Source organism: Tissierella pigra, from assembly GCF_009695605.1.
Classification (GTDB): domain Bacteria; phylum Bacillota; class Clostridia; order Tissierellales; family Tissierellaceae; genus Tissierella; species Tissierella pigra.
On the sequence record NZ_VUNQ01000005.1, the window covers coordinates 1 to 111494 of the forward strand.

Genomic DNA, 111494 nt, shown 5'->3' on the forward strand with positions numbered 1-111494 from the left:
TAAATATATCCAAATATATTTTATTATCATTAATTGTCCTAGTAATAGGAAGTTCATTATTTATAATCAATGGAAATATCAATACTATGAAAGATATATACTTAAATTCAAATGTATTTAAATATGACATATATGCAAATGCAAAGGCTAAAGTTGTCACAGATATAATAGAAGGTGCTGAATCTACAGGGGTTTTGACTGTAAACAGAGAAAGTCTATTAGCTCATATTTATTCAGAAAATAATGGAGAAGATTTAATTGTTAAATCAATGGTAGTCAATGCAGCTGTTTTTTATGGAGAAGTGGATAAGTTTTTTAATGAGCCTAAAATTGGGACCTTATCAAGATTAGTCGATACATGGGGAGACTATGTTGAAAAATACTCATATTATGAGGAACCATCAGAAGAACTAAACGATGAAAAATTTGGATTTGATATGATAGTTTCTAATTCTGTAGCAAAAAAATTAAACCTTGATACCAATTCCTATTGTCAGCTTATACCTGAGGAACTAAATTCAAATATAAAAGCAGTATATCCAATTTCTGGTATAACAAATATATTTTCAAATGATATGAATACTGTATATTTGTTACCAAGAGAAGAACGGTTTGAAAAGGTAAAAAATCACTTATCATTTTTTAGAAGGGGTATAGATTCTGAAGGTTTTTATAATATTATGATGGTATTTGATAACGAAGAAAAAAAGATGGAAACAATAGAAAAACTTGAGGAATATAAGGAAACTGGAGATGTTGCTTATTTTAGTGTTAATAATGGAAAAATGAGACTAAATGATTTAGGAGAATTAAGTACAATGGTATCTAAAATAATGATGAGAACAACATTATTATGTTACTTAATATTGTTACTCATAATCTATGGTGCTAAAAAATCAGATGATGAATTGACTCAAAGGAATAATATAAAAGCTTATTACAATATGGGAGCAGATAGTGCAGATATGAAGAAGGCTTTTAGTTATTTAAATATATCTACCCTTGCCATAGGAACTGTTTTAGGTCTTGTGATATATCTAATGTTATCATCAACTTTATCAGACTATATGTATGAAATAATGGAAGTCATAAAATAGGAGGAAGAAGTATGTATAATATAAGGATTGATAAACAGCAATACGATGATTTAGTGGTTTTAGAGAATATGACATCAAAAATAGAGCAAGGTGATTTTATAGTAATTATGGGGGAAATAGGTAAGTAGAAAACCCTAAAATTCAAAAAATGCCAGTACAATACAAATTTAAAATAAGAATACTTAGCCCTTGCCAAGCACGAAAACAGATTTTATGAATAAAATATAGTATTAAGGCAATAATCCTAATGGAAATAAATTAAGGGGTGAGCTTATGTATTGTATAATATGTGGCAATGAAAAAACAGGGATGAAACTACTTAGTCAAACTGTATGTAAAGATTGTATAGATGAAATGAGAAATATATCTGTATTTGATGAAAGATATGATTTTTATAAGAACTTCATTAGAATATTGTTAGGATATTACATATCTGAAAAACATCAATTGAACCCTGTAAATTAATACAGGGTTTTTTTAAAATTATAGTTTATATATCTTAAAAAGTGATATATAATAGTTAAGAAAATTTATTTTGATTAGGAGGATGATGTTTGGGAATGAAAACTCCCGTATTTGACGCACTAAAAAAATTGATGGAAGAGGATAGTGTATTTTTCCATATGCCAGGGCATAAAGGAAAAAATTCACTGATTAATTGGGGAGAATATATACCTAAAATAGATACAACCGAGACCTATGGAATGGACAATCTTCTTGACCCAAGGGGAATTATCCAAGAAAGTGAAGAGTTAGCAGCCAAGTTATTTGGAGCAAAATCTACTCACTATGGAGTAAATGGTTCTACTGGAAGTATTTATATAGCCTTGGCTACTATAACGAAGCCGGGAAATAAAATATTAGTGCAAAGGAATTGTCACAAGGCAGTATATAATGCCATGATTTTAAATAGACTAAATCCAATTTATATGTATCCAAATTATAATGAAGAATATCATGTAATGACAGGTATAGACCCAAAGGAAATAGATGAGATTTTGACTGATGATAAGGAAATAAAAGTAGTAGTCTTAACTTATCCAAACTATTATGGAGTATGCTCAGACCTAGAAGAAATAGCAAATGTGGTCCATAAACATAATAGAATATTAATGGTAGATGAGGCCCATGGACCTCATATGACATTCTCAAATAGGCTTCCTAAATCGGCATTAGAGTGTGGTGCAGATATAGTAATTCATAGTACTCACAAGACTTTACCAAGTTTTACACAGACTTCGATGATTCATATAGGGTCAGATAGGGTAGATTTAAATAAACTTAAAGATAGATTCCAACTATATACTACTACTTCCCCATCCTATTTATTTACTGCCTCTAATGAAATAGCAGTAGCATATATGGATACAGAAGAAGCTAAGAAGAAATTAGAGTGGAACATAGATAAATGTGAAGAAACCATAAAAAGGCTCAATGCAATAGACAGAGTTTTTGTATTTACAGGAGATGAAAGCGATAAAACCATCTTTGCAAAAGATAATACAAAGATACTATTTAGAATAGAAGGAATGAAAGGTGCAAAAGTAAAGAAGCAATTATATGAAAAGTATAATATAAGACTTGAAATGACTGATTATTATTATGCTTTAGCTCTTACATCTCTAATGAATGAAGATGAGGACTATGAAAAGTTAATATCTGCTGTAGAAGATTTAGCAAAAAGTGCTCCTTTAGAGGATATATATCCAGTTAGTATCAATATGCCAGAACCTAAAATAGTAAAACCTATATATGAGGCTTATCATGGAGAAAAGAAACAAAGGGAATTAAAAGATAGTATAGGAAGGATTTCTGCTACATCTATTATTCCATATCCTCCAGGAGTACCTTTAATAGTTCCAGGAGAAGAAATAACTAGGGAACTATACGACCAAATCACTTTCTTGATGGAAAACGGTATAGAAATAGTGGGACTTATGGGGTATAATAAAGATAGACTAGTAGTTGTTGAATAAAATGGAATAATTAGGAGAGATAATAGGTGAAGGGACTTTTTATAACCTTAGAGGGACCAGATGGTTCAGGTAAATCTACAATAATAAAATTAATAAGTGATTACCTTAGGAATAAAGGAATAGATTTTATAGTAACAAGGGAACCAGGTGGGACTCAAATAGGAGAAGAGATTCGTCATATTGTCTTAGATGAGAAAAATATCAATATGGGCAGAGAAACAGAGGCTTTGTTATATGCAGCCTCAAGGGCTCAGCATATTCATGAAAAAATAAGACCTTCTTTGGAAGAAGGAAAGCTTGTGATTTGCGATAGATTCTTATTATCTAGTTTAGCTTATCAGGGAGTAGGAAGAGGTTTAGGTATAAAAGAAGTAAAGGCTATTAATGATTTTGGGATTAAAGGATTAAATCCAGATTTAATCCTATTTTTCCATATAGACCCAGAGGTGACTTTAAGTAGAAAATTTCTTGAAGATTCTCCTGATAGACTGGAACGGGAAGGCAATGAATTTCACAAAAAAGTCTATGAAGGTTATATGGAACTTTTAAAATTATATCCTGAAAATATTAAAATAATAGATGCAACTAAAACTATTGAAGAAGTATTGGAGGAAAGTATTCAAAAAATAGAAGAATTGTTAACTAAAAAAGGGGAGTGATAATATGAAACTAATAATATGTATAGTTCAAGATCAAGATGCAGGAGCTTTAATTGATGATTTGACAGAACAAGAATACAGAGTTACTAAATTATCATCTACAGGTGGTTTTTTAAAGTCAGGTAATACAACTCTTTTAGTAGGAGTAGAAGATGAAGATGTTCCTCCTGTACTAAAGATAGTAGAGGATAACTGCAAGACTAGGGAACTTACTACATCACTTCTTACAGTAGCTATGCCAGGAGACACCTATATACCATATCCAATAGATGTAAAGGTTGGTGGAGCAACCGTATTTATTCTTGACATAGAAAGACATATTAAAATTTAGGGGTGAGGAAAATGAAACTTATTATTGCTATAGTACAAGATGATTATATTACAAAAGTTGTAAAGGCTCTAATGGATAATAAAATAAGAGCTACAAAACTTTCCTCAACTGGTGGTTTTCTTAAATCAGGAAACACAACACTTTTCATTGGGGTAGAAGATAATGAAGTAGAAGATGTTATAGATTTAATCAAGAAAGAATGTGCAACAAAGAAAATTAAGGACGGTAACACGGAAATAACCCTTGGGGGAGCTAATCTATTTGTAATGGACATAGACAAATATATGAAGATATAAGTTGGGGTATAATATGGATTTTAATGAAATAATAGGTCATGAAAAACAAATAGAAGCTTTACAAAAATCAATTGAAAATAAAACTGTAAGTCATTGTTATTTATTTGAAGGAGAAAAAGGCTTAGGGAAAAAGAATGTTGCCCTAGCCTTTTCTAAATCCCTTTTATGTAAAGATGAAATAGATAAACCTTGCAACAAATGTAGTTCTTGTATAAAATTTGATACAATGAATCATCCAGACTTTAAAATATTATCTCCAGACAAAGGAATTATAAGAAAGGAAAATATAGATAAACTCATATCTTCCATGTCTAGCGCTCCCTTTGAAAGCAAAAGAAAAGTTATTATAATCGAAGATTGTCATATGATGAAACTAGAAACCCAAAATGCTCTATTGAAAACTTTGGAAGAGCCTCCAGAGTATATTAATATTATTCTAATCACAAGTAGTACAAGTAAACTTATACCTACAATATTATCAAGATGTCAAATATTTAGGTTTTATCCATTAGAAATACATAAGATAAAGGATTTATTAATAAAAGATTATGAAATAGACGAAGATAAAGCAAATTTTATTGCAAGTTTTACAAATGGGTCTTTAGAACGTTCGCGAGAATTAGTAGATTCGGAAGAATTCTTTCAGAGGAGAGAAGAGATTATAAAACTTATTGACAATTTGTTAAAGGGGGATAAAATAAAGGCACTTACCTCCATAGACTTATTTAATGAAGATAAACAAAATATTGAAGAAATTTTAGACATTTTTCTCTATTGGTTTAGAGATTTAGCTATTTATAAGGAAATAGGTGATATATCTTTATTGGTAAATAAAGATAAAGTCGAAATATTGTCTAAAGAAACCTATATAGATTTACATAGAATTAATGATATAATATATAGGATAGAAGATACTAAAATGAACATAAAAAGAAATGTTAATTTTAATTTATCTATAGAAACTATGCTTCTTAGTATATAGGAGGAATTATAAATATGGTAAAGGTAGTAGGAGTAAGGTTTAAGAAGGCGGGGAAGATTTATTATTTTGACCCTGATGATATAGATGTAAGATTTAATGATTTTGTAGTGGTAGAAACAGCCAGAGGAATAGAGTTCGGACATGTAGTAACAGGACCAAAGGAGATTACAGAGGAAGAAATAGTAGCACCCTTAAAAAAGGTCATAAGAGTAGCTTTAGATGAGGATTTTGACACCCATAGGGAAAATAAGAGAAAGGCAAAGGAAGCCTTAATCATATGTCAGCAAAAAGTAGAAGAACACAAATTATCTATGAAACTAGTAGATGTAGAATATACTTTTGATAATAACAAAGTTATATTTTATTTTACGGCAGACGGCAGAGTAGACTTTAGGGAACTTGTAAAGGATTTAGCAGCTATATTTAGGACTAGAATAGAACTTAGACAAATAGGAGTAAGAGATGAGGCCAAAATGATAGGTGGTATAGGACCTTGCGGGAAGGTGCTATGTTGTGGACAATTCTTAGGAGAGTTTGAACCAGTATCTATAAAAATGGCTAAAGAACAAAGCCTATCTTTAAATCCAACTAAGATTTCGGGACTTTGTGGTAGACTTATGTGTTGTTTAAAATATGAGCATAATGTGTATGAAGAACTTTTACAAAAGATGCCTCATGTTGGAGATATAATAATTACCCCTGAAGGGAAGGGAACAGTAGTAGAGACATATACACTACTTGAAAAGGTAAAAGCAAAAGTAAAACTAAAGGATAATACAGAAGATCTTCTTTATTTTTTAGTGAAGGATATTAAAAATACTGGTGAGGTAGATCCAGCATATATAAGGGAAAGAGAAGAAGTCATAGAATTGGCAGATGAGGATATAGACATAAGAAAGTTGGAAGATTAAGTAAATAATAAATAATTTTAAAATCTCTTTTATTCTTAGTTAAAATCTGTTAAAATGGAAGCGTAGATAAACATAAGCCAAAAGGGGGTGAATCAATTGTCATATAGAATTCACGATGATTGTATTGCATGTGGAGCTTGTCAACCAGAATGTCCAGTTGACGCTATATCAGCGGGCGATATATATGTAATAGACCCAGAAAAATGTATTGATTGTGGTGCTTGTGCTAACGTTTGTCCAGTAGATGCGCCAAAACCAGAATAGTACTTATTAAAAAAAGACCCTTAAGGGTCTTTTTTAATAACAACCTCTTGGTACTAGTTTTAAATTGAAGTTACCCATATTATTTAAAAGGAGAAATTTATGTTAAAGGAAAAGGAAAGAATAGATATAGTTCCAGGTACTAATTTTAAGATAATACAAAATAAAGAAAGATTTTCCTATGGTACAGATGCCATATTTTTATCTAATTTTGCCAAAGGAAAGGGTATAGTAGTGGATTTAGGTACTGGAACAGGAATCATTCCCCTTAGGATATATGGAAAGGATAAAGTGGATATAATCTATGGTGTAGAGATTCAAAATGAAGTGGCAGAAATGGCTAATAGAAGTATAGAATTAAACAAATTAGAGGAAAATATAAAGATTTTAAATATGGATTTAAAAGATTTACCAAATATATTTAGTAAGAATACAGTTGATATAGTAACATCAAATCCACCTTATATGAAATCAGGAGGAGCATTAGTAAATCATGACGAAAACTTTGCCATATCTCGCCATGAATTGGCTTGTAATTTGAGAGATATAATAGAAGTAACAGAATACTTATTGAAGCCTCTAGGAAAGTTTTATATGGTTCATAGGCCTGATAGACTGGTGGATATAATTTATCTACTTAGAGAATATAAACTAGAACCAAAGTACATAAGATTTGTTCAACCAAAGTTAAATAAAAAACCAAATTTAATATTAATAGAAGCAGTAAAAGGTGGAAAGCCAGATTTGAAATTCTATGACCCACTTATAGTATATAATGATGATGGCAGTTATACAGAAGAAATAACTACAATTTATGGAACCGAGTATCAGAAATAAAAATTAGTTACTATTAACAGTGGATAATAAAAATAATAAAAATCCACACTCACTGTTTCGGACACAAATAATTCTATAGCTCATTCCAGCTAAAAATCCTACAGTTTGCAAACTCGCTACGCTCAAACAGTGCAAACTGCTTAACGGATTTTCATCTTACATTCACTAAGAATTAAATTGTGTCCTGCAAATGTTCCTTTAGTATTTTTATTATTTTTCAAGATAGCTATGAGTAATAACAAAAATTATTGAATATGCAAAAATAAGGAGAAAAAAATGGAATCAGGAAAATTATATATATGTCCTACACCTATTGGAAATTTAGAGGATATTACCTTTAGAACCATAAATATATTACAAGAAGTTGATGTAATTGCAGCAGAAGATACAAGACATACTATAAAGTTGCTTAATCATTATGATATAAAGAAACCTCTTACCTCTTATCATGAACATAATATAAAAGAAAAGGGTATAACTTTAATAGAGAAGTTAAAGAATGGTACAAATATAGCCTTAGTATCTGATGCAGGAATGCCTGGTATATCAGATCCTGGAGAAGTTCTTGTAAGGCAAGCCATAGAAGAAGGAATTGAAGTAATAGTCCTTCCAGGGGCTACAGCTTCTATTACTGCATTGGTAGTATCAGGTTTATCAACTCATAAATTTACCTTTGAAGGATTTTTATCCTCTAAGAAAAACGAGAGAGTGCAGGAATTAAAAAAGATTAAAGAATATAAATACACAACTATAATATATGAATCCCCACATAGAATATTAAATTTATTGGAAGATATGTTAAGTATCTTGGGAGAAAGAAAAGTCTCCATATCAAGAGAGCTTACAAAGAAATATGAAGAAACCTTTAGAGGGACTATAGAAGAAGCCTTAGAATATTTCAAAGCTTCCAATATTAGAGGAGAGTTTGTACTTGTTTTAGAAGGCAATAAAGAGGAAGAAGCAGAGAAAGAATTGGACATAGAGTCTATACTTAAAAAATATATAGAAGAAGGAATGACTAAGAAAGAAGCCGTGAAAAAAGTAGCCCATGAATATGGTGTGGCAAAGAATGAAGTATATAGAATATCAGTTAAAATCAGTGAAGAGTGAATAGTTATTAGCTATTCACTAAACTACGGGGGTGATTTTTATTTATAATATACATAATGATTTAAAAGAAAAAATAGTGAATCTTAATAATTCCATGGAAGAAAGATATAGGGAAGTCCTTTCAATCGATAAATTATTCTTAAGGAGATTTATAGAAGAATATATAGGAAAGATTACTTCTTTAAAGAAATTAGACAATAAATATCTAGCTTTGTATGAGGCTAAAGGTGGTATCGTAGGAGTAGATGGTTCCACTAATCGTATGGGTGGTGCTTATCCTCATTTTGTAGATATATTTCAAGGACTAGCAAAATCTACTATAATTAATAATAAAGCTATATTCAAATCAGATTTATATACACCTTTATTTTCAGAAAAAGAAAACAATATATTGGCAGAAGATGAAAAGGAAATAGCAGAGCAGAGGAATAAGTTATTAGCAAATATAGAAGTAGAAGTTGCCCTTGAAGCCGTAAGAAAATATAAGCCTTATGCAATACTTATGGATGGCTCCTTAATCAGATATAATATATATTCCTATGACTCCTGGATAAATCTTAGGGACGAATGTGAAAATCAAGGAGTATTATTAGTGGGAGTTATAAAAGATATAAAGACTTCCATCATAGGAGATAAACTAAAGGAAGTATATTCTAACATAAATGTAGAAGTTTATGATAGAGAATTACTTTTTGGACAACTTCAATATGGTGAAATGATAATTATAAATGATGAAGTAAATAAAAAGAATAAGGAAGGCTATTCTTCCATTTTTATGAGATCATCTCTTCAACCTACAGTAATAGGTATGGATATAATAGATAGCCAGAAAGAATATTTAGAGGAAATGGGAAGGCTGGTATTCACTTTAACACCAGAAAATAGCAGAGGTGTACCTCTTTGGTTAGATATAGTAGACAAAGAAGTTCAAATATCTGATGCCATAATGAAGGGGCTTATGGAAAGATATATGAACAGGGATTTATACGAAAGGTTTTTTGTATCAGAAAGAGCAAAAAGAAATTAATTTCAAGGGAATTAATTTCTAATTGTGAACTATGAATTAATACGCCTTACGATGTTGGGAAAAACAAAGTCAGTGAACGCAGTTCACTAATCCTTTAATTCAAAATTCACAATTCAACATTCAAAATTTGCAACATAGTTGCACTAAGGAGGACAGATATGCAAATAGTCGGTATTACTACTCAGCAGGAAGTATTTATAGGATCTAAGACTAGGAATTTTAGAATAAATGAATTTTTAATTATAGAAGACCCTTATCAAAATGATTTAATGGGGGAAGTTGTTGAAGCCAAGGCTTTCAATAGATATATTCCCTTAAATATAGCAGGAGATTTTGTAGATTCTTCTGTATTGGAATCTTTAAAAACCTTGGGATATAATATTGATGAGGAAACCATTTATATAGCCAAGGTGAGACTTTTAAATGAGGCTCTATATCCAGTACAAACAGGAGCAGATGTTAGACTTCCAGAATTTCATGAAGTAAAGGATTTAATGATAAAGACTAAGAAAGAAGATGGTTTAGTTTTAGGTGTCATTAAAAATACAGATGATATGGCTATAGATATGGACGAAGAATATAAAAATCTTTTATACACCTTTGAAGAAAAAGGATTGTGTCCTCAAAGGGAGATACCATATATATTAGATGTAAAATCTATGCACCATTATCCTCATATAGGGGTATTTGGTGGTTCAGGTTCAGGGAAATCCTTTGGACTTAGGGTAGTTCTTGAGGAATTGATGAAGCAAAATATTCCTACTATAGTATTGGACCCTCACTTTGAAATGGATTTCAGTGAAAGGGCTGGTTATTTAGAAGACAACACAATAGACTTTAAGGATAAGTTCAAATGCCTGCAAGTAGGGTTTCATGTAGGTGTTAAATTTGAAGATTTATCTAGCCAAGACTTGAAAAACTTACTGGATGCTGCCTCACACCTTACAGATTCTATGAACAATGTAGTAGATGTATTATTTAAGAGAAAGGATTCTTTCAGCAGTTTCTATAATAAGCTTCAAATGTTAACAGAAGCTCAAGAGGAAGGCTCCATAGATAGAATAGATAATAGAATCAACTATGCAGATCATCAAGAGGAAAAAAAGGCTTGGGAAAAGAGAAAAGAGCTTTATTTATCCTATGATAAGACCTGTCCTTATAATTCAGTAAAGGGAATAATCTGGAGACTAAAAAGATTAGATAATGAAGGTATATTTTCTAAAGATGTCCGTGAAATAGAAGATGGTCTTCAAAGAGGAAAACTAATGGTTATTCAAGGGAATACTAGAATTCTTCAAGTATTTAGTACTTATTTATTAAATAGTTTATATCATAAAAGAAGAGATTATAAGGATGCCTTATATAAGAAGATTCACTCAGAATACTTTCCACCATTTATAGTAGTTACAGATGAGGCTCATAATTTTGCACCTAAGGGATATGACTCTCCATCTAAATCTATACTAAAAGAAATATCTCAAGAAGGTAGAAAATATGGTGCATTCTTAATTTTAGCCACTCAAAGACCTACCTTATTAGATGAAACCATAACTGCACAGTTAAATACTAAGTTTATATTTAGAACTGTTAGGGCATCTGATATACAAACAATAAAGGAAGAAACTGACCTTACAGTAGAAGAGACTAGACGACTTCCTTACTTGAGAACAGGAGATGTATTTATTTCTTCTGCTTCCATGGGAAGGACTATATTTGCTAGGATTAGAGCAGCTATAAGCTCCAGCCCCCATACTGAGAATCCCTTTGATGAGTTAAAAAATAAGGGAAAAGAAGATGATGAAAAGTTTTTAAATGTAATAAAATCTAAGCTGCCTATAAACGATACAGAACTTTTAGACATAATTATGGAAATTGAAAAGGAAACAGGTATTACCTTTACCTTGGATTCCTTAGAAGATAGATTAAAACAAATGGTAGAGAAGGAATATATAAAAAAAGAGGAGACTATATTTGGTTACAGATATAAAATTATAAGCTAGATATAGGACAAAGATATAAATTTCATAGAAAGTATATTTAGTTTTATTGAAGAACTTAATAAAATAATAATTGAGTTACTGTAGCTAACAGATAGATTTAATATATAATACTGAAAAAATTGTTTCTTATAAGAAACAATTTTTTTATAATAAATAGGAGATTTTTTCATGTATACCAGACCAATAAACTTAACTAAAATTTTTTAATGGAAAATTTGAAATATTTAGAAGAAAGTGTCTAAAAAGGGAAAAGATGTTATAATACTGGGTATAAGTAATATGTCAAATAAGATATAAGTATATATTAAATTGTCGAGGTGGTATAATGAAAACTATCCAAAAAAGATTTTATTTATTTGCACTATTATTGACTGTAGTTGTTGTTATAGGACTAATAACCCAATATTCATATTTAAATAAAATCATAATAGAGACTAAAGAGTCCAATATGGAAGAATCTATAGAACATTTGGGTTATCAAATAGAGGATAATTTAAAATATCACAGTAAACATATTATTGAAGCTGTAGAACATTTGTCAACAGAAGAATGGAATGGAGATGAAATATATAATTATTTCCATAGAATTGTAAAGATTCAGCCTTCCATTAAACAGATATATTTTGGAGATATAAATAATAACTTTATAATTTCAAGTGATTGGATACCACCTAATGATTATGATGCAAGAAAAAGAGACTGGTATATAAATGCAGTAAAAGAAAATAGCCTTGTATTTACAAATATATATATGGATGCAGTAGATAACCAATTGATAATAGGAATATCAAAACCTGTGTACAATAGCAGTGGAAATCTATTGGGAGTTGTAGCTGCTGATATTAGTATGGAAGGAATTATAGAAATAGTTCAGGATACTAAGATTAAAGGGTTGGGCTATTCTTTTTTAATAGATGGCTTTGGCAATTTATTGGCACATCCAAAATATAAGTATGAATCCAATCAAGATTTTGTAAATATCAACTCCATAGGAGATAATATATATGAAGGCATTATAAATAATAAGACTGGAAGAATAGAGATAGAACTAGATGGAGTACTAGGTTATTTATCTTACCAATCAATAGAAAACACTGATTGGGTTATTGGAAATTTCATGTCTTTAGAGGAATTTAGAGGAAATGATAATGCTATTATTAGAATGTCCATTATAATAATTATAATATCTATAGTTATTTTTGGTTCTTTTATATATTTGCAAAGAGTTAATATTCTTATTCCTATATATAAATTGGACAAAGATATTGGAGCTATAAATATTGAAAAGAATCTTGGATATCGTATGTCAATAAATCAAAATGAGCCTTTTGTAGAACTAAGAGAGACAATTAATTTTGTGCTGAATAAAGCACAAGAATTTTTTGAGCAGATAGAACAAGATAATGAAGAGATAATAGCTCAGACTGAAGAATTAGAGGCATCCTATGGACAATTAGCAGCTATGGAAGAAGAGTTAAGGGCTCAGTATATGAGTTTAGTAAAATCTGAAAGTGAGTTAAAACAAGTTTTAGCAAAGAATAAAGCCATAATAGAAGCATTGCCTGATATATTATTCATAATAAATAGTGAAGGACGGTTTATAGAAGTAGAAACATCAAATAACAGTAGATTATATTTACCAATAGAAGAGTTTTTAGGTAAGTCAGTTTATGAAATATTTCCTCCAGAAATATCTAATATCACCATGGAAAAGATAAAATATGTACTAGAGAACAACACTTTAGAAACTTTTGAATATACTTTGAATATGTCAAATGTTAAATATGATTATGAAGTGAGAATAGCCAAGATTAATCAAAAAGAAGTATTGTCTATAGTCAGAGATGTAACAGCAAAGAAGAAAATGGAAAATGAATTAATAAGACTATCTTATAAGGACCAGCTAACAGGTCTGTATAATAGAAGGTTTTTTGAAGAAGAACTACTTAGACTGGATAGTATTGAAAACTTACCCCTTACAATTATAATGGGTGATGTAAATGGATTGAAGCTTATAAACGATTCTTTTGGACATTCAGCTGGAGACGAGTTACTAAAGGCTGTAGGAAATAATATAACAAATGGCTGCAGAAAAGGTGATATAGTAGCAAGGATTAGTGGTGATGAATTTGTAATTATTTTACCAGAAACTGACGAAAGAGATGCAGAAGAAGTTGTAAATAGATTAAAAGAATTAAATGCAAATACTAAGTTAGAAGATAAGAAATTATCCAATATAGAAATATCCGTATCCTTTGGTATTGGAACTAAACATACTATGGATATTAGTACTTCTGAAATATTTAAAATGTCTGAAGATAATATGTATAAGAATAAGTTGTTTGAAGGACCTAGCATGAGAAGCAAAACAATAGATACTATTATAAGTGCATTATATGAGTTAAGCAAAAATGAGGAAGAACATTCTCAAAGGGTATCAAAAATGGCTCAAGAATTATGTAAGTCTTTAGGCATGAAAGAAGATATGTTGAAAAAAGTAGAAAAGGTTGGATTGCTTCATGATATAGGAAAGATTGCAGTTAATAAATCTGTGCTAGATAAACCTGGAGTACTTAGTGAAGCTGAATGGGAAGAAATGAAGAAACATCCTGAAATTGGATATAGAATACTTAGTACAGTGACTGAGCTATCAGAAATAGCAGAATATACCTTAAGTCATCATGAACGATATGACGGACAAGGCTATCCAAAGGGACTAAAGGGAGAAGAGATACCTTTAATATCTAGAATTATAGCCATAGTTGATTCCTATGATGCAATGGCATCAGATAGAGTTTATAGAAAGGCATTACCTCGAGATAAAATAGTAAAAGAATTTAAAAAGAATGCAGGAACCCAATTTGATCCTTACTTAGTAAGAGTATTTATAGAAGATGTTCTTAAAGTCCAATGGGATGAAATAAATTAAAATAGACTCCTTAGAGTCTATTTTAATTTAATATATATACTTTAACCTTTCTTCTTCCAAATTTATAGACATCTTTGCTATTATGAAAGAAAAGATCAATTTTATTTCCCTTTATTGCACCACCTGTATCTTCTGCTACAGCAAAACCGTAATCTTTAGTCCCATCAAGGCTCTTAACATAAAGTTTCGTGCCAAGTGGTATTACTTTAGGGTCAACAGCAACTACTCCAGGCCTAACTTTTGTACCAGAAGCTGTAAGGCCATAATATTTATCCCCTGGACGTTTTCCACAACTTTCAAAGGATAAATCATATGCAGTAGCTGTCATAGTCACAGCTTTTCTATAGCTAGTGTTACCTCTAGAGGTAACTATTAAATTGTTTGTACCTTTTTCTATAATTTCAGAAACAGGTTCAGTGACTATTTCTTCTTTTACTAATTCTTTTGATTTTAACTCACCATTTACATATTCATTTTTATAGTAAGTTTTTTTGAGACCATTTTTACCTTTTTGGACAGTTTGTACTGTTCCATAATCTAAGTTATGGTTTTTATTTACAGTTTTTTCAAAAGGAATAGGAACTTCAGCAGTTTCCATTACTTCTTCAACATGAAATAATTCAATTTTCTCTCCACTATATATTTTTTCATGTAGTCCAGGATACGTATAGTCCTTTTCACCTAATGCAATGCCTTTGTCATCTAATACTTCACCAACAGTAGAGTAGTAAGAAACAATATCTAACTCTCCAACATAGGTAGAAACAGTATATGACTTAGGATTCTTTATAATTATATTCATATTGTCTTCAATTTCTGTGTCTAAATCTACATTGATATAGGCATTTTTAGCAATGGATATATCCTCCTTTTGGAGAAGGTCTTCCACTGTTTTGGCATTTGAAGTTACTTCTATAACTTCATCTTCCATTAGTAAGGTAATGTTTCTAATATTACCTTGGTACACATAAAACCCTAAAGATACAGTTACAGCTATAGCGAGGGCAGTCAAGACTATAAATTTCCAAGTCTTATTGACTGGATAATTTTCCATAATATACCTCCTATAATTTCACTATTCTAGTATTGTAATCAAAAAGATTTGGTTTGTCAAATTTTTGAGATAATATACATATTATTCTGAAAAATAAACTATGTGATTAGTTATATTAGATATGATATACAATAATTGGAAAAATATTCATAAAATTAAATATTGACAAAAAAACTTTTTTATATTACAATCTTTAAAAGTTAAAGAATTCATTGATTGGAAAAAGTAAGCAATACTTGAAGATTTAGAGAGTCGGGGACGGTGGAAGCCCGATACGGATGGTCTGCTGAATGGTTCCATGAGAAGCGGTGTGAAATCTTAGGAGAGTATCATTAGCCGAGTGTCTTACGTTATAAAGACGGGATATCGAAATATTATTATTTCCGTATCTTCAGAGTGAGGTAGTCAACTATCTATATTAGGTGGCATAGCGAGGTGTAACATTTCGTCCTAAACATTAGGATTGAAATGTTTTTTTGTTTTATTACCTAGGATATAAGATTACCTAAAAAAGGTGGCAACACGGGGTGTTAAGCACTTCGTCCTTATATAAGGACGAAGTGCTTTTTTGTGCCAAGAAAAGGGGGATTATACTATGTATCCAGATTATGAAGAATTTAAAAGATTAAGTAAAGAAAGAAAAATAGTTTCTATTTCATCGGAAATAGATGGTGATATGGAAACACCTATTTCTTTATTTAGTAAGTTGTGCAAACGTAAAAAGACCTTTCTATTGGAAAGCGTTGAAGGAGGAATTAAGTGGGGGAGATATTCTTATATGGGAAGAAATCCTTTTATGGAAATTATGGCTTATGGTAATGAAGTCACAATAATTAAAGGAAATGAGACAATAAAAAAAGAGGGAGATGCTCTTAGTATTGTACAAGAGATTATAGACAAATATAAAATAGCTCCAATAGAAAGTCCAGAGGATTTTATAGGTGGAGCTGTAGGATTTATTGGTTATGATTTAATAAAAGACATCAATGGAGTAGCAAGTACAAATAAAGAGAGCATAAAAACCCCAGACTTACACCTGTTACTGCATAAAAATATCATCATTTATGATCATATAAGACAAAAGATAAAGATTATTGTAATTCTAGAAATAGGAGAATCCTTAAAAAAAATCTATGAAGAAGGAGTATTAGAGATAGAGAAAATAAAAGAAGAAATACTAGAAATCAAGACTTATACGGCGAAAGAGACACAGAGACATTTAGAAGAAGTTTATTATATTAGTAATGAAACAAAGGAAAGTTTTATAGAAAAGGTTTTAGAAGCTAAGGAATATATAAAAAATGGGGAGTTATTGCAAGTAGTTCTATCTCAAAGATTTGATTTTCATACAAAAATTGATCCTTTTGAAGCTTATAGAAAACTGAGGGTTTTAAATCCTTCTCCATATATGTATTATATAAATTTTGGATTTTATCATATAGTTGGTTCTTCTCCAGAGACTTTAGTGAAGATAAACAGGGATAAGGTAGAAACTTGCCCTATTGCAGGCACTAGACCTAGAGGAAAAGATTTAGATGAAGATGAATTCTACGCAAAAGATTTATTAGAAGATCAAAAGGAGCAAAAGGAACATTTGATGTTAGTAGACTTGTCTAAAGAAGATATGAACAAAATATCAGAAGATGGAACTGTTGAAGTTAGCCGATTTATGGAGATACAAAAATATTCTCATGTAATGCACATAGTTTCACATTTAACAGGAAAAATCAAAAAAAATTTAAGTAATTATGATGTTATAAAAGTTTGTGCTCCAGCAGGAACTGTATCTGGAGCACCAAAATTAAGAGCATTAGAGATTATAGAAAAGCTAGAAAATAGAAAAAGAGGAATATATGCAGGGGCTATTGGATATTTGGGGTTTGATGGCAACATGGATGCTTGTATTGCCATAAGGACTATAGTCTTTATGGATAATATAGCGTATATACAAACTGGTGCAGGAATCGTTTCAGATTCCAATCCTGAAAGTGAATATGAAGAAACCTTAAAGAAAGCAAAAGCACTTGTGGAGTGTATTAGGAAGGGGGAGTAAATTATGCGGCTAGCAATAGATAAAGTTATAAATTATAAAGACTTAAGGGAAGATGAGATGAGTGATGTAATGAATATCATAATGGAAGGTAGGGCTACTGCCTCTCAAATAGGTGGATTTCTTACTGCTCTTCGTATGAAGGGAGAGACCTTAGAAGAAATCACTGGTGCTGCTAAGGCTATGAGGGAAAAAGCTATAAAGATTGAAACAAATAGTAATTATACAGTAGATACTTGTGGAACTGGAGGAGATAAAAGTAACACATTTAATATATCGACAGCAGCAGCTTTTGTAGCAGCTGCTGCATCAGTGACTATTGTAAAACATGGAAATAGATCTATGTCTAGTAAATGTGGAAGTGCAGATGTGTTGGAAAGTCTAGGAGTAAATATTAATCTGTCTCCTATAGATATTAAAAGATCTATAGACGAACTGCAAATAGGATTTATATTTGCCCCAAATTTTCATCAGAGTATGAAATATGCCATACATCCCCGTAAGGAATTAGGAATAAGAACTATATTTAACATTTTGGGACCCTTAACAAATCCTGCAAACCCTAAAGGGCAAGTCCTAGGTGTGTTTGATGAAGACCTTACGACTATTATGGCACAATCGTTGAAAAACCTAGGATTGGAAAGATGTATGGTAGTTCATGGACTAGACGGATTAGATGAAATTACTATTACTACAAAGACTAAGGTGTCTGAACTAAAAAATGGTGAAATCTATGAATATTATTTAGACCCTAAGGATTATGGAATACCCTTTAATCAAATTGAAAAAATCCAAGGTGGAAATCCAGAAGAGAATGCAGAGATTTTACTAGATATATTAAAAGGCGAGAAAGGACCTAAACGTGATATGGTCTTATTAAATGCAGGGGCAGCCATGTATGTAGGAAAAGAAGTAGATTCCTTGGAAGATGGAATAGAGAAGTCAAAGGAAATAATAGATAAGGGACTTGCATTAGAAAAATTAAATCAATTGATTAAATTTAGTCAGGAGATGAAGAAGTGATATTAGAAAAAATTGTTTCTTTGAAAAGAAAAAAAGTAGAAATAGAAAAGTCAATTATATCTATTGAAAATTTGCAAAAACGAATTAGAGATTTAGATACTAGGGATTTTAAAGGAGCCATAGGAAAAAATAAAAAATTAAATATAATAGGAGAAGTCAAAAAAGCTTCTCCTTCAAAGGGGGTTATTAGGGAAGATTTTGATCCTATATCAATAGGTAGAATTTATGAAAAAAACCAAATAAATGCTATTTCAGTTTTGACTGAAGAAAATTTCTTCTTAGGAAAAGATGAATATTTATCCTTAATAAAAAAAGAGACAAAAATACCTATTCTTAGAAAGGATTTTATAATTGATTCATATCAAATATATCAATCCAAGGAATTAGGGGCAGATGCTATTTTGCTTATTGGGGCTCTCCTAACAAAAAGAGAATTAATAGAGTTCCAAAAAATAGCTAAAGACATTAACCTTCAGTGTTTAGTGGAAGTCCATAACTTAGAGGAGTTAGGAAAAGTATTAGAGACAGGGACAGAAATAATAGGGATTAACAATAGAAATTTAAAGACCTTTGAAGTAACTATAGAAACTACAGAAAAATTAATAGGCTATATACCAAAGGACAAAGTAGTCATTAGTGAAAGTGGTATTTCTAATAGAAAAGATATGGAGTATCTAAAGTCCATAGGGTTGGATGGTGTTTTAATTGGGGAAAGCTTTATGAAATCTAAATCTATTGAAAATAAGATAAAGGAATTAAGAGGTGAATGATTTGGTAGAAATAAAGATCTGTGGATTGAGAAGATATGAAGATGTAGATTATGTGAACAAATTAAAACCAGAATATATAGGATTTGTATTTGCAAAAAGTAAAAGACAAATTGATTTTTATATGGCAAGGAGATTAGCTAACAGCTTAAATAAAGATATAAAAAAGGTTGGTATATTTCTAAATCATTCCATAAGAGAAGTAAAAGAAATAGAAAAACTTTGTAATCTTGATGTACTTCAATTCCATGGAGATGAAAGTCCTAGTTATTGTAATTGCTTTGAAAATGAAGTATGGAAATCCTTTCTTATAAAAGATGAAAAAAGTCTAGGCTTATTAGAAAAATATAATGTTGATAAATATCTTTTGGATACTTGGATAGAAGGAGAAGTTGGAGGGACAGGAAAAAAGTTTAATTGGGAATTAGCTAAAGAGATTACTAAAACTAAATCTATAGTTTTAGCAGGGGGATTATGTTCGGAAAACATTAAAAATGCTATACAGATAGTTAGACCTACAGTAGTAGATGTAAGCTCTGGAGTAGAGACAGATGGATATAAGGACTACGGAAAGATAAAAGATTTTATAAAAAAAGTAAGGGGATAATCTATATGAATACAAAATTTGGACAATTTGGAGGGCAATTTGTGCCAGAAACTTTAATGAATCCATTGATAGAACTTGAAAAAGCATTTGTTAATATAAAAGATGATGATAGTTTTAAAAAGGAATATATGTATTATTGTAAAGAGTATTCGGGAAGACCTACTCCACTATATTATGCAAAAAATCTAACAAAAAAACTAGGTGGAGGCAAGATTTATCTAAAGAGGGAGGACTTAAACCATACGGGAGCCCACAAGATAAATAATGTAATCGGTCAGATACTACTTGCTAAAAAAATGGGGAAAAAGAGAATAATTGCAGAAACAGGTGCAGGGCAACATGGAGTAGCCACAGCTACTATCTGTGCAATGTTTGATATTCCTTGTGAAGTGTTTATGGGTGAGGAGGATATAAAAAGGCAAGGATTAAATGTTTTGAAGATGAATATGTTGGGAGCTAAAATAAACTCTGTAACTTCAGGTACAAAAACCTTGAAGGATGCTACTAATGAAGCTATTAGACATTGGGTTGCTAATCCAGAAGATACTTTTTATGTAATTGGATCAGTAGTAGGGCCTCATCCTTATCCTAAAATGGTGAGAGATTTTCAAAGGATTATAGGAGATGAAGTGAAGGAGCAAATTATGGAAAAGGAAGGTAGAGTTCCAGATTATTTAATAGCTTGTGTAGGTGGAGGAAGTAATGCAATGGGTTTATTCTACCCTTTTATTGAGGAAAAAGTAGAAATGTATGGTGTTGAAGCAGGAGGAAAAGGAATAGAGACAGACTATCATGCAGCTAGTATTTCAAAAGGCAGATTAGGAATCATACATGGAATGATGACTTATCTGCTGCAGGATGAAAATGGTCAGATTAAACCAGTGCATTCAATATCGGCAGGTCTTGATTATCCGGGAATTGGACCAGAACACGCATATTTTCATTTTATTAACAGAGTTAAATATGTAGCCATTAATGATAGGGAGGCAATAGAAGCTTTTCGATACCTAACTAAGATAGAAGGAATTATACCTGCTTTAGAAAGTGCTCATGCTATAGCCTATTTAATGAAATTAGCTAGAGAAACAAATAAAGAAGATATTATTGTAGTGAATTTATCTGGAAGAGGAGATAAAGACATGGATACATTATTTAATGTGCTGGAGGAACTGGAAGATGGACAGTAGAATAAAAAAGAAATTTGACCAAATTACAGAAGAAAATAGAAAAGCTTTAATAACTTATATTACTTTGGGAGACCCTTCTTTGGATAAAACCATAGAATTAGTTTTGGAAATGGAAAAGGCAGGAGCTGATATTGTTGAACTAGGAATTCCATACTCAGACCCCCTAGCAGACGGACCTGTTATACAAAGAGCTTCATCAAGGGCTTTAAGCCAAAATATTAATATGAAATCTATTTTTTCAATGGTTTCAACATTAAGAATAGAAACGGAAATTCCTTTGGTTTTCTTAGTATATTACAATACGGTTTTTTCTTATGGAGTAGAAAGATTTTTAAATAAATGTAAAAAATGTGGAATAGATGGTTTGATCATCCCAGATCTTCCTTTGGAAGAGAGGAAAATATTAAATGAAAAGATGAAGGATTATCATATTGATTTGATAGCCTTAGTTGCTCCAACCTCTCATAGCAGGATAGAATCAATAGTTAAAGAAGGGAAAGGATTTATTTATTGCATTTCTTCTAAAGGAGTTACAGGAATAAGAGAGCATTTTGATGAAGGATTAGAGAATTTTATTAAAGAAGTGAGGAAGTATTCAAAGATTCCTTTAGCCATAGGTTTTGGCATATCTGATGCAGAAAGTGTAAGAAATTTAAAGAGCTTAGCTGATGGATTAATAGTTGGAAGTGCAATTGTTAAAGAAATAGAGAAAGGTTTAGAATCAGAAGATATTGAAAGAAGAGTTTATGAATTTGTGAAAAGTTTAAAAGAGGCAATTGATGAATAGGGGGAAGCTTATGGAAATAGGTCTTAACAAGGTTAATAGAAATTTACATCCTATTAACTCAACAATAAATATTGGTGAAAATAGCATAGGCAGTAATAATATAACAATAATAGCTGGACCTTGTTCTGTAGAAAGTGAAGAACAAATAGTTAATATAGCAGAAAGAGTGAAGGCATCAGGTGCAACTTTTTTAAGAGGGGGAGTTTTTAAGCCAAGGACTTCACCTTATAGCTTTCAGGGATTAGGTGAAAATGGATTAGAGTTATTAAAAATAGCCAAGGAAAAAACAGGACTTCCTATTGTGACAGAGCTCATGTCTTTGGAATATTTAGATATGTTCTTAGAAGATGTAGATGTTATCCAAATTGGAGCAAGAAATATGCAGAATTACCCTCTTCTAAAAGAAGTTGGAAAGATAAAAAAACCAGTGCTTTTAAAGAGAGGAATGTCAGCTACTATTGAGGAGTTTTTAATGGCTGCTGAATATATTATGTTGGAAGGAAATGAAAATGTAATTTTATGTGAAAGGGGAATTAGGACTTTTGAAAGATATACAAGGAACACTTTAGACCTAAGTGCAGTTCCTATACTGAAGAAGCTAAGTCATCTTCCAGTCATAGTAGATCCTAGCCATGGCACTGGCTTGTGGTGGTTAGTAGAACCCCTATCAAAGGCTGCTATAGCAGTAGGAGCAGATGGATTAATCATTGAAGTTCATAATGACCCTTTAAATGCTAGATGTGATGGGGAGCAGTCTATAACCACAGGTAGATTTCAAAAACTTATGGAATCTTTAAAGCTTATTGCAAAAGTTGAAAATAAAATATTGTAATAAAATAAAATTCTTTGTTTTAAATATTAATTTATTTAATTTTATAGGAGGGTCTGAATGATTAGGATTTTAACATCGGGAGAATCTCATGGTGACAGTTTGCAGGGAATAATAGAAGGACTTCCAGCAAATTTATATTTTGATATAGAATATATAAATCATGAGCTTAAAAGAAGACAAAAAGGATATGGAAGAAGTGAAAGAATGACTATAGAGAAAGATGAAATAATAGTTTTATCTGGGATAAATAATTGCTATACTACAGGAAATCCAATATCAATTATGATTAAAAACAGAGGAACTAACATTGAATTAACAGAGATAATGAGGCCTAGACCAGGTCATGGAGATTTAGGAGGTACATTGAAATATAATCAAAAAGGTGGTAGAAATACATTAGAAAGGGCTAGTGCCAGAGAAACAGCCATGAGGGTTGCCTTAGGTGGAATATGCAAATTGTTACTAAAAGAATTTAATATAGGCATATATAGCCATGTAGTTCAAATTGGAGATATTAAGATTTCAAAAGATATTTATAATGATATAAGCAAAGAAGAATTGTTGAAATCAGATGAATCTATTGTGAGGGTCCTAGATAAAGAAGCTGAAAAGCTTATGATGGATAAAATAAATAATATAAAAAAAGAAGGAGATACCATAGGTGGAGTCATAGAGGTAATAGGGATGAATATTCCTGTAGGGTTAGGAAGTTATACTAGTTGGGATAAAAGATTAGATGGAAAGATTGCTTATAGCATAATGAGTATTCCTGGAATAAAGGGAATTGAATTTGGACTGGGATTTAATACATCTAATAGATTTGGTTCAAAAGTACACGATGAAATCTACTATGATGTCAATGGATACCATAGGAAAACCAATAATGCAGGTGGAATTGAAGGAGGAGTTTCCAATGGAGAAAATATAGTGTTTAGAGCAGTTATGAAACCTATACCTACCCTAAAGAAACCTTTAAAGACTATAGATATAGAGACAAAAGAACAGGTTTATGCTCAATTTGAAAGGTCAGATGTTTGTGCTGTACCATCAGCTAGTATTGTAGCAGAAAATATGTTGGCATATGTATTGGCTAATGAAATAAAGAAAAAATTTGGCGGAGATAGTATAGAAGAACTTAAATCTAATTTTAAAAATTATATTGCTGGATTAAAAGAACGATAATAATACAAATCGGTAGATTAGGTCTGAAATTTCATACTGATTTTAAAAACAAATAAGAAAAAGTATTAAATTTAATACTTTTTCTTATTTGTTTTTAATTTTAATGAATAAATATTATTGATATCATTGTATTTAATTAAAGTAAAAAAGTGGCATAAAGTTTGCAATATTTAATTGTATCTTTTATACTCAATTCTTACTACATAGTCTCTCTAAATAAGTTGGCTCATAGTTTACTGAAAACAGTATACATCTCATATTGTAATATAGATGTTGTAATTTCTATCATTTTATATTATCTTTCCTATATTATTAGATTAAGGGGCATAGCATTATAGATTTTATGTACGAGGAGAATATTCGGAATATTGAAATATTTAAAGGTTTAAAGATTAATACTTTCATACTCCCAATCTGAATCAAAGCTAGATAATATCAAGATTATTGGCGAGTTTAGTAGATAAAGAGATTATACAAAAGTCATGAATATTATCTTGTGGAATCAGTAGGGAGGAAAATATAGCAATTGAATTTTAACTATATTATCAAGGAGGTGAATATTGTATTTTTATCAAGAATTATTTATAAAATAAAATTGTTCTAAAGGAGAGGATTATATTATGAAAAAAACAACTGGTAAAGATCAAAAAAAAATCAGACACAAATTGCATAAAGCTATATGCTTGTTTTGTATTATTGCTTTATTGTTAAGCAATGGTTTAAGTGGTTTAGTTTTAGCAGTAAATAATAATCCAAATGTTTCATCAATATCCAATCAATTACCTATAGGAAAAATAGAAAATAGAGAAAAGAAAGAAAGTAGTGTATTTTCAAGAGAAGTTACAGATGATTTATTAGCAATTAAATCACCTGAACCGCCACAGTGGGAATCTATTGACCAAAATTCCAATGATATAAGATTATTTGCTGCAGAGGAAAGTTCCTATTCAATGTCTTATCTAAAGACATTAAACTATACTGATTTAGTAAATCTTCTAGTTACTCTTAAATACAGTGATATTGCAGATTTATTTCAATATAGCCAAGATGCCTATGAATTTTATTCTAATGAAAATCGTATGAAAGCGCTTATTGAGGCAATAGAGGTTCGTGGAAGACAATATACAAGTACAGATAACAAAGGTATTCCCACGCTTTGTGAAGTAGTTAGAGCAGGTTTTTATTTAGGATTTTATAATAGTCAATTAAGTGAGCTTAATAGTAGAAATTATCATGATAAATGTTTACCTGCAATAGTTTCAGTTATGAATAATGTTAACTTCAAACTAGGTACAGCACAGCAGGATGATTTAGTATCTTCCATAGGTCTTCTTATGTGGAATGGGTCAACCAATGTAGATATAATCAACCGTACTGTTCCTATATTTCAACAATTTCAATCAAATATAAATATCTATATAAATGATAATGCAAAAGGAACAGCTATTTATAACTTAGGTGGTGGTATAGAATATGACATTAATGAAGAGCTTTATAATGGGGTTATACCATCACAAACTATTTGGTATGGCAGAATTGATGATTTTATAACACAAGTATCCAATATAGCATTATTAGGAAATTTTAATTCAGATAATGGATGGCTTATAAATAATGGGCTATACTGGATGGGAACATTAGGGAAGGTTCATAGTAATCCAAGTGAAGGAAATAGAGTCCTCACACAGGCAATGAGCCTCTATCCGTATTTAGAGGAACCGTATTTTCAAGCTGCTTCATCCATAGTAGATAATTATGATGGATTAGATTATTATGGCAGAACAATAGATATTAAAGAAATCACACAAGATGGAATAAATAAATACCTGCCTAAAAAATATAATTTTGACGATGATAAATTAATCATATATGCTGGAGATGATGTTACAATTGATAAAGTTAAAAGGCTATATTGGGCTTCACATGAAGTTAGAGCACAATTTTATAGAGCCATAGGAAGTGATGCTCCCCTTGAAGCCAATAACACTGATGAAGTATTGACATGCTATATTTACAATAGTCCTTATGAGTATGGTATGAATAGATATTTGTTTGGACTAGATACTAATAATGGTGGTATGTATATAGAAAGCTGGGGATCCTTTTATACCTATGAAAGAACCCCTCAAGACAGCATATATACATTAGAAGAGTTATTCCGCCATGAATTTACTCACTATTTGCAAGGCAGATATTTAGTACCTGGTATGTGGGGGGAATCGGAGATTTATGATAATGAAAGATTAACATGGTTTGAAGAAGGAGGAGCTGAATGGTTTGCTGGTGCTACTCGTACTGATGGGATTGTTCCAAGAAAAACTATGGTATCCAATATTGGAAGAGTGGAAGACAGATATTCCTTATCTAAAACTTTAAATTCATCATATGATAGTGGTTTTACTTTTTATACCTATGGTTTTGCTGTTTATAATTATATGTATGAAAAGAATAAGGATATGTTTAACAGTTTAAATAATGCTGTAAAGACAAATAATGTAAGGGAATATGATAACTTAATAAATCAATATAGTGATGATAATCGCTTAAACACAGAATATCAAAACCAAATGCAATATTTAGTAGATAATATAGATAGTTACTATGTTCCCCTTGTAGCCAATGACTACTTAGAAACTCATACAAGAAAAGACCTAGAGTCAATATACTCAGATATAACTTCAGTTGTAGATTTGACAAATGTAACAATAACCCAATCACAATCAGAATTTTTTAAAACGTTTACATTACGTGGGACATATACAAAAGAAGAATCTCAAGGAACTATAGCAGATTGGGAATATATGGATTCAATGGCGAATGAATCTTTAAACACACTTGCATCTTATCCATGGAGTGGATATGAAACAGTAGTATGCTACTTTACAAATTATAAAGTGAATTCGTCAGATGAAGCAGAATTTGATGTAGTATTTCATGGAATACTTACAGGTGATGGCACAATAGAAGTAAACAATCCTCCAATAGCAGAAGCAAATGGACCATACATTGCAGTACAAGGTGAGGAGATAAGCTTTAGTAGCATGGGTTCTAAAGATAGTGATGGGACTATAATATCATATCTATGGGACTTTGGAGATGGCAATACAAGCACAGAAGCAAATCCATACTATACCTATTCAACATCAGGTACATTTACAGCAACTTTGACAGTAGTAGATGATAAAGGAGAAAGAAATATGGATGAAGCACAGGTAATAATTAATGAACCTGAAATTGATCCTAGTGATGGTATCACATCTGAAACTGAGCCAAATGATATATTTGATAATGCAAATGGACCTATAGCCAGTGAACTTACAGTTTTATCAGAGTTTTACGGTGATGATAATGAAGATATATACTATTTTGATGTAATCTCCAATGGAAAAGTTGATATTAATATAATACCAGATAGGGATTTAGGAATTAGCTGGATGCTTTATGAAGCATCAGATACTATAAACTATGTAGCATACCCTACTTCAACTACAGGTGGAAGATTAACAGGTTCTTATGATGCAGCAATAGGCAGATATTATCTCTATGTATATAAATATTCTGGAATAGGTTCATATACAATAGATGTTAGTGGGCCTCTTAAATAGATTGGAAATTAAATGTTTCTTTATGCAATCAAGAAACAAGGATTATAAATATTTTAACTAATACTGTAATATCTATTATTTAGTTGACTAAATATTTCTGTTAGAGTATAATATATTATCAAATAAGGAAAGATATACTAAAGATAAATTAGATATTAAAATTGACTGTTGAATAAGCTCATGTTAAAGGTATAGAAGGGAAGAGTAGGACTAAGATTATTCTATAGAGAGCTGGGTTAGGTGAAAACCAGTGATTAAGATTATTCTGAAGATGGCCCCGGAACTTTACAGCCGAAAATTTTAGGCTGTAACGGAAGCAGGCGTTATACTGCAAGGTTTTTTAACCTAGTGAGTTCTTAAATCGCAAGATTGAGATAAATTAGAGTGGTACCACGAAGAATACCTTCGTCTCTATATGGAGGCGAAGGCTTTTTTTATGACCTAACCCAGTAAACGAACGTAGTGAGTGAACTGTAGGTAGGTCAAACGTAACGAGAACCAAATCTATGTGAGCGTAGCGAGCAAATAGATTTGAGTTTCGAGACTACGTCACAGAACCTAACCCAGTGAAGGAGCGCAGCGAGTGAACTGTAGGTAGGTCAAACGTAACGAGAACCAAATTCATGTGAGCGTAGCGAGCAAATGAATTTGAGTTTCGAGACTACTTCATAGGATTTAACACAAAATACGATGAAATTAAAAGGAGGTTTATATATGAAAAAATATTATTTAACTACCCCAATTTATTATCCATCTGACAATTTGCATATAGGACATACTTATACTACTGTTGCATCTGATGCCATAAAGAAATTTAAAAAGATGCAAGGATATGATGTATACTTTGTAACAGGGTCAGATGAACATGGACAAAAAATTCAAGAAAAGGCAAAAGAAAATGGTATAACACCAAAGGAATATGTAGATAAAATAGTTGCAGATATAAAAGAACTGTGGAAGACTTTAGAAATAGATTATGATACTTTCATAAGAACTACAGATCCTCATCATGAAAAAACAGTACAAGATATTTTTACAAAACTATATGAAAGTGGAAAAATATATAAATCAAAATATGCAGGGCATTATTGTACTCCATGTGAATCATTTTGGGCAGAGTCACAATTAGTAGATGGGAAATGTCCAGACTGTAATAGAGAAGTTCATTTAGCTGAAGAAGAAGCATATTTCTTTAAGCTTTCTCAATATAGAGATAAACTTTTAAAGTTCTATGAAGAAAATCCAACCTTCATTCAACCTGAATCTAGAAAAAACGAAATGATAAACAACTTCCTAAAAGATGGACTAGAGGATTTGTGTGTATCAAGAACTAGTTTTGATTGGGGTATAAAAGTTCCATTTGACCCTAAACACGTAGTATATGTATGGATAGATGCTTTATCTTGCTATATTACAGCTTTAGGTTATGGAAGTGATAATGACGAAAAGTTTAGAGAATTTTGGCCTGCTGATGTTCATTTAGTAGGTAAAGAAATAGTGAGATTCCATACTATAATTTGGCCTGCACTTTTAATGGCAATGGATTTAGAACTACCAAAGAAAGTATTTGGTCATGGTTGGATATTATTTGAAGATGATAAAATGTCTAAATCAAAGGGAAATGTAATATATCCAGAACCAATTATTGAGCTATATGGAATAGATGCTTTTAAATATTTTCTTCTAAGAGAATTTTCATTTGGGCAAGATGGATCTTTCCATAGAGAGAAGTTTTTACAAAGGCTTAATTCAGATTTAGCAAATGACTTAGGAAACCTAGTAAGCAGAACAGTAACTATGGTAGAGAAATATAATGAAGGGCTTATACCTAGTCCAAATGGAGAAGAAGAATTTGATATATCTTTAAGGGAAGTTGGAATAAATGCAGCTGCTAATGTGGAAAAATATATGGATGAACTTAGTTTCTCCAATGCCTTAGAAGAAATATGGAAATTAATTAGAAGAACAAATAAGTATATAGATGAAACTGGACCATGGATATTGGCTAAAGATAATAAGGAAAGATTGGACACAGTATTATATAATCTAACAGAAAGTCTGAGAATCACTTCAATATTAATTAAACCATTTATGGAAAAGACTTCCCATGAAATAAGAAAGCAGTTGGGATTAAATGATGAATCTATATGGGAAGATTCAAAAGAATGGGGTAAAATAAAAGTAGGTACTAAAGTAGAAAGAGGAAATATAATATTTCCTAGACTTGATATAGAAAAAGAATTGGTAAAGTTAAATGCTGCCAACGAGGAACTTATAAACATGAGAACTAAAGGAAAGAAGGTTAATAAGGTGGAAGAAAAGTTAGTTGAAGAAGAAAAAGTAGAAGAAATAACAATAGATGAATTTGATAAAATAAAGCTAAAGGTGGCAGAGGTTATATCCTGTGAAGATCATCCAAAGGCTGATAAGCTATATGTATTTCAGTTAAAATTAGGTGATGAACAGCGTCAGGTTGTATCAGGTATAAAACAATACTATAAACCAGAAGATTTAATAGGTAAAAAAGTAGTAGTAGTTACAAACTTGAAACCTGTCAAATTAAGAGGAGTAGAATCAAAAGGAATGATTCTTGCAGCTGAAGATAGTACAGGAAAACTAAGCTTAGTATCCACATTGGAAGACTTACAATCAGGAGCTACTATATCATAAAAGGAGAATAAAATGTTAATAGATAGTCATGCACATTTAGATGATCCAAGATTTGATAATGATAGGGATAAGTTAATTAATTCTTTAAAGGATAATGGAGTAGAAATAGTTATAAATATAGGGGCAGACTTACAAACAAGTATTTCCTCTGTTTCCTTAGCTGAAAAGTATGATAATATATATGCAGCTATAGGTGTACATCCTCATTCAGCTAAGGAAGTTGATAATTCAACTATTGAGGTCCTAAGAACTTTTGCTAAAAGAGATAAGGTCGTTGCCATTGGAGAAATAGGGTTGGACTACTATTATGATAACTCACCAAGAGATATACAGAGAAAGTGGTTCATAGAACAACTGAACCTTGCTAAAGAATTAAATTTACCAGTTGTCATCCATACTAGGGATGCGGCACAAGAAACCTTTGATATACTAAAAGAAGCACAGGATGGAAGTCTAAGAGGAGTACTTCATTGTTATTCTGGAAGTGTAGAAATGGCAATGGAATATATAAAAATGGGATTTTATATATCTTTAGGAGGTCCTGTTACATTTAAGAATGCTAAAGTAAGCAAAGAGGTGGCAAAGAATATACCTCTAGATAAACTTTTAATAGAAACAGATTGTCCCTATTTAACTCCAGAACCTTATAGGGGCAAGAGAAACGAGCCTGTGTATGTTAGATATGTGGCAGGTACTATTGCCGAACTAAGAGGGATAACCTACGAGGAATTAGAAAGGACTACAAATAGAAATACAAAGGACTTATTTAAGATTTAAAAAATCTTAAATAAGTCCAATTGTGAATTGTGAATATTTAAGTAAATGCAGTTCATTAATCTTTTAATTCGCAATTCAAAATTCAAAATTTGCAACGCAATTGCATTAAGGGGTTGGTTTATTGATAAAGGAAGTTATAGTTGTTGAAGGTAGAGATGATATAACTGCTGTAAAAGCTGCCGTAGATGCCGAGGTAATTGCTACAGGAGGATTTGGATATAATAAGGAGTTTATAAGAAATTTAAAAAGTATAGCAGAGAAAACGGGAATAATTATACTTACAGACCCAGATTATGCTGGAGAACAAATAAGAAAAGATTTGTCCAAGCATATAAAAAATTGTAAACACGCATTTTTACCTCAAGGAAAGGCTTTAAAGAAAAATGATATTGGAGTAGAAAATGCCAATAAAGAAGATATACTTGAAGCAATTCTAAAGTCCAGACCTAGTAATGTAGAACGAAAAGAAGAATTTACAAAAGAAGAAATAATAGCTCTTGGATTAGCAGGTGGAGAAGGTTCAAGAGAGAAAAGAGAAGAACTAGGAAATATCTTAGGAATTGGATATGCTAACTCTAAGCAATTTTTAAATAGATTAAATAATTTTGGTATAACTAGAGAAGAATTTGAACAGGCTTTGGAAAGGATTGAAAAATAAATGGAAGAAAAAAGACTTTATTCTCCAGCCTATGTAAAAAAGATTTTATCAAAACATGGATTTAAGTTTTCAAAGAGTTTGGGGCAGAACTTTTTAATGGATGGTAATATTGTAAGAAAAATAGCAGATGCAGGAGAAATTACTCCAGATGACTATGTGATAGAAATAGGTCCAGGTATAGGAACTTTAACGGAGGAATTGGCTTTAAGGGCAAAGAAAGTAGTTGCTATTGAAATAGATAATACTTTACTGCCAATATTAGATGAAACTATTGGGAAATATAAAAATGTGGAAATAGTCCATGAAGATGTTTTAAAAGTTGATATGGAAAAGTTAATCAACGAAAAATTAAATGGTGGTCCAGTAAAGGTAGTAGCAAATTTGCCTTATTATGTTACTACACCTATAATTGGGAAGCTCATAGAGGATAATTTAAACTTAGATGCTATAATAGTAATGGTTCAAAAAGAAGTGGCAGAAAGAATGGAATCAGGCCCAGGAGGAAAGGAATATGGTTCACTTTCCATATTTGTAAATTTTTACAGTAAACCTAAAATAATAGTCAAAGTACCTAAGACTGTATTTATGCCTCAGCCAAAGATAGATTCAGCAGTAATAAAACTAGATATAAAAAAAGAATTGCCAGATGTAGATAAAGAAAAGTTTTTCAAGGTAGTTAAAGCATCATTTAGCAAAAGAAGAAAGACTCTAGTCAATGCTCTATCTACCTATGGATTTGACATTGCTAAAGAAGACATAAAAAATACGTTAAAAACCTTGAATATTGATGAGAATATACGAGCAGAAAGTCTTTCTGTAGAAGATTTTATAAAGATTAGTAAAACATTACCCCCATTAGACATATAATTAAATATAGTATGAAAAGGGGGTTGTTTTATGTCGTTAGCATATACCAGAAAGTTTATAATACTAAAGAAAGAGTTTTCAAATTTAGGAGGAAACCCAAAGGGACATTGTAAACTAGAAATAAAAGGTCTTAGGGGAATAGTTACTGTAAACATTGAAAATGCAGAAAAAGATACGGCTTATAATGTAGTATTTATCTTGAACAGTAATAATAACAACAATATTTGGAACTTAGGTAAAATATTTACTGATGAATCTGGGAAAGGTAAGGGAGAATATGTATTTTTACAGCGAGATTTAGAGAAGGAGAATCTTTTACTGGAAAAGGTATCTGGTATCTTAATTGTGAGAGACGGTAAAGTACTGTTAGGTGGATATTTAGACAAAGAGGATGGGACTATTCAAAGGTACATAGATAAAATGCCTTTTAATCCCATTATAGAGTCTAAAGAAGAACCAGTAGAAGCGGTAAAAGTAGAAAAAGAACAAATAGATGAAGTTGAAGAAGTCAAAGATATTCAAGAAGTAGAAGAAGTAGAAGAAATTAAGGAAATTGAAGTAATGGAAGTCCATGACACAGGTGAAGAAATGGACAATGAAGTTGTAGAACAGGAATATGACTCAATATATGATGTACCATCAAAAGAACCAGAATATGACTCAATGTATGATGTACCAGCAAAAGAACAGGAATATGACCCAATGTATGATATACCTGCAAAGGAACAGGAATATGACCCAATATATGATGTGCCAGCAAAGGAACAGGAATATGACCCAATATATGATGTGCCAGCAAAGGAACAAGAATATAATCCAGAATATGATATACCTGCAAAAGAACCAAAAGAAGAAACACTTGCAACTGCTGTGGAGTCAGAAGAAATAGAAGAAATAGAAATAGAAAAAAAAGAAATTCAAGAAAAAGAAATTGAAGAAAATCAAGATGAATCAGTGTTGGAATTGGAGGAAGACCCTGAAGATGATTTTGAACCTGACTATAAGACTTTAGATTATATAAAAAAATTGAACCAAAAAAATCAGACAACTAATTATGTATTAAGTATATTAAGATTTTTCCCATATATAGAGCCTTTTAAGTATAATTTAAAGGATTATAATTGGTGGATAGTTGAATTAGATAAAGACAATGAATATAGGGCATTTCTTCCATATTTTTCTTATATTGTTGGTGGCAATAATAAAGAGGCTTATAAGGAAAGTATTGCTACCTGTAATGAATTGATGGATAAATATGGACATTATTTATTTGGACTATATAACGAAGGAGAAAATGTAAAATACTTTGTATATGGTATACCAGGAAAATTTGTAAAAGAGGAACATCCTTATGCTGGAGAAAGAGGATTCAATACTTGGTATGAAGGTGAAAGTGGAGAGGGATATTGGATAATACACATAGATCCTATGACTGGAAAGCCAGTGGAGTCTCCTATACCAATGATACCTATAGATTAAAATAGGAGTGATAAGAAATGGATGAAACTAAAGACAAATTAATATGTATAACTCACTATACAGATGATGTATCTTTAGAAAAACTAAAAGAGGATTTGCTAGGAGAAAAAGAGATAGATATTCTTTCCAATACATTTAAGGCTTTATCAGACCCTACTCGGCTTAAAATAATCTATATTTTATCAAAATCCTCCTTATGCGTATGTGATATAGCAAATATATTAGATATGACTCAATCAGCCATATCTCATCAACTAAGAATATTAAGAGATATGAAGCTAGTTAAGTTTAAAAAAGAAGGAAAGTTAGTTATTTATTCCTTAGATGATGACCATGTATTGGGACTATTTAAACAGGGTCTAGACCACGTTAAACATAAATAAACCTACAACCTCTATAGTTGTAGGTTTATTTACTATTTTTTGTACAAGATGAACATACTAAATCTGCAGCTTCAGCAACTTTTGCTAATACAGATATTCTCCTTTGACGGTCTAATAAAAAAGCTTTCTTTTCTCCATCTGTTGAATTATACTTAAAATAAACAGGGGGCAAATTATTTAAAGCAATAGCTTTTATATCATGTTTACAGACTATATCTTTGCATATTTCATTAGAACCTTTTAACTCGTTAAATACTTCATCAACTAATATTTCCATATAATTTTTTATCATACTATCATCCTTAATTTATAAATATTAAATACTATATTCATATGAAACTCACCAGTACTATATTATATTATTTTACAATATTATTGTCAAACTAATAGACTAATTTATATTACGTGATTATTATCAAAAACTATGGGTAAAATACTAACGTCAAGGAATATACATCTAAAGATAGTATAAATTAGTAAAAGCTTAGGAGGGATTTAAATGGCAAATGTAACAGTTTACACTAGCAACACGTGTCCGTATTGTGTTTCAGCTAAAGATTATTTAAAAGAAAAAGGCATAGATTATGTTGAAAAAAATGTTCAAACAGATAAAGATGCTAGAAAAGAATTAATGTCTATGGGTCATATGGGTGTTCCCGTTTTGGTCATAGATGGTGAAGAAATTGTTGGTTTTGATAAGGAAAAGATTGACGAATTACTAGCCAAATAGTGGTAAAAAAGGAAGTCGATTTGTTGAAAAATCGCTTCCTTTTTAATTATATTATGCTATTATTCATTTAAAGCAGCCATTAATTTATTTAAATCTAAACCATGTACCATAGCAGCTTCTTCTAAGCTTTCCATTTGGCTAGATGGACAACCTACACAACCCATACCAAATCTCATAAGAGTTTCTACTGCCTCTGGTTTTTTTCTAATTAATTCACCAATAAGCATATCTTTTGTAATTTCCATGTCTATCAACCTCCTTACTTAATCTCTACTAATATAGTAGCATATATTTTATACCCTTTCCAGTATAAATATATCATTTCACAAAATATAAAAATTATTTAATATTTTTTTGTATAAAAAAAATTGTTTATGGAGAATACTATATCAGGAGGTGAGTTTATGGACGATAAAAATAGAAATCCAGAAAGAGATAGAGAAAGAGAAGATAATTTTAATGTAGGGGAAATGATAATAAGAGTTTTAGTAACAGCAATAGTTGTAGGTATAGCAGCTTACTTTACTCCAGGATTTACAATAGATGGAATATGGAGTTTGATACTAGCATCAATAGTCATTGGTGTACTGGATCATTTAATTCAAAAGTTTACTGGTGTAAGTGCTTCTCCATTTGGCAGGGGTTTATCAGGATTTTTAGTAGCTGCACTTATTCTCTATGTTACCAAGTTTATAATACCTGGATTCCATATATCAGTCTGGGGTGCTATAATAGGTGCTTTGGTAATAGGTATAGTAGATGCTATAATCCCAGGAAGAGCAATGTAATGTTTACGCAAATTGTGAATTAGGAATTAAAAGAAACTTTTAAATTTAAAAATAGAGGAACAAAGTTCCTCTATTTTTGTGTCCTTTTTGTTAGAATGGCAAAATGTCTTTAGTCTAAAATATATTTGATTTTATATTTTTAAAAATCAATAATAAGGGTAATCTATTAGTAAACATATCTTTATAGATAAACTTTATAAATTCATGTTTACAAATACCCGATGGGGGTATATAATAGATTGAGAAATTAATTTAAGGAGGAAATAAAAATGATTATAGATGTAACTCCAAAGGCATCAGAAGAATTGACTAAAGTTATAGAATCTAAAGGAACAGATAAACCTTTAAGAATTTATGTAGCTGGTTATGGCTGAGGTGGTCCATCATTTGCTATAGCTCTGGATGAGCATAAAGATGGAGATTTAAAGGTATCAGCTAGTAATTTCAATTTTCTAATAGAAGAAGGATTAGAAGAGAACTATGGAAAATTTACAGTAGATTATAGTGATGATTGGCTAAGAAGAGGATTTACAGTAATTCCAGATAGGGCTTCTGGTGGATGTTAATTAGTAAATATTGAATAGTTTAAATAAAAAAGATAGGTTTGCCCTATCTTTTTTATTTGGGTGGATAAGAAAAGTGTGATATAATAAAAAAAGTTAAAGTTTATAATTAGTGACTAACAGACAGCTATTAACTATTCACTATTAGTTATTCACTAAGAAAGGTTGGTGATGAAAATGGATTCTGGGCCTTTACCCAGTATAATTAAAAGAGAAGTAAAGAAAATAATAAGAGAACCATTTTTATCACAAACTATGGTTCTCTAATTGGAGGGAGAACATGGATGAAAGAAAACTATTAGAATTAATAGAAGGAAAAAAATATGCACAAATAAAAAATGAATTATCAGAAATGAATGAGGTAGATGTGGCGGAGCTATTGGATCCCCTAGATGCACATCTAACTCTCTTGATTTTTAGAATGCTACCTAAAGATTTAGCAGTAGAAGTATTTGCCCACTTCTCGACAGAACAGCAACTAGGTATAATAAATTCCATAACAGACAAAGAAGTAGAATATATTGTAGATGAACTATTTTTTGATGATATGATAGACTTAATTGAAGAAATGCCTGCAAATATTGTAAAAAAGATTCTAAAATCAGCAAAAGAAGAGGAAAGAAAATTAATAAATCAATTTTTAAAATATCCTGTAGATTCTGCAGGAAGTATAATGACCATAGAATATGTTGAGTTAAGAAAAGGTTTAACTGTAAAAGAAGCTTTAACTCATATAAAAGAAATAGGTTTAAATAAAGAAACTGTATATACCTGTTATGTAACAGATCAAAAAAGAACTTTAGAGGGTTTTGTTTCCCTAAGAACTTTAGTCACATCAGATGAAGATAAAATTATAGAAGATATAATGGAAGATGAAGTAATAAAAGTATATACCCATGATGACCAAGAAAGCGTAGCAAACGTATTTATAAAATATGGGTTTTTAGCACTTCCTGTAGTGGATAACGAAAATAGACTTACTGGAATTATTACTGTTGATGATATTATGGATATTATGGAACAAGAAGCAACAGAGGACTTCCAAATAATGGCTGCTATGTCTCCATCAGAAGAAGCTTATTTAGATGCTGGAGTCATGACATTGGCTAAAAACAGATTACCTTGGCTTTTAATACTTATGATTTCTGCTACATTTACTGGAAGGATAATGGGTAAATTTGAAGATGTACTGTCATCTATAGTAGTGCTTAGTACATTTATTCCCATGTTAATGGACACTGGAGGAAATTCAGGAAGTCAGTCCTCTACTTTAATAATAAGGGGATTAGCAACAGGTGAAATAACTACCCATGACTGGTGGAAAGTATTATGGAAAGAACTAAGAATAAGTGCTATAGTGGGAGTAGTTCTTGCTGTAATTAATTTTTTAAGGATTATATTATTGGAAAAAGTAGAAATGAAAGTAGCTTTGACAGTTTCATTAACTGTAGTAATTACAGTTATAGCATCAAAAATAGTAGGTGGAATATTACCACTAATAGCAAAAAAATTAAAACTTGATCCAGCCATAATGGCAGGACCACTTATTACAACTATAGTAGACGCATTGGCACTGATAGTATACTTCAGCATCGCAAAATCACTACTTGGAATATAAAGACAGTGAAGATTGAAGAGTGACTTAAGATTTTCCAAAAGAAAATCTTAAGTCTTTTTTGTTTTTTTGAATAATGGATAAGCACTAGAGAATATAGTGAATAATGAAGAGATAGTAGGGGAGACCTTAACTATTAGTTATTCACTAAAAAAGAGGTGTTTATATGATTAATGCTATTTGGGCAGCTCTAATTATTATTGGGTTTATAGTTGGAGCTATTACTGGAAATTTAGATAATGTTACTGCAAGTGCCATACAGAATGCTAAAGGAGCTGTAGAATTAGCCATAGGACTTATTGGAGTAATGGCTTTATGGCTTGGAATTATGAAAATAGCAGAGGACTCTGGACTTATAAGAGGAGTATCAAAGCTTTTAAAACCAATAATGATACTTTTATTTCCAGATGTACCAGCTGATCATCCAGCCATGGGAGCTATGATAATGAATATATCTGCTAATATTTTGGGGTTAGGCAATGCAGCAACTCCCTTTGGACTAAAGGCAATGGAAGAATTGCAAAAATTAAATAGACGAAAGGATACAGCAACAGATGCAATGGTTACATTTCTTGCCATAAATACATCTTCTGTAACTTTAATACCTGCTTCAACCATAGCAATACTTTCATCAGCAGGTGCGACCAATCCAACAGAAATAGTAGGTCCTACCATAGTAGCCACTACAATATCCACAATTACAGCCATAATTGCCGCAAAAACACTTCAAAGACTGCCTAAATATCAAATAAAAAAGGTAAAAGGTAAAGGAGGAAAAGTTGAATGTTCATTGAAATAATGGAGATTTTATCTAAACTTGCCATTCCTTTTATGATTGTTGGAATTATACTTTATGGTATTATTAGAAATATTAAGGTTTATGAATCCTTTATGGAAGGGGCAAAAGATGGAATTACTACGGCAATAAGGATTATACCTTCTTTTGTAGCCATGCTTGTGGCAATTGGAGTCTTTAGGGAATCGGGAGCTATGGATATGCTGATTAAGCTATTTAGTCCGCTTATAGAATTATTTAAAATCCCGGGAGAAGTAGTTCCTATGATATTTATGAGGCCCTTATCAGGAAGTGGTGCTCAAGGAATCATGAGTGAACTAATAAAAAATCATGGACCGGAGTCCTTAATTGGAAGAACGGCAGCAGTAATGATGGGCTCCAGTGAAACCACATTTTATATTTTAGCAGTATACTTTGGTTCAGTATCCATAAAAAAATATAGACACGCACTATCAGCAGGATTAATAGCAGACCTGGTTGGATTAGTTTCAGCAGTTTATGTGGCAAGAATATTTTTTGGGTAACTAAAAAATAGTGAATAGTGAAAAAATACTTCGCTTTGCGAAGTATTTTTTAATTTAATTGGTTTCCAATGAATTGGAAACCTCCCTAACTATTCACTAGATGAACAAACTAAGCGATGTACACAAAATTGAAAACCACAATTTTGGTACCCTGCTTATATTAGTTATTCACTATTCACTGTTTAAGGACGAAGTCCTTAAACAACGTATTTTTCCAGTTCCTTACTAAACTCCATACTAACTTTCTTAAACTCATATATACTTTCTGTCATCTTTTTAATTTCTTCAGTATATGCGTGAACATTTGCAGATACTTCTTGTGATGATGCAGAGTTTTCTTCTGCAATTGCTGCCAATGACTCTATACCGTGGAAAAGGGAGTTTATACTATCAGTTTCAATCGTAAGTTCCTTTGTAAGTTCAGTAATTAGCTGAGATACTTTAGCCACAGAATTTACAGCAGATTGGTTTTCCGCAGCAACAGTATTTAATTTGATATTTTCGTTTTCAAGAATACTAAACTGGTCAGATATAGAAACAACGAACTCAGCAATATCTTGGACAAAGGATTCTAAATTATCATTTATAGTTTGAACAGCATCCTTTGAACCTTCTGCAAGCTTTCTGATTTCCATGGCAACAACAGTAAATCCTCGACCATATTCTCCAGCCCGTGATGCTTCTATACTAGCATTTAAAGCCAGTAAATTAGTTTGCTCTGCAATACTTTCTACAGCTTCAACAATATTTTTTACTTCATTGGCTCTATTTTGTAAATCTTGACCCTTAGACTTTACATGGGAAAACTGAAGCAATATATTATTTAAGCTATCAGAAGTAGACTTTAAGTCACTAAACCCTTTATTGATTTGAATTACAGCAGATTCCAGCTGGTCTTTTCCACTATTTTCTTTATCTACTACTTCATTTAGTGAAATAATAGAGTTATTTAAACTGTATGCAGTTTGTTCTGTTTCTTCAGCTTGATTAATAGAACCAGTTGCAACTTGTTCTACTACATTTGATATTTCACCAGAAGTAAAGCTCATATTAGATGAAATATCGGCAAACTTATCAGCAAAGACATTTAGTTCATCTGTAGTACTTTTATATCCAACAAAATCCTTCTTAATAGATTCCTTTAATTCTTTTAACTTGAGATTAATATCTTCAAAGAAGTCAGATGTAGATATATCGTGGATCATGGACAAATCCTTATTTATAATTTCCTCTAGGGAGTTATAAATGGATTTTAGAGGTCTAAAAAGTCCTTTAGATATAAAAAATGGAATTAAGACTGATAAAGCTAAAGTCAAAGGTATAGCAATGTTAGAATCTACAAATTTAGATATAAGACTTACTGGAATACCTAAAAATAGAAAGGATGCTATGGCAATTTTTCCTTCCATATTTTTTATAAATCCTAGAGACAATATTTTATTAAGCATATATTTCTTTTTATAGTAAATCTCTTTAGGGAACTTAATAGATATTTTAAGAAAATCTTCCGTCTTTTCTACAGTTTCAATAATAATATCTTCTTTAAAATACTTACTAGCACCCTCTAACATACCTTGAAAATAAGCAAACATTCCTCTAGATGAAGAATAAGTCATATGTGCTGTAAATTTGTCTACAGGCTTAATTCCCAAAATAGGAGGATTTGCTCCCTTAACCCTTTTAGTAACTACAACATGAATATCATACATTGCTTGGAGAAATGAATATAAGTTTTTATATCTAAAGAATGCGGGATAAACTTTGGAGTATGTGATGATATTGTGATTTCCCATGGTTCTCCATACTTCATCAGGAGACTTATTCAGTTTTGCTGCAATATATTCAATAATTCCTCGAGCCACTTTATCTTCTATATCCTCTATAGGAGAAAATATTTTATTAGAACTTATATTAAAATGTTCCAGTGCTTCATTTGTTATTTTTTCTCCATACAATTCTCTGCAAGTATCAACCCAAGCAGAAACTATAGTACCTTTCACAATAACTCCTCCTTCGTATAACTATGAGTATATTATATCATAAGGAATAGAAAATTGTGTCCATATTATGGTATTAAAAAAAGAAATATTTTGTTTAAATACGATAAAGTATGAAAGAAAAATAACAATACTTGCATAATTGGTATGACCATACTATAATATGATTATCAAATATATTATCAAAAAATTAAAACAATTAAATCAAGGGGGGATAAATGTAGTACTGTATTTTATTCTCAAATAAAAATCTAAAGATTAAAATGTGAAATTAGGAGGATAAACATGAATAAAAAAGTTAAAAGAATATTACTGTTATTTGCATTAGGTCTTACCTATGGTTTTATGTATACACTGCCATATATGAGCCGTACATTTTATGACCAAATGATTGCAGCTATGGGAGTTACTAATGCTCAACTTGGTTCATTATTATCAATCTATGCCATGGCTTGTACATTGTCATACCTACCAGGAGGATGGATAGCAGATAAATTTAAACCAAAAACAGTTTTACTAGCATCTACATTTGGTAATGCAGCAATATGTTTCTTACTTATGATGACTTATAAAAACTTTACAATGGTTAAATTAGTATGGTTTGGTGCAGCAATAACAGGTGGATTTGCATTCTGGCCTGCACTTTTAAAGGGAATTCGTTTATTAGGTAGTGAAGAAGAACAAGGCAGAATGTTTGGAATCTTCGAAGCTATGAATGGTATAGCATCATTATTAATTAACTTTATTATGATTTATGTATTATCATTATTTGCAGATAACCTTCTACTAGGATTTAAAGGTGCTGTAGCAACTATGGGTGTTTTATGTGTAATAGCAGGAATATTAATTATATTTTTATATGATGAAAAACTTACTTATGCTGAAGAAAAAACTACTACAACTGAAAAAGTTGGTATTAAGGATTACTTTGGTGTATTAAAATATCCAGCAGTATGGATTGTAGCAATTATGATGTTTGGACAAGTTACATTTATTGCAGGGTTAAGCTATTTAACTCCATATAGTACAGGTGTACTAGGTTTATCATTAACATTGGCAGCAAGTATAGGAACCATTAGAAACTATGGAACTAGATTTATTGGTGGACCATTAGGTGGATATATTTCAGATAATGTATTTAAATCAGCTAGTAAAGGTCAAGTAGTTTCTTTAGGATTATGTGCAATATCCATGGCTATGCTTTTAATTATTCCAGGAGGAAACAATATTTTAATAATAGCTGTAATGCTTCTGAATGCCATCGCTTTATATATGGCTAAAGGACCTTTATATGCGGTTATATCAGAATTACAAGTACCAGCAGCAGTTACTGGAACAGCTTTAGCTATTATTACAGTAATTGGTTATTTACCTGATATGTTCGTATATACTTTATTTGGTAAGTGGTTAGACATTTATGGAGATGCAGGATATAGTCGTATATTTATATTTACCATAGGAGTAACAATTGTGTCCTTATTAGTAGCTTTAGTAGCCGTAAAATTATCTAATAAGTACAAAGCAAATGCAAAATAAATATTAACAAAATAATTTATATGGGAGGAATTAACATGGCAACAGCAATAAAAAATACAGCAAAAGCTAAAACAAATCCTGAGAAATGTAAAGGATGTTACTATTGTATCAAGGCGTGTCCTAAAGACGCTATATCCATAATGGACATAGTAAATAAAAAAGGTTACTCACCAACTCAGGTAGATGAAGAAAAATGTATAGGTTGTGGGGCTTGTTATACTGTCTGCCCAGATACTGTTTATACAATAGAATAAAACTTTACTCAATATAGACTAGGAACAAAATGATAGGAGGTAAGATTATGGAATATGTATTGATGAAAGGTAATGAAGCATTAGCAGAAGCTGCCATAAGGGCAGGTTGTAGATTTTATAGTGGTTACCCTATTACACCACAAACTGAAATATTAGAGTATTTATCATGGAGAATGGATGAAGTAGGTGGAGAGTTTGTACAGACTGAATCTGAACTAGGCGGAATAAATATGATGCTTGGTGCTTCAGCAGCTGGAGCTAGAGTAATAGGAAGTTCATCAGGTCCAGGATTTAGTCTTTTTCAAGAAGGAATATCTTATCTTGTAGCAGCAGATCTTCCAGCTGTACTAGTAGATGTTATGAGATATGGAAATGGATTAGGTGATATTGGACAAAGTCAAGGAGACTACTGGCAATTAACTAGAGGTGGGGGACATGGAGACTATAGAACCATAGTATTGGCACCTAATTCTGTTCAGGAAAATGTTGACTTAACTCACTTGGCTTTTGACTTAGCAGAAAAATATAGACATCCAGTAATTATTGGTTCAGATGCAGCCATTGGTCAAATGATGGAAAAAGTAGCTTTACCTGAAATGGAAGAACATGATATAGATAAATTTCATTGGTCCATGAAAGGTTGTAAAAAGGGTGAAGAACAAAAGAAAATCACTAACCTTTTATATTATATGGATAATTATGATGAGTTTTTAGCAAACAAATATAAAGAAATGGAAGATAATGAGCAAAGATGGGAGTCAATGGAAGTAGAAGATGCAGAAGTTGTACTAGTTTCCTACGGAATCAGCTCTAGAGTATGTAAAGAGGCAGTAAAAGTTGCAAGAAGTCAAGGAATAAAACTAGGATTAATAAGACCTATTAGCTTATGGCCATATCCTATAAAAGCTTTCGAAGAATTATCAGATTCATGTAAGGCACTAATGACAGTGGAAATGAACATTTTAGGACAAATGGTAGACGATGTAATATTAGCTACGGGTAACAAGTATCCGGTATATAAATATACAACAGTTAAAGATGTACCTGAAACAGAAGTCATTATTGAAAAAGCAAATAAAATATTATCAGGTGGGGAGGTATAATAATGGAATTAAGAGCACCGGAATCAATATCCTTTGCACAGACATCATTTTGTCCAGGGTGTGGACATGGAATTGTTTCACGTTTAATTGGAGAAGTAATGGAAGAAATGGGATTAACCGAAAAACTATTAACAGTAGTAGATGTGGCTTGTTCTTCTCTACACATAGATACATGGAAATTTGACACCGTAATAGCAGCTCATGGAAGACCTATAGCTACTGCAACAGGTGTAAAAAAGATTAGAAGAGAGAATCCAGTACTTGCATATCTGGGAGATGGAGCAGCTTATTCCATAGGTATTGCAGAAACCATGCACGCGGCTCTAAGAAACGATAATGTAGTAACAATAATTATAAATAATGGAGTTTTCGGAATGACAGGTGGACAAATGGCACCTACATCTCTAGCAGGACAAAAAACTACAACTTCTCCTAAGGGAAGAGATGTTTCAAAAACAGGACAACCCTTTGATGTAGTAAAAGTTATGGGAAGCTTAGATATACCATATTTAGCAAGAGGTTCAGTATCTAACCTAGGAGATATTAGAAGAACAAAAAAATATATAAAAAAGGCTTTTGAAAAGCATATGAATAATGAAGGGTTTTGTCTAGTAGAGATACTTTCACCTTGCCCAACTAACTTAGGTATGGCACCTGTAGCTTGTTCTGAAAGAATAGATGGTGTAGTTAAAGAGCTTTTCAATACAGGTGAGTATATTGATAAGGAGGGAACAAAGTAATGATGGAAATTATATCAGCGGGCTTCGGAGGTCAAGGAGTTTTAACAGCAGGATTGATTTTAGCAAAGGTTGCCATGGATAATGGTAAAAATGTTACTTGGATTCCATCCTATGGTTCAGAAATGCGTGGAGGAACGGCTAACTGTGGAGTAAAAATTAGTGACGATGAAATTGCCAGTCCTTTTGTTAAGAACATAGATGTACTTATTGCCATGAATGGACCTTCCATAGACAAGTTTGAAAAAAATATGAAACCAGATGGAATCTTAATAGTAAATTCCTCTATGGTAAAAGATAGACAATATAGAGACGATATAAAAGTAGTTGAAGTACTAGCAAATGATATTGCCCATGAAGCAAATAATCCTAGAGGAGTAAATATTGTAATTTTAGGTGCTTTTATAAAGGCAACAAATCTTCTTGATAAAGACACTTTTGCTAAAGGAATTGAAAATTTCTTTGCAGATAAAGGAAAAGTAAATCCAGCAAATCAAGTTTGCTTTGAAATGGGATATAATTCAGTAGAAAACTAGGAGGAAGATTAATGAATGTATCTAACCTTTTAAAACCAAAAAAAATCGCCTTAGTAGGAGCTAGTGAAAGGGAAGGCTCCTTCGGAGGAGATACTTGTAAAAATATAATGGACTTCAGTGATTCGTCTAAATATTATTTTGTAAATCCTAAGAGGGAAGAAGTATTTGGACAAAAATGCTATAAATCAGTAGGTGATATACCAGATAATATTGACATGGTAATTATTTGTACACCACAATCTACAGTTTTGGATATATTACAGCAGTCCTACGAAAAAGGATGTAAGGGAGCTGTAGTATATGCCAGTGGATATTCTGAAACTGGCACCGAAGAAGGCAGAGAAGAAGAAAGAAAGCTAATAGACCTTTGTAAGGAACTAGGAATTGCTCTTCTTGGACCAAACTGTGGTGGATTTATTAACTATATAGATGATGTTTATAGCTTTGCATTTGTAGCGGAAAAAAGAGACAGAAAAGGCACAGTAGGATTAGTATCTCAAAGTGGACAATTAGCACTTTCGCTAATGGACAACCCAAAGGGGAAATTTTCCTATGTAATCTCTTCTGGAAATAGTTCTGTAGTAAAGGTAGAAGAATACTTAGATTATTTAGTAGATGATGAAGATACAAAAGTTGTAGCGGCATATTTAGAGGGAGTTTCAAAACCAGAAATATTTGTAAATGCTCTTAAAAAAGCTGCATTAAAAAGAAAACCAATTGTAATTTTAAAAACTGGTAGATCAGAAAAAGGTTCAGCAATATCTGCATCTCACACAGGAAGTTTATCAGGTTCTGATAAGACTTATGATGCGTTATTTAAGAAGTTTGGGGTAATAAGGGTAAATGATATGGAAGAATTATTATCCATGACCCATTTATTATCTACAATAAAAGAATATCCAAAGAACGCAAGATTTGCAGCTATGAATCTTTCTGGTGGAGAAACCATAATTACAGCAGATATAGGTTCTTTAAAGGGAATAAATTATCCTGACTTTACAGATAATACAATGAAAAAACTAACAGAAATGTTGCCAAGCTATGCAACTCCAAACAATCCACTGGATATGACAGCAAGCTTATCCTATGATAGTGAAAAGTATGCAGGAGCTTTGAGGGCAGTAATGGATGATCCTAATATAGATATGGTTTTAATAGGATATACTCTACTGCTAAATATAGCAGACCCTTGTATATACTATATGACAGAAGGAATAGAAAAGGTAGTTAAAGAGGGTAATACAAAGCCTATGGTAATGATTCCTTACGTTGAAAATACAAGAAATCCTGAATATGCAGAAAGACTGGAAAAAGCAGGAGTTTCTATTTTACCACCAGTTGTCTATGCTATGGAAATATTGAAGAAATTCAGTGAGTTTATAGAGTATAATCCAGATGAACATACACTGGATATAGGCTTACCAACTGATGATAAAAAGGAAACTAGAAGGTTTTTATCAGAACATGAAAGTAAAATTATGTTAGGTAACGCGGGAATACCAGTACCAAAGGAAGATATTGCAAAAGATAAGGAAGAAGCCTTAGGGATGGCAGGTAAAATCGGTTATCCATTAGTAATGAAAATCGAATCAGCAGATATTCCTCACAAATCAGATGCAGGTGGGGTTAAACTGAATATTAATTCAGAAAAAGATGTCAAAAAAGCATATGATGAAATAATGGATAGTGTAACAAAATATAATTCCACTGCAAAGATAAACGGAATATTAATGCAGGAGATGTTGCCAAAGGGTACTGAACTTATAATAGGAGTAAATAACGATCCATTATACGGTCCTATGATTCTTTGTGGATTAGGTGGAGTATTTGTAGAAATATTTAAAGATGTTTCACTATATCCAGCACCACTAAATCATAAAGAAGCTCTGGAAATGGTAAAATCCCTAAAAGGCTATCCACTTCTCACAGGATATAGAGGTGGAAATGAACTAGATGTAGAAGCCTTAGTAGATTTAATCGTTAAAGTATCAAATTTTGCAATAGAAAACAAAAATACTGTAGCAGAAATAGATATAAATCCAGTATTCCTATATGAAAAGGGAGAAGGACTATCTGTAGCAGACTCTTTAATCATCGTAAAAGAATAATAAAATGGGAAGGAAGAGATAAATGTATAAAATAGTTTTGACTCATCCCCAAGAAACAGCAGAAATAGAAGAAAAATTTATTCCTGAAGGAGCGACTCTCGAAATAAAACATTCTCCTACAGAAGAAGACCTTATAAAAAATCTTCAGGATGTAGATGCAGTAATATCTGCATATGAACCTTTTACAGCCAAAGTAATGGATGCTTTACCAAAGTTAAAGATAATATCTCAAGCAGCTATAGGTTTCAATAGTGTAGATATTGAGGCAGCAGCTGAAAGAGGCATAGCAGTAATCAATAATCCTCATTACTGTACACCAGAAGTAGCAGACCATACTATGGCTTTAATTTTAACATTGGATAGAAGAATAAAAGAATTTGATAAAAATGTACAGGAAGATAAAGAGTGGAGATATGACCTTTGTCCTGAAATTACTAGACTCAGTGAACAGACATTAGGGCTATTTGGATTTGGAAACATAGCAAGGGAAGTTGCAAAGAGAGCAAATGCCTTTGGAATGAAGATTATTGCATCAGACCCATATATGAACATGGAACTTGCTAAACAATTAAATGTAGAAGTAGTTACTATGGAGGAATTACTAGAAAGATCAGATATTGTATCTATCCATGCACCTCTTACAGATGAAACTAGGGGATATTTCACTATGGAAAGGTATAATATGATGAAGAATAAACCTTTAATTATAAACGCAGGTAGGGGAGCTATTATAAATGAAGAAGCTTTAGCTAAAGCCTTAGATGAAGGATTAGTTAGGGGAGCAGGACTTGATGTATTAGAGGAAGAAGCTCCAAACCTACAACAGTCTAAATTAGTTGGAAGAAACAATGTTATAATTACACCTCACGTAGCTTACTATTCTCAAACATCACAATATGAAATTCAAAAACTATCTGCTAAGAATATTGACTATTACCTAAGAGGTCAGTATGACAAGCTTAGTATAGTAAATGGTGTAAGAAAATAAAAATAAACTAAAATATAAGGCTCCATTACTTGGAGCCTTAATTCTAATGAGAAAATCCTTATGGGAGGAACGGATATGAATATAATAGATATAATATTAATAATTGCTTATCTGATTTTTATGCTTTATTTAGGATTTTATGCAAGTAAAAAGCAAAATAATATGGAAGATTTTTATCTTGGAGGAAAGAAAACAGGAACTATTTCAATGATGTGTCTATGGTTATCATCATGGGTAGGTGGAGCAGCAGTTATTGCTACAGCAGCCAATGCCTATGAATTAGGTATTACAGCTGTTTGGTATGTAGGTGCTATGTGTGTAGGTTTTGCTATATTTGGGCTGACATTTACTAAATTGATAAAGAAAGTAGGAGATAAGTTTAGTCATATAACTTATCCAGATTTAATAGAAGATAGATATAATAGTAGATGTAGAATGGTTTCCATAATTACTACTATATTGGCAAATATAGCATATAATGCTGGACAATTGGTGGCAGCAGGAGGTATACTCTATACCTTTACTGGATGGAATATTACATTTTGTATAATATTATCTGCTGTTATAGTTAGTATATATACTGCAACAGGTGGACTTTTAGCAGTCACATACACTGATGTGGCTCAAACTACATTGATTCTAGGTTCATTAGTTATTGTCATACCTTTTATATATAATGCTTCAGGAAGTATAGCTGGTTTTCAGGCCCAAATGCCACCAACATTTTTTAAATTAGGAGCATGGGGAACTAGTACAATTTTAGGATTTATAGTATCAATTACTTTAACATTCTTTACAAGTATGGACAGTTATACTAGATGTTTTGCTGCGAAGGATGAAAAGACAGCGAGAAATGGTACATTACTTGCAATCATAGGAACAGCTTTTATAGCCATAGTTTCAACTTATATAGGAATGGCAGGTAGAATCATATTCCCAAATATAGGAGATACTAGTGCAATACTGGCTACCATAGTAAGCGAAGTACTTCCCACTGGTGTAAAGGGAATAATGTTAATAGGAATTATATCAGCCTTAATGTCAACCAGTGATATATCTACTTTAACTGCATCTGCAAATATCACTAGAGATATTTATCAGAGATATATTAATCCCGAGGCTTCAGAAAAACATTTGTTAAAACTTGGAACCATTAGTTCTATGTTAATTGGGGCGTTAAGTACAATTATGGCAATAAAAATGATGGATATAGTAAATATACTTTATCTAGCCTTTACCATAAACTCAGCAGGATTATTTTTACCTACCATAGGAATATTTTTCTGGGAAAAGGCAAATAGTAAATCTGCTTTTTGGAGTATGACATTATCTTTAATTACAGTTGTATTATGGTTTTTAGGTAATAGCTTTAATTTAGGATCTGTATTTAATATAGACCCATTATGGCCTGGACTATTGGTTTCAGCCTTAGTATTTATACCAATGTCTTTAATTACAAAACCTTCAGAAATAGATAAAGAAAAGATTGAAAAGTATTTAAGTCACAATAAAATTAATTAATCCTTGATACTAGGGCATATAAATCATATAATAAATATAGACAAAAATGTAACGATACTTTATAAAAGAAGGAGTGCTGACCTTGTTTGAATCGGTAAATACAAAGAAAAATTATGAACAAATAGTAGAACAAATCCAAGAACTTATTTTAGATGGTACTTTTCAAAAGGGAGACAAATTACCACCAGAAAGAGAATTAACAACTAAACTGGGTGTAAGTAGATCATCCCTAAGAGAAGCCCTAAAGGCATTAGAAGTTTTGGGTCTTATTGAATCTAAACAAGGTGAGGGAAGTTATATATCTAACAATGTAAATTCAACTATTTTGAAATCCATATCTATTGCATATAAATTAAATAATGGAACCATAGAAGATATATTGGAACTAAGACATTCCTTAGAAATTCAGGCCGTAAGAACTGCGGCAATAAAAGCAACAGAAGATCAAATAGAGGAATTAGAAGCCATTGTTAACAAAATGGAAAATGCAGCAGATGAAGAGGAACAATCACAACTAGATATAGAATTTCACGGGAAGCTAATAGGGATGATGAATAATGTAATGTTTCAAATAATATCAGAGTCAGTTTCTAACCTTATGCAGCCCTTTATAAAGTCCATAAGAGAAATATACAAGGAACATGATGATTATTTAAAAACATATTATTTCGTTGAACAACATAGAAATGTGTTAGATGCCATAAAAGAGAGAAATCCTGAAAAGGCAGTTAACCTAATGATGGAACACATACAACTTACGGAAAATGATTTATTGAAGTTAAATTCCATATCAAACAAAAATTAATAAAAGATTTTTTGCTTTTCCAATTGACAATTTATATGAAGTTATAGTATAATAATTTATTTATTTGACAAAAACCATATAATATGGTATCATATAGACATGAGTGTCCCAAACACTTCTTTCTGCCCTTTTTTAAGGAGGAACTAATGGAAGGTGGTTTGCTATATTGGAAAAGAACATACTAATTAGAATTCGTAAGGACATCGAAAAATGCGTTGGTAAAAAGGTAAAATTAAGAGCAAATAAAGGTAGAAAAAGAACAGTAGTTAGAGATGGAATATTAGAAGCAGCATATCCTAACTTATTTGTAGTAAGGATTTGTAATGAATACGATAGCTCAAGAAAAGTATCATATACCTATACTGATGTATTGACAGGAACAGTAGAAGTAACTGTTTACTCAGAGACTCAAGAAAAAGTGAAAATATCTTAAAAATAACTGTACAGTAATTTGTACAGTTATTTTTTGTTGCTATTCATAGGTACACTGAAAAATAATAAAAATACTAAGGGAACATTTGCAGGACGCGATTTAATTCTTAGCGAATGTAAGCTAGAAATCCGTTAAACAGTTTGCACTGTTTGAGCGTAGCGAGTTTGCAAACTGTAGGATTTTTAGCTGGAATGAGCTATAGAATTATTCGTGTCCGAAACCGTGAGCGTGGATTTTTATTATTTTTCTTATTGATTGTTAATAGTAACATCTTTTTATTCATTATTTTGGACATTAAAGCATATATATTCTCATAGGATAGTTATAGGAAAAAATTAGGGGGGATAATATGTCTATAGAGTTAATAAAAGATATTTTAAGAATTGAAGAACTACGAGGAAAAGAAGATACCCAAGCCTTAGTAGAAACAGAAATATACCTAAACCCATCAAGACCAGATTTAGAAAGTATACTTTGGACAGATGGAGTCGTAGAAATACTTAGTACAAAGGTAATTAGAGATAGGCTAGTGGTATCAGGAGTAGTGAAGTTTAAAGTAGTATATAAATCAGGTGAAGAAGAAAAGAGGATACATACTGTAGACTCCAATGCAGACTTTAGAGAAGAAATAGAAATTGAAGGAATAACAGAAGATATGTCAGCAACCATAAAGACAAATATAGAATATATTGAACATGAACTATTAGATGAAAGGAAGGTATCCTTAAAAGCATTAGTTAGTTTAGAAGGAAAAGTAGAAGAAGTAAATAATATAGAAATAATCAAAGATATAGAAGAAAAAGAAAATCTTCAAACTTTGAAAGAAACAATTAAATACAAAGAAATTCAAGGCAGAGAAACAGCTTATGCTTTTGTAAAGGAAGCATTTGAATTAATGGAAGATAAACCAGCCATAGAGGAAATACTTAAATTATCTATTCAGGCATATGAAGAAGAAGCTACTGTTGCAGAAGATAGGATAATCATATCAGGTATGGTAAATGCTAGGGTAGTATATTATGGAGAGGGTCAAATTGCCACAATAGAAGAGGAAATGCCATTTAATCATTTCCTAGAGATTCCAGGAGCCTTATCTGATTCTAAGGGAGAAATTCTTATAGAAGTAGTAGAGGGTGGATATGAGGTACTAGAAAATGATGAAGGGGAATTAAAAGTATTAGATTTAGAGGCAAAAATTAGAGTATCAGGATTAGCTTATTCAGAAAATGAAAAGAAACTAATAGTAGATGCTTATTCTACTAGGGAAAAAATAAATATTGAAAAAGAAGAAGTAAATTTAGTAGAAAATATAAAGAATATAATCCATAAGGAAAATATAGTTAAGGATTTATCCTCTTATAGAATAAGAGAAATCTATGACCTAACGGCTTATCCTTCAGTTATAGATAGTAGATTTGTAGATGAAGAGTTTATAATAGAAGGTATCCTTATGGTACAAGGAATCTACTTAGATGATACAACAGAAGATATAAATACTTTAAGGGAAGAAGTACCATATAAATATTACTTATCTTTAGAAGAAAAGAATCCAGACCTTGTGTCAGAAGTTAGTCTTGATTTAGAAACTATTAGGGCAAATATATCTAAAGATATGTTTGTAATAGAAGCTTCTGTCAAACATAATATTAAAATCAATAGAATGAGGTCCTTATCCTTAATCAAATCTCTAGAGGAAACAGGAGAAATAATAGATAAGAAAAACCGACCTAGTATAACAATATATATAGTACAAAGAAATGATAAGCTATGGAACATAGCAAAGAGATATAATACAACCATAGAAGAAATACTTCAAGCAAATGATAATATTAATCCAAACAATATAATGGCAGGAGAAAAGATTATCATTGAAAAGACGGTGGATATATCCTTCTAAATTTAAACCTTTAAAATATCTTAAAAACTATGGTATAATATAGGGGTGAAAATTTTTAAGGAGTAACCTATATGAAAGAGATAAAAATAGAATCTTATGGGAAAATAAACTTAGGTTTAGATGTATTATATAAAAGAGAAGATAACTACCATGAATTAAGTACTATAATGCAGCAAATAGATTTAAGTGATATATTGACCATAAAAGATATAAAAGAAGGTATAAAACTAGAAAGTAACCATAGAGATGTACCACTAGATTCTAGAAATCTGGTATATAAGTCTTGGGAAAAGATTAAGGAGAAAACTGGAATAAATAGGGGAGTTCATATAAATATAAATAAGAGAATACCAGTAGCAGCAGGGTTAGCAGGAGGAAGCACCAACGCAGCGGCTACTTTAAAGGGTCTAAATGAACTTTGGGATTTAAAATTAAATGAAGAAGAATTAAGAAATATTGCAGTAGAAATAGGAGCAGACGTACCTTTCTGTACTATGGGGGGAACAGCCTTGGCAGAAGGCATAGGTGAGAAATTGACTAAGCTAAAATCATTTAAAAACCATCAATTACTTTTAATAAACCCTGGTATGGGAATTTCCACTGTGGAAGTATATAAAAAACTAAGACTTAAAGGAAAAAGAACTTTAGATACCAACAAAATAATTTCTTCCATAGAAAATAATGATATAAAAACCTTATCAGATAATATGATAAATGTAATGGAAGAAGTAGTCCTAGAAAACAATCCTATAATAGAAGAAATTAAGAATGACCTTATAAAATATGGTTCATTAAAGCCATTAATGAGTGGAAGCGGTCCTACAGTATTTGGATTCTTTGACGATTTAGATAAGTTGCACTATTGTAAAGATAAATTAGAAGAAAAATATACTAAGGGAATAGTTGTTGAAGGAAAGACAATTTAATAATGTATATAATACCCATCTTTTGTAAACTATATTAGTTACAGGAGGTGGGTTTTTTGTATTCTGAGTTACTGAGAATTTTAAGAGGATTAAACAATTACACCACTATTTTAATGGTAATAATAGTAGGGATATTTACCTTATTACTAGACGATAGGAAATTTAAACAAAAGGGATATATAAGAGAACTAAAGATATTGAAAATTATATCCTACTCCTATATAGCCATTGGCGGACTAATGTATATTTTATTATTGGTAATGTGAGGAGATAATTATGCAAAAGATAATTCTTAAAGATATAGAAAACAATTTAAAAGTAATAGAGGAACTGTTTAAGGATTGCTATGATATTATAATCAGACGGATTGAAGTAGGAGATGTCTATAGGGTAAAAATGGCAATAGTATATATAGATGGATTGATAAATAAAGACCATATATCAGAATACACTATTGGTGCTTTACTATCGGAAGAAGAGGTAAAAAATTTCTCACTTCAAGGGTTTAAGTCTAAATTAACAGATATTATATACAAAGAAGTCTTATATAGTTCTGAACTTTCAGAAGAACATCATATGGATAAAATAATAGATATTATTTTATCAGGAGATACTGTACTCTTTATAGATGGTATGGAACAAGCCATTATAATAGGCTCAAAAGGGTGGGCAACAAGGGGAATTAGTGAACCAGAAACAGAAACTGTAGTTAGAGGACCTAGGGAAGGTTTTACTGAAGTATTGAAGATAAATACAACTTTGATTAGAAGAAGAATAAGGGATACCAACCTTAAAATAACTATGCAGAAAGTAGGCAGAAGATCAAAGACTGATGTAGCTGTAATATATATGGATGATATAGTGGATAAGGGAGTATTGCAAGAAGTCAATGAAAGAATAAGGTCTATAGACATAGATGCCATACAAGATAGTTCCATGTTGGAAAATTTAATAGAAGATAATTATTTATCTGCATTTCCACAAATAGAGAATACAGAAAGACCCGATTCAGTAGCAGCAGCATTATGTGAGGGCAGAATAGCCATTATAGTAGATAATTCACCTTTTGCATTAATAGTACCTGCCACAATAGGTACACTTTTTCAGTCATCGGAAGACTATTATAACAGATGGACAGAGTCTCAGATTCTAAGAAGTTTAAGACTAGTGGCATTTTTTCTATGTGTATTGTCTCCTGCACTTTATATATCCATTATTTCATATCATCCAGGAATATTGCCTACAAAGCTTACATACTATTTAGCTGCCAGTAGGATAAATGTACCTTTCCCATCAGTAGTAGAAACATTTCTAATGGAAATAACAATAGAACTCATAAGGGAATCAGGTACAAGGATTTCAGGTCCCATAGGTACTACCATAGGAATAGTTGGAGGTCTTATAATAGGTCAGGCAGCAGTAGAGGCAGGAATAGTCAGCTCTATTTTAATAATTATAGTAGCTGTAACTACTATATCTTCATTTGCTATACCAAGTTATGAATTTGCATCAGGACTTAGGGTTTGGAGATTTTTACTTATTATATTTGCTGCATTTTTAGGGTTATATGGAGTAATGCTAGGACTTATAGTGCTTATTACTCATTTAATTAAACTAAATAGCTTTGGAGTACCATTTACATCCCCATATTCTGGTTTAGGTATAAGTCAAGGAGAGTTAAAGGATACATTATTCAAATCACCAATTCAATATTTAGAAGAAAGACCAACTTTTACTAAACCAAGAAATAAAGTAAGAATGAGGAGAACTTGGAAAGATGAGAGAGACTAATGAAATATCAAGTGTTCAAATAAGAGGATTAATTGTTTCTACAGTAATTGGTGTAGGAATATTATCTCTGCCCAATAAAATGGCAATAGCTATAGGAAATGACGGATGGATACCCATAATACTTGGAGGAATATTTTCGATTATAAATGTATTTATTATAAATAAAATATTTCAGATCTATCCAAACAAAGATTTTTTTGAAATAGGAAGAGAAGCCTTAGGAAAATGGGTATTTAATTTTTTTATTTTTATTTTTTTTATATATAATATGGCGGTTATGGCTTCCTTATCTAGGAATCTTGCAGAGTTAGTAAAAGCATTTTTACTAGAAACCACTCCTCCAGAAGTTTTGATAATCACCTTTATACTTGCTACAACATATATTGCAAGATCAGAAATACAAATAATTGGAAGATTAGGATACCATATATATCCAATTATAATAGTAAGTATAATAATCTTAATTATATTTTCTTTGCCAAGTATAGATTATACAAATGCACTACCAGTATTTCAGTTTGATATAAGCAAACTACCAAAGGCTGTGCTAGATTCCTATTTCAGCTTTGTAGGATTTGAAATACTTTTATTTGCAATCCCCTTTGCTGAAGATAGGAATAATAATTCTAAAATTGTAAGAACCAGTATTTCGGCAATAATTATAGTAACTATTATATATTTAGTAGTATTTTTCCTTACACTATCACAGTATGGATTACACAGTTTACAAAGGCAAGCATTCCCTACAATATCCCTTATTAAGGAAATAGATTTGCCAGGATTTTTTATTGAAAATCTAGATGGCGTAGCCATGGCTATTTGGACACTGGTTATATTTGCAACAATGGCTCCAACTTACTATTCAGCAGGAAAGATATTATCAAATTTATTTGCAGTAAGAGAACATGGTTTTTTTATAATTCCAATGATACCAATTATATATATTTTTTCATTGATTCCCCAAAATGTATTGCAAATAGAAACCATATTAGGAACAACGATTAATTACCTTGGAATAATAAGTGTGGTTATTCTTCCGACTTTAATTTATCTTATAGGTCTCTTTAAAGTAAGGAGGCGAGCAGATGAATAAAAAAATAATATATCTGTCGATTATAATTATATTAATCCCATTTATGACAGGCTGCTGGGATATGCAGGAAATTAATCAAATCCTATTTCCCTATTCCATAGGAATAGACTTAAATGAAGGAGAAGGCGAAAGATATGTCATTACCATCACATATCCCAATATAAATGCCATAGGAAAAAATGCAACTCAAGAAGAAAGAATACATATAGTATCTACTGTTGCATCATCGGTATTTGAAGGGGCAACACAACTGTCCACCAGATTACAATATCCTTTTAATTTTAAGATGTTGAGGGTTTTAGTGTTAGGTAAAAATATAACAAATGATGCAGGGACCGTTAAGGAAATTATAGATGGAATGAGCAGAGATTTTAGTATCAGTAAAAAAGTAAGGATTTTACAAGCAGAAGATAGTGCTGAGGATTTACTGCTTTCTATACCAAATGCAAAGAGGCAGGAAGTAATAGAAGGAACACTTTTTAGTATGTTAAGCGGTAAAAGAAGTACTTCTAGGTATACACCAATAACACTTACAGATTTTATTAGAGAAATAGATTTAAGTGGAGTAGCCATTGCTCCTAGAGCTGCAACAGGTGTGGAAGATATAAAGTTCTTTGGAGGTGCTATATTTAAAGACTATAAGCTAATAGGATATTTAGACGAAGTACAGAATAGGGCATTGACTATTTTAAAAGGAAAATGGAAAAGTGATTTAGTAGTAGCTTCATTTCAGGATATGACTATTTCTTATATAACTACTGGTTCTAAGATGAAAAGAAAGTTTATAAAAAATAATGAGGAGTTAAAAGTAAGACTGGAAATTCGAGTAGAAGGTGCATTGCAAGAATATATCCATAGAGAAAACCCAACACTTAATAATACAGAATTAATAGAAGATATGGAAAAAGCAATAGAAAAAGAGCTTACTAAAGAAACTAATGAGGTGTTGGAAATGCTGCAAAAAGAATATAAATCAGATGCCATAGGAATAGGTGAATATATATCAAAATTCCATCCTAAAGTATGGAAAGAGGTAGGTAACGATTGGGATGAAGTTTTTGCTGATATGGATATAGAAGTAGACATAGATGTTAAGATTAGAAGAAGGGGACTAGTTCAGTAGTGAATAGTGAATAGTGAAAAAATACTTCGCAAAGCTATTCACTATTCACTATTAGTTATTAACTATTTAAAAAAATTATGTATAAAAAACAAATCCCTGGTAACAATGATAATACGAAGGGGGACAAGTCTATGAAATATAAAAAAATTATTTTGGTATTATCCTTATTTATAATTAGCTTTTCTTATATAATATATCCTTATATGGAAAATAAGGCTAAGGAAGGGTTTAAAAATGAACTCATAAGATTCCATATAAGGGCAAATAGTGATATGGAAGAAGATCAAGCATTGAAGCTGAAAATAAGAGATGAGATATTAAAAGAAATGAAAATGAAATTTAAAGATACTGAAACAATAGATGAAAGTAGAGAAGTAATAGAAGCTAACATGATGGACATGAAATCCATTACAGAAAATGTAATTAAAAGAGAAGGTAAGAACTATGAAGTAAATATAAGCTTAGGACAAGATAATTTTCCTACAAGAAAGTATGGGAATTTAGTATTACCAGCAGGGGAATATGAGACTTTACTTATTACTTTAGGAGAAGGTAAAGGTCAAAATTGGTGGTGTGTCATGTTTCCGCCTTTGTGTTTTGTAGATATAGAACATTCAGTTGCATATAATCTAGAAAAAGAAGTAGAAACTGAAAAAGAAGAAGAACCAAAACTAAAATTAAAATGGAAAGTAGCAGATATAGTAAAAAATATAAAAAAGAAATAGATAAATAACTCCAATTAAGATATGGAGTTGTTTTTTACATTAATACTCAAAAATAATAAAAATACTAAGAGAACATTTGCAGGATACGATTTAATTCTTAGGGAATGTAAGCTAGAAGTCCGTTAAGCAGTTTGCACTGTTTGAGCGTAGCGAGTTTGCAAACTGTAGGATTTTTAGCTGGAGTGAGCTATAGAATTATTCGTGTCCGAAACAGTGAACGTGGATTTTTATTATTTTTTTAGTGGGATTTTTATGAATAAAATCTGGAATATTACTTAAAATAAGTAAAACTATGAAAGGAGTAAATAATCTTGAAAAAATTTATTATAATTACCACTGTTTTATCAATGGTTTTGTTATCAGTATTTTCGTTCTATGAACCTCATGCAAGTAAGCAGAGTGGCTTTTATGCTCCAAGAATTCTTTACTGGGGATCTCAAGGTCAAGATGTAAGGACAGTTCAAGATAAACTACTTAGGTGGGGATACTATGATGGTAAAGTAGATGGAGTATATGGTGCAAGAACTTACAGAGCTGTAAGAAAGTTTCAAGCTAAAAATGGGCTTACAGTTGATGGCGTAGTAGGAACATCTACAGCTAAGGCATTGGGTATGGCAACAGCAGCAACTACTACTGCTTCAACAGGAGGAGTAGATAGAAAAACCGATGAATATCTATTAGCAAGGGCTATACATGGTGAAGCCAGAGGAGAACCTTATGTAGGAAAAGTAGCAGTAGCAGCAGTTATACTCAATCGAACTAGAAGCTCTTCTTTCCCAAATACAGTAGCCAGTGTAATATACCAGCCCCTTGCATTCACCGCAGTTGCTGATGGACAAATAAATCTAACTCCAAACAAAGATTCCATAAATGCCGCAAGAGATGCCTTAAATGGATGGGATCCAACCTATGGATGTCTGTATTATTGGAACCCAGTTACAGCAACGTCTAAGTGGATATGGTCAAGAAAAGTAATGTTAAAAATAGGTAAACACTGGTTTGGAGTATAAATACAGCGAATAACTAATAGTGAATAGTGAATAATTTTTAGTAAGGTTTTCAGGTCTTTTAATCTTTTCAACTATTAGTTATTAACTATTCACTATTCACTAAAATAGAAAGGGAGGTAAAAATGGATAAGCGACGACATATAATTGCCCCAGCCTTACTAAGTCTTCTACTTATTGCATCATTAGTATGGGGATATAATCAAAATCAAAGCAGGATTAATTATGAAACTGCCTTAGAAAATACTTATCAGAGATTATTCTTCGATATTAAGAAACACGTAGAAAATGTTCAGGTAAACTTGTCTAAGGCATTAGTAGCCAGTTCCAAAGAGCAAAATGTAGTATTGTTTTCACAAATTATGAATGAGGCATTTTTTGCTAAAGAAAAATTGAGTCAAATGCCAATAACTCATGCAGAAACTGCAAAGACAGAAAAGTTTTTAACACAAACAGCAGATTATGCTTCTTATTTAATAAAGAAGCATATGCAGGGAGAAGATATAACTCAAGATCAAAGAGAAACATTAAACAGCCTTCAATCAAATTCTCAAGCATTTAACCAAGAATTATCAAAATTACATGATAGTCTAATGGATTCCAATTTTGCATTAGGAGCTATGAGCAATCAGCAGAAAAAGAATGTGGAAGAAGGTAATAACCAAGTATTCCAGACATCTTTAGTGACAATGGATAAACAAATGGGAAAGATACCAGAATTAATATATGATGGGCCTTTCTCAGATCAAATAGTAAACAAAAAGGCTGTAGGATTACCGAAGAATGATGTATCTTTAAATGATGCCCAAAAAGCAGCACAGGATTTTTTTGGAAGAGATAGGGTAAAGGGTATTGAGGCATTTGAAGAAGGTGAGCATATAAATGAAGCAAGACTTCCAGCTTATACATTTCATTTATATCCTAATAGCCAATCAAAAGACTTAGCAGTATATATGGGAGTATCTAGAAAAGGTGGTAAAGTAGTTTGGATGGAAAATCCAAGGCCAGTATCTAATGCAAAACTATCTATAAAAAATGCAGAAGAGAAGGCGTTAAAGTATTTAAAGGAAAAGGGTTTTGAAAATATGGAGGCAAACTACTCCCTAAAATATAATGGAAGTATATTATTTAACTTTGCTAACACTCAAGATGATATAACCATTTATCCTGATTTAATTAAAGTAAAAGTAGCATTAGATACAGGGGAAATAGTAGGATTTAATGCATCTGCATATTATATGAACAACCAAGAAAGAAATATAACATCTCCACATTTAACTGAGGAAGAGGCAAGAGCTAAAATAAAAACTGATTTTAATATAGATTCTGCTCGATTAGCCATAATACCAAGTGGTGCAAATGAAGTTTTATGTTATGAATTTAAAGGAAAATATAATAAATCAGATTTTATAGTATATATAAATGCCTTAGATGGCAGAGAAGAACAAATTCTACAAATAATAAAAGATGAAAATGGTACTCTAACATTTTAATAAAAACAAGGTTTCGGATAGTTTTTCCGAAACCTTGTTTCTTGTATTTTCTTGCAATTTTTGTTTAAAAACCATATAATTAGGATATAGTCTAAATATATATACATATATATAGATATATATAAATTTAGGAGGTATAGTCGTGAAAAAATTATCATTATTATCATTGTTACTTGCACTTACAATATCACTTACAGCTTGTACAGGCGGAGAATTGAAGCTTTATAATGGATTTAACAAAATGCAGAATATAACGTCAGTAGAGAGTGAAACAGAAATGAATTTCACTTTCAAAGGTGAAGGTTTTGCAGAGGAAGAACAAGTAGTATTTGACCAAATATCTGCTATGTTCAATGATTCAAGTGTTAAAATTCACCAAAAATCAACTCAAAATAAAGAAAAAACAGTTGCTAAAGCAGAAATGAATACAGATATGAACTTTGGCGGAATGGGTATGAATACTAAAATTTGGGTTGATGTAGATATGTCCAAGGATAAACCTAAAATTGTAGAAATAATAAAAATGCCTCAAATGTTAATGGCGTCTATGGCTACAGATGGTACACCAAAGGAATATGTAGTATATGATATAGGAGATATTCTAAATCAAGAAGATACTTTAAACTTTACTGAGTTAGTAAACTTTATAAAAGAATTTCAACCTAAATTAACTGAATTTATGAAATCAATGGAAAAAGATTTCAAGCCTAGTATAGAACTAGTTAAAGAAAAAGGAAAAAGAGAAATTGATGGAAAGAAATTAGATATATATGAATTAAAATTAAATGATGATACTCTAAAAGAATTAGTAAAATATGCAGTAAACTATAGTCTAGATTCAGAAGTAGTTATGAATTTTATAAAAGAATATATGAATCAAGTGACAAAAGTGGCATTGGCAAATATGCCAGAAAATGAAAGAGCAGATGGAGAAAAAGAAATAAAGGCAGTAACGGAAGAATTAGAGAAGAAATTGCCAGAATTTAAAACACAGTTTAATAAGTTTATGGAAGATTACAAAGATGTTAAGATACTAGGACAAAATGGAATAAAGATTGAATATGGAATCGATAACAAGGGATATATAGTTCATGAAAAAGGAAATATTGATTTAAGAATTGATTTAGCCAATATATCAAAAGTTATGGGTGAAGAAGTAAAAGGTATAATAAACTTGGGAATCAACTATAACTCAAAGAGCTATAATATAAACCAAGATATTAAAATAGAAATGCCAACTTTAAATAAAGATAACTCCATTAGCTTTATGGAATTAATGGAAAGCCAAATGAATCAAATCCATTCTCCACAACCACAATTACCATAAAAAATAAGAGAACATATTTAATATGTTCTCTTTTTGCTAATAAATAAGTATAATAGAGATAGAAGATAGTTAAAGGAGTGTTTTCATGGACAACAGACCAATAGGAGTATTTGATTCTGGAATTGGTGGACTTACTGTACTTAAAGAAATAATGGAACAATTACCAGGTGAAGATATAGTATATTTTGGTGATACAGCAAGGATACCCTATGGCTCTAGATCAAAGGAAACTGTAATAAAATATGTAATAGAGTCATTTGATTTTTTAATGACTAAGGATATAAAAGCGATTGTCATAGCATGTAATACAGCTTCAGCTTTGGCAATGGAAGAAGCACAAGCTAAGTTTAGTGTCCCAATTATAGGAGTAGTAGAGCCTGGAGCTAAGGCTGCTGCAGGGTGCAGTAAGAACAATACCATAGGTATAATAGGTACAGAAGGAACTATAAATTCTGGTGCATACCAAAAAAAAATAAGGAAGATATTACCTACAGCAGAAATCATAGGGGTGTCCTGCCCACTATTCGTGCCTATAGTAGAAGAAGGCTGGGAAAATTCAGATGTAGCTGAATTGGCTGCAAGAAAATATTTATTGGATTTAAAGGAACACAATATAGATACTTTAGTATTGGGATGTACTCACTATCCTACCTTAAGATATACCATAGGGAAAATATTAGGAGAAAAAGTAACTCTAGTAAATCCAGCTTATGAAACTGCAAAGCTTACTAAAAATATATTAAAAGAAGAAGGATTACTAAATGAGAAAATAGATGGTGGAACTTATAGATACTATGTAAGTGATGCTCCAAGTAAATTTCAAAGAATAGGCGGAAATATTATTAGAAGAGAAATAGATGTAGTTGAAAAAGTAGTATTAGGCAATTAATAGTGAATAGTTATTTCCTATTCACTAAATTAGGCGGAGAACCGCCTAATTTTAGGCAATAGATGCCGAATATTAAGCGCTAAGGAGGATTCTATGAAAGACTTATTTTTTAGGGAAAATGTATTGGATATTTTAGATTACCTAGAGGAAGGACTACATATCATAGATAAAAACGGTATAATAGTGTATTATAATAAGTTTGCACAAGGAATAGATGGAATAGACAGAGAGAAAGTCATAGGCAGACACTTACTGGAAGTATACCCATCTTTAACTGATGAAACCAGTACCCTTTTAACAGTAATTCGTACTGGAGAGCCTCTATATAAGAAAGAGCAAACTTTTATCAACTATAAAGGAGAAAAGATCACAACTATAAATACATCTATTCCAATTAAATCTAAAGGACGAATAGTAGGAGCCTTAGAAATATCCAAGGATATAACCACAGTTAGACAGATGTCAGAAAAAATAGTTGAGCTTCAAGACAAATTATATAATAAGAAGCAGAAACCTTCTACAAAGAAAACAAATGAATCAGCAGAATACACATTATTGGATATTATAGGAGAAGATAAAGAAATTTTGAGGCTAAAATCCATTGTGTTGAAGGCAGGGGAATCGGATATATCAGTATTAGTATCTGGAGATACAGGTACAGGAAAGGAATTGTTTGTCCATTCTATTCACAATGTAAGCCATAGAAGCTCTAAGCCTTTTATTACACAAAACTGTGCGGCATTACCTGCAAATCTTCTTGAAGGAATTCTATTTGGAACCATAAAAGGAGGATTTACAGGAGCAGAAGATAGACCAGGATTATTTGAATTGGCCCATGGTGGAACTCTTTTTTTAGATGAAATTAACTCCATGCCCTTAGAACTTCAGTCAAAGCTTTTAAGAGTATTGCAGGATGGGAATATAAGAAGAGTTGGAGCTACAAATACTATAAAAGTTGACGTTAGAATAATAGCAGCAACTAATATTCCTCCAGAGGAAGCAATAGAAAAAAGACAAATAAGAAAAGATCTATACTATAGACTAAATGTATTGTCTCTTGAAATCCCACCATTGAGGGAAAGAAAAGGAGATATTCCAATTTTAGTAAATTATTTTATAAATAAGTTCAATAAAAAGTTTGATAAAAAAGTAGAGAATATATCTAATGAAGTCTTGAACATATTCAATAATTATGACTGGAGTGGAAATGTACGAGAACTGGAACATTTACTAGAAGGAATAATTAGCATATCAGATAAAAAAATACTAGAAGTAGAAGACCTACCATATAAATTCAAGAAATATAAAAAAGAAACCATACCAAACCTATCCCTTACAGAGATTTTAGAAACAACGGAAAAAGAAATAATAAAAGAAGCCTTAGGAAAAACAGATAATAATATAACTAAAACAGCAGAAATACTAGGAATACCAAGGCAAACTTTGCAGTATAAAATACAAAGGTTGAAGCTTTAACTTCAACCTTTGTATTTTATATAATTATGAGTTAGCTTTGCCGAAAAATGGGCAGATTTTTATATGATAAACACTTCTTTGGCAGAAAATACTTTATTTTCTTTATAAAAAATTTATACTGAATCTCTCAAATCTAGTTAAATTCACCAAAATACTTAATTTACAATTCAAAATTCACAATTCAAAATTTGTCAACAAATAGTTGGCATATCTTTTGCATTATATAATTATAAATAAATTTTTAACAATATACTGGGAGGAATGTAAAATGAAAAAAGGATGTCCATACGGAACGCATAGAGTTATTGAACCAAAGGGAGTTTTACCACAACCAGCATTAAAAATTGACAATGATATGGAGATTTATGACAACGAAATACTTATAGATGTTCAAACACTTAATGTAGATTCAGCAAGTTTTACACAAATAAAAGAACAGGCTAATGGGGATATAGAAGAAATCAAGAAAATAATGAAAGGCATAGTAGCAGAAAGAGGAAAGCACCAAAATCCAGTTACAGGATCAGGTGGAATGTTAATAGGTACAGTGGAAAAAATAGGACCAGCTTTAGAAGGAAAAACTGACCTTAAAGTAGGAGATAAAATAGCTACTTTAGTTTCTTTATCTTTAACACCTCTTAGAATAGATGAATTTAAAGAAATAAGAAAAGATGTAGACCAAGTTGATATAGTAGGTAAGGCAATATTATTTGAATCAGGAATTTATGCAGTTATTCCATCAGATATGCCAGAAAACTTAGCACTATCAGTATTAGACGTAGCAGGAGCACCAGCACAAACAGCAAAACTAGTTAAACCAGGAGATACTGTAGTAGTTATAGGAGGAACAGGAAAATCAGGTATGCTTTGCCTATACGAAGCGAAAAAGAGAGCAGGAGTTACAGGAAAAGTTATTTGTATTGGCTCAAGGGACACTACTTTACAAAGATGTAAAGATTCAAATTTAGCAGATGTATATATAAAAGCCAATGCAACAGATGCAGTAGAAATCTTAGAAAAAGTAAAAGAAGCTACTAATGGAGAAATGGCAGATATAGTAATCAATACAGTAAATATCCCAAATACAGAAATGTCAAGTATTCTAATTTGCAAGGATAGGGGAATAGTTTACTTCTTCAGTATGGCAACAAGCTTTACAAAGGCTGCTTTAGGAGCAGAAGGAGTAGGTAAAGACGTAACTATGATAGTAGGAAACGGATATACAAAAGACCATGCAGCAATATCATTAGAACTAATGAGAGAATCAGAAGAATTAAGAAAAATATTTACAGAACTTTATGCCTAAAAAACAATTAATAGTGAATAGTGAATAGTTGCTGTTCACTTTTCACCATTCACTATTAGTTATTAACTAAAAATAAGGGGGACTTATCTTGAGAAGGTATAATGAAATTGAACTTTGGAAAGATGTTAGCGAGGAAGAATGGAATGACTGGCGTTGGCAAGTTAGAAATAGAATTTCTGATGTAGATACTTTAAAAAAAATAATCAATATAACAGAAGAAGAAGAAAAGAATATAGGTGCTGTACTTGAAAAATTTAGAGTAGGAATTACACCATATTATGCTTCACTAATGGACCCAGATGATCCTCATTGTCCAGTGAGAATGCAGGCAGTACCAACAATAATGGAAACTCATATTAGCGATTCAGACCTAGAAGACCCACTACATGAAGATGAAGATTCACCAGTACCAGGATTAACTCATAGATACCCAGATAGAGTATTGTTTTTAATTACAGACCAATGTTCAATGTATTGCAGACATTGTACTAGAAGAAGATTTGCAGGACAGAAAGACACAGGAGTACCAAGAGACAGAATAGATGCCTGTATAGAATATATAAGAAATACACCTGAAGTAAGAGATGTGTTATTGTCAGGAGGAGACTGTTTATTAGTATCTGATGATGTTTTAGAATATATTATCTCAAAATTAAGAGAAATTCCACATGTGGAAATAGTAAGACTAGGAAGTCGTACACCAGTAGTACTTCCACAAAGAATTACAGATGATCTAGTAAATATGTTGAAAAAATACCATCCAATATGGTTAAATACCCACTTTAACCATCCAAAAGAAATAACTGCTGAATCAAAAGCTGCCTGTGAGAGATTAGCAAATGCAGGTATCCCTTTAGGAAATCAATCTGTATTACTTAGAGGAATCAATGATTGTCCACATATAATGAAGGATTTGGTACATGGGTTAGTTAAAATGAGAGTAAGACCTTATTATATCTATCAATGTGACCTTTCCATGGGAATTGAACATTTTAGAACCAAAGTATCTAAAGGTATTGAAATAATAGAAGCCCTAAGAGGTCATACATCAGGCTATGCAGTACCTACATTTGTAGTAGATGCACCAGGTGGTGGAGGAAAAACTCCAGTAATGCCTCAATATATTATCTCACAATCACCAACTAAAGTAGTGCTAAGAAACTACGAAGGAATTATCACAACATATACAGAACCACAAATCATAGAAGAACCATGCGATTGTCCTGTATGTAAAGGGGAAAGACAAGGAAAAATCACAGGAGTAGCAGAACTTTTACAAGGTAAAGAAGTAAAATCCATGGAACCAAGTGATTTGGAGAGACATAATAGGAAACACTAGGATGTTTCCACTTGTGAATTTTGAATTAAAACCATAAACAATTCAAAATTTGCCACTGAAAGGAGCATCTTATGTTAGAGTTTATAAATGGTAAATATAAAACAATATCTATAGTAGGTATGGCTAAAAATAGTGGAAAGACTGTTACACTTAATCATTTAATAGGAGAGGCTGGCGAACAGGGAGTGACCATAGGAATTACCTCCATAGGTAGAGATGGAGAATCTTTAGACATCGTTACAGAAACTGAAAAGCCTCGTATCTATGTAGAAGCAGGTACACTGATTGCTACATCTACAGGAATGATTGGTCTAGGAGATGCTACTATTGAAATACTTACAGTAACAGAATATAGAACACCTTTAGGTGAAATAGTCATAGGTAGAGTAAAAGATGAGGGTTATGTTGAAGTAGCAGGCCCTCAGCTTCTTTCTGAAATAAAAAATGTATCAGATATTATGTTAAACTTAGGTGCAAAATTTGTCATTATAGACGGAGCTTTAGATAGGTTATCTCAAGCAGCCCCAGCTATATCAGAAGCTACCATATTAGCTACAGGAGCAGTATTATCTCGTGATATAAACAAAGTCATAGAAGAAACAATCCATACAGTAAACACTTTGAGCCTTCCCGTAGTAGAAGATATGAAAGTCAGAAATATCATAAGAAAATTAATGGACAACAATGAAATAGCAGTCATAGATGAAAATAAAAAAGTAACAAATATTCCTTTAAAAACTGCTTTAAATGGAGGGCATATCATAGGAGATTATCTAAGAGATAACTCAAGATATTTAGTGATTCCAGGTTCTTTAGTGAAAAAGACCATAGAGGATTTGAGAAGAACTACGAGACGATATAAAAATATAGATATAGTAATTCGTGATGGAACTAAAATATTTATAAATCCAAAGGATTGGCTGGTGTTTCTACATGCAGGTGTAAGAGTAAAGGTATTGGATCCTGTAAACTTAATATGTATTACACTAAACCCTTATGCTCCAGCAGGTTACTATTTTGAGCCAAGGGAATTTCTATCTAAAATGAAATCTTACATAACTAAAATACCAGTAATGGATTTAGTATTAGGTGGTGAGTAAATGGAATTCATGGATGAAAAAACCATAGAAACCTTAGAATTTAGATATATTCTAAACAATATAAAAACCCTTACACCTTACGGGAAAATGTATAAAAATAGACTAAAAGCCTTTGAAATAGGAGAAGAAAAGGAATTAATAGAGGAACTAGGTAGAATAGAATCCTATCTTCCTGTTGTAGAAAACAGAGAAATTATAAGCCCCATAGATAGTGTCTTTTCCCATGTAAAAGATTTAAGAGCTTCCATTAAACGTACTATGGAGGACTTTATTCTTACAGAAGTAGAGTTGTTTGAAATAAAGACCTTTCTTTTTATAGTCAAAGACTTAAATGAAATAATAAAAAAATATAATATTAAAGTATATGAAAATACAGAGATCATACCAATAAAATCTTTAGAAAGACTTTTAGACCCTGAAGAAACAGGAGTTTCCACATTTTATATCTACGACAATTATTCGGAAGAGCTAAAGTCTATTAGAGAGAAAAAAAGAAATCTAGATAAGGAAATAAAAATAGAGAAAAAGAAGATTAGGGAAAAAATAGAAGAGGAGTTTAAACTAAGGCTTCAACCAGATTTATCACTATCTATACCAAAGAGTAATAGAGAATTAATAGAAAAAGTTGAAAATTATCCTTACCTTATTTATACATCAGAAACCTATATAAATATAAAATTCGCCATAAAACCAACAGAATATATGATAAATCTAGAACAGGAAGTACTTATTTTAAAAGGGAAGGAAGAAAAAGAAGAATTAAGAATTAGAGAATTCCTGTCACAAGAAATAAATAAAAGAAAAAAAGAAATATTTAGGAATATGAGAAGTATTGGGATACTAGATTTGATTTTAGGAAAAGCCAAATACGCTTTAGATATAAATGGAGTAAAACCAGAAATAATACAAGAACATAAAATAGTAATTGAAGATGGAATCCATCCCAAAGTTTCTTACACTTTAAAAGAAAAGGATTTAGAATTTACCCCTATATCTATAGAGTTGAAAGAAGGAGCAACCTGTATTACAGGTGCTAATATGGGTGGAAAAACAATTAGTTTAAAACTTGTAGGACTATTATCTGCAATGGCACAATATGGATTATTTGTACCAGCTAAAAAGATGAAATATGGACTAAATAAATTTATAAAAACCTCCATAGGAGATATGCAGTCTGCGGATTCAGGATTATCTACCTTTGGGGGAGAAATAAAAACTGTCAGCGAAGCTATAAATTTAGCCAATGAAAGAGGAATCATTTTAATAGACGAATTAGCAAGGGGAACTAATCCAGAAGAAGGCTATGCCATATCAAAGGCAATAGTTAGTTACTTAAAAGATAAGAGACTCATAAGCCTTTTGACTACACACTATGATAATATAGCCAATTTAGAAAGAGTAGTTCATCTTCAAGTAATAGGCTTATCAAAAATAAATATATTTGACTTAGCAGAAGAACTAGATGCAGATAAAAAAATGCAGATAATCAACAAATATATGGATTATCGTTTAAGAGTAGTAGCAAAAAATGCACCAGTTCCCAAAGACGCACTAAATATAGCTAGAATAATGGGATTAGACGAAAAAATACTTAAAATAGCAGAAAGATATATCAGTAGTTGAACTAAAAAAAGAGGGAGTGAATTAAATGAGCAAACTTAATCTCGATCAAAGTTTAATAGAAAGTTGTCGAAATGCTGCTAAAAATATTGCAAGTGAGACACAAAAATTTATCGATGAACACACTACAACAGCAACAGAAAGAACCATTACCAGACTTCTTGGAGTAGATGGAGTAGATGAAATAGAGAAACCACTGCCAAATGTTATAGTAGATAATATAAAAGAAGGTGGAGGATTAGAAAGAGGGGCAGCTTATTGGATAGGAAATGCAATGGTGCAAACAGGCTTGACACCTCAAGAAGTAGCAGAAAAAGTGGCTCTAGGAGAAATCGATATAACAAGACTTCCGGCAAGTGATGAAGGAAAGATAAAAGAAACCATATATAAAATTGCAGAAGAAACCGTATTTAAGATTAAAGAAAATAGAAATAAAAGACAACATTACTTAAACACCATAGGAGAAGGAGAAAAACCATATCTGTATGTAATTGTAGCCACAGGAAATATATATGAAGATATAGTCCAAGCTAAAGCAGCTGCTCGTCAAGGAGCAGATGTAGTTGCAGTTATTAGAACCACAGGACAATCACTTCTAGACTATGTACCTTATGGACCTACTACAGAAGGATTTGGAGGAACTTATGCAACTCAAGAAAACTTTAGACTAATGAGAGAGGCATTAGATGAAGTAGGAGAAGAAGTAGGAAGATATATAAGACTATGTAACTACTGTTCAGGACTTTGTATGCCAGAAATTGCAGCTATGGGAGCCATTGAAAGACTAGATATGATGCTAAATGATGCCCTGTATGGAATCTTATTTAGAGATATAAATATGCAGAGAACCTTAATAGACCAATATTTCTCCAGAATGATAAATGGTTTTGCAGGTATTATTATAAATACAGGTGAAGACAATTACTTAACTACAGATGATGCAGTAGAAGCAGCACATACAGTATTGGCATCACAATTTATAAATGAACAATTTGCACTTAAAGCAGGAATACCAGAGGAGCAAATGGGACTAGGCCATGCTTTTGAAATGGATCCTGATGTGGAAAACGGATTTTTATTGGAATTGGCTCAAGCACAAATGGCTAGAGAAATATTTCCCAATGCACCACTGAAATATATGCCGCCTACAAAGTTTATGACAGGAAATATACTTAAAGGTCATGTACAAAATGCTATGTTTAATATGGTGTCCATTATGACAAATCAAGGTATTCAACTATTAGGTATGCTGACAGAAGCCATACACACACCACATTTACAAGATAGATATTTGTCCATAGAAAATGCAAAATATGTATTCAACAATGCAAGAAGTCTTGGAGAAGAAATAGAATTTAAAAAAGATGGTATAATCCAAAACAGAGCACAAGAAGTTCTGCAAAATGCAGAAAAACTCTTAACTCAAATAGAGAAAGAGGGATTGTTTAAAACCATAGAAGAAGGAAAATTTGGTGGAGTAAAAAGAACTCCTACAGGCGGAAAAGGATTAGATGGAGTAGCAAAGAAAGACTCTGGTTATTTTAATCCATTTGTAGAGCTAATGCTAGGAGGTAGAGAATAATGGCTGAAGTTCAAAAAGTAGATCTAACAAAAATAAAACCTTATGGAGATACATTAAATGATGGAATGGTACAAATGGGATTCACCCTTCCAGTGCCTCAAGGTGACGAAGCATCAGAAGCAGCGAGACAATTAGCAAGAAAAATGGGTTTTGAAGAACCAGCTGTAGTATATTCAAAGGATTTAGGTGTAGGATATACGTATTTTGTAGTATATGGCAAAACCACTCATACAGTAGATTTTACAAAAATAGAAGTGCCAAAGGTAGATGTAGATATATTGTCTAAAGAAGAAGTGGAAATATATATAAAAGATAATATAAAAAGAAATGTAGTAATAGTAGGAGCTTGCACAGGTACAGATGCCCATACAGTAGGTATAGATGCCATAATGAACATGAAAGGCTATGCAGGACATTTTGGTCTAGAAAGATATGAAGGAGTAGACGCATACAATCTAGGTTCTCAAGTTCCGAATGAAGAATTAGTGGCAAAGGCAATAGAATTAAAAGCAGATGGAATCCTAGTATCACAAGTAGTTACACAAAAGGATGTACACATACCAAATATGACAGAACTAGTAGAGCTACTTGAAGCCGAAGGCATGAGAGACAAAGTAATACTATGCTGCGGAGGTCCAAGAATTAGCCACGAATTGGCAAAAGAATTAGGCTACGATGCAGGATTTGGCACAGGAAGTTTTGCAGAAGATGTGGCAACCTTTGTAGTTACAGAAATGGTAAATAGAGGATTAGTATAGAATAAACCCAATAATTTTCAATAACTCCGATTTTTGGTGACTAAAACCAAAAATCGGAGTTATTGCTTTGGTTGACCTAAGACCCCGAATATTATAAAATAATATTTATGGGAGATGACAAAATGAAAAATAAAATACTACAAACTATAATGGCTATATTTCTTATGATTATATTGAGTTTATCCATAATGACAGTAACTCTATTATTCTCAAGGGCTGTGGCAGATGTTAATTTACTGAATACCTATTTTGCAGACAAGCTACTAATATTGATGAACTTTTTACCTATATTTTTATTTATGGTATTTGCCTATTTAATATTTAATAGGCTTTGGGCAAGTTTTTCACTTACTAGCTTATTATTTATTACTTTATCCATAATAAATAAGTTAAAGTTAAGCTATAGAGATGATCCGTTTACATTTATAGACTTAAAACTATTTGGTGAATCTTTGACCATGGCTAAGAAATATGATGTTGGTTTAAGTAAAGAAATAATAATTATGATACTTTTATTTATAGGCATTGCCATTGCTCTTAAATTTCTCTGTAATTATAAGATTAATTCTTCTAAGATGAGAGTAGTGCTTTTAGCTATATTCATAATTGGAACTACAATAATATCTAAGGAATTTTACTTTAATCCTAAAGTATATGCACAAGTAGGAGATAAGTCCAATATAAATATATGGATAAAGACCCAACAGTTTCAAGTAAGGGGTTTCGTATATCCCTTTATTTATAGTTCTCTTGATGCAGTAGAGAAAAAGCCTGAAGGATACAATAAGGCAGAGGCAGTAACTGCTTTTAATTCCATTGATCCTATGGACATAAGAGAAGAAGAAAAAGTAAATATAATAGCCATTATGTTAGAAGCCTATAATGACTTCTCTAAATTTCCAGGTGTAGATTTAAATATAGATATATATAAAAACTTTCATGACATTCAAAAGGAATCTATTCATGGGAATTTAGTAACCAATATATTTGCAGGAGATACAATAAAAACTGAAAGAGGGTTTTTAACTGGGTTTCACAACCAGCCTAAATATTATAAACAAACCAATTCCTTTGTGTGGTATCTAAAGGAACAAGGCTATAGGACAGAAGCCATGCACCCAATTACAGGACAATTTTATAATCGACAAAATGCAAATGAGTATTTGGGATTTGACTACTTTGAACATATGGATAATAGATATAAGGATATATCCCCAGATTATCTAAGGGATGAAGATTTCTTTAAATATATAATAGAAGGATACGAAAAAAATAAAGGTAAGTCACCTTATTTCAATTTCTCAGTAACATATCAAAACCATGGACCTTATTCGGAAGAGGCAAATACAGATAAGGAATATTTAAAGAAAAAAGATAAGTATGATGAAAAACTATATAATATAATAAACAATTATTTTACAGGAATAAATAAAACGGACAAGGCCTTGAAGGATTTAGTTGATTACTTTAGAAAAGAAGAAGAACCAACTATAATCATTTTATTTGGAGACCATAACCCTTGGCTTGGAAAAGAAAACTCAGGATATACCATGATGGATATAAACTTAGATTTATCCACTGTAGAAGGATTTGAAAATTACTATGAGACTCCTTATTTGATATGGGGAAATAATAGTGCAAAGGAAGTTTTACAAAAAGATTTTCAAGGCAGAGGAAGGGATATAAGTCCAAACTTCCTAATGGCAGAACTATTCCAGTATCTAGCCTGGGAAGGAAATGAATATATGCAGGAAATAGTAAAACTAAAAGAAAACATAGATGTAGTTCATCAACTTTTCTTCAAGGAAAATGGAGAATATAAAAAAGAGTTATCAGAAGAAAATAAAAAGCTTTGGGAAGACTTTAAAAACAAAGAGTATTACTATAGCCATGATTTTAAGAAATAAGGTGTTAAAAGGGATTTTCCCTTTTAACATCTTGCTTATCAGGAGGTAAAAATGACATTATCAATTTTATTTATATTAAAAACAATTTTGTATATGAACATTACTACAGTGGAATTCAATCAATTATCAATATTTTTAATTACATATATGATTACATTGTTAATTATATCTTTAATAGACCAAACTAAACTCAAGTATAAAAATGGAATTATAATAATATTTTATAGTTTAATATCTTTTATAATGTTTGTTGATGTAATTTATTATATGCAGTTTGCATCTTTACCATCAGTGGCTATGCTAAGTCAAACTAAGCAATTGACCGCAGTGGGAGATAGTATAAAGTACTTAGTAGATATAAAAAACTTACTATTGATATTAGATATACCTATATTGATACTTATATTTTTATATAAAATAGATAAAGTAAAGTGCCCTGTATCGAAAAAGGTAAGAACCTATATAATATTAGGAATTTTAGCATTAGCTGTAATATATGTAAATATTACAGACCAAAATCAATCTATAAAGGCACAAGAATTTTATTCTTTTCATGCTATAGATGTGGTAAATAACATGAGTAAAGTCTTTTCCAAAGAGGTAAATACTGGATTAACAGAAGAAGATATAAATGAGTTGAAAAATAGAACAGAAATACAAGAAGGGAAATTATCTAGTTTAGGCAAAGATAGGAATCTAATAGTATTGCAAGTTGAGTCCTTACAAAATTTTGTAATTAATATGGAATATGAAGGACAAGAAGTCACACCAAATCTAAACAAACTTATAAAGGATAGTTCTTCAGTATACTATGACAAATATTATCAATTAATAGGAAGAGGAAACACATCTGATGCAGAGTTTGTATCACATAACTCCATGTATCCTTCCATGGAAGAGCCAAGTTATGTACAATATGAGAATAATAAATTCTATGGATTGCCTTGGGTTCTTCGAGACAATGGATATACTGCCTGGGCAATGCACGGTTATAAGAAGGAGTTTTGGAATAGAGAAAAGGCATATATTGCACAGGGGTTTCAAAGATTTATATCTGAAGAGGACTACGAATTTGAAGAAACAATAGGCTTTGGACTAAGAGATGAAGATTTTTTAAAACAATCAATAGAATATATAAAAGAAATGGATAATATGGATGAAAATCCCTTTTATGCCTTTTTGATAACTTTAACCTCCCATGCTCCATATAAAATGTCTGAAGAATATCATGGACTAAATTTAAACGAGAAGCATAAAGATACTTTATTAGGTAATTATTTGCAATCTATACATTATACAGATAAATATATAGGAGAATTTATTGAGAGCTTGAAAGAAACTGGAATATATGAAGAAAGTGTAATAGCACTATATGGCGACCATTTTGCTATATCCAGTACTCAAAAAGAAGTACAAGATATGATGTCGGAATTTCTAGGACAGCACTATGATTTTGATACTATGATGAATATACCATTGATTATCAATATACCAGGAGAAACAATTAAAGAGACCATATCCACAGTAGGCAGTCCCTTGGATTTTTACCCGACTATTATGAATATTATGGGGTATAAAAATGAAAAGGGCTTAGTATTCGGCAGAGATTTGACAAATTGCACAGGCAATAATTTTGTAGCTCCACAGACATATATGTTAAAAGGGTCCTTTATAGATGAAGATACGCTATTTGTCGTATCTAGAGATGGTATATTTGAACATAGCAGAGCCGTAAACAAGAAAACTGGAAAAGAAGTAGAAGTAGAACAGTTTAGAGAGCAATATGAAAAAGCAATAGAAGAAATAAACAAGTCAGAATTTATTTTAAAGAAGGATATATTAAGAATCTATATGGAAAACAATGGACAGATAAATCTGGAGCAACTGGAGGATATTCAGATAGAAAATAAGGAGTTGATAAAAGCAGGTGATTATGGTTCGATTGAAGATTTAGAGGAAGATTACAGTAAGGGGTATAGGCTTTTGGCTCTTACCTTAGAATGGGAAGATGAAGAGACAATAATCATAAAAAACAATACATCCAAAATAACAATGGCTGATTTGGCAAAATGGGCGAGAGAAAAAGAAGATGTGTATATAGTCCTAAGAACGATGGAAGAAAATGAAGATATATTTGTAAAATTAAAAGAAGAATATGAGGAATTTAGATATAGATTTATACCAGAAATAAAATATTTTGACCACTATATACCTGTATCATATATGGGCTTTAGAAATGTAATATTGGATATAAGTAGTGGGGACTATAATGAAAATGAAATTATAGATTTCCTAAGGAGATACCCTAACTTTGGGGTGACAATGTCTGAACCACAATTACAATCAGATTTAGCAAAGAAAATTAAGGAACTGGGAGTCAATCCTTACTTAGACAGCATAACCAATGAAAGGGAACTTAAAAAATTACAAAAAAAGGGAATTTTTGGAGGCTTTATAAAATAAATAGAATACTAATTTTGGGAGGTATATATGAAAAAGACAATAGCATTTCTACTAATCTTAACCTTGTTAATACCAAGTACTGCATGGGGAGAATCACAAAGCACATATGAAGAAAAAGAAGCAAATTTACTTTTCTTTGTAGACGTATTGGATTATATACAGGAAAAGTACCCCTTTGAAATAGATGAGGATAAATTAATTGAAGGAGCACTAAAGGGAATGTTAGGTTCTTTAGACCCTTATAGTGACTATTATAATTCAGAAGAAGCAGAAATTATATATAAGAATTTATTTGGCACCTTTGGAGGTATAGGTGTAACCATAGAAGAAAAAGAAGGATATATAAATATAAAAAACACATTAAAGGATCAACCAGCACAAAAGGCAGGTATAAAGGAAAACGATCTTATTGTATCTGTAGATAATATGGATATAAAAAATTTACCACTAGAAAAAGTATCCTCTATGATTCAAGGAGAAAAAGGTACAGCAGTAAAACTTGGAATTAAGAGAGGCAGTGAAGTTTTAACCTTTAATATAAAAAGAGATATTATAGAAATAAGTCCTGTAAAATCAGAAATTCTAAAGGAGAAAATAGGATATATAAAAATAGAGGAATTTAATTCTCAAACCACTGTAGAAACAAAGAAAGCACTAAATGAATTTGATAATAAGAAAATCACAAAGGTAATCTTAGACCTTAGGGATAATCCAGGTGGACAACTTAGTGAAGCAGTAACCATATCTAACTTATTTGTACCAAAAGGAGATGTGGTTCATATAAAAGAAAAAAACAAAGCACTATTAACCCATGTATCTACCTTGGAAAAATCTAAATATAAATTAGCAGTACTAGTAAATGAAAATTCAGCATCAGCATCAGAAATTGTAGCAGGAGCAATCAAGGATAGAAAAGCAGGAACATTAATAGGTACAAAAACCTTTGGCAAAGGAATAGTGCAAACTTTAATGCCTGTAGATGATGGCAGTATTATAAAAATGACTACAGCAGAATATCTAACACCAAATAAAATATCTATCCACGGCAAAGGAATAGAGCCAGATATAAAAGTAGAAAATACAGATAAGGACTTACAATTAAAGAAAGCAATAGAAATATTAAAATAGGCAAGGTGCCTGCACCCTCTCGTATTTTTTTGTCCATAATCAAGATGATAGAAAAAATAATTAAATAAACTGAATATAAAAAATTACAACAAATATATCATAACTCGTAAAAAAATTACACATAATAAATATATAATGATATAATAAGCTTAAGGAGATGATATATATGTTATCAAAAATAATTTTGAATAATTTCAAATCATTTAAAAATAAAACAGAGATAGATTTTACAAAGACAAACTATAGATTTCTTACGGATACGAATGTTTCAGATAATGGGATTATAAAAGGATGTTTGTTTGTTGGAGCTAATGCATCGGGAAAATCCAATATTATACTGGCTATTAAACTATTATTGGATTTATTATTTAAGGAAAGAGAAATTAATTCAGGATTGTTTCTATGCCTTTTTTCTAAGGAAAATGATTTCTCAATTGATTATTATTTTTCAGTAGAGGAAAGTAAAATTAGATACTTTATAAAACACAATCCATCAAGGGGACTTATTTGTGAAACCCTTTATTTAGACGATAAAATAATTTTAGAAAGAATTGGTACTAATGCAAAGTCTTATATAAATGGAGAAAAAGAAATGATTTATGATGAAAATGACTTAAGTAAAGATACGTTATTTCTTAGGACATTATATTTTAACACCAAGTTTGCTGGAAATAATATTCTAAAAGCCTGGTTTGATTTCTTGCAGAATTCCATATATATTGATGCTTTTGAAAAAAATGTAATTTCATATGGGAAAGAAGATATAGGGCTAAGCAACTATCTAAAATCCAATGGAACAAAAGATATTAATCGTTTCTTTGATAAATATAAATTCAACCAAAATATTAACTATTCAAAAGAAGACAAAAATCATAAGATTACGATCCAAATAGGAAAAGATGAAGAAAAGATGATTTTCTTTAGGAGGAAAGGTATTGATGCTCCAATTCCATTTAATGAAGAGTCTTTGGGGAATAGAACACTTTTAAATGTTCTTCCTGCATTTCTGACCTTAGTTAATAAAGAAGGTATGCTTCTTGTTGATGAGTTTTCCAGTGGATTTCATAATGAGCTGGAAGAATTATTAATTCGATATTTTATGAGGGAATCGAATTCCTCGCAGATTTTATTTGTTTCACACTCAACTAATTTACTTTCAACTTCAATTATGAGACCTGACCAGATATATTCAGTAAACTTTAATGGCTCAGAAGGAAGTTGGGTAAAAAGATTTTCCGATGAACAGCCTAGAATGGCCCAAAACATGGAAAAAATGTATTTAAGTGGAGTATTCGAAGGGTTGCCTGGATATAATGAAGATTAATAAAGATAAAAGTATTGGTAGAGTACTATTTATAGTTGAAGGAGCAAGGACAGAATTCTCTTTATTAAGAAGAATTTTTTGTGATGTTTTGGGATATGAGTATATTGAAAAACGAAGAAGTAGGGCTAAATTCTTCCAAAATAAAAATAAACACTCCTCTAAAATAGCAGTGATTAATACAGAACATTCAAATATATCCGATATACTTGATGAAAATGATTATTTAGATGACGTTATTGCAGAATTAGTAACTAAATATAGTTTTCCAGTAGATAGATCTGCCGTTTATTATTTATTTGATAGAGATCCAAAGTCTAATGTAGATACTAATTTAATCGTAGGGCTATTAAATAGCCTAAAAAACCCATATGAAAATGATGAATTAATGGGTGGATTATTATTGTTAAGCTATCCTTCAATTGAAGCTTATACAGTTTCAAACTTCATTGAAGACTCTCATAATATGGAGTTTTCTTTGGGGAAGGATGTGAAAGATTATATAACTGCTAATAAACAGATACAATTTAATATGGTAAGTGAGAGTACTATAGAAAAAGCGGCACGTGAACTGATGAAGTATTTAGAGGAGGAAAGAGTTCAAACAGATATTGATTATTTTGGAGAAGTAAATTCCAAGATTTTTTTAAAACAAGAAAAGTATTTCGAATCTCATGCAAAATATAAGCTGGTTAGCCTACTGTCAGTAGCATTTATCCAACTTGGAATAATTGAAATACAATGATTTAAGCCATAAGAGTTATGGCTTTTTTCTATTTAAGATTTAACAGATTTTGTCGATATATATATATGAGGAATTATCATGATTAGGGGGAATCGGAATGAGAAAGATATTTAGTATAATTGTAGCAATGATTTTAATAATAGGAGGATTTTCATTAGAAGTACATGGAAGTGCAAATAATACAGAAAAGCCTAGACCAAAAGTTATAAGCACCACACCAGGATATGAACAAAAATATCTTAATCCAGAGAATTTATTTGAAAGATTTCCCACGGAAACAGCTGGAGAATATATAGAAGGATATTATCTTACAGTAGTATTTAATAATATAGAAAGTGGGATAAAACCTCTAAATAAATATCCACAAGGGGTTACCTTAAGCATAAAGGGCGAAAGTGAAAATATAGTGGATAGCAATAAAGAAATGAATATTAAAGAAAATAAAGATAAAAAAGAGCTGACAATCTATATACCTTTAAGAGAAAAGTTAAAAGATAATCAGATATATAACGGATATATTCCAGAAAGTATAATTGGAGATAGTACTGATATAGAGAAAACTGGAAACACAGAATACAGATGGTCCTTTAGTACAAATTATTTTCCAAAGGCTGAGAGGCTGTATGAAGGCTCAATAGTGGAATCATATGATTGGCGTTACCCAATGGTTATAGATGGCTCTATGTTTCATGAAAATACTTATGTAGAGTTCAGAGCCTCTACAGGTAGAATATATAGTCCAGACAGAGTATCTGTATATGATGAACAACTATATATATACTTGCCAAGGAGAGGATTACCAGTAGGATTGTACGATATAATAATAAGCAATGGCAGAGATTATGATACCTTTATGGTATATGGAGTACTTTCAGTAGTAGAAGAAGGAGACTACATACCAAATGAAGAATATAAAATAATCCAAAATAGCGAATACGGTATAGTAAAGGGAGATTTAAACTCAAGTAAGGATACATTGGAGCTTAAATCTAGGGAATTAGATAAATATTATTTAGAAATAAACCTAGATGAACTAATGGGGAACAATACATGGGTAAGGAACATAGAATATCCCACTTCATGGAGTAGTAATTTAGGAGAATTGGTACTAAAGTCCAAATGGACAAATGTATCCATAAAAAGTCCAAAGCTCTATGGAAGTACAGATGAAAAAAATATAAACTTTAGAGTAGGCAGAGTGGAACAAAGTATAGCAGATATTTTAAAGAAAAAATTAGTAGATAAAAATATAAAATCCAATTTCATAGAAGTATCAGGCAATAACTTTGATTTTGCTGGTTTAACCATAGAGATACCATATTTTGAATCAGATGGGAGAAGACTAAAAATATTAAGATACGATGAAGAACTAAGGATATTTGAAGAAATAATATCTACAACAGAATTCATAGATGGAAAAGTAAAAGGAATAACCAATCGACCAGGCATCTTTGTAGTAGTAGAATAGGAGGGAGAAGTTTGAAAAGAATATTAAGTTTTATTTTGGCACTTGCAATAATATTAGGAGCTATACCTATAAATGATTTAGTTGTATGGGCAGATGATGATAAGGCTAGTATAACTAGTATAATTGTAAATAAGACATATGATAATTTAGAAGATTCAGGAGAATTTTTCATAACCATAATAGGAGATAATCTAAATGCAGCAGATGTACAAATAATTGACTCAGATGGGGCATTAGCACGACCTAAAAAAAGTAGTGCATCAGGAAGGTATGTTGCACAATATAGTTATAAGGCGTCTGGAACTGGTGAAAGGCTTTTTATAGATGGAAAAACATATTCTCTTGGAGAAGAAGATATGCCTAAGATAACAGGTAGAGGTGATAAAAAAACAGATAGTATAATAAATTCAGGAGAAAATTTAATTCTAACTGGAGAAAACATAGGGAACCTAAAGGATGCAACTAAAGGAATAGAAGGTTATTTTATTCAAGCAACATCTAAAGATTCTATACAAACTCAAGAAATAAAAGATAAAAATGGAAATAGTATAATCGAAAAAAACCTAGGTACTAGGGTTGGAACACATTCACTTGTATTCAAACAGAAGAAAATAGAGAATAGTATTCCGATAGAAATAGAACATACCTATAAGTCTATAGTTACAGTAAGAGGAGAACTAACTATGACAGGAGTTGTTTCAATATTTCCCACCAAAGGGCCTATAAACTCTACTGTAACTATATCAGCTGATAATATAGAATCCAATGTAAGTGTATTCTTAATGGAAAAAGGGAAAGCATATGAGTACACAAAGGAAAATATGGCTCCAAACGAAAGTATAAAGCATAGTAAGGAAGATGGTCAAGAAAAATTGATATTCAACGTACCTGGGGTTGATAATGGACCATATGAAATAGTAGTTACAAACAGAGTAGATCCAAATAGTAATATAGACGAACAAATTAATAAATATAGAATTTTAGGTAATGAAGTAAATGGAGAATTTAAAAAACTAGAATTTTTAGTAGTAGATGGAAGCAACATTGTGAACAAGGTAGAGATAGATCCTAATTATAGCTCGATTAAAGGAACATCTGCAGAGGTAAAAGGAATGAATATAGGTAGGCTAAGCTCAAATATATATGAAGGTGGTAAAATAGAAGGAGATAAGTTAGTAGTTGATGGATTAAATACGAAAAGGCTAACCTTAACATATATTGGTGGAAAATATTATGAAGAGGAAATAGAAAAGCTAGTTAGAACAATAACAATTCAAATAGGTCAAAATGCTACTTTTACTGGTTATAATTTAGAAGGAACAGAATTTGATAAGTTTAATATAATAGTTCCAGAAATTGATGATCCAACTAAACTTGTCAAAGATGTAATCATATTTATTGAAGATGAAATAGAATTTATTGGTGGAAGAAAGGAAACTAGTACAGAGAGATATTCAATAATAAATGGTTTTACCTATAAGGAAATAGACTATAAACCAAGCATAAAAACAATTATACCTAATATTATCCAAGTAGATGAGAAACGTAAAGTTACCGAAGATTTTATAATCTCAATAACTGGAGATAACTTTTTAAAATATGGATATATTGAAAAGGATAAATTGAAAATAAAGACACCAGAAATTAGTGTAGAAAAACAAGAAAATTCTAATATGTGGTTTGATAATGAAAATATAAGAATATATAAAGCAGGAGATGAATTAGAAGATAAAATAAATGAACAGTTTGGAAACATTATAAAAATAAAAATAAAAAAAGGAAGTGTCATACCAGAAGTACTTATAAACACTCCTTCTAATTTAAAATTACAAAATCCATTGGCGGTTGAATCTGATGGGGATAAAGGTTCAAGTGCCTATGGAGAAATTAGATTTGTTCAAGTAAGAGAAGATAAAACTCCAACTATAACCTCAGTTACACCAAATGTAGTAACCACAGCAGGAGAAAAAGGAATAGTTATAACAGGACAAAAATTCTTCCCTGGAGTAAAAGTATATATAGATGGAGAAGAAGTTAAAAATATAAAAAGAAATGAATTAGGTACAGAAATAATATTTGATGCACCAGCAAAACCAGAAAGTTTTGTGCAAATAATAGTTCAAAATGAAGAAGGTGGAGCAGCTGTATTCTATCCATTTACCTATGTAAAAACATATACAAGACCTAGATTCATAGATTTTAACCCTAAGAAAGGTACAGCAGATACTTTAGTAACTATAAAGGGAGAAAATCTGGTATTACCAAATCCATTGGTTAAAGATTTAAGTGGAAATGGAATAGATAAACTCATAGGAACTAAAGTTTTATTAGGTGGGAAAGATATAAATGAATACAATAGAAACCCAGTAACAGGAGCAATAGAATTACAAGATTACAGTTCATCAGACCATATAATCAAAAATGAAAGTGGAAATATAGTATTATCATATTACTATTATAGTGTAATCTTACAACAAGGTACTACAGATCCTATATACTATACAATCTATTTTGATACTAAAACAGGAGAAGTAAAATTAACAGATGGAGATAGAGGAATATATATATTACGAGGAAAAGGTAGTGGAATAGTAGGCTTTAAAGATGGAAAAGAGTATGATTTAACAGTAAGCGATGATTCTATTGAAATAGATGGAAAAACCTTAAACATAATGACTCCTTATGCTGTAACAGGTGGTAAAATCACAGGAAACAAGGTAAAGGTAATCAACAACAGTGAATTACAATTTACAGTACCACCAATGCCTAGAGAGGGATATTATGATGTAACTATTGTCAACCCAGATACAACTAGAGACTCTAAAACTGGAAATAATGGATTTTACTATGCTTTCCATCCAGAGTATAACTTGGATATTGTAAGTATACAGCCAAACGAAGGTTCAGTTGATGGAGGATATTATATAACAATCACTGGAAGTGAAAGCAAAAAGTTTATAGACAATGGAGGAGACAATAAAACATCTGTATTTATAGGTGGAGTAAAAGTAGATCCAAAAGATGTGGAAATATCCATAGATCGTAAAAGTATAATAGTAAAAGTACCAAAATACTCTGGAGACTTGTCTACGGAAACTGAAATGGATAGAAAAACAGTTCCAGTAGTAGTAGTAAATCCAGATGGAGGTAGTGGAAAGAAAGAAGATGGATTCTCTTATATACTTCCCATAAGCTATCCTAAAATAAGCAATGTAATAGAAAAAGAAGGAAGTGCAGCAGGAGATATAACAGTATATGTAGAAGGTTCAGAGTTTAGATTCTATGAGCCATATAGGGATTTAAACAACAACTTGCAGTATGATGATGGAGAACCTTTTACAGAGCTAAACGGAGATGGCAAATGGACAGATTTAAGAGGTAAAAAAATGGAGGACTTATCTGAAGATGATAAAAAAATTCTTCCTAGAATCTACTTTGGGGGGCAATTAGCAACTATTGTAAGCTTTACATCCACAATGATAGAAGTAAAAACTCCAAAGGGACAGGCAGGAACAGTAGATGTGTACTTAATAAATAATGACCAAGGTATATCAAATAAAGTCAACTATACCTACAAGGCTTCTTCACCAAAGATAACAAATGTAAGCCCAAGTATAGGTAAAAAACAAGGTGGAGACAAGGTAGAGATATTAGGAGAAGGATTTACTACAAGTAATATTAGAGTATATAATTCAACTAATGTACCTACTGGAAGAAAAACCATACAGCTAGTACAATTTGGAGATAGTAACAATAGATCTGTATCCAATAAAAGTGTAACCAGTACAGGTGATAAAAACACAGGAAACTTTTCAGAAAATAGAACAAAAGACATTGAAATAGGAAATCTTACAGTAAAATATGAAAATGGAAAGTTAATGGTTAGCTTTATAGAAGGAGTAGGGGATACAAAGGTAGAATATGAAAATACATTTGACTATGATATGGAAGAAATATTCCTTCCAATAAATCTACTAAAAGATAAAGATGATAACTCATATAATGGAAATGAACTAGTACGGATAAAAGTAGAAAGATTACCAGGAGCAAGTACCACATCTAGACTTAGAATAGATAGAGGATTTTCTCCAAATGCTACACTGAAAAATAGTGGACATATAGATATAACCACTCCAAACTATTATACTGTAGGTAAAGTACCCGTAACAGTTATAAATCCAGATGGAGGAGAGGCTAAGGGTGAGTTTGAATACAAGAATCCAGACAGTAACCCTAAGATTACAAATATCCTAAAGGACGGAGAACCGGGATATTCTGTAGATAATGGAGGAAGAACAATAATAGAAGTAAACTATTTAGGTGGAAATGTCATAGAAGTTCAAGGAATGGACTTTAGAAAACCTGTACAAATAGAAATAGGAGATATAAAAATAAATGTTCCTATAGAATATAGTCCTGATGAAACCATATCAAATACATTAAGATTTACTATGCCAGCAGTAGACAGTAAATATATAAATGCCTATCATAAATTAAAAGTAATAAATGAAGATGGAGGAACTTGTGATTCTGACAAAATAGAAATTAGATTTATCATGCCAGAGGTTACAGGGCTACAAATAACAAAAGTAACTCCAAACTTTGGACCAACTTCAGGAGGGACAGTAATTACCATAGAAGGTAAAGACTTCAGAGAAAAGATAGATGGCAGGGGAGAACTAAAAGTATATATAACTAAGGGAAATACGCAAATAAGAGTACCACAAGAAGATATAATTTCCATAAGTATAGATAAAATAGTTCTAAGAACTCCAGCCTATGAAGCAGGAAAAGTAGGAATAAAAGTGGAAAACCCCGATGGAGGAATCGCAGAATTAAAGGATGCCTTCACTTATGTAAGTAATCCAAAGATAAACTCCGTAGTAAGTCCAGAAGATGATAGAAGAATTATAGAGACCATATCCATAGAAGGCGGAGAAAAAATAAAGATTTTAGGAAGCGACTTCATGGAAGGAGCAAAAGTAATATTTGTACCAAATTTAAGAAAGCTAATGGATTCAGAAGAAGCAACAGATTATATTACCATAGGTGCAGATAGATATGTAATAGAAGGTGGAGTAGATGGTACAGAAATAGAAGTAGTAGACGGACAAACCATATTGGTGACAACTCCTGCTGGAAAACTTGGAGATAAAGGGGTTATAGTCATAAACCCAGATAAAAGTGCTACTAATATATATAATATAACCTATGGTATACCAGAGACATCAGCACCTCTTGATGTACGAGCAGAAGTAGTATTTGATCAATTTATTAGAGTATTTTGGACAGGAGTAAAAGAAGCCTTTGAATATGAAATTTATATGAGTGAAGATGGAGGAAAATTTGAATTCATAGGCTCAACAGAGTTGACATCCTATTCAGTTCAGAAAATAAGTCCAAATACTAAATATCAATTTTTAGTAAGAGCCATAGGAAAATATGGTACATCAAAACCAATCAAAGAATCACAAAGTAATATAGTTACTACAGGTAGAGATGTAGGGCCAAAGGATACAGATGGTAAATTAGGAGAAAATACTGTAATAAATAGAAATGGCAATGAAGCTAGTATAATCATAGGTTCTAAAGACTTTACATCTAAAGGTATGACAATAGACTTGACTAGAGGAAGTCTCCAAGGAGTAAATGATATATCCATTAGGATTCCAGCTAATATTATAGTGAATTCCACCGCAAAAATAACTGTTATTGGAAAAGATTATAATATGAACTTTAATCCAAGTATGTTTAAAAATACAACAATTATAAGCAACAAAGATAATTCAAATGCAGGTGTAGTATTTAAAATACTAACTTACAAAGGAGCTATAGATGCTAAAGCTGGAAATACAGTTTTAGGAACTGCTTATTTATTAGAAAGTAATATATATATAGGAAAAGATACAGAAAATATAGAGTACCTAAATGGAAATATTATATTTGCATTGGAACACGATATGTTAAAGGCACAAAGTCGTAGGTTAAATAATATTCAAATGGTAAGATACGATAATGGAAGTAAGTCATGGATAAGCACCCAAGGAGTCAATAGGCTAGGGATATATACTGTAATAGGAAGTAGGCGATAATATGAAAAAAATAAGCATTATCTTATTGGCAGCATTGTTATTTATGAACTTTTCTATAGCCAATGCACAAGGAACCAATATTTATAAAGAAGGAGTTCTAGAGGGATATTTTATAGAAGCCATAGATAACAAAATAAAAGTAGAAGAATATAGTGGCACAATATATACCATTCCTATGATTAAAAACGTAGTGTTGGAAATAGACGGAAGACCTGTAAAGATTACAGACTTTAAAAAAGGAATGGAAGTATATATAACATTACAAGGCAGAAATATAAAATATATGGATGCCTACTCAGTAGATAATCCAGCCTATATTCAACCGGGAGAAAAAGTAAGAATAGGAACTGTTTTAGGAATAGACAGAGACCAAATAGAGATCAAACTACCAACAGGAAAAAGGGAAGTATACTTTACTTCCCCTGCCACTGTAGTCACAAAAAATAAAGAAAATATCAATCTAAAAGAGCTATATGTAGGAGATAGAGTCAAGTTTTACTTTGACGACATAGATACATCCTATATAAGCAGAGTAAATATCCAAGGAGATTCTATTCTAATAAAGGATATTTATAGAGGACAGCTAACAGTAACAGATTCTCTACAGGATATAATAGCCTTAGAAAAGGTAGATGTCTTTAGAAATGGTAAATGGACATCCTTAGGTAAAAGTATAAAGGTTCCATATAACGGAAACCTTCCTATATATATAGGGGGTCAAAAGATAGATATAAAAAACCTGAAACACTATAAAGGTAAAACTGTCTATATGGCAATGAAAGACTATTTTGGCAAAGAAAAGGTAGAAAGAATGGTAGTAAAAGCACAATATGAAAATAACTTCTCTGAAAAAATAAGAGAAATAAACTGGTTTAGCAGTCAGATGGAACTAGGCAACAATAGAAATATTAACTTCCATGATGGAACCATAGTAGTTAAAAACAATAGATTAGTAGATGTATATAATCTGAATTCAGGTTCTGATGGGCTAATTATAGCAGATGGAAGAGGAAGCGATTTAACAGCAGATTTAGTCTATATATATAATGAAAATATAAACAATACCAATATAGGACAGGACCAATTATATGTAGGAAGACTAAATACAATTTTAGAAGATATATTGTACCTAAAGGATTTCTTCCTATTGGATAAAAACAACTGGGAATCCTTCAATGATGAAAAAGAATTTTTCTATGATGACGATACATTTATATATGATTTAGAAAACAACAAAGAGGTTTCACCTAAAGAATTTTTCTCAAGGGATTATTCTGTAGATGAAAACAATAGGAGAAATAGAACTAGAGACTGGTATGGATATTTATATACAGAGGGAGATAGAATTTCAGCAGCTTTTATAAAAAGATCCATGGACTCTCTTTTAAACCAAAGAACTACCATAGGCATAGTGGAGTCTAGCCCAGTGGAAGATAATAATATGGGTTGGTTCCTAAAATTAAAAAATAGTAAGGACTGGAGTACCATTAATGAACAATGGATGGAAAAAAACTCAACTCTTAATATATATCTAAGGGAAGCCATGATTATAAAAAATGGACAAAGAGTTACAGTAAATGATATAAAATCAGGAGATAGCCTTTACATGGTAAGAGATGACAATATGGCAAAGGTAATTATCGTAAAATGAGGTGCAATATGAAAACAAAAATAATTTTAACACTATTGATTATCTGTTTACTAATACCAACTACATCTATAGCAACACCTTTAGAATTCGTAGGAGGAGTACAAAATGAGCATCAGTATGAGGAAATAGTATTTATTACAGGACAACCTATAAAATTTGTAGGAAGCTATAGTGCATCAGAAAAAGTAAAGAATGAGGAAGAATCTGTAACATATAAATTCAAACTACAATCAGAAGACCCTAAAGTTTTAGGAAAGTTAGACAGGACAGTAACATATGTAACTAGTCTGTCAAAACACGCAGGAGTAGGACAAACCATAGGGCAGACTTCAGTATCTAAATATAAAGAGACCATAAAGATAGGTAGTGATACCTACAACCTTACAGACTACCAATTTTCAAAATCAGATATAATAGATCAAAGACCAGCTTCTGATTTTTACTCAGGTAATATAAAAGGAAGAAAGTATTATGATTACAATAAAAGTCAAGGGAATGTAATCATAGATATAACAGGTGGAAATGTAGGATATGAAAACTTCTGGGGTAGTACAGAAACTCAAATCATAGACCATATAATCACAGCTGATATAGGGCAAAATTCATTCCAGGGTTCATATACCCACCAAGTATCAGATAGTATGACAAAGAGTTTAAGGTACTCTGAAAACGATGCAAGTTTTTCAAGCTTCCATGGAGGACATATTAGAGTTACAGAAAAAAATGTAGTATCTAAATACGACTATAGACTATCAAAGAGTCATGGCAGTATATCTTTAAGCCAAGACATGGTACCAAGATTAGAAAGACTAATCGTACCAAAGTTTAGAGATGTAAATGGTCATTGGGCAGAAGAAGATATAAAGAAACTATATTCTCTAGATGTATTTGAAGGAGGCAACACTACCTTCTCACCAGATACACCAATTACAAGATTAGATTTTACAAAGGCAATTATGAAAGCCTCAGATATACGAACATCTATGGAAGAAACAAAGAAAACCCGTAGAAGAAGAAATCAACCAGAGGAAGTATCATACTTTAAAGATATAGCTATTTCAAATGAAGACTATAAATATGTAAAATCAGCAGTAGACAGTAATATAATCGCAGGAATATCAAAGGATTTATTTGGACCAAAGAAATCACTAAAAAGGTCAGAAGCCATAGTAATACTAGTACGTGCTTTGGGCTTTGAAACCAGAGCACCAAATCCAGGATATATGACATCCTTCTCTGACGATAAGGATATACCTAACTGGGCAAAGGATAGTATATATGTGGCAAAGGAGCTAAACCTTCTAGAAGGAGATAAAGCAAATAGAATAAATCCAAATGGAATACTAACAAGGGCAGAAGCCTCAGATTTAATAGTAAGATTCCTAGAATTTCTAGAAAAAGACTTACAGAGAGACTATAGAGACAATATAATAGAATTCTAAGGGGTCTCCCTTTGTAACACAACTGTAACATAACTGTAATTGTATTACAGAGAATATTAGTATATACTAATACCATAAAGATTTTAAGTAACGAATTTGATAGTAATATTACAAGTTTGTTACATTAGTATTTGGGGATTGATTTTATAATCCATAAATGCTATAATCTAGGATAGAATGCAAAATTAAACAATTTTGCAGAATATTTATAATTTTAAAGGAGGTCAATAGACTATGAGTAAAAGAATTTTATCCTTAGTACTTGCAATGGTTATGGTACTAGGAACATTCGGTACAGTTTTCGCAGCTAATACTGTAACAACTGAAGCAGAAGCAGGAGCATTCCTAAAAGCTGCTGGAGTATTAGTAGGTGACGAAAACGGAAACTTAAACCTTGGCAACAATCTGTCAAGACAAGACGCAGTAATATTAGTAGCACAATTAAGAGGTGAAATTGAGGCAGCTAAAAACTTCTCAAAATTACCTACTTATGAAGACGTTAAAATTAAGTTCTACAATGCACCATTAGCATGGGCACAAGACAATGAGCTTTTCGTAGGACATAGTGACAAAGTATTTGGATTTGGTGAGAACTTAACAGCTCAAGCTTATGCAAAAGTACTTTTAACAGCTTTAGGATACAAAGTAGCTCCTAATGGAGATTCAGACATTAAATGGGCAGACGCTTTAGCAAAATCTGAAGAGTTTGGAATTCTAGAAAACTTAGAAGTATCTGACTCAACAGAAATCACTAGAGGACAAATGGCATTAATGACATTTAACGCTCTAGGAGTTACAATGAAAGATTCAAAAGAAACTTTAGCTGACAAACTAGGTATTGAAATGCCAGTAGTTGAAGCTAAAGAATTAAAAGTTGAAGAAGTTTACACAGAAAATTTAGCAGAAGTAGTAGTTGAACTATCAAATGCTAAATTAGTAGATGAAGAAAAATTAACAGATTCTAACAACTATAAATTAACAGGATTTGTAGTAGAAAAAGCTACATTAGAAGGAAATGATGTTACTTTATTACTAAACACAAAAGATGGTAAGGAAGCTTTAGTAAAAGGTAGAGATTATGAATTAGTAATTAGAGGTATAGATAAAGCTATAAACAAAACATTTAAATTTAAAGCTAATGATAATACTATACCAGCAATAGAAGAAGTAACAGTTCTTGGAGAGTATGGAATTAAAGTTACTACTACAGAACCAGTAGCTAACGTTAAAGAAAGAAACTTCTTAATAGATGGTAAAAACATTGCTATGGAAGTTGAACAATATGGTAGAGATATAATCTTGACACCATACCATAAAGCTTCATTTGATTTAAAAGCTGAAAAATTAACTGTTAAAGAATTAGTAGACTTTGCAGGATATAAATCAGTAGAAAAAGATTTTGAAATTGAAATAGCTAAAGACGATGTAGCTCCAAAGGTAGTAGACGTTATATTAAGAGGAAACAAAGTAGAAGTAATATTTGACAAAGATATTTACAATGGTTCAGTAGATGCATACTACAGTAGAGTATCTGTAGGAAATGTATCCTATGAATCAGGAAGACATAGTGTATATGCTGATAAAGCTGAAAAAACAGATACAAATAAAGTTGTTTATACATTTGAAAAAGAACTTCCAAGAAGAACAGATATAACTATAGTAGATGTTGAAAACCATTCAAAAGTTGCAATGGAAAAAACTACTATGGAAGCTAGAGAAATAATCGACAATATAGAGCCAGAATTGATAGATAACAAAGTAACTACAAGTGCAGCTGACAAAACAGCTACAATTAAATTATACTTCAACAAAGATGTAAAAGGTACTTTTGAAGATAAGTCTGATGATGAATTTGTTATAGATGACCACTTCACTCTATATGTAAAAGAAGTATCAAACAGAAATATAGAAAAATACAAAATAGACTCAGCTAAATATGAAGAAGATAGAAAAGATGTTGTTGTTGTTAAATTATCAGGTCTAGATGTGAACAATAAAGACAAAGACTATAACTATATATTAGAAGTAGTAAACTTTGTAGATGCAAGTTCATCAAGAAATAAAATGTACAGAGACTATGTTGACTTTGAAGTTAAATCAGCAACAACTGCATTTAAAGTTGAAGATGTATATGTATCTTCACAAACAAAAGCAAAAACTGAAATAACTATTGCATTTAATAAAGCAGTAGATAGAACTTTAGCAGAAGATCCAACTAATTACATCTTTAAACATGAAAATGGAGCAAGACAAGATGTTAGAGACCTAAAAGGTGAAATAATCACTGAAAGAAACGGTAAAGATGTTACTTTAGTATTACCAGAATTTAATATAGATAAATATGATGAACTAAGAATATTAGATACATTAAAAGATAAAGATGGTACTAGATTAAATGCTACAGTAACACATTTATTTGGAGTGAATTTTGCAGGATTAGTTGAAAAGGCTGAAAATGCTGAAAGTGATGCATTTAAATTATTAAATGATGATGCAGATACTGAGACAACTAATGAAGTTGCATTAAGAAAGGCATATAACACATTAGTTGAATTACAAGAAGATGGAAAATACGAAAAAGCTAATCATGGTAAATTAGTTGATGCTATAGCAGCAGTAGAGAAAGCTATAGAAAAAGTAGAAAAAGATAACGAAGCTAAAAAAGAAAAAGAAGAAAAAGATAATAAAGCAGAAGCAACAAAAGTTGAAAAAACTATTAACGCATTACCAGCTGTAGCTAAATTAACTTTAAAAGATGCTGATAAAGTAGTAGCTGCAAGAAAGGCATACAATGACTTAACAGAAGTACAAAAAGCATTAGTATCTTCAAAAGTATTAGAAGCGTTAAAAGCAGCAGAAGATAAAATAGCAGAATTAGAAGACGCAGATGCAGATGCTAAAATAGCAGCAGAAAAAGGAAAATTAACAGCTAAAATAAACGAAGCTTATATTGAGCTTGGTAAAGGTGCTGAAAAAAGTGAAGTTGCTAAAACAACATTAAATGATGCAATAGTTGCTGCTGAAACAGTATTAGCAACAGAAGATGTAAAATTAGAAGATCTTACTCAAGCAATAGCAACATTAAATGATGCAATTGAAGCATTTAAAATAGCTGAATAATAAAATTGCGAAACGTTACTCTATAAACTTATAGAAATATGAGTGAAAAGGGTGGGAATCATGCCCTGTACCGTAAGGTGTGGGGTATTTTCCTAACTATACAATACCAGTTATTAGGTGAAACTCCTAATCTATGTAATAGTCTTACAAACATAGTACCTAATCCTCCTGCATATTGCCTAAGGTTACTCCCTTAGCAATATGAAGCCAGGTGAAGTCGTAATAGGTGAAAGTCCTATGCGGGGCTCCTTAAAAGATAACTATGGTTAAGTTGATGAATCCATGATGATGTGGATTATGTTAGTCTATAATATCAAAATACCTTCAGCTTATTATAGACCTATATATTTGAAATAATATATTAGAATCAGAAATAATTCAGACTATTAAATCTGATTTTCATAATTGGCTAGTGGAGACCTAAGGTTATCAAAAATAGGGATGGTATGTATGGAACGTTTGAGGTCCTATATAAGGAGGAGGAGTAACTCCATAGATATATATAGGAAGTCAGCAGGTTCGTAGTAGTTTAGATCATATGCCGTTTGTATTTATATGGTAACATATGAAGAGGATAAAACATATGGGAGCGAAGGAACCTAGTCGGTAATATATGTGAATAATATTGAATAAATAGATAAATTTTAACCACCATGTCCCCCCAGACATGGTGGTTTTTGTATTTGAATTTATTATTATAAAATTAATGAATATTAATGTTTTCATGGATAGATTAATTTAATTTAACAGAAAAGCATAATTATGTTATTGTATATAGGGGCAAGGCTAGTTGTTTGGGGACAACTAAACATATATATTATCGATGGAACGCCGTATGCAGTGAAAGTTGCACGTACGGTGTAGACCTACTGAAATCCTTTGGGATAGGTAAGGAATGGTGAAGAAGATTCTGTATGGGAAATAAAAGATTTTACCTATTCAGGAACATCCATAACTGGTTTTTCTGAAGTTGGAAAAGAAAAATTTAAAACTAATAAAAATCTAATATTACCTTTGTCAAACGAATTAGGAGAAGCAATAACAGAAATTGGAGATGGTGCATTTTCAATAACAGATTATAGCAATAAAGCAAACTCAAAAGTAGGTATAAACTCTGTAAAATTGCCAGATACTATAAGAATCATAGGAAAAGAAGCATTTCGCTACAATGCTTTAACATCTATAGAGATTCCAGATAGTGTAATTTCCATTAAAATGTCAGCTTTTAATGGAAATCTACTGCAATCCCTAACTTTACCAGAAAGTGTAACGGAAGTAGAAGGAGGAGCCTTTACTCTTAATGAAATATCGGAGCTAAAGCTTTCTAGTGGGTTAACAACTATACCTCCAGCTTTTGCTTTTAATAAACTAAAATATATAGAAATTCCAGAGGGAGTAACAAGAATAGATGATAAGGCTTTTAGTGATAACGAATTAGTTGAAGTTAAGCTACCTAGTACATTAAAATATTTATCTGGATTTAATAACAATGAGTTTAGAAACATAACGATTCCTGAAAGTGTAGAGGAATTAGGATCTAATGCCTTTGCTAGTAATAAGTTAAAGTCAGTAACAATACCAGGAAATGTTAAAATTATAGGAAAAAGAGCATTTAATAATACATGGCATGATCAATATCTAAATTCAGTAATTATTGAAGAAGGTGTTGAAAAAATTGATGAATATGCCTTTGCAAATAATCAATTAAAAGATGTAGAAATTCCAAGCAGTCTAAAAGAACTTCATGGTAACGGTTTTTTCAAAAACTTAGGATATGATGGTTCAGTTCACTTATTTACACAAAACTATAAGAATACCAATGAATTACAAGAATCTAAACACCATGTAATTAATCCTGCAAAATTGATTATAAAATACGTATTTGATGATAATATTTTGAAAGAGGAATCTACATTTAAGAATCCATCAACAGGTGAATATCTACACATAGGAGATAAAAATATAGAAATAATTCCTCAATATAGAGATAATCAATATGAACCAAGTGATACAAATCCAATATTTATAGATTTAGATCATAAAGAGAATATATTAACTATTCAATTTAAGATGAAAGATATAGTAGAAGAAGTAACTATCAAATCTATAGGAAAAGTAGGTTCAATTGCAGTAAATATTGGAACATCAAAAGACTTGGTGATTGATAGACTGGCTAGAAAAACCTTTATAATTGATTCTAATAACAAGGAACATGAAGTAGAATTAAACTGGGCACTTGACAATTATAATGGTGAAATATCAGGTAGTTATACAGCAGTAGCTACATTTGAATTACCACAGGGAGTAGTTCAATCAAATCCTGAAATAAAGCTTGAAGTCACAACAAACATAATAGTGAAAGAAAAGTCTGAAGATATACAAGATAGTATTTGGGTGGTAGAAGATTTTACTTATGAAGCAACAACTATAACGGGATTTTCTGAAAGTGGAATAGAAAAATTAAAAACTAATAAAGATTTAATCTTACCTAAGACAAATCCACAAGGAGAAAATATAACTCATATTGGAGATGGAGCATTTGCAAATAAGGAATTAACAAGTCTTATAATTCCAGAAGGATTAAATGGTTTAGTAATAGGAGCAAGTGCATTTAAAGAAAATCAATTAAATAAAGTAATAATTCCTGAAGGTGTAAGAGAAATATTAACTTTTGCATTTTATAAAAACAACTTAAAATATGTGGACTTTCCAGGAACTCTACAAAAAGTAGGAAACCAAGGGTTTGCTCATAATGAGTTAATATCCCTTACATTTCCAGAAGGCAATGAAAAACTATGTTTAGATAGTCTGTCATTTTATAACAATAAATTGACATCTATAACTATACTAATGGAAGTAAATAAGATCCACGAGGAGGCTTTCAAATCTAATGAAGGGTATGAAAATGATAATAATAAAGTTCATGTATTTTTAGCTAAAGTAGACCCAGAGAATAATGGTCTATTTGAAAACTCAAACTATCATAGAATAATTATGTTATCTGTAGAATCTATAAAAGAAATACAAGCAATAGAAGTTGATTATGGAACTACAAAAGAAAATATAAAGTTACCAGCAACTATAGAATTAAGACTAAACAATGGAGATATAGAGGAAGTAGATGTAGAATGGTCAAGTGGTAATTATAATTCAGAAGAATCAGGAGAATATACTTTTACAGGTTCATATGATTTGCCGAAAGGAATAGAAGGAGAAAAACTAGAAGCTACAGTTAAAGTTATAGTAGGAGAGAAATTAGAGGAAAGATCTGAATTCGAGTTTTCTGATGGTACGATTAATAAATATATGGGAACTGAAACAGATATAATAATTCCAGAAACGATTAATGGAGAAAAAGTTGTAGTTATTGGAGATAAGGCATTTAAAGGTAAGGGAATAACGTCTGTACAAATACCTGATACTGTAAGGACTATAGGGATGGCTGCATTTGCACAAAATGAACTTACAAGTGTAGAACTTCCTAAAGAATTGGCTGAAATGAGAAATATGGCATTCTACCAAAACAAATTAACATCTGTAAAGATAAACGATGGTCTGACAGTAATATCTACTGCTTCCTTCAGAGATAACCAATTAACGTCCATAGAAATCCCTGAAAGTGTTACAAGCATAGCTAAACAAGCTTTTATGGATAATAAACTTGAAACAATTAATATTCCATCTAAAATAAAAGACATAGGTGCAAGTACATTTGAGAATAATAACCTTAATTTAGTAATTATTCCTGTAGACATTGTAACTATCGGAAATAAAGCTTTCGATGGAAACCTTAATATAAAACTTGAATATTTAATTTTAGTTGAAGCTATAGAGGAAGCTGAAAAAATAGATTCAACTGATAAATCAGTGGAACTTGCACAAGCATTAGAAGAAGCTATAGAAGAGGCAAAAGAATTAAATGAAAAACCCAATGCTACATTAAAAGAAGTAAAGGAGGCTGTTGAAAATATTAATAGTGCTATAGAAGCATTGAGCTTAGAGAAAATAACCGAAGAAATTGCTGCATAGTATAAAACACATAATGTGAAGGGATGCTATTTTCTCCCCTTGCATTATAAATATTAGAAAAGTTCAAAAAGGGTGTAGAATAACTTGACTTTGATACCAAAATTTGCTATGATATATAATATAACCTATAAGTGTGATGATCAAATAATGGGTAATGTAGCTAAATTCAGAAAAATAGAATAATAGCACTTATAACCTTAGTATTGGGGGATATTAAGGAGAAAGGTTATTTGACACACTAGCACATATATTATCGATAGCACGCCGTATGCGGTGAAAGTCGCACGTACGGTGTAGACCTACACGAAAACCATAAGGTTAGTGAGGGATGGTGAACCAGAAGTTGAAGAAGCAACAGTAGGTGGAAACAAAGTAGCTGTGAAAAATAATGCTGTAGAAATCAAATTCGAAGAAGAAACAGAGTCTATTCCAAAAGTAGTTGTAAACTTTAAAGAAAATGTAAAAGTTACAGTAATTACTGATAAGACTGGTAAAAAATATGACAAGCCAGCTCAATTAGAAGAAGCAAAAAACTGGTTAGGATATAAAGGTAACTTAGATGAATTTAAAAAAGTAATTGAAATTGGAACAGATAGAACTTTTGCAGAAGTCATAGCTAAACTAGGTGAATCTTTCCAAGTTACAGTAGTAAATGAAGCAGGTAAAGATCTTACATTAACTATCAATCTGAAACTAGAAGTACCTGCACCAGTACTAGTGAAAGATTTATTATTAGAAGATGAAGCAAAGAATTTTTTTGAACCTATGTCAGGAGTATTTGCGATACAATTATTTAAAAATGAAGTAAAAGCAAAATTCCCTAAAATAACTGATGCAGATAAACTGGAGTTACAAATAGGTGAGGATTATTTTGAATTAAATCATAAAGTAGATGTTGACGAAAATGAATTTTGGAGTTCAGGTAGTTTACAATCGGATTCAGATGATGTAGAAATAACAAAAGATATGATTAAAAATGGTGTAATAAGAATTAAAAAATAATTGTATGAGAAATATAGCTTTTTCCTGATGTTTAACATCAAGAAAAAGCTATATTTGAATCAAGATAAGTATAAGGAGTGGAATAGATATGCTAAGAAAAAACTTGGAGTTAAAACTTATACTGTCAGTAATAATATTATTTTTTATAATAATAGGTCCTAAACCAGTAAATGCTGCTTCAGGAAAAATTGATAATGTTATAATAAAGGTTGAAGAATTTTTAGTGGAGATGCCAATTGATACATATATAGATATCTATATGAGAAGAACTGGAAGTATATATGACTTTATAAAAAGAAAAAATGGTTCAATATATGTTGTTGGATTAAGATCAGGAAATCAATACATCCATTTAAATGAATATATTGATAAATATTTTTATGAAAAAAGTGTACGTAGGGCACTGGCAAGTTCTGAAACTATGAGTGACCAAATGGTATCAAAAATCAATGATATATCTAAGTATAAAATAGAAATTACGAACGTCAAAGTAGGAATAATTGAGGGCATATTAAAAAATGATAAAATTACTGTTATAATACCAAAGGAAATATCTAGTGAGTCAATTGGTTCTATAGAAATGAATTTTTCAAAAAAAGTAAGAATTATAGAAATTGATGAGGAAGTACCCTGGCTAGACATAATAAATAGATTTAAAGAAAATGGATATTATTTAGATGAATATTATGATAAATATAAGGTAAAGTCTAGTTGGTCATATAAAAAACTAGTTAACATAGAACCGAGTACTTCCTATAAAGTTATTACTGAAGATGGATATAGTGAGAAATTTTACATTAACTTAATTATCGAATGATGTGTTTAGTATTTATAGGTAAGCATAAATAAATTAGATATATGATGATAAAAAGGAGAGAACAATATGCTAAAGTTAGAAAAGATATCAAAAATTTTAATATTATTGGTATTAATTTTTACTATATCAATTCCAGTTGCTTTTGCCAATGAAGGTGTTCCTTCAAACAGAATAAACGATGTTGTTATATTAACTAAAGATGGTGATTATGTAAAAGTGCCATTAGATGACTATATTGATATGTATATGACTAGAAAAGGTGCATTATATAAATCTTTGTCAAGAAAAAGTGGTGCTATGATAACCAAAGTAATTGTAAGTGGACAGAAATATATTAATATTGATGAATATATAGATTCATATATGTATACAAAAAAGGTGAAAGATGCAATACTACACGCCAAACCAACGTCATCTGAAGATATATCTAAATTTAAGAAAGTTGTAAATGTAGATGAAAAAACGGGAGAAGTTGAGTTAGCTCCAATAATAGAAGTTATAGAAGAATTTAAAGTAATAAAAATATATTAAATAAGATAAAATATATATGAAGCTTAGGGTTTAGATATACAAACTCTAAGCTTTTCATATTGTAAAATTTATGCAATTTTTATGACTACATATATTTCTATAAATGACTTTGCGGAGTTGTAGATAAAAAATTATCCGACAATTTAAAATAATAACTAAAATCGCAATATTCTCTTGAATACTTATCCATATTATGGTAAAATCAATTTTAAATAATTATATAAAGAGGGAGGGTATTTAATGAAAAGAAAAATTGCAATGTCTCTTGTTTTGTTGATTTTACTTTCAACTTTTTCTACTGCCTATGCAAATGAAAGTGTTGATGTTATCAACAAAGCTGCAGAATTCTTGCGAAAAGAAAAGGTACTAATAGGAGATGAGAATGGAAATCTACTATTAGACCAAGTACTTACTAGACAAGATGCTGTAATATTGCTTGCTAGATTATTGGGAGAAGAGGAAGAAGCTAAAAATTTCCCAATAGATGACCTAACATTTGAAGACATAAAGATCTCTCGTTATAAGCCATATTTAGCATGGGCTCTAAAAAAAGGATATTTTGTAGGCTATAGTGCCCAAAAATTTGGCTTCGGAGACAAAATTACAGTACAACAGTTTTCGTCTGTATTGCTAAGAGCCCTAGGATATGATATAGAATACAAATTATCAGTTGAAAAAGCAAAAGAAATAGGAATACTAAAAGGCATTGAAGATAAGGAAGATAAATCTTTGCTATTAGTTCCGAGAGGCATAGTAGTAATAATGATAGTAAATGCTTTAGATATTCCTATGAATCCACAATCAAACATAGACAAACCTATCTTATTAGGTGAAAGACTAAATATTAATGTACCTGAAGAACTTAAGAATGAAATAGCAAAATCCAAGTTGTCAGTAAAATCTATTACACCACAAACCCCGTCAACAGTACAACCTAAGCCACCGGTGAAATCATCTACTGATTCATCACAAACATCAAGTCCGTCAGTAGATCCTTCAAAACCATTACCAAAACCAAATGCACCTAAAGCACCATTAGTACTAGGAACCCCAACATCAAATAGCATTACCCTAAACCCTATTGAAGGTGTAGAATATGCAATCTATTCTATTGGAGGAAAGATACAAAGCTTTATAAAATGGCAAGATTCAAATATATTTACTGGACTAACACCAGATACTGAATATACTTTTATAGCTAGAATAAAAGAAACTAAGGATACAGTAAAATCTGATAATAGCTCTAGTTCTTCTATCATAAGGACAAGCAAGGCTTCAGATATAAAAGTAAAGTTTATATCCCAACTTAATCTAAACGATTTCGTACCTTTTGGTAGTATTGAATTTGAACTTTTTAATTTGCCAAATGCGTATGAATATGAAATAGACTATGAATTAGAAGGAGGTATTAAATCAACTACTCCAAGAACTCTATTGAGTTCAAGTGATTTGCCACTTATTCGTTATACCAAATTAATTACCATAAGGGTATATGATTCAAAGGGTGGTCTTTTAAATACATTTAAAGATGTAGAGTTGACTCTGGAAGATATTTCAAATTCAATTATTACTGTGGATTTTGTAACTAAAGTTAGTGCTGATGGATTAGTTCCTTTTGGCATAGCTAGGATAAAACTGAATAATCTGCTTAATGCAGATTCATATGAGTTAGATTATAAGTTGTCTGATGGAAACATTCGTACTACAGAAAGAGTAAAATTAACTTCTAGTGATTCACCTATATTTAGATATACTGAAAATGTGACCATTAGAGTATATGATTCTAATAACAAACTGTTGAAAACTTTTCAAAATGTATATCTTTCTATAGACAAAGCTGAACCAACAATCAAAGCTAATTTTAAAGCAAAGGTATCAGTTGGAGATGTAATCCCATTTGGAACGGTAAGTATTGAAATAAAAAACTTACCCGATGCTTACCAATATGAAATAGATTATGAATTAGCAGATGGCAAAATAGAGACTACACCCATTACGCCAATAGATTCAGATAATCCACCTCTTATTAGATACACAGAATATGTCAAAGTTAAGATATATGATAAAAATAGGACTCTAATTCATACTTTTGAGCAGGTGCAATTGATTAAGTAAATTATAATCAATAAAATAATAAAGGGGGAAAATGTTTTGAAAAGATTTAATAAATTGTTGTCATTAATATTAGTTTTATCTTTGATTTTACCAGGAGTAGTTTTTGCAGAAAATGAAGTTCCATCTAATCAAGAATTGAGCAATTCTGTTACAGAGATGTTTGAAAAGGCAGATGTTGATCGTGATGAGTATTTTACTCCCGAACAAGAAGTAAGAATTGTAGTAGAGCTAGACTCAAATCCTGGGATAGTTCATGCTACACGCAGAGGAGTAGAGTATTCTGAGTTATCAATGGCAGAAATAAATGACATAGAAAGAAATATATTTATGGAACAAGAAACTGTAAAAAATAGTATTTCTAGAATTACAGATATGGAATATATAAATGATTTTCATATTACATTCAATGGGTTTAGTGGTAATGTAAAATACGGCGATATTAAATCCATTGAAGCATTACCATCTGTAAAAAAGGTTTATATAGCAAATGAATATAATAGACCTGAAGCCGAAATAAATATGGTTACAAGTAATGATATGGTATATTCTCAACTAGCATGGGCAGCAGGATATGAAGGGGAAGGTACAGTAGTATCTATAATAGATACAGGAATTGATCCTGGTCACAAAGATATGGTTCTTAGTGAAGGTACTACCCCTAAACTAGAAGAAAAGGATATAGAAGAGGCTAAACTAGAGAGAGGAAAGTATTTTACTAAAAAGGTTCCATTTGGATACAACTATTATGATTTAAACAATCAAATATTAGATTTTGGTAGTGGTCCTCATGGTATGCACGTAGCAGGGACTGTAGGTGCAAATGGAGATACTAATAATGGTGGAATTAAAGGTGTTGCTCCAGAAGCTCAACTTTTAGCCATGAAAGTTTTTTCAAATGACCCAATCTATGCAACAACTTTTAGTGATATTTATTTAAAGGCAATTGAAGACTCTATCAAACTTGGTGTAGATGCTTTAAATATGAGTTTAGGCTCAACGGCTAGTTTCTTTATAGATGACAGCCCAGAGGATGTTGCTATAACAAATGCTGTGGAAAATGGAGTAGTATGCTTAATCTCAGCAGGTAACTCTGGTTACAATGTTTATGGAACTAGTGGAGCACCTAATTACGGATTCCCTACAAAAGAGAATCCAGATGTTGGTGTAGTAGGTGGACCGTCACTAAATACAGATTCCATATCAATAGCTTCAGTAGAAAATACGAATCAATTAGTTAATCAACTTTCTTATAAAGTTAATGGTAAAAAACAAGGAGCACCAATGTCAATAGCTGGAAGTATAGATCCTTCAAGGGTATTTACAAATGAAGTTGAGGTAATAGATGCTGGATTTGGAGCACCTGAAGATTTTGAAGACAAAGATTTAAAAGGTAAAGTAGCATTAATGATGCGTGGTGTTGCACCAGGATCAAGTTTTAGTGGTGCTTTTACAGATAAGATTATAAATGCTCAGAAAGCAGGAGCAGCAGGAGCTATAATATATAACCACCAATCAGGTGGAGAAGAATTAATAAGTATGCAATATCCAGATACAGGTATTATACCAGCTGTATTTATTGGATATAGTCATGGTATTGGTATACTAAATATGGGAGGAACAACTCCAGTACTTCCATCTAATTCCATAATATTAAATCCAAATGCTTATGATATAAGATTTTTAAATAGTAGTTCTAAAGCACAAGAAGAATTAATAACAACTTATAATAAAAAGTTACCAATTTATCTAAAGCTAAATACAGATTTAATAGTTGATATATTAGGTAACAAAACAGGATTAGATAAACTTCCTGAAACAGTGAAATATAGTGATGTCAATGGAACTGAATCAATCAGAGGATTTACAGAGTCCGTTGGTACACAAAGGCTGATAAAATTCGAATCAGAAATGTTAAGCGTGGTAAATCCTAAAGGTGGACTGATGTCAGATTTCACTTCATGGGGTACTACACCTTCATTAGAAATGAAGCCTGAATTGACAGCACCAGGAGGACAGATTTATTCAACATTTAACAATGATAAATATGGTATTATGAGTGGAACATCAATGGCAGCACCTCATGTAGCAGGAGGATCTGCAATTGTAATGCAGTATTTAAAACAAGATGCTAGATATAGTGATTTAACACCACAAGAACAAGCAAGGCTAGCCAAGGTTCTTCTGATGAATACAGCTACTCCAGTTGTTGATGAATATGAAGTAGAGGTATCACCAAGAAGACAAGGTGCTGGGACAATGAATGTTAATGCAGCTGTTAATACACCTGTAAGAATTGTAAATGTAGATACTAATGAAGCTAAGTTTGAGTTAAGAGATTTCGAAGATAAATCCTTTACTATGAATTTTATTGCAATCAATGACTCTGATGAAGATTTAACTTATGCAGTAGATACTACTGTATTAAAAGATATTATTGATACTTCGACACCAGTGGCACTTAATGTACTAGAGTCAGAGTATGTAGATGCAACAATAGATGGGGAATCCACTATAACTATACCAGCCAAAGGCAGAATAGAATTTTCAATAGAAGTTGATTTCTCAAAAGATAAAAACGTCTATAGAAATATGTTTATAGAAGGTTTTGTAAGATTTGAAGATGCTAGAGAAGGAGAATTGGCAGTTAACCCAACTTTAGGAGTACCATTTATTGGTTTCTATGGAGACTGGGGAGAGCCAAAGGTTGTAGATAATATGAGATTCCTTGACGAAGAAGGAACATCATACTTTAATACATCAGGTATCTTGAGATTTGATGAAAATGACAGCGGATATTATTATACTGATGGAGTATTCTTGAGTCCAGAAACAGACAGTGGGAAGAAATATGGAACTGACTCTATGTTACCTTATATTTCCTTCCTAAGAAATGCTGAAATAGTTAAGTATAATGTTCTTGATAAAGATGGAGATCTTTTAAGAACCATAGCAATACAAAATTTTGTTAGAAAACACTATAGAGATGGAAGTAGAGCAAGGGCATTACAAACTATGATAAAAGATGCTCAATGGGATGGTACTGTAAATGGTGAGAGATTATCTGATGGTGAATATATCTTTGAAATTCAATCTAAGATTCACTATAAAGGTGCAGAGATACAAAGTAAACAGATCCCTGTAATAATAGATACTACAAAACCAATAGTCAAAGACTTAGTATTTAATAGTGAAAATGCTGACTTATCTTGGGAGGTTGAAGAAAAAGGTTCTGGTATAATGGGCTTTGACATCTATCTGAATGATAAGCTTGCTACTTCAATAAAAGGTAACTTGACACAGAATAAATATAAGGTAAATATTGCTAAAAATCTGGTAGATGGTACAGCATATGAAATAGCTGTTGTAGCATATGATAGGGCATTTAACGAAGGACGTAGCACCGTAAAAACAGATGTTGGGCAAGTAGTTCCAGAGATATATATATATAGTCCAAGCTTACTAGAAGTATATAAAGAAAGAACCATAGTATTTGATGGATTTGTAACTAATTTTGAGTTACTTGATGAAGTTGCCATAGGAGATATAGGTACTGCTGAATTTGAATATAGAGAATATGTAGAACTTCCTCACCCAGACGATTCTACACAAATGATCTATGCTGGACCAGCATATTACTTCTATGGAGAATTTGAATTAGAAGATGGATACCATGAAATACCAGTAGTAGTAAAATCATCAACTGGTAATGAGGGTAGCATAACAAGAAGATTCTACGTAGATACTACTCCAGCTACTTTGGAAATCAAAAATTTAGGAATAGTAGAAGGCTCTGATAAAGTCACATTTGAAATTACTATGAAAGATAATTTCCCATATCTTAAATTATATAAAGGTGATAGCCAAATATTTAGCTACGATAATTTAGGTCCTGGAAATATAAAAGAAACTATAATAATTGAACAATTTATAGTAGATCTTGTAGATGGAGAGAATGAATTTGTATTTACGTTAATAGATGCTTCTGGACGAGAGGTTGAAGAAACAATAACTATTACAAAAGAATCAGCAGAGAAGTTTTATGAAGAAATACCATCAATAGAAGAAGATATAGAAACTCAAGAAAACTTAGTGTTACCAGAGATACCAGAAACACCAGAAATTGAACAAGAATCAGAAAATCTATAAAAACATAGAACTTCAACCACGTTATTTATCGTGGTTGAAGTTCTATATATAAATATTGGAGGATTAAATATGAAATTAGGTATGAGGATTATACTCTTTTTATTTTCTATATTATTAATTGGAGGATTTGTTGCTGATACATATGTAAGTGCTGGAGGGTTAACAGAATATAAGATATTAGATAGAAAATTGAAAGATAATAAGAAATACATATGGACCATAGAATTTAACCAAGATGTTGATGTTGAATATTTAACCAAAGAAAATATATATATTGTAAATAAAGATGGAAACAAATTGAATAATATAAATATTATAACTGATAAAAATATAGTTAGGTTAAAAAATAGTTATGACTATAGAATAAATGAAGAATATACTATTGTAATCGAAGAAAACTTAAAATCTACGAAGAAAATAAACTTAGCAAAGGCCATAAAATTTCCATTTATGATTCGACTGGATAGGCCAGTAGCACCTAACTCACCTAAGAGTTTAGGTAGGCCATCATCTAGTACTATAAAATTAGAAGAAATAAAAGGAGCAGAATATAGTATATATTCTATTGATGATATTTTGATGAGTGAATTAAAGTGGCAAGATTCTAATGTATTTGTAGATTTAAAACCTAATAAATTCTATAGATTTGTAGCAAGAATAAAAGAGACATCTAATAATTTAGAATCTGATATTAGTCTTATATCAGAGCCAATACAGACTAACAGTGATAGTGTTACAGTAACATTTGTTTCAAAAGTATCTATAGGAGATATGATACCTTTTGGAACAGCAAAGGTAGAAACCAATGTGCCAAATGCCTATTCATATGAATTAATATATAAATTGTCAGGAGGAGCAAAAGAGGTTACTCCAAGGACTGTTATTGACGTTGAAGATCAACCTTTATTTAGATATACAGAGTATATTGATGTAAATATATATGATAACCTTGGTAGATTGATTCAGCAATTTATAAATGTAAAACTCCAGAAACAAATTTAGTGGCATTTTACTTTACTTTGATGTATTCAATTGATATAATAAATTACATAAAATACAAAATATGGAGGTATGAGATGAAAAGAATAAGTTCGATTGTTTTAGCATTGGTTTTAACTTTATCTTTTGCTATCCCCTCATTAGCGGATACAGTGAAATTAAATGATTTAGGGGATTCAAAATATAAGGTTGAAATTGAAAAATTAGTAGAAGATGGAACTATTAGTGGGTATTTAGATGGTACATTTAAACCACAAAATGGTATTACAAGAGGAGAATTAGCAAGAATAATTGCTGTAACATTGAATTTAGAGGAAGACAAAAATGTAGCAGAACATTTTACAGATGTAAGAGGAAAATGGAATCAAGGCTCTGTTGGTGCATTATATAAAGCTAATATTATGATTGGAGTTAGCTCCGACAAATTTGGACAAGAGCAGAATGTAACAAGAGAGGAATTAGCAGTTATTTTACTTAGAACATTCGGATTAGAAGAGACTGTCAAAGAATTGGATCTTGATATTGAATTTAAAGACGCAGAAGACATTTCAGCTTGGGCAAGGAATGCTGTAGCATTTGTAAAATCAATTGGTTTAATGGATGGTATAGAAAATGAAGATGGTTCTTTTACTTTCCTACCTAAATCATTTGGTGAGAGAGAACTAGTAGCTAAGTTAGTATATGAACTTAAATATAATAGAGAGAAATATACTGAAATTATAGCAATTATTATGGAAGAATCAAACTCAGAAACCAAAAAAGATGAAAAAAAGACAGAAGACAATTCTAAGAAGGACAATACAGTTGGAGATAAATCAAGTGCAAACAAATCTAATGAAAATAAGCCAAATGAAAACAAACCAAGTCAGAGTTCTATAGTATCTAAATATAGAGGTCAACTTTTATCTTTAAGAAGTAGTGTAAATGGTGAACTTTCGTCTTTAATTTCAAGTGCTGTGGCAGAATATAAAAGTGGTGGAGATTATAACGAAATTTATTCCAGATATATGGATATGGCTTATGAACTAGAGGCTGATACAGATTCACAAGTATCCTCTATATTATCAGAGTTATCAAGAGAATTAAGTGAAAATGGATATAATACAGAAGTAATATCAGAGTTAGAGGCGGAATATCAAGAAGCCAAAGACGAAGCAAGAGATAGTATATAGTCATAAAACTTATTAAACCACGGATAAACACCGTGGTTTATATAAACTAAAGAGGAGTGGAAGAGAGTTATGCAAAGAAACAAAGGACTTATCTCATTAGTATTGTTATTTACGATACTTTTATCTACAACAACTTATGCTGATGTTTTAGAAGAATCTGTCTTGATAGAAGAGATAGAAGAGCTTCCACAAATATTGGAGATAAATTCGGAAATTAAATATGGACCCTTTAGCACAGACTATATTGAACCTAGATTATTTTATGACAATATAAGCATAGATTCTATTGAATCCATAGATATAGCACATAGTTATGAAGAGCTAAAAGAAACAATTTATAAACATATGAAAAATTATGAATACAGTTTTTCTATAAACTACAAAGGAGATACATCAGATCTAAAAAACGACATTAGTAGGATATGGGAGGAAATATTTGAGTCAGACCATTATCTTTATGGGACTGTAAGTACCTATGGAGAATATAAATCTATTGGATATGAAAATGATGTTACCATAGATTTCACATCCTTTACTTACCATACCAACAAAGTTCAAGAAAAATTTGTGGATTCTAAAGTAGCAGATGTAGTAAATCAAATAATAGAACCAAACATGAATGAATTTCAAAAAGTTAAAGCTATTAATGATTGGGTAGTAAACAATACAAGATACAATGAAGATACAACAACTAGTCCCCATGCTGCTTATACTCTATTCAATGAAGGAGAAGGAGTTTGCCAAGCCTATGCCTTAGCTACACTAAGGTTGTTGGAAGAGGAAGGCTTTGAAGTAAAATATGTTACAGGAAAAGTAGGTGAAATTCCTCATGGTTGGAATCTAGTTAAAGTAGATGGAAAATGGTATCACCTAGACACCACATGGAACGATCCTGTTTCCGTAGCGGGAGATATATTAAGCTATAAATATTTTTTAATATCAGATAAATCTATAGAGACAGATCATGAGAGAGATGAAAGAAGCAAAGCCTATCCTAAAGCAACAGATACTTATTATGAGACTATGAGATATATAAAAAATCCAGTGGAATTGGATAATAGTTTGTTTTATATAAAGGATTTAGACACTGATGATTATAAATTATATAAGCTCAAATTAGATACTATGACAGAAACTCAATTAACAAACCACAATGTTCAGTTTATAGCAGGATATGAGGACTGGATATATTATAGCAACTATTCTTACGGTGGATATATATTTAAGATAAAAATTGATGGAACAGATAATATTCAATTAAATAATGTCAACTCTAAAGATCTTTATATAGATTTTCCATATCTACATTTTTACGATTATACAAATAAAAAAGATGATAAGTTAGCAATTGATGAGATAATAGGTGTAACAGGTATTTCTCTAAATAGAACAGAAGATATAACCCTTATACTAGGAGGACAACCAGTTAGATTAGAAGCTAGAGTTGAACCATTAGATGTAACAAACAAATCCATCATTTGGACTTCAAGTAATAAAGCAGTAGCAACAGTAGAAGATGGATTAATTACAGCTAAAGCAAAGGGAGAAACTATAATCACTGTTACTACAGCAGATGGAAAATTTAGTGATTCAGTAAATGTAGAAGTAAAAGATGGATATAAAATACTAGATTTAAATGATAAAAAAATAGATACTGGATATTCATGGACTATAAAACTAAACAAATCTGTTAAAGAAGATACTGTAGATTTTAATAGTGTATATGTTGAAAATGAATTTGGAGAAAGGTTACATCTTTCTGATTTTGATGTTAAAGTATTAGATGAAGACCCTACATTAATTGCTGTAATTAACAAAAATGTATATGAAAAGGATAAACTATATTATATAGTAATAGAAAATACATTAGTATCTACAAAAGAAAACGAGGTCCTAAAAGAAGCAGTAAAAATGCCATTTATAATAAAATAACTTCAAGGGGATGTTTCATAACTGATAAATCAGTTATGAAACTCCTCTTTTCCTGAGAATGTAAATAACTTTGTGCTTTAGAGAGAATCGTTCATCTCTAATCTGACAAGAAATATTAAACTGGATAAAACTTACAACTAAATATCTTGATTTTATCTTTGCCAAGACTATTTTATTTTATACATTAAAATGAATAGTTTTGGCAATAATTTTATATAAGTGATGCTATGACTTTTTACAAATGGATTTTAGCTTTACTTTTATAAAAAACCCTTTTGTTTTTTAAGGAGTTATAGGCTTTAAATCAGTATTACAAGCTATTTAAACGCCCATAATTCCAGATTTAGAAGGTTTTTATATGCCACTCAGTATAATTACATTAAAGATGGACATTTACTCGTTCTTCAAAGAAGATGGATAGTTGATTTATAATTAAATCCCAGCTTTTATATCTTTTGGTCCATTTCTTTATGGTATTTTGACTAGCTAAGTAAAGTATCTTTTCTAGAGCTTGATCAGATGGGAACATAGTTTTAGTCTTGGTTACTTTTCTTAGCTGTCTATGAAAACCTTCTATTATATTT

86 protein-coding genes, 1 pseudogene and 1 other annotated feature are annotated in these 111494 nt (G+C 31.2%); of the genes and pseudogenes, 82 read left to right on the plus strand and 5 right to left on the minus strand.

The window, feature by feature from the left end:
• The 14 genes from FYJ83_RS03595 to FYJ83_RS03660 all read left to right on the plus strand — a co-directional run.
• On the plus strand, positions 1-1097 hold a 1097-nt coding region (locus FYJ83_RS03595), incomplete at its 5' end, for a hypothetical protein (protein ID WP_229768477.1).
• A gap of 273 nt (positions 1098-1370) precedes the next feature.
• Complete coding sequence (locus tag FYJ83_RS03600; RefSeq protein WP_154438977.1) at positions 1371-1562, plus strand: sigma factor G inhibitor Gin; 192 nt, start codon at positions 1371-1373, stop codon at positions 1560-1562.
• Between the two features lie 95 nt (positions 1563-1657).
• Positions 1658-3073, plus strand: a complete 1416-nt coding sequence (locus FYJ83_RS03605; protein ID WP_154439053.1) for an aminotransferase class I/II-fold pyridoxal phosphate-dependent enzyme — start codon at positions 1658-1660, stop codon at positions 3071-3073.
• Between the two features lie 26 nt (positions 3074-3099).
• A complete protein-coding gene (gene tmk, locus FYJ83_RS03610) occupies positions 3100-3732 on the plus strand; it encodes a dTMP kinase (protein ID WP_216585746.1) in 633 nt (210 codons plus the stop codon).
• A 4-nt stretch (positions 3733-3736) separates the two neighbouring features.
• A complete protein-coding gene (locus tag FYJ83_RS03615) occupies positions 3737-4063 on the plus strand; it encodes a cyclic-di-AMP receptor (protein WP_154438978.1) in 327 nt (108 codons plus the stop codon).
• Positions 4064-4074: 11 nt separating this feature from the next.
• Entirely contained in the window at positions 4075-4359 is a 285-nt protein-coding gene (locus FYJ83_RS03620; RefSeq protein WP_154438979.1) for a cyclic-di-AMP receptor, read from the plus strand.
• Positions 4360-4372: 13 nt separating this feature from the next.
• On the plus strand, positions 4373-5341 hold the full coding sequence (holB, locus tag FYJ83_RS03625; RefSeq protein WP_154438980.1) for a DNA polymerase III subunit delta': 969 nt from the start codon (positions 4373-4375) through the stop codon (positions 5339-5341).
• 14 nt (positions 5342-5355) lie between these two features.
• Positions 5356-6252, plus strand: coding sequence for a PSP1 domain-containing protein (locus FYJ83_RS03630; RefSeq protein ID WP_154438981.1), 897 nt, complete (start codon positions 5356-5358; stop codon positions 6250-6252).
• Between the two features lie 96 nt (positions 6253-6348).
• The gene (locus FYJ83_RS03635; RefSeq protein ID WP_154438982.1) at positions 6349-6516 is read left to right on the plus strand and encodes a DUF362 domain-containing protein; all 168 of its coding nucleotides are present in this window, start codon (positions 6349-6351) and stop codon (positions 6514-6516) included.
• A 99-nt stretch (positions 6517-6615) separates the two neighbouring features.
• Positions 6616-7350: a tRNA1(Val) (adenine(37)-N6)-methyltransferase gene (locus FYJ83_RS03640; RefSeq protein WP_154438983.1), complete on the plus strand. Its 735-nt coding sequence runs from the start codon at positions 6616-6618 to the stop codon at positions 7348-7350.
• 276 nt (positions 7351-7626) lie between these two features.
• Positions 7627-8460: a 16S rRNA (cytidine(1402)-2'-O)-methyltransferase gene (rsmI, locus tag FYJ83_RS03645; RefSeq protein WP_154438984.1), complete on the plus strand. Its 834-nt coding sequence runs from the start codon at positions 7627-7629 to the stop codon at positions 8458-8460.
• Positions 8461-8536: 76 nt separating this feature from the next.
• Entirely contained in the window at positions 8537-9487 is a 951-nt protein-coding gene (locus tag FYJ83_RS03650; protein ID WP_326828294.1) for a DNA double-strand break repair nuclease NurA, read from the plus strand.
• A 158-nt stretch (positions 9488-9645) separates the two neighbouring features.
• Complete coding sequence (locus FYJ83_RS03655; RefSeq protein WP_154438985.1) at positions 9646-11487, plus strand: ATP-binding protein; 1842 nt, start codon at positions 9646-9648, stop codon at positions 11485-11487.
• Positions 11488-11812: 325 nt separating this feature from the next.
• Positions 11813-14416: an HD domain-containing phosphohydrolase gene (locus FYJ83_RS03660; protein WP_154438986.1), complete on the plus strand. Its 2604-nt coding sequence runs from the start codon at positions 11813-11815 to the stop codon at positions 14414-14416.
• Positions 14417-14438: 22 nt separating this feature from the next.
• On the opposite strand, the gene FYJ83_RS03665 is transcribed toward FYJ83_RS03660, so the two are convergent.
• Entirely contained in the window at positions 14439-15470 is a 1032-nt protein-coding gene (locus tag FYJ83_RS03665) for a 3D domain-containing protein (protein WP_154438987.1), read from the minus strand.
• A gap of 595 nt (positions 15471-16065) precedes the next feature.
• Between FYJ83_RS03665 and trpE the strand changes: the two genes are divergently transcribed.
• The 15 genes from trpE (at position 16066) to FYJ83_RS03740 (ending at position 34344) form a co-directional block, all read left to right on the plus strand.
• The gene (trpE, locus tag FYJ83_RS03670) at positions 16066-17523 is read left to right on the plus strand and encodes an anthranilate synthase component I (protein ID WP_154438988.1); all 1458 of its coding nucleotides are present in this window, start codon (positions 16066-16068) and stop codon (positions 17521-17523) included.
• A 3-nt stretch (positions 17524-17526) separates the two neighbouring features.
• Entirely contained in the window at positions 17527-18543 is a 1017-nt protein-coding gene (gene trpD / locus FYJ83_RS03675; RefSeq protein WP_154438989.1) for an anthranilate phosphoribosyltransferase, read from the plus strand.
• Positions 18540-19313 (plus strand): indole-3-glycerol phosphate synthase TrpC, encoded by a 774-nt coding sequence (gene trpC, locus FYJ83_RS03680; protein WP_216585745.1) that lies wholly within the window; start codon positions 18540-18542, stop codon positions 19311-19313. The genes trpD and trpC overlap by 4 nt, the downstream gene beginning before the upstream one ends.
• A gap of 1 nt (position 19314) precedes the next feature.
• Positions 19315-19917: a phosphoribosylanthranilate isomerase gene (locus FYJ83_RS03685; RefSeq protein ID WP_154438990.1), complete on the plus strand. Its 603-nt coding sequence runs from the start codon at positions 19315-19317 to the stop codon at positions 19915-19917.
• 5 nt (positions 19918-19922) lie between these two features.
• A complete protein-coding gene (trpB, locus tag FYJ83_RS03690; RefSeq protein ID WP_154438991.1) occupies positions 19923-21104 on the plus strand; it encodes a tryptophan synthase subunit beta in 1182 nt (393 codons plus the stop codon).
• Complete coding sequence (gene trpA / locus FYJ83_RS03695) at positions 21094-21891, plus strand: tryptophan synthase subunit alpha (RefSeq protein ID WP_154438992.1); 798 nt, start codon at positions 21094-21096, stop codon at positions 21889-21891. Before trpB ends, trpA begins: the two co-directional genes overlap by 11 nt.
• Positions 21892-21901: 10 nt before the next feature.
• Positions 21902-22723 carry a 3-deoxy-7-phosphoheptulonate synthase gene (gene aroF / locus FYJ83_RS03700; protein ID WP_229768478.1) on the plus strand — a complete coding sequence of 274 codons (822 nt, stop codon included), beginning with the start codon at positions 21902-21904 and terminating at the stop codon, positions 22721-22723.
• A gap of 57 nt (positions 22724-22780) precedes the next feature.
• Complete coding sequence (gene aroC, locus FYJ83_RS03705; protein WP_154438994.1) at positions 22781-23905, plus strand: chorismate synthase; 1125 nt, start codon at positions 22781-22783, stop codon at positions 23903-23905.
• A 620-nt stretch (positions 23906-24525) separates the two neighbouring features.
• On the plus strand, positions 24526-27510 hold the full coding sequence (locus tag FYJ83_RS03710) for a collagenase (protein ID WP_154438995.1): 2985 nt from the start codon (positions 24526-24528) through the stop codon (positions 27508-27510).
• A 183-nt stretch (positions 27511-27693) separates the two neighbouring features.
• Positions 27694-27926: a binding site (T-box leader), on the plus strand.
• Between the two features lie 298 nt (positions 27927-28224).
• A complete protein-coding gene (metG, locus tag FYJ83_RS03715) occupies positions 28225-30180 on the plus strand; it encodes a methionine--tRNA ligase (RefSeq protein WP_154438996.1) in 1956 nt (651 codons plus the stop codon).
• A 12-nt stretch (positions 30181-30192) separates the two neighbouring features.
• On the plus strand, positions 30193-30957 hold the full coding sequence (locus tag FYJ83_RS03720; protein WP_154438997.1) for a TatD family hydrolase: 765 nt from the start codon (positions 30193-30195) through the stop codon (positions 30955-30957).
• Between the two features lie 121 nt (positions 30958-31078).
• Entirely contained in the window at positions 31079-31615 is a 537-nt protein-coding gene (gene rnmV / locus FYJ83_RS03725; protein ID WP_154438998.1) for a ribonuclease M5, read from the plus strand.
• Positions 31616-32482, plus strand: coding sequence for a 16S rRNA (adenine(1518)-N(6)/adenine(1519)-N(6))-dimethyltransferase RsmA (gene rsmA / locus FYJ83_RS03730; RefSeq protein ID WP_154438999.1), 867 nt, complete (start codon positions 31616-31618; stop codon positions 32480-32482).
• Positions 32483-32512: 30 nt separating this feature from the next.
• The gene (locus FYJ83_RS03735) at positions 32513-33961 is read left to right on the plus strand and encodes a hypothetical protein (RefSeq protein ID WP_154439000.1); all 1449 of its coding nucleotides are present in this window, start codon (positions 32513-32515) and stop codon (positions 33959-33961) included.
• 17 nt (positions 33962-33978) lie between these two features.
• The gene (locus FYJ83_RS03740; RefSeq protein ID WP_154439001.1) at positions 33979-34344 is read left to right on the plus strand and encodes an ArsR/SmtB family transcription factor; all 366 of its coding nucleotides are present in this window, start codon (positions 33979-33981) and stop codon (positions 34342-34344) included.
• Between the two features lie 25 nt (positions 34345-34369).
• On the opposite strand, the gene FYJ83_RS03745 is transcribed toward FYJ83_RS03740, so the two are convergent.
• Positions 34370-34636, minus strand: a complete 267-nt coding sequence (locus FYJ83_RS03745) for a late competence development ComFB family protein (RefSeq protein ID WP_154439002.1) — start codon at positions 34634-34636, stop codon at positions 34370-34372.
• 207 nt (positions 34637-34843) lie between these two features.
• Between FYJ83_RS03745 and FYJ83_RS03750 the strand changes: the two genes are divergently transcribed.
• A complete protein-coding gene (locus FYJ83_RS03750) occupies positions 34844-35074 on the plus strand; it encodes a glutaredoxin family protein (RefSeq protein WP_154439003.1) in 231 nt (76 codons plus the stop codon).
• Between the two features lie 59 nt (positions 35075-35133).
• Here FYJ83_RS03750 and FYJ83_RS03755 read toward each other — a convergent pair whose 3' ends face one another.
• Positions 35134-35319: a DUF1858 domain-containing protein gene (locus FYJ83_RS03755; protein ID WP_154439004.1), complete on the minus strand. Its 186-nt coding sequence runs from the start codon at positions 35317-35319 to the stop codon at positions 35134-35136.
• A 159-nt stretch (positions 35320-35478) separates the two neighbouring features.
• Here FYJ83_RS03755 and FYJ83_RS03760 point away from each other — a divergent pair, with 159 nt between their 5' ends.
• The 5 genes from FYJ83_RS03760 (at position 35479) to FYJ83_RS03775 (ending at position 39360) form a co-directional block, all read left to right on the plus strand.
• The gene (locus FYJ83_RS03760) at positions 35479-35862 is read left to right on the plus strand and encodes a phage holin family protein (protein WP_154439005.1); all 384 of its coding nucleotides are present in this window, start codon (positions 35479-35481) and stop codon (positions 35860-35862) included.
• A 269-nt stretch (positions 35863-36131) separates the two neighbouring features.
• Positions 36132-36428 (plus strand): HesB-like (seleno)protein, encoded by a 297-nt coding sequence (locus FYJ83_RS20520; protein ID WP_342366200.1) that lies wholly within the window; start codon positions 36132-36134, stop codon positions 36426-36428.
• Between the two features lie 277 nt (positions 36429-36705).
• Positions 36706-38043 carry a magnesium transporter gene (gene mgtE, locus FYJ83_RS03765; protein ID WP_154439006.1) on the plus strand — a complete coding sequence of 446 codons (1338 nt, stop codon included), beginning with the start codon at positions 36706-36708 and terminating at the stop codon, positions 38041-38043.
• 163 nt (positions 38044-38206) lie between these two features.
• Positions 38207-38839, plus strand: coding sequence for a nucleoside recognition domain-containing protein (locus FYJ83_RS03770; RefSeq protein WP_154439007.1), 633 nt, complete (start codon positions 38207-38209; stop codon positions 38837-38839).
• Positions 38824-39360: a spore maturation protein gene (locus tag FYJ83_RS03775; protein WP_154439008.1), complete on the plus strand. Its 537-nt coding sequence runs from the start codon at positions 38824-38826 to the stop codon at positions 39358-39360. Before FYJ83_RS03770 ends, FYJ83_RS03775 begins: the two co-directional genes overlap by 16 nt.
• Positions 39361-39557: 197 nt before the next feature.
• Here FYJ83_RS03775 and FYJ83_RS20425 read toward each other — a convergent pair whose 3' ends face one another.
• On the minus strand, positions 39558-41360 hold the full coding sequence (locus FYJ83_RS20425; protein WP_326828295.1) for a heme NO-binding domain-containing protein: 1803 nt from the start codon (positions 41358-41360) through the stop codon (positions 39558-39560).
• 282 nt (positions 41361-41642) lie between these two features.
• On the opposite strand from FYJ83_RS20425, the gene FYJ83_RS03785 reads away from it, so the two are divergent.
• The 47 genes from FYJ83_RS03785 (at position 41643) to FYJ83_RS04015 (ending at position 110910) form a co-directional block, all read left to right on the plus strand.
• A complete protein-coding gene (locus FYJ83_RS03785) occupies positions 41643-42893 on the plus strand; it encodes an MFS transporter (protein ID WP_154439009.1) in 1251 nt (416 codons plus the stop codon).
• Positions 42894-42928: 35 nt separating this feature from the next.
• Positions 42929-43147: a 4Fe-4S binding protein gene (locus tag FYJ83_RS03790; RefSeq protein ID WP_154439010.1), complete on the plus strand. Its 219-nt coding sequence runs from the start codon at positions 42929-42931 to the stop codon at positions 43145-43147.
• Between the two features lie 47 nt (positions 43148-43194).
• Entirely contained in the window at positions 43195-44250 is a 1056-nt protein-coding gene (gene vorB, locus FYJ83_RS03795; RefSeq protein WP_154439011.1) for a 3-methyl-2-oxobutanoate dehydrogenase subunit VorB, read from the plus strand.
• Between the two features lie 2 nt (positions 44251-44252).
• Positions 44253-44990 carry a thiamine pyrophosphate-dependent enzyme gene (locus tag FYJ83_RS03800; protein ID WP_154439012.1) on the plus strand — a complete coding sequence of 246 codons (738 nt, stop codon included), beginning with the start codon at positions 44253-44255 and terminating at the stop codon, positions 44988-44990.
• Entirely contained in the window at positions 44990-45523 is a 534-nt protein-coding gene (locus FYJ83_RS03805) for a 2-oxoacid:acceptor oxidoreductase family protein (RefSeq protein ID WP_154439013.1), read from the plus strand. The genes FYJ83_RS03800 and FYJ83_RS03805 overlap by 1 nt, the downstream gene beginning before the upstream one ends.
• Positions 45524-45534: 11 nt before the next feature.
• A complete protein-coding gene (locus FYJ83_RS03810; protein ID WP_154439014.1) occupies positions 45535-47631 on the plus strand; it encodes an acetate--CoA ligase family protein in 2097 nt (698 codons plus the stop codon).
• 22 nt (positions 47632-47653) lie between these two features.
• Complete coding sequence (locus tag FYJ83_RS03815) at positions 47654-48619, plus strand: C-terminal binding protein (RefSeq protein WP_154439015.1); 966 nt, start codon at positions 47654-47656, stop codon at positions 48617-48619.
• A gap of 75 nt (positions 48620-48694) precedes the next feature.
• A complete protein-coding gene (locus tag FYJ83_RS03820) occupies positions 48695-50140 on the plus strand; it encodes a sodium:solute symporter family protein (protein WP_154439016.1) in 1446 nt (481 codons plus the stop codon).
• A gap of 82 nt (positions 50141-50222) precedes the next feature.
• Positions 50223-50945 carry a FadR/GntR family transcriptional regulator gene (locus tag FYJ83_RS03825; protein WP_195837909.1) on the plus strand — a complete coding sequence of 241 codons (723 nt, stop codon included), beginning with the start codon at positions 50223-50225 and terminating at the stop codon, positions 50943-50945.
• Positions 50946-51111: 166 nt separating this feature from the next.
• Positions 51112-51378, plus strand: coding sequence for a Veg family protein (locus tag FYJ83_RS03830; RefSeq protein ID WP_154439018.1), 267 nt, complete (start codon positions 51112-51114; stop codon positions 51376-51378).
• A 349-nt stretch (positions 51379-51727) separates the two neighbouring features.
• Positions 51728-53275 carry a DUF3794 and LysM peptidoglycan-binding domain-containing protein gene (locus FYJ83_RS03835; RefSeq protein WP_154439019.1) on the plus strand — a complete coding sequence of 516 codons (1548 nt, stop codon included), beginning with the start codon at positions 51728-51730 and terminating at the stop codon, positions 53273-53275.
• Between the two features lie 71 nt (positions 53276-53346).
• On the plus strand, positions 53347-54201 hold the full coding sequence (gene ispE, locus FYJ83_RS03840) for a 4-(cytidine 5'-diphospho)-2-C-methyl-D-erythritol kinase (protein ID WP_154439020.1): 855 nt from the start codon (positions 53347-53349) through the stop codon (positions 54199-54201).
• 56 nt (positions 54202-54257) lie between these two features.
• Complete coding sequence (locus FYJ83_RS03845) at positions 54258-54467, plus strand: CLC_0170 family protein (RefSeq protein ID WP_154439021.1); 210 nt, start codon at positions 54258-54260, stop codon at positions 54465-54467.
• Positions 54468-54477: 10 nt separating this feature from the next.
• Complete coding sequence (locus FYJ83_RS03850; protein ID WP_154439022.1) at positions 54478-55992, plus strand: spore germination protein; 1515 nt, start codon at positions 54478-54480, stop codon at positions 55990-55992.
• Positions 55979-57085 (plus strand): GerAB/ArcD/ProY family transporter, encoded by a 1107-nt coding sequence (locus tag FYJ83_RS03855; protein WP_154439023.1) that lies wholly within the window; start codon positions 55979-55981, stop codon positions 57083-57085. The genes FYJ83_RS03850 and FYJ83_RS03855 overlap by 14 nt, the downstream gene beginning before the upstream one ends.
• Positions 57078-58208, plus strand: a complete 1131-nt coding sequence (locus FYJ83_RS03860) for a Ger(x)C family spore germination protein (RefSeq protein WP_154439024.1) — start codon at positions 57078-57080, stop codon at positions 58206-58208. Before FYJ83_RS03855 ends, FYJ83_RS03860 begins: the two co-directional genes overlap by 8 nt.
• 131 nt (positions 58209-58339) lie before the next feature.
• The gene (gene spoIIR, locus FYJ83_RS03865; RefSeq protein ID WP_195837910.1) at positions 58340-58933 is read left to right on the plus strand and encodes a stage II sporulation protein R; all 594 of its coding nucleotides are present in this window, start codon (positions 58340-58342) and stop codon (positions 58931-58933) included.
• A gap of 311 nt (positions 58934-59244) precedes the next feature.
• Entirely contained in the window at positions 59245-59943 is a 699-nt protein-coding gene (gene sleB, locus FYJ83_RS03870) for a spore cortex-lytic enzyme (protein ID WP_229768479.1), read from the plus strand.
• A 122-nt stretch (positions 59944-60065) separates the two neighbouring features.
• Positions 60066-61433, plus strand: a complete 1368-nt coding sequence (gene ypeB, locus FYJ83_RS03875) for a germination protein YpeB (RefSeq protein WP_154439026.1) — start codon at positions 60066-60068, stop codon at positions 61431-61433.
• 142 nt (positions 61434-61575) lie between these two features.
• Entirely contained in the window at positions 61576-62760 is a 1185-nt protein-coding gene (locus FYJ83_RS03880; RefSeq protein ID WP_326828296.1) for a hypothetical protein, read from the plus strand.
• A gap of 85 nt (positions 62761-62845) precedes the next feature.
• Positions 62846-63649 carry a glutamate racemase gene (gene murI, locus FYJ83_RS03885; protein WP_154439027.1) on the plus strand — a complete coding sequence of 268 codons (804 nt, stop codon included), beginning with the start codon at positions 62846-62848 and terminating at the stop codon, positions 63647-63649.
• A gap of 93 nt (positions 63650-63742) precedes the next feature.
• Complete coding sequence (locus tag FYJ83_RS03890; protein WP_154439028.1) at positions 63743-65125, plus strand: sigma-54 interaction domain-containing protein; 1383 nt, start codon at positions 63743-63745, stop codon at positions 65123-65125.
• A 268-nt stretch (positions 65126-65393) separates the two neighbouring features.
• Positions 65394-66431, plus strand: coding sequence for an L-erythro-3,5-diaminohexanoate dehydrogenase (gene kdd / locus FYJ83_RS03895; protein ID WP_154439029.1), 1038 nt, complete (start codon positions 65394-65396; stop codon positions 66429-66431).
• Positions 66432-66519: 88 nt separating this feature from the next.
• On the plus strand, positions 66520-67770 hold the full coding sequence (gene kamA / locus FYJ83_RS03900; protein WP_154439030.1) for a lysine 2,3-aminomutase: 1251 nt from the start codon (positions 66520-66522) through the stop codon (positions 67768-67770).
• A 71-nt stretch (positions 67771-67841) separates the two neighbouring features.
• Entirely contained in the window at positions 67842-68870 is a 1029-nt protein-coding gene (gene kamB / locus FYJ83_RS03905) for a lysine 5,6-aminomutase reactivase subunit KamB (protein ID WP_154439031.1), read from the plus strand.
• Positions 68871-70493 (plus strand): lysine 5,6-aminomutase reactivase ATPase KamC, encoded by a 1623-nt coding sequence (gene kamC / locus FYJ83_RS03910; RefSeq protein WP_154439032.1) that lies wholly within the window; start codon positions 68871-68873, stop codon positions 70491-70493.
• 25 nt (positions 70494-70518) lie between these two features.
• The gene (gene kamD / locus FYJ83_RS03915; protein WP_154439033.1) at positions 70519-72072 is read left to right on the plus strand and encodes a lysine 5,6-aminomutase subunit alpha; all 1554 of its coding nucleotides are present in this window, start codon (positions 70519-70521) and stop codon (positions 72070-72072) included.
• Positions 72072-72830 (plus strand): lysine 5,6-aminomutase subunit beta, encoded by a 759-nt coding sequence (gene kamE / locus FYJ83_RS03920; protein WP_154439034.1) that lies wholly within the window; start codon positions 72072-72074, stop codon positions 72828-72830. Before kamD ends, kamE begins: the two co-directional genes overlap by 1 nt.
• Positions 72831-72952: 122 nt before the next feature.
• Positions 72953-74737: an LTA synthase family protein gene (locus tag FYJ83_RS03925; RefSeq protein ID WP_195837911.1), complete on the plus strand. Its 1785-nt coding sequence runs from the start codon at positions 72953-72955 to the stop codon at positions 74735-74737.
• 51 nt (positions 74738-74788) lie between these two features.
• Positions 74789-77200: a sulfatase-like hydrolase/transferase gene (locus tag FYJ83_RS03930; protein ID WP_154439036.1), complete on the plus strand. Its 2412-nt coding sequence runs from the start codon at positions 74789-74791 to the stop codon at positions 77198-77200.
• 27 nt (positions 77201-77227) lie between these two features.
• Positions 77228-78328, plus strand: coding sequence for a S41 family peptidase (locus FYJ83_RS03935; protein ID WP_154439037.1), 1101 nt, complete (start codon positions 77228-77230; stop codon positions 78326-78328).
• A gap of 166 nt (positions 78329-78494) precedes the next feature.
• Positions 78495-79652: an AAA family ATPase gene (locus tag FYJ83_RS03940; protein WP_154439038.1), complete on the plus strand. Its 1158-nt coding sequence runs from the start codon at positions 78495-78497 to the stop codon at positions 79650-79652.
• Positions 79642-80394, plus strand: a complete 753-nt coding sequence (locus FYJ83_RS03945) for a hypothetical protein (RefSeq protein ID WP_229768480.1) — start codon at positions 79642-79644, stop codon at positions 80392-80394. The genes FYJ83_RS03940 and FYJ83_RS03945 overlap by 11 nt, the downstream gene beginning before the upstream one ends.
• 97 nt (positions 80395-80491) lie before the next feature.
• Entirely contained in the window at positions 80492-81862 is a 1371-nt protein-coding gene (locus tag FYJ83_RS03950; protein WP_154439039.1) for a hypothetical protein, read from the plus strand.
• Positions 81863-81873: 11 nt separating this feature from the next.
• Positions 81874-87954, plus strand: coding sequence for an IPT/TIG domain-containing protein (locus FYJ83_RS03955; protein WP_154439040.1), 6081 nt, complete (start codon positions 81874-81876; stop codon positions 87952-87954).
• A 1-nt stretch (position 87955) separates the two neighbouring features.
• Positions 87956-89605: a hypothetical protein gene (locus FYJ83_RS03960; protein ID WP_154439041.1), complete on the plus strand. Its 1650-nt coding sequence runs from the start codon at positions 87956-87958 to the stop codon at positions 89603-89605.
• 8 nt (positions 89606-89613) lie between these two features.
• Positions 89614-91047, plus strand: a complete 1434-nt coding sequence (locus FYJ83_RS03965; protein ID WP_154439042.1) for an S-layer homology domain-containing protein — start codon at positions 89614-89616, stop codon at positions 91045-91047.
• 234 nt (positions 91048-91281) lie between these two features.
• A complete protein-coding gene (locus FYJ83_RS03970) occupies positions 91282-94167 on the plus strand; it encodes a hypothetical protein (protein ID WP_154439043.1) in 2886 nt (961 codons plus the stop codon).
• A 1014-nt stretch (positions 94168-95181) separates the two neighbouring features.
• The gene (locus tag FYJ83_RS03975; RefSeq protein WP_154439044.1) at positions 95182-98196 is read left to right on the plus strand and encodes a leucine-rich repeat protein; all 3015 of its coding nucleotides are present in this window, start codon (positions 95182-95184) and stop codon (positions 98194-98196) included.
• Positions 98197-98517: 321 nt separating this feature from the next.
• Complete coding sequence (locus FYJ83_RS03980; RefSeq protein ID WP_154439045.1) at positions 98518-99198, plus strand: hypothetical protein; 681 nt, start codon at positions 98518-98520, stop codon at positions 99196-99198.
• A gap of 88 nt (positions 99199-99286) precedes the next feature.
• The gene (locus FYJ83_RS03985; RefSeq protein WP_154439046.1) at positions 99287-100015 is read left to right on the plus strand and encodes a hypothetical protein; all 729 of its coding nucleotides are present in this window, start codon (positions 99287-99289) and stop codon (positions 100013-100015) included.
• A 66-nt stretch (positions 100016-100081) separates the two neighbouring features.
• Entirely contained in the window at positions 100082-100546 is a 465-nt protein-coding gene (locus tag FYJ83_RS03990) for a hypothetical protein (RefSeq protein ID WP_154439047.1), read from the plus strand.
• A gap of 240 nt (positions 100547-100786) precedes the next feature.
• A complete protein-coding gene (locus FYJ83_RS03995) occupies positions 100787-102661 on the plus strand; it encodes an S-layer homology domain-containing protein (protein ID WP_154439048.1) in 1875 nt (624 codons plus the stop codon).
• A gap of 36 nt (positions 102662-102697) precedes the next feature.
• Positions 102698-106807 carry a S8 family serine peptidase gene (locus FYJ83_RS04000; protein WP_154439049.1) on the plus strand — a complete coding sequence of 1370 codons (4110 nt, stop codon included), beginning with the start codon at positions 102698-102700 and terminating at the stop codon, positions 106805-106807.
• Positions 106808-106876: 69 nt separating this feature from the next.
• A complete protein-coding gene (locus tag FYJ83_RS04005; RefSeq protein WP_154439050.1) occupies positions 106877-107809 on the plus strand; it encodes a hypothetical protein in 933 nt (310 codons plus the stop codon).
• A 74-nt stretch (positions 107810-107883) separates the two neighbouring features.
• Positions 107884-108978: an S-layer homology domain-containing protein gene (locus FYJ83_RS04010; RefSeq protein ID WP_195837912.1), complete on the plus strand. Its 1095-nt coding sequence runs from the start codon at positions 107884-107886 to the stop codon at positions 108976-108978.
• A gap of 69 nt (positions 108979-109047) precedes the next feature.
• A complete protein-coding gene (locus tag FYJ83_RS04015) occupies positions 109048-110910 on the plus strand; it encodes a transglutaminase domain-containing protein (protein ID WP_154439052.1) in 1863 nt (620 codons plus the stop codon).
• A 379-nt stretch (positions 110911-111289) separates the two neighbouring features.
• Here the strand turns inward: FYJ83_RS04015 and FYJ83_RS19875 are convergent.
• Positions 111290-111494 (minus strand): annotated as a pseudogene (locus FYJ83_RS19875) (IS256 family transposase); the annotation flags it as partial.

What these genes read in the sequence shown, in the direction of transcription:
- FYJ83_RS03985 (WP_154439046.1), top strand. Translation starts at nt 99,287, where the DNA reads ATGCTAAGAAAAAACTTGGAGTTAAAACTTATACTGTCAGTAATAATA.
- kamD (WP_154439033.1), top strand. Translation starts at nt 70,519, where the DNA reads ATGAGCAAACTTAATCTCGATCAAAGTTTAATAGAAAGTTGTCGAAAT.
- FYJ83_RS03785 (WP_154439009.1), top strand. Translation starts at nt 41,643, where the DNA reads ATGAATAAAAAAGTTAAAAGAATATTACTGTTATTTGCATTAGGTCTT.
- FYJ83_RS03605 (WP_154439053.1), top strand. Translation starts at nt 1,658, where the DNA reads ATGAAAACTCCCGTATTTGACGCACTAAAAAAATTGATGGAAGAGGAT.
- FYJ83_RS03620 (WP_154438979.1), top strand. Translation starts at nt 4,075, where the DNA reads ATGAAACTTATTATTGCTATAGTACAAGATGATTATATTACAAAAGTT.
- FYJ83_RS03660 (WP_154438986.1), top strand. Translation starts at nt 11,813, where the DNA reads ATGAAAACTATCCAAAAAAGATTTTATTTATTTGCACTATTATTGACT.
- FYJ83_RS03860 (WP_154439024.1), top strand. Translation starts at nt 57,078, where the DNA reads ATGAATAAAAAAATAATATATCTGTCGATTATAATTATATTAATCCCA.
- FYJ83_RS03760 (WP_154439005.1), top strand. Translation starts at nt 35,479, where the DNA reads ATGGACGATAAAAATAGAAATCCAGAAAGAGATAGAGAAAGAGAAGAT.
- FYJ83_RS03775 (WP_154439008.1), top strand. Translation starts at nt 38,824, where the DNA reads ATGTTCATTGAAATAATGGAGATTTTATCTAAACTTGCCATTCCTTTT.
- FYJ83_RS03930 (WP_154439036.1), top strand. Translation starts at nt 74,789, where the DNA reads ATGACATTATCAATTTTATTTATATTAAAAACAATTTTGTATATGAAC.
- FYJ83_RS04010 (WP_195837912.1), top strand. Translation starts at nt 107,884, where the DNA reads ATGAAAAGAATAAGTTCGATTGTTTTAGCATTGGTTTTAACTTTATCT.
- FYJ83_RS03815 (WP_154439015.1), top strand. Translation starts at nt 47,654, where the DNA reads ATGTATAAAATAGTTTTGACTCATCCCCAAGAAACAGCAGAAATAGAA.
- rsmA (WP_154438999.1), top strand. Translation starts at nt 31,616, where the DNA reads ATGGAAGAAAAAAGACTTTATTCTCCAGCCTATGTAAAAAAGATTTTA.
- FYJ83_RS03810 (WP_154439014.1), top strand. Translation starts at nt 45,535, where the DNA reads ATGAATGTATCTAACCTTTTAAAACCAAAAAAAATCGCCTTAGTAGGA.
- FYJ83_RS03990 (WP_154439047.1), top strand. Translation starts at nt 100,082, where the DNA reads ATGCTAAAGTTAGAAAAGATATCAAAAATTTTAATATTATTGGTATTA.
- FYJ83_RS03890 (WP_154439028.1), top strand. Translation starts at nt 63,743, where the DNA reads ATGAAAGACTTATTTTTTAGGGAAAATGTATTGGATATTTTAGATTAC.
- kamB (WP_154439031.1), top strand. Translation starts at nt 67,842, where the DNA reads ATGTTAGAGTTTATAAATGGTAAATATAAAACAATATCTATAGTAGGT.
- ypeB (WP_154439026.1), top strand. Translation starts at nt 60,066, where the DNA reads ATGGATAAGCGACGACATATAATTGCCCCAGCCTTACTAAGTCTTCTA.
- FYJ83_RS03855 (WP_154439023.1), top strand. Translation starts at nt 55,979, where the DNA reads ATGAGAGAGACTAATGAAATATCAAGTGTTCAAATAAGAGGATTAATT.
- ispE (WP_154439020.1), top strand. Translation starts at nt 53,347, where the DNA reads ATGAAAGAGATAAAAATAGAATCTTATGGGAAAATAAACTTAGGTTTA.
- FYJ83_RS03655 (WP_154438985.1), top strand. Translation starts at nt 9,646, where the DNA reads ATGCAAATAGTCGGTATTACTACTCAGCAGGAAGTATTTATAGGATCT.
- FYJ83_RS03925 (WP_195837911.1), top strand. Translation starts at nt 72,953, where the DNA reads ATGAAAAATAAAATACTACAAACTATAATGGCTATATTTCTTATGATT.
- murI (WP_154439027.1), top strand. Translation starts at nt 62,846, where the DNA reads ATGGACAACAGACCAATAGGAGTATTTGATTCTGGAATTGGTGGACTT.
- FYJ83_RS03850 (WP_154439022.1), top strand. Translation starts at nt 54,478, where the DNA reads ATGCAAAAGATAATTCTTAAAGATATAGAAAACAATTTAAAAGTAATA.
- aroF (WP_229768478.1), top strand. Translation starts at nt 21,902, where the DNA reads ATGGAAATAGGTCTTAACAAGGTTAATAGAAATTTACATCCTATTAAC.
- FYJ83_RS03835 (WP_154439019.1), top strand. Translation starts at nt 51,728, where the DNA reads ATGTCTATAGAGTTAATAAAAGATATTTTAAGAATTGAAGAACTACGA.
- FYJ83_RS03710 (WP_154438995.1), top strand. Translation starts at nt 24,526, where the DNA reads ATGAAAAAAACAACTGGTAAAGATCAAAAAAAAATCAGACACAAATTG.
- holB (WP_154438980.1), top strand. Translation starts at nt 4,373, where the DNA reads ATGGATTTTAATGAAATAATAGGTCATGAAAAACAAATAGAAGCTTTA.
- kamE (WP_154439034.1), top strand. Translation starts at nt 72,072, where the DNA reads ATGGCTGAAGTTCAAAAAGTAGATCTAACAAAAATAAAACCTTATGGA.
- FYJ83_RS03640 (WP_154438983.1), top strand. Translation starts at nt 6,616, where the DNA reads ATGTTAAAGGAAAAGGAAAGAATAGATATAGTTCCAGGTACTAATTTT.
- FYJ83_RS03970 (WP_154439043.1), top strand. Translation starts at nt 91,282, where the DNA reads ATGAGTAAAAGAATTTTATCCTTAGTACTTGCAATGGTTATGGTACTA.
- FYJ83_RS03945 (WP_229768480.1), top strand. Translation starts at nt 79,642, where the DNA reads ATGAAGATTAATAAAGATAAAAGTATTGGTAGAGTACTATTTATAGTT.
- FYJ83_RS03940 (WP_154439038.1), top strand. Translation starts at nt 78,495, where the DNA reads ATGTTATCAAAAATAATTTTGAATAATTTCAAATCATTTAAAAATAAA.
- FYJ83_RS03745 (WP_154439002.1), bottom strand. Translation starts at nt 34,636, where the DNA reads ATGATAAAAAATTATATGGAAATATTAGTTGATGAAGTATTTAACGAG.
- trpE (WP_154438988.1), top strand. Translation starts at nt 16,066, where the DNA reads ATGTATCCAGATTATGAAGAATTTAAAAGATTAAGTAAAGAAAGAAAA.
- metG (WP_154438996.1), top strand. Translation starts at nt 28,225, where the DNA reads ATGAAAAAATATTATTTAACTACCCCAATTTATTATCCATCTGACAAT.
- vorB (WP_154439011.1), top strand. Translation starts at nt 43,195, where the DNA reads ATGGAATATGTATTGATGAAAGGTAATGAAGCATTAGCAGAAGCTGCC.
- FYJ83_RS03615 (WP_154438978.1), top strand. Translation starts at nt 3,737, where the DNA reads ATGAAACTAATAATATGTATAGTTCAAGATCAAGATGCAGGAGCTTTA.
- FYJ83_RS03805 (WP_154439013.1), top strand. Translation starts at nt 44,990, where the DNA reads ATGATGGAAATTATATCAGCGGGCTTCGGAGGTCAAGGAGTTTTAACA.
- FYJ83_RS03820 (WP_154439016.1), top strand. Translation starts at nt 48,695, where the DNA reads ATGAATATAATAGATATAATATTAATAATTGCTTATCTGATTTTTATG.
- mgtE (WP_154439006.1), top strand. Translation starts at nt 36,706, where the DNA reads ATGGATGAAAGAAAACTATTAGAATTAATAGAAGGAAAAAAATATGCA.
- spoIIR (WP_195837910.1), top strand. Translation starts at nt 58,340, where the DNA reads ATGAAATATAAAAAAATTATTTTGGTATTATCCTTATTTATAATTAGC.
- FYJ83_RS03750 (WP_154439003.1), top strand. Translation starts at nt 34,844, where the DNA reads ATGGCAAATGTAACAGTTTACACTAGCAACACGTGTCCGTATTGTGTT.
- trpA (WP_154438992.1), top strand. Translation starts at nt 21,094, where the DNA reads ATGGACAGTAGAATAAAAAAGAAATTTGACCAAATTACAGAAGAAAAT.
- FYJ83_RS03600 (WP_154438977.1), top strand. Translation starts at nt 1,371, where the DNA reads ATGTATTGTATAATATGTGGCAATGAAAAAACAGGGATGAAACTACTT.
- FYJ83_RS03935 (WP_154439037.1), top strand. Translation starts at nt 77,228, where the DNA reads ATGAAAAAGACAATAGCATTTCTACTAATCTTAACCTTGTTAATACCA.
- FYJ83_RS03735 (WP_154439000.1), top strand. Translation starts at nt 32,513, where the DNA reads ATGTCGTTAGCATATACCAGAAAGTTTATAATACTAAAGAAAGAGTTT.
- FYJ83_RS03740 (WP_154439001.1), top strand. Translation starts at nt 33,979, where the DNA reads ATGGATGAAACTAAAGACAAATTAATATGTATAACTCACTATACAGAT.
- FYJ83_RS03770 (WP_154439007.1), top strand. Translation starts at nt 38,207, where the DNA reads ATGATTAATGCTATTTGGGCAGCTCTAATTATTATTGGGTTTATAGTT.
- FYJ83_RS03790 (WP_154439010.1), top strand. Translation starts at nt 42,929, where the DNA reads ATGGCAACAGCAATAAAAAATACAGCAAAAGCTAAAACAAATCCTGAG.
- rsmI (WP_154438984.1), top strand. Translation starts at nt 7,627, where the DNA reads ATGGAATCAGGAAAATTATATATATGTCCTACACCTATTGGAAATTTA.
- FYJ83_RS04015 (WP_154439052.1), top strand. Translation starts at nt 109,048, where the DNA reads ATGCAAAGAAACAAAGGACTTATCTCATTAGTATTGTTATTTACGATA.
- FYJ83_RS03630 (WP_154438981.1), top strand. Translation starts at nt 5,356, where the DNA reads ATGGTAAAGGTAGTAGGAGTAAGGTTTAAGAAGGCGGGGAAGATTTAT.
- kamC (WP_154439032.1), top strand. Translation starts at nt 68,871, where the DNA reads ATGGAATTCATGGATGAAAAAACCATAGAAACCTTAGAATTTAGATAT.
- FYJ83_RS03720 (WP_154438997.1), top strand. Translation starts at nt 30,193, where the DNA reads ATGTTAATAGATAGTCATGCACATTTAGATGATCCAAGATTTGATAAT.
- FYJ83_RS03995 (WP_154439048.1), top strand. Translation starts at nt 100,787, where the DNA reads ATGAAAAGAAAAATTGCAATGTCTCTTGTTTTGTTGATTTTACTTTCA.
- FYJ83_RS03755 (WP_154439004.1), bottom strand. Translation starts at nt 35,319, where the DNA reads ATGGAAATTACAAAAGATATGCTTATTGGTGAATTAATTAGAAAAAAA.
- kdd (WP_154439029.1), top strand. Translation starts at nt 65,394, where the DNA reads ATGAAAAAAGGATGTCCATACGGAACGCATAGAGTTATTGAACCAAAG.
- FYJ83_RS03665 (WP_154438987.1), bottom strand. Translation starts at nt 15,470, where the DNA reads ATGGAAAATTATCCAGTCAATAAGACTTGGAAATTTATAGTCTTGACT.
- FYJ83_RS03960 (WP_154439041.1), top strand. Translation starts at nt 87,956, where the DNA reads ATGAAAAAAATAAGCATTATCTTATTGGCAGCATTGTTATTTATGAAC.
- aroC (WP_154438994.1), top strand. Translation starts at nt 22,781, where the DNA reads ATGATTAGGATTTTAACATCGGGAGAATCTCATGGTGACAGTTTGCAG.
- FYJ83_RS03800 (WP_154439012.1), top strand. Translation starts at nt 44,253, where the DNA reads ATGGAATTAAGAGCACCGGAATCAATATCCTTTGCACAGACATCATTT.
- FYJ83_RS03950 (WP_154439039.1), top strand. Translation starts at nt 80,492, where the DNA reads ATGAGAAAGATATTTAGTATAATTGTAGCAATGATTTTAATAATAGGA.
- FYJ83_RS03965 (WP_154439042.1), top strand. Translation starts at nt 89,614, where the DNA reads ATGAAAACAAAAATAATTTTAACACTATTGATTATCTGTTTACTAATA.
- FYJ83_RS04005 (WP_154439050.1), top strand. Translation starts at nt 106,877, where the DNA reads ATGAAATTAGGTATGAGGATTATACTCTTTTTATTTTCTATATTATTA.
- trpB (WP_154438991.1), top strand. Translation starts at nt 19,923, where the DNA reads ATGAATACAAAATTTGGACAATTTGGAGGGCAATTTGTGCCAGAAACT.
- trpD (WP_154438989.1), top strand. Translation starts at nt 17,527, where the DNA reads ATGCGGCTAGCAATAGATAAAGTTATAAATTATAAAGACTTAAGGGAA.